The sequence below is a fragment of the Pseudomonas sp. ADAK18 genome (assembly GCF_012935695.1).
GTDB lineage: Bacteria > Pseudomonadota > Gammaproteobacteria > Pseudomonadales > Pseudomonadaceae > Aquipseudomonas.
Map to the genome: position 1 here is coordinate 62,672 of NZ_CP052859.1, position 97,329 is coordinate 160,000.

At 58.0% G+C, this 97,329-nt stretch carries 78 protein-coding genes, 2 tRNA genes, 1 other RNA gene and 4 pseudogenes (2 of these 85 only partly in view); 51 read left to right on the top strand and 34 right to left on the bottom strand.

The genetic code is table 11. The features are described 5' to 3' along the window. The 4 genes from HKK55_RS00255 to HKK55_RS00270 form a co-directional block, all read left to right on the top strand. A protein-coding gene (locus HKK55_RS00255; RefSeq protein ID WP_169352844.1) for a MurR/RpiR family transcriptional regulator crosses the window boundary here: on the top strand, positions 1-74 show its 3' end. Its footprint begins 787 nt before the window's first position; only the last 74 of its 861 coding nucleotides appear in the window; its start codon lies beyond the left edge, outside the window; it ends in the stop codon at positions 72-74. A 1-nt stretch (position 75) separates the two neighbouring features. Further along, the gene (locus tag HKK55_RS00260; protein ID WP_169352845.1) at positions 76-1,533 is read left to right on the top strand and encodes an amidohydrolase family protein; all 1,458 of its coding nucleotides are present in this window, start codon (positions 76-78) and stop codon (positions 1,531-1,533) included. A gap of 102 nt (positions 1,534-1,635) precedes the next feature. Then, on the top strand, positions 1,636-4,089 hold the full coding sequence (locus HKK55_RS00265; RefSeq protein ID WP_169352846.1) for a DUF6543 domain-containing protein: 2,454 nt from the start codon (positions 1,636-1,638) through the stop codon (positions 4,087-4,089). Positions 4,090-4,201: 112 nt separating this feature from the next. Then, on the top strand, positions 4,202-4,570 hold the full coding sequence (locus HKK55_RS00270) for a glyoxalase superfamily protein (RefSeq protein ID WP_169352847.1): 369 nt from the start codon (positions 4,202-4,204) through the stop codon (positions 4,568-4,570). Between the two features lie 426 nt (positions 4,571-4,996). Here the strand turns inward: HKK55_RS00270 and HKK55_RS00275 are convergent, their stop codons facing one another. Beyond that, entirely contained in the window at positions 4,997-6,916 is a 1,920-nt protein-coding gene (locus HKK55_RS00275; RefSeq protein ID WP_169352848.1) for a methyl-accepting chemotaxis protein, read from the bottom strand. A gap of 261 nt (positions 6,917-7,177) precedes the next feature. On the opposite strand from HKK55_RS00275, the gene HKK55_RS00280 reads away from it, so the two are divergent. Continuing rightward, positions 7,178-7,513, top strand: a complete 336-nt coding sequence (locus HKK55_RS00280) for a hypothetical protein (protein WP_169352849.1) — start codon at positions 7,178-7,180, stop codon at positions 7,511-7,513. A 38-nt stretch (positions 7,514-7,551) separates the two neighbouring features. Here HKK55_RS00280 and HKK55_RS00285 read toward each other — a convergent pair whose 3' ends face one another. The 3 genes from HKK55_RS00285 to HKK55_RS00295 form a co-directional block, all read right to left on the bottom strand. After that, complete coding sequence (locus HKK55_RS00285; RefSeq protein ID WP_169352850.1) at positions 7,552-9,009, bottom strand: glycosyltransferase family 39 protein; 1,458 nt, start codon at positions 9,007-9,009, stop codon at positions 7,552-7,554. A 299-nt stretch (positions 9,010-9,308) separates the two neighbouring features. Next, the gene (locus HKK55_RS00290; protein WP_169352851.1) at positions 9,309-10,331 is read right to left on the bottom strand and encodes a hypothetical protein; all 1,023 of its coding nucleotides are present in this window, start codon (positions 10,329-10,331) and stop codon (positions 9,309-9,311) included. Between the two features lie 139 nt (positions 10,332-10,470). Then, on the bottom strand, positions 10,471-12,150 hold the full coding sequence (locus HKK55_RS00295) for a M24 family metallopeptidase (RefSeq protein WP_169352852.1): 1,680 nt from the start codon (positions 12,148-12,150) through the stop codon (positions 10,471-10,473). Positions 12,151-12,229: 79 nt separating this feature from the next. On the opposite strand from HKK55_RS00295, the gene HKK55_RS00300 reads away from it, so the two are divergent. Both HKK55_RS00300 and HKK55_RS00305 read left to right on the top strand, forming a co-directional pair. After that, positions 12,230-13,714, top strand: coding sequence for a PLP-dependent aminotransferase family protein (locus HKK55_RS00300; protein ID WP_169352853.1), 1,485 nt, complete (start codon positions 12,230-12,232; stop codon positions 13,712-13,714). A 116-nt stretch (positions 13,715-13,830) separates the two neighbouring features. After that, complete coding sequence (locus HKK55_RS00305; protein WP_169352854.1) at positions 13,831-14,772, top strand: cupin; 942 nt, start codon at positions 13,831-13,833, stop codon at positions 14,770-14,772. 23 nt (positions 14,773-14,795) lie between these two features. On the opposite strand, the gene HKK55_RS00310 is transcribed toward HKK55_RS00305, so the two are convergent. The 3 genes from HKK55_RS00310 to HKK55_RS00320 all read right to left on the bottom strand — a co-directional run bounded on the left by HKK55_RS00310 (position 14,796) and on the right by HKK55_RS00320 (position 17,645). Continuing rightward, positions 14,796-15,704, bottom strand: coding sequence for a LysR family transcriptional regulator (locus HKK55_RS00310; protein WP_169352855.1), 909 nt, complete (start codon positions 15,702-15,704; stop codon positions 14,796-14,798). Between the two features lie 280 nt (positions 15,705-15,984). Further along, positions 15,985-16,953, bottom strand: coding sequence for an HNH endonuclease signature motif containing protein (locus tag HKK55_RS00315; RefSeq protein WP_169352856.1), 969 nt, complete (start codon positions 16,951-16,953; stop codon positions 15,985-15,987). A 404-nt stretch (positions 16,954-17,357) separates the two neighbouring features. Beyond that, the gene (locus HKK55_RS00320; RefSeq protein WP_169352857.1) at positions 17,358-17,645 is read right to left on the bottom strand and encodes a DUF6124 family protein; all 288 of its coding nucleotides are present in this window, start codon (positions 17,643-17,645) and stop codon (positions 17,358-17,360) included. A 2,382-nt stretch (positions 17,646-20,027) separates the two neighbouring features. On the opposite strand from HKK55_RS00320, the pseudogene HKK55_RS29200 reads away from it, so the two are divergent. From HKK55_RS29200 to HKK55_RS00340, 3 pseudogenes are all read left to right on the top strand, one after another. Next, positions 20,028-20,309 (top strand): annotated as a pseudogene (locus HKK55_RS29200) (DUF3987 domain-containing protein); the annotation flags it as partial. Continuing rightward, a pseudogene (locus HKK55_RS29450) lies at positions 20,296-20,650 on the top strand (hypothetical protein). The pseudogenes HKK55_RS29200 and HKK55_RS29450, both read left to right, overlap by 14 nt. Next, positions 20,634-21,179, top strand: a pseudogene (locus tag HKK55_RS00340) (integrase); the annotation flags it as partial. The pseudogenes HKK55_RS29450 and HKK55_RS00340, both read left to right, overlap by 17 nt. Here HKK55_RS00340 and HKK55_RS00345 read toward each other — a convergent pair. From HKK55_RS00345 to HKK55_RS00365, 5 genes and pseudogenes are all read right to left on the bottom strand, one after another. After that, a pseudogene (locus HKK55_RS00345) lies at positions 21,165-21,680 on the bottom strand (integrase arm-type DNA-binding domain-containing protein); the annotation flags it as partial. The pseudogenes HKK55_RS00340 and HKK55_RS00345 sit on opposite strands and share 15 nt — an antisense overlap. Positions 21,681-21,867: 187 nt before the next feature. Then, positions 21,868-22,265, bottom strand: a transfer-messenger RNA (tmRNA) gene (gene ssrA, locus HKK55_RS00350). A 103-nt stretch (positions 22,266-22,368) separates the two neighbouring features. Beyond that, positions 22,369-22,653: a hypothetical protein gene (locus tag HKK55_RS00355; protein WP_155584212.1), complete on the bottom strand. Its 285-nt coding sequence runs from the start codon at positions 22,651-22,653 to the stop codon at positions 22,369-22,371. 137 nt (positions 22,654-22,790) lie between these two features. Continuing rightward, on the bottom strand, positions 22,791-25,601 hold the full coding sequence (locus tag HKK55_RS00360) for an FAD-binding and (Fe-S)-binding domain-containing protein (RefSeq protein WP_169352858.1): 2,811 nt from the start codon (positions 25,599-25,601) through the stop codon (positions 22,791-22,793). 70 nt (positions 25,602-25,671) lie between these two features. Beyond that, complete coding sequence (locus tag HKK55_RS00365; protein WP_169352859.1) at positions 25,672-27,366, bottom strand: lactate permease LctP family transporter; 1,695 nt, start codon at positions 27,364-27,366, stop codon at positions 25,672-25,674. A 259-nt stretch (positions 27,367-27,625) separates the two neighbouring features. Between HKK55_RS00365 and HKK55_RS00370 the strand changes: the two genes are divergently transcribed. Beyond that, positions 27,626-28,393: an FCD domain-containing protein gene (locus HKK55_RS00370; RefSeq protein WP_169352860.1), complete on the top strand. Its 768-nt coding sequence runs from the start codon at positions 27,626-27,628 to the stop codon at positions 28,391-28,393. 40 nt (positions 28,394-28,433) lie between these two features. On the opposite strand, the gene smpB is transcribed toward HKK55_RS00370, so the two are convergent. After that, entirely contained in the window at positions 28,434-28,916 is a 483-nt protein-coding gene (gene smpB / locus HKK55_RS00375; protein WP_003235073.1) for an SsrA-binding protein SmpB, read from the bottom strand. A gap of 118 nt (positions 28,917-29,034) precedes the next feature. Between smpB and HKK55_RS00380 the strand changes: the two genes are divergently transcribed. Genes HKK55_RS00380 through HKK55_RS00390 form a run of 3 tightly spaced genes read left to right on the top strand, consistent with a single transcriptional unit; the run spans position 29,035 to position 31,187 of the window. Then, positions 29,035-30,438, top strand: a complete 1,404-nt coding sequence (locus HKK55_RS00380; protein ID WP_169352861.1) for a sodium-dependent transporter — start codon at positions 29,035-29,037, stop codon at positions 30,436-30,438. Between the two features lie 7 nt (positions 30,439-30,445). Further along, positions 30,446-30,880, top strand: a complete 435-nt coding sequence (locus HKK55_RS00385; protein ID WP_155584217.1) for a type II toxin-antitoxin system RatA family toxin — start codon at positions 30,446-30,448, stop codon at positions 30,878-30,880. Continuing rightward, positions 30,873-31,187 carry an RnfH family protein gene (locus tag HKK55_RS00390; RefSeq protein WP_169352862.1) on the top strand — a complete coding sequence of 105 codons (315 nt, stop codon included), beginning with the start codon at positions 30,873-30,875 and terminating at the stop codon, positions 31,185-31,187. The genes HKK55_RS00385 and HKK55_RS00390 overlap by 8 nt, the downstream gene beginning before the upstream one ends. 63 nt (positions 31,188-31,250) lie before the next feature. Here the strand turns inward: HKK55_RS00390 and HKK55_RS00395 are convergent, their stop codons facing one another. Beyond that, a complete protein-coding gene (locus tag HKK55_RS00395; RefSeq protein WP_169352863.1) occupies positions 31,251-31,778 on the bottom strand; it encodes an outer membrane protein assembly factor BamE in 528 nt (175 codons plus the stop codon). 98 nt (positions 31,779-31,876) lie between these two features. Between HKK55_RS00395 and fur the strand changes: the two genes are divergently transcribed. Continuing rightward, positions 31,877-32,281, top strand: coding sequence for a ferric iron uptake transcriptional regulator (gene fur / locus HKK55_RS00400; RefSeq protein ID WP_010174299.1), 405 nt, complete (start codon positions 31,877-31,879; stop codon positions 32,279-32,281). Positions 32,282-32,362: 81 nt separating this feature from the next. Here the strand turns inward: fur and recN are convergent, their stop codons facing one another. Then, complete coding sequence (recN, locus tag HKK55_RS00405; protein ID WP_169352864.1) at positions 32,363-34,051, bottom strand: DNA repair protein RecN; 1,689 nt, start codon at positions 34,049-34,051, stop codon at positions 32,363-32,365. Positions 34,052-34,304: 253 nt separating this feature from the next. Here recN and grpE point away from each other — a divergent pair, with 253 nt between their 5' ends. The 8 genes from grpE to HKK55_RS00445 all read left to right on the top strand — a co-directional run bounded on the left by grpE (position 34,305) and on the right by HKK55_RS00445 (position 44,777). Continuing rightward, entirely contained in the window at positions 34,305-34,874 is a 570-nt protein-coding gene (grpE, locus tag HKK55_RS00410) for a nucleotide exchange factor GrpE (protein ID WP_169352865.1), read from the top strand. Positions 34,875-34,975: 101 nt separating this feature from the next. Then, positions 34,976-36,892 carry a molecular chaperone DnaK gene (dnaK, locus tag HKK55_RS00415; protein ID WP_169352866.1) on the top strand — a complete coding sequence of 639 codons (1,917 nt, stop codon included), beginning with the start codon at positions 34,976-34,978 and terminating at the stop codon, positions 36,890-36,892. Between the two features lie 315 nt (positions 36,893-37,207). Beyond that, positions 37,208-38,332: a molecular chaperone DnaJ gene (gene dnaJ, locus HKK55_RS00420; protein WP_010174305.1), complete on the top strand. Its 1,125-nt coding sequence runs from the start codon at positions 37,208-37,210 to the stop codon at positions 38,330-38,332. 10 nt (positions 38,333-38,342) lie between these two features. Continuing rightward, on the top strand, positions 38,343-39,149 hold the full coding sequence (gene dapB / locus HKK55_RS00425; protein WP_169352867.1) for a 4-hydroxy-tetrahydrodipicolinate reductase: 807 nt from the start codon (positions 38,343-38,345) through the stop codon (positions 39,147-39,149). 259 nt (positions 39,150-39,408) lie between these two features. Then, positions 39,409-40,545: a glutamine-hydrolyzing carbamoyl-phosphate synthase small subunit gene (gene carA / locus HKK55_RS00430; RefSeq protein ID WP_169352868.1), complete on the top strand. Its 1,137-nt coding sequence runs from the start codon at positions 39,409-39,411 to the stop codon at positions 40,543-40,545. 104 nt (positions 40,546-40,649) lie between these two features. Then, entirely contained in the window at positions 40,650-43,871 is a 3,222-nt protein-coding gene (gene carB / locus HKK55_RS00435) for a carbamoyl-phosphate synthase large subunit (protein WP_169352869.1), read from the top strand. Continuing rightward, complete coding sequence (gene greA, locus HKK55_RS00440; protein ID WP_169352870.1) at positions 43,868-44,344, top strand: transcription elongation factor GreA; 477 nt, start codon at positions 43,868-43,870, stop codon at positions 44,342-44,344. The genes carB and greA overlap by 4 nt, the downstream gene beginning before the upstream one ends. Positions 44,345-44,372: 28 nt before the next feature. Then, complete coding sequence (locus HKK55_RS00445) at positions 44,373-44,777, top strand: MFS transporter (RefSeq protein WP_169352871.1); 405 nt, start codon at positions 44,373-44,375, stop codon at positions 44,775-44,777. A gap of 9 nt (positions 44,778-44,786) precedes the next feature. On the opposite strand, the gene HKK55_RS00450 is transcribed toward HKK55_RS00445, so the two are convergent. Beyond that, positions 44,787-45,095 carry a YhbY family RNA-binding protein gene (locus HKK55_RS00450; protein WP_169352872.1) on the bottom strand — a complete coding sequence of 103 codons (309 nt, stop codon included), beginning with the start codon at positions 45,093-45,095 and terminating at the stop codon, positions 44,787-44,789. 105 nt (positions 45,096-45,200) lie between these two features. On the opposite strand from HKK55_RS00450, the gene rlmE reads away from it, so the two are divergent. The 16 genes from rlmE (at position 45,201) to HKK55_RS00530 (ending at position 61,298) form a co-directional block, all read left to right on the top strand. After that, the gene (rlmE, locus tag HKK55_RS00455) at positions 45,201-45,851 is read left to right on the top strand and encodes a 23S rRNA (uridine(2552)-2'-O)-methyltransferase RlmE (protein ID WP_169352873.1); all 651 of its coding nucleotides are present in this window, start codon (positions 45,201-45,203) and stop codon (positions 45,849-45,851) included. Positions 45,852-46,051: 200 nt separating this feature from the next. Continuing rightward, positions 46,052-47,962, top strand: coding sequence for an ATP-dependent zinc metalloprotease FtsH (gene ftsH / locus HKK55_RS00460; RefSeq protein ID WP_155584227.1), 1,911 nt, complete (start codon positions 46,052-46,054; stop codon positions 47,960-47,962). Positions 47,963-47,970: 8 nt separating this feature from the next. Continuing rightward, entirely contained in the window at positions 47,971-48,822 is an 852-nt protein-coding gene (folP, locus tag HKK55_RS00465; RefSeq protein ID WP_169352874.1) for a dihydropteroate synthase, read from the top strand. 16 nt (positions 48,823-48,838) lie between these two features. Beyond that, the gene (gene glmM, locus HKK55_RS00470) at positions 48,839-50,176 is read left to right on the top strand and encodes a phosphoglucosamine mutase (RefSeq protein ID WP_169352875.1); all 1,338 of its coding nucleotides are present in this window, start codon (positions 48,839-48,841) and stop codon (positions 50,174-50,176) included. A 66-nt stretch (positions 50,177-50,242) separates the two neighbouring features. After that, the gene (gene tpiA / locus HKK55_RS00475) at positions 50,243-50,998 is read left to right on the top strand and encodes a triose-phosphate isomerase (RefSeq protein WP_169352876.1); all 756 of its coding nucleotides are present in this window, start codon (positions 50,243-50,245) and stop codon (positions 50,996-50,998) included. Between the two features lie 4 nt (positions 50,999-51,002). Then, positions 51,003-51,386: a preprotein translocase subunit SecG gene (gene secG, locus HKK55_RS00480; protein ID WP_026078118.1), complete on the top strand. Its 384-nt coding sequence runs from the start codon at positions 51,003-51,005 to the stop codon at positions 51,384-51,386. Between the two features lie 22 nt (positions 51,387-51,408). Further along, positions 51,409-51,494, top strand: a tRNA-Leu gene (locus tag HKK55_RS00485). Between the two features lie 96 nt (positions 51,495-51,590). Further along, positions 51,591-51,667, top strand: a tRNA-Met gene (locus tag HKK55_RS00490). Between the two features lie 140 nt (positions 51,668-51,807). Further along, entirely contained in the window at positions 51,808-52,266 is a 459-nt protein-coding gene (rimP, locus tag HKK55_RS00495) for a ribosome maturation factor RimP (protein ID WP_169352877.1), read from the top strand. Positions 52,267-52,313: 47 nt separating this feature from the next. Continuing rightward, positions 52,314-53,795 carry a transcription termination factor NusA gene (nusA, locus tag HKK55_RS00500; protein ID WP_169352878.1) on the top strand — a complete coding sequence of 494 codons (1,482 nt, stop codon included), beginning with the start codon at positions 52,314-52,316 and terminating at the stop codon, positions 53,793-53,795. Between the two features lie 27 nt (positions 53,796-53,822). Continuing rightward, positions 53,823-56,345 (top strand): translation initiation factor IF-2, encoded by a 2,523-nt coding sequence (infB, locus tag HKK55_RS00505; protein WP_169352879.1) that lies wholly within the window; start codon positions 53,823-53,825, stop codon positions 56,343-56,345. A 159-nt stretch (positions 56,346-56,504) separates the two neighbouring features. Further along, complete coding sequence (gene rbfA / locus HKK55_RS00510) at positions 56,505-56,906, top strand: 30S ribosome-binding factor RbfA (protein WP_169352880.1); 402 nt, start codon at positions 56,505-56,507, stop codon at positions 56,904-56,906. A gap of 3 nt (positions 56,907-56,909) precedes the next feature. After that, the gene (truB, locus tag HKK55_RS00515) at positions 56,910-57,827 is read left to right on the top strand and encodes a tRNA pseudouridine(55) synthase TruB (protein ID WP_169352881.1); all 918 of its coding nucleotides are present in this window, start codon (positions 56,910-56,912) and stop codon (positions 57,825-57,827) included. 260 nt (positions 57,828-58,087) lie between these two features. Next, the gene (gene rpsO / locus HKK55_RS00520) at positions 58,088-58,357 is read left to right on the top strand and encodes a 30S ribosomal protein S15 (protein ID WP_003176135.1); all 270 of its coding nucleotides are present in this window, start codon (positions 58,088-58,090) and stop codon (positions 58,355-58,357) included. A gap of 194 nt (positions 58,358-58,551) precedes the next feature. After that, the gene (pnp, locus tag HKK55_RS00525; protein WP_169352882.1) at positions 58,552-60,657 is read left to right on the top strand and encodes a polyribonucleotide nucleotidyltransferase; all 2,106 of its coding nucleotides are present in this window, start codon (positions 58,552-58,554) and stop codon (positions 60,655-60,657) included. 293 nt (positions 60,658-60,950) lie between these two features. After that, positions 60,951-61,298 carry a BON domain-containing protein gene (locus HKK55_RS00530; protein ID WP_010174348.1) on the top strand — a complete coding sequence of 116 codons (348 nt, stop codon included), beginning with the start codon at positions 60,951-60,953 and terminating at the stop codon, positions 61,296-61,298. A gap of 288 nt (positions 61,299-61,586) precedes the next feature. Here HKK55_RS00530 and HKK55_RS00535 read toward each other — a convergent pair whose 3' ends face one another. The 14 genes from HKK55_RS00535 to dksA form a co-directional block, all read right to left on the bottom strand. Then, complete coding sequence (locus HKK55_RS00535) at positions 61,587-64,517, bottom strand: DUF748 domain-containing protein (protein ID WP_169352883.1); 2,931 nt, start codon at positions 64,515-64,517, stop codon at positions 61,587-61,589. 108 nt (positions 64,518-64,625) lie between these two features. Continuing rightward, positions 64,626-65,642, bottom strand: coding sequence for a class I SAM-dependent rRNA methyltransferase (locus tag HKK55_RS00540; protein WP_169352884.1), 1,017 nt, complete (start codon positions 65,640-65,642; stop codon positions 64,626-64,628). 50 nt (positions 65,643-65,692) lie between these two features. Further along, on the bottom strand, positions 65,693-66,562 hold the full coding sequence (locus HKK55_RS00545) for an oxygenase MpaB family protein (protein ID WP_169352885.1): 870 nt from the start codon (positions 66,560-66,562) through the stop codon (positions 65,693-65,695). A 15-nt stretch (positions 66,563-66,577) separates the two neighbouring features. Beyond that, on the bottom strand, positions 66,578-68,515 hold the full coding sequence (gene acs / locus HKK55_RS00550; protein WP_169352886.1) for an acetate--CoA ligase: 1,938 nt from the start codon (positions 68,513-68,515) through the stop codon (positions 66,578-66,580). Between the two features lie 103 nt (positions 68,516-68,618). Then, positions 68,619-70,283: a glucose-6-phosphate isomerase gene (gene pgi, locus HKK55_RS00555; protein ID WP_169352887.1), complete on the bottom strand. Its 1,665-nt coding sequence runs from the start codon at positions 70,281-70,283 to the stop codon at positions 68,619-68,621. 238 nt (positions 70,284-70,521) lie between these two features. Then, positions 70,522-71,376 (bottom strand): pantoate--beta-alanine ligase, encoded by an 855-nt coding sequence (gene panC, locus HKK55_RS00560; protein WP_169352888.1) that lies wholly within the window; start codon positions 71,374-71,376, stop codon positions 70,522-70,524. Further along, positions 71,373-72,173 (bottom strand): 3-methyl-2-oxobutanoate hydroxymethyltransferase, encoded by an 801-nt coding sequence (panB, locus tag HKK55_RS00565; RefSeq protein WP_169352889.1) that lies wholly within the window; start codon positions 72,171-72,173, stop codon positions 71,373-71,375. The genes panC and panB overlap by 4 nt, the downstream gene beginning before the upstream one ends. A 241-nt stretch (positions 72,174-72,414) precedes the next feature. Next, positions 72,415-72,900, bottom strand: a complete 486-nt coding sequence (folK, locus tag HKK55_RS00570; protein ID WP_169352890.1) for a 2-amino-4-hydroxy-6-hydroxymethyldihydropteridine diphosphokinase — start codon at positions 72,898-72,900, stop codon at positions 72,415-72,417. Positions 72,901-72,905: 5 nt separating this feature from the next. Then, positions 72,906-74,312, bottom strand: coding sequence for a polynucleotide adenylyltransferase PcnB (locus HKK55_RS00575; RefSeq protein WP_169352891.1), 1,407 nt, complete (start codon positions 74,310-74,312; stop codon positions 72,906-72,908). A 722-nt stretch (positions 74,313-75,034) separates the two neighbouring features. Then, the gene (locus tag HKK55_RS00580; RefSeq protein ID WP_169352892.1) at positions 75,035-76,471 is read right to left on the bottom strand and encodes a sigma-54 dependent transcriptional regulator; all 1,437 of its coding nucleotides are present in this window, start codon (positions 76,469-76,471) and stop codon (positions 75,035-75,037) included. Between the two features lie 22 nt (positions 76,472-76,493). After that, entirely contained in the window at positions 76,494-79,448 is a 2,955-nt protein-coding gene (locus HKK55_RS00585) for a sensor histidine kinase (protein ID WP_169352893.1), read from the bottom strand. Then, positions 79,432-79,608, bottom strand: a complete 177-nt coding sequence (locus tag HKK55_RS00590) for a hypothetical protein (RefSeq protein ID WP_003176118.1) — start codon at positions 79,606-79,608, stop codon at positions 79,432-79,434. The genes HKK55_RS00585 and HKK55_RS00590 overlap by 17 nt, the downstream gene beginning before the upstream one ends. Positions 79,609-79,670: 62 nt before the next feature. After that, a complete protein-coding gene (gene gluQRS, locus HKK55_RS00595; protein ID WP_169352894.1) occupies positions 79,671-80,558 on the bottom strand; it encodes a tRNA glutamyl-Q(34) synthetase GluQRS in 888 nt (295 codons plus the stop codon). 84 nt (positions 80,559-80,642) lie between these two features. Next, positions 80,643-81,086: an RNA polymerase-binding protein DksA gene (gene dksA, locus HKK55_RS00600; protein ID WP_154742978.1), complete on the bottom strand. Its 444-nt coding sequence runs from the start codon at positions 81,084-81,086 to the stop codon at positions 80,643-80,645. A gap of 322 nt (positions 81,087-81,408) precedes the next feature. Here dksA and HKK55_RS00605 point away from each other — a divergent pair, with 322 nt between their 5' ends. Together HKK55_RS00605 and sfsA are read left to right on the top strand one after the other, a co-directional pair. Then, complete coding sequence (locus HKK55_RS00605; protein ID WP_169352895.1) at positions 81,409-82,581, top strand: pyridoxal phosphate-dependent aminotransferase; 1,173 nt, start codon at positions 81,409-81,411, stop codon at positions 82,579-82,581. Then, positions 82,581-83,294, top strand: coding sequence for a DNA/RNA nuclease SfsA (gene sfsA / locus HKK55_RS00610; RefSeq protein ID WP_169352896.1), 714 nt, complete (start codon positions 82,581-82,583; stop codon positions 83,292-83,294). Before HKK55_RS00605 ends, sfsA begins: the two co-directional genes overlap by 1 nt. Here sfsA and HKK55_RS00615 read toward each other — a convergent pair. Continuing rightward, positions 83,291-83,608 carry a Rieske 2Fe-2S domain-containing protein gene (locus tag HKK55_RS00615; protein WP_169352897.1) on the bottom strand — a complete coding sequence of 106 codons (318 nt, stop codon included), beginning with the start codon at positions 83,606-83,608 and terminating at the stop codon, positions 83,291-83,293. The genes sfsA and HKK55_RS00615 overlap by 4 nt on opposite strands. A gap of 206 nt (positions 83,609-83,814) precedes the next feature. Between HKK55_RS00615 and HKK55_RS00620 the strand changes: the two genes are divergently transcribed. The 3 genes from HKK55_RS00620 to HKK55_RS00630 are packed head-to-tail and all read left to right on the top strand — an operon-like array spanning position 83,815 to position 86,494. Next, positions 83,815-84,693, top strand: coding sequence for a hemin ABC transporter substrate-binding protein (locus HKK55_RS00620; RefSeq protein WP_169352898.1), 879 nt, complete (start codon positions 83,815-83,817; stop codon positions 84,691-84,693). Beyond that, a complete protein-coding gene (locus HKK55_RS00625; RefSeq protein WP_169352899.1) occupies positions 84,690-85,727 on the top strand; it encodes an iron ABC transporter permease in 1,038 nt (345 codons plus the stop codon). Before HKK55_RS00620 ends, HKK55_RS00625 begins: the two co-directional genes overlap by 4 nt. Further along, positions 85,727-86,494, top strand: coding sequence for a heme ABC transporter ATP-binding protein (locus tag HKK55_RS00630; RefSeq protein WP_169352900.1), 768 nt, complete (start codon positions 85,727-85,729; stop codon positions 86,492-86,494). Before HKK55_RS00625 ends, HKK55_RS00630 begins: the two co-directional genes overlap by 1 nt. Positions 86,495-86,746: 252 nt before the next feature. Here the strand turns inward: HKK55_RS00630 and HKK55_RS00635 are convergent, their stop codons facing one another. The 3 genes from HKK55_RS00635 to HKK55_RS00645 form a co-directional block, all read right to left on the bottom strand. Continuing rightward, entirely contained in the window at positions 86,747-87,019 is a 273-nt protein-coding gene (locus HKK55_RS00635) for a TfoX/Sxy family protein (protein ID WP_155584253.1), read from the bottom strand. Positions 87,020-87,223: 204 nt separating this feature from the next. Then, complete coding sequence (locus HKK55_RS00640; protein ID WP_169352901.1) at positions 87,224-87,568, bottom strand: pentapeptide repeat-containing protein; 345 nt, start codon at positions 87,566-87,568, stop codon at positions 87,224-87,226. A gap of 92 nt (positions 87,569-87,660) precedes the next feature. Further along, on the bottom strand, positions 87,661-89,217 hold the full coding sequence (locus HKK55_RS00645; protein ID WP_169352902.1) for a bifunctional aminoglycoside phosphotransferase/ATP-binding protein: 1,557 nt from the start codon (positions 89,215-89,217) through the stop codon (positions 87,661-87,663). A 118-nt stretch (positions 89,218-89,335) separates the two neighbouring features. Between HKK55_RS00645 and mrcB the strand changes: the two genes are divergently transcribed. The 7 genes from mrcB to pssA form a co-directional block, all read left to right on the top strand. After that, on the top strand, positions 89,336-91,660 hold the full coding sequence (gene mrcB / locus HKK55_RS00650; protein WP_169352903.1) for a penicillin-binding protein 1B: 2,325 nt from the start codon (positions 89,336-89,338) through the stop codon (positions 91,658-91,660). A gap of 16 nt (positions 91,661-91,676) precedes the next feature. Then, positions 91,677-92,408 carry a M48 family metallopeptidase gene (locus tag HKK55_RS00655; RefSeq protein WP_169352904.1) on the top strand — a complete coding sequence of 244 codons (732 nt, stop codon included), beginning with the start codon at positions 91,677-91,679 and terminating at the stop codon, positions 92,406-92,408. Next, complete coding sequence (locus HKK55_RS00660; protein ID WP_169352905.1) at positions 92,408-92,737, top strand: YqcC family protein; 330 nt, start codon at positions 92,408-92,410, stop codon at positions 92,735-92,737. Before HKK55_RS00655 ends, HKK55_RS00660 begins: the two co-directional genes overlap by 1 nt. 431 nt (positions 92,738-93,168) lie before the next feature. Further along, positions 93,169-94,893, top strand: a complete 1,725-nt coding sequence (locus HKK55_RS00665; protein WP_169352906.1) for an acetolactate synthase 3 large subunit — start codon at positions 93,169-93,171, stop codon at positions 94,891-94,893. A gap of 2 nt (positions 94,894-94,895) precedes the next feature. Beyond that, entirely contained in the window at positions 94,896-95,387 is a 492-nt protein-coding gene (ilvN, locus tag HKK55_RS00670) for an acetolactate synthase small subunit (RefSeq protein ID WP_003176102.1), read from the top strand. A 46-nt stretch (positions 95,388-95,433) separates the two neighbouring features. Further along, the gene (gene ilvC, locus HKK55_RS00675; protein ID WP_007948647.1) at positions 95,434-96,450 is read left to right on the top strand and encodes a ketol-acid reductoisomerase; all 1,017 of its coding nucleotides are present in this window, start codon (positions 95,434-95,436) and stop codon (positions 96,448-96,450) included. Between the two features lie 143 nt (positions 96,451-96,593). Next, a protein-coding gene (pssA, locus tag HKK55_RS00680) for a CDP-diacylglycerol--serine O-phosphatidyltransferase (RefSeq protein WP_155584257.1) crosses the window boundary here: on the top strand, positions 96,594-97,329 show its 5' portion. Its footprint extends 122 nt past the window's final position; the window shows 736 of its 858 coding nt (coding positions 1-736); its start codon is at positions 96,594-96,596; the stop codon falls past the right edge of the window.

The window sequence follows — 97,329 nt, forward strand, 5'->3', positions numbered from 1 at the left end:
AACGCCTGCGACGGATCAAGCTGGCCCTGGACGATTACCGCGGCGGCGCCGATTGCCTGCCGCTTGGAGACTGAGATGAAGTACGACACGCTGATCCGCCAGGCCACGATCATTGATGGCAGTAACTCCCCGGGTTATGTCGCCGATGTGGCCCTGCGCGCGGGCCGGATCGAAAAGATTGGCGACCTGTCGGCCGCCCACGCCGAACATGAAATCGATGCCACTGGGCGGGTGTTGGCGCCGGGGTTTATCGACGTCCACACCCACGACGACACCGTGGTGATCCGCCAGCCACAGATGCTGCCTAAACTCAGCCAGGGCGTGACCACGGTGATTGTCGGCAACTGCGGCATCAGCGCTTCACCGGTCAATTTGCGCGGTGATCCGCCGGACCCGATGAACCTGCTGGGCAACGCCGAAGCCTTTGCCTACCCGAGGTTTTGCGATTACCGCGCCGCCGTCGAAGCGGCGCATCCTGCGGTCAATGTGGCCGCGCTGATCGGTCATACGGCACTGCGTAGCAATCATCTGGACGACCTGCACCGCACGGCCACTGCCGCTGAAATTGCCGCCATGCGCGTGCAATTGCAGGAAAGCCTGGAGGCGGGCGCCCTGGGGTTATCCACAGGCCTGGCCTACGCCAGCGCATTCAATGCCGAAACCGATGAAGTGCTGCAACTGAGCGAAGAGCTGACGGCGTTTGGCGCGGTGTACACCACCCATTTGCGCAGTGAATTCGAACCGGTGCTGGAGGCGATGGATGAGGCCTTTCTGATCGGCCGTCACGCCAAGGCGCCGGTGATCATCTCCCACCTCAAATGCGCCGGCGCCGGCAATTGGGGCCGCAGCCCGCAGCTGTTGGCGTCTCTGGAACTGGCCGCGAAGACCCACCCGGTGGGCTGTGATTGTTATCCCTATGCCGCCAGTTCCTCGACCCTGGATCTCAAACAGGTCACGGATGCTTTTCGTATCACCATCACCTGGTCGACGCCGCATCCGGACATGGGCGGCCGGGACTTGCAGGACATCGCTGCCGAATGGGCAGTGCCGCTGATGGACGCTGCCCGTCGACTGCAACCGGCGGGAGCGGTGTATTACGGGATGGATGAGGCCGATGTGCAGCGCATCCTCAGCCACCCATTGTCGATGATCGGCTCGGATGGCTTGCCGGAAGATCCGTTCCCGCATCCACGTTTGTGGGGCGCGTTTCCACGGGTACTGGGGCACTTCAGCCGCGACCTGGGACTGTTCCCGCTGCACACCGCGGTACACAAGATGACCGGCTTGTCGGCGGCGCGGTTTGGCCTGGCCGAACGCGGCGAAATTCGCGAAGGGCATTGGGCTGACCTGGTGCTGTTTGATCCACTGAGTGTGCGGGATGTGGCGGACTTTAAGGCGCCGCAGCAAGCGGCGGAGGGCATTGACGGCGTGTGGGTCAATGGCGTGCTGAGCTACAGCGACGGGCAGGCTAACGGGCAACGGCCTGGGCGTTTTCTGGCACGCACGGGTGATCTGCGCCGGGGGTTCAGTTAACGGTCCGGGGGCTGCCATACGGTCAATGGATGCTTACAAAAGGCACGTTGCCCGAGGAAGATTACTACCTATGATGGGTAGCTCCTTTCTCGGAGAACTTGTATGCGAATTCCTCTTGAAGAAATGCGATATATCAACAAAGACTTTAATCCCCAGGTTGCTATGTCCTCCCGTTTTTCCTTGGTGCCTGCTCGAGAGTCGGCATCCGAGGTGGCCAGCGCCTTCCCCTTTCCCCGCGACACAATCAAGGGCTGGATCCAGGAAAAAGTCTTCGCGGTGACCGGCCAGCGGATCGACCCTGACAAGGTCTATCTGCATCAGTTCTCAACCGCCCACAGCACCCAATCCGATAGCAGCGCTACACGTTGGAAACACAGTGGAACACCTGAGAAATCCATGACGCTGACGGACGCCGTGGCCAGTGATTTCTTTTCGGCGGAACGTTATGGCACTGCGGGCAAGGCGCAAGCAGTCGCGCATTTCCTGTCGTCCAACGTCAGCCCGTTCTCGATCTTTCACAGCGAAAGTGTTTCGGACTTTTTCAGTCGCCTGGGGCGGTTGATCATCGATAGAACCGGGCCTGGGTATATTTATTCGAAAATACATGAAGACGTACCAGAGGCGCAGGAGCGCTGGCGCGATCTGGATGCGGTTTATGGCCTCTATCTGGACGGTCCGGAAAAAGGCGTCTACAACGCCGGCAATGAACTGCGGCTTAAACCCAGTGAGTTGTTGAACATCGTGCGCGAGGGCGATCTCCAGAAGAAGGTGATGGGCAAGCTGGACAACTTCTGGGGGCAACACACGCCTCAATGGCGAGCACTGGCTAAAGAGCAATTTATCAAGGAAGCGAGTGCGGCCCGCGCCCTGAACCAGGCAAACCCCGCCGAAGGCCTCAGCCAGGAGGAGTTTCGGTGGGTGATGAAGGCCGCCGCGCCGAACGTGCCACTGGAGGGGGCGGCAACGCAGGAACAATTGCTTGCCCTGGCGGCACCGGCGGCGGATGAAAAAGTGTTTCGCTTCGACATCAACGGTTATGGCTCCAGCGATATCCTGCGGTTTGTGTCGAAGGACGGTTCCGAGGTGCTTTATGTTCCGGGCGCTGCCCCGGCGCTTCACCGGTTCAAGGACCGTGCGGCGTTGAATCAATGGGTGGTGGAGCAGGGCAAGGATCCGGCCAAGGCCGCAGCGTTGGCGCAGCACTTTTCCCTTCGAGACCGTCAGCAAGGAGTGTTCGGCAAGCTGAGTGTCAATGGTGTGGACAGTGCATTGAAAAAAATAGGGGCCGGCGTCATGGCTGCGGACAGCAGTCATATCAACAACCAGAACTACCCCATCGCCGATGATGTTTTTTCCGCCATGGCCAGGCAAACGCGCCAGCGCATAGAAAGTGATGCTGATACTGAAATAAAGTCGAATGCCGAAGTCCACAAAGACAACGCCCTGGGCATGCTGAAAGCCGGCAATGCGGTTTTTTCCATTCCCTTGGCGTTGCTCGGGCCAATCGGCTTGGGGATTGGCGCTGCATCGTTGGGGGCCCAGGTGGGAATGGAGGTCGATAAAGCTATTGAAGGTGACACCCAGGCCGAGCGTCAGGAAGGGTTGAATGGGGCGGTGATGGATGTGGCCACGCTGGCGTTTTTTCATGCGTTAGGCAAGGCCGGCTCATCTGCCGGGACCACCGACGTTCAGGTCCAGGCTAATCCTCCCGAAGGCGCCAGCACGACCGCTGCCAAGCCATTTTTCAACTACCGGCGGGTAAATGGGCAGATCGGCGTCTTGATGAGTCCGACGCGACCCAGCTTGCCCGAGCCGCAAGGGCATGGGCTGAACCCTTTATGGGATCCGACCATGGATGTTTACCTGCCCCGGACGGATAATCACTCGGCTGCCCAGCCTCGCTATGAAGCGGTGTCACCGCCGGCCGAAAAAAGGATGAGGCTTGACGAGCCCCGAGCTGACTCTCCGGAGCCTGCGCAATCGCCGGGCTCCGTGGCATCCGACGCCACTTCATCGGGCGAGTACGAACTCTATGACGACGATCCTGTTATCAAGACCAACCCGTTCCAGGCGAGCGTCAAGCTACCCGACGGAGGGCATTTCAACAGCCGAGGCATGATTGAGCGAACAGACCTGCCCAAGCTGTACCGCGTCGAGAAGGCGGACCGGGTGGATCGCCGAGGTGACCCCCAGGACATAGGCTTCAGAGACTCCAACTTTTTTTCCGGGCCGGAAAAAATGCTGGACGGCAACGTCCTGGTGGCGTCCCGTTCCAAGGAAGCCGCGATGCATTTTGGTGACACTGAGTTCGGGGGGGAGTACTACCTTTATGAAATCGACAGCGAGGGCGTACCGACGGTGTCCTTGAATGAAAATATCGACCTCAACCCGCAGTTCACTGAGGCCCGTCAGCACCTGCCTGCCGGTACGATCGATCGTCTGCGCCAGGAAGGGCGACTGAAGGAATTCGCCGCCAACGCCTATCAGTTCGACGAGGTCCATGTGTCCAACGACCTGCTGTCCAACGCCCGGATCTTCAAGATTCCTCATCAGTAGGCGAGGGTGGCCCGGCGTTCACACAGAGTTATTTCTGGCGTAGTGTGACAACGCGTCGGCGGGTGCGCCGACGCGGTTTGCACAAGGAGTATTTTTCAGACTGGAGAAGCCTATGCACTGTGGAAAAGTCATTCCCATCCTGCGGATTTTCGATGAGGCCAAGGCCCTTGAGTTTTACGTCGATTTCCTGGGGTTCAAGGTTGATTGGCAGCACCGTTTCGAAGCGAATTTCCCGCTGTACCTGCAAGTGTCTCTTGGGGAGTGCGTGCTGCACCTGTCGGAGCATCATGGCGATTGCTCACCGGGTGCGGCGGTGCGGATTCAGGCGCAGGGACTGGAGGCGTACCAGCAGCAGTTGCTGGCCAAGGATTACCGCTATGCCAAGCCGGGGATCGAAGAGACGCCTTGGGAGTCGCGGGAGATGAGTATCAGCGACCCGTCGGGCAATCGGTTGGTGTTTGTCGAAGAAATCGAAGGCTGACTACCTTCGGTAGAGAGGCAAGTATGCCCGTAGCAGTTGTCGAGCCTTAGCGAGGCTACGTCGGCCACACCGCAGGCAAGCCAGTTCTCAGAACCGAGTTGCCTGCGACGCAGCCTCGCCAAGGCTCGACAGCTGCTACGGAAGAAGAGGCGCACTTAGACCCAGCCCTTTCAAGTTCTTTGAAAAAACAGTTTTTCGGCTAATACCGGTCAATTAGGGCCGAACACTGACCTTGTAGCGAGGGGGCTTGCCCCCGTTGGGCTACGAAGCAGCCCTAAAACCTGCCTCTTCGGTCTTCCTGAAAGAAAGCAGTCGTTTTATCTGGGGCTGCTCCGCAGTCCAGCGGGGGCAAGCCCCCTCGCCACAAGGTCAGTGTTCACTCTCCAAATGCGGCGGATTTTTCAAAGACCTTGAAAGGCATGGCACTTAGACCCGGAAGTGGCTCACCATCTGCTGCAACTGCCCGCCCAACCGCGCCAGTTCCACACTGGACTTGGCGGTCTCATCACTGGCCGCCGCGGTCTGTTCCGACACGTCACGCACGTTGACGATACTGCGGCTGATTTCCTCGGCCACGGCGCTTTGCTGTTCGGCAGCAGCGGCGATCTGCTGGTTCATCGACTGGATGTTCGACACCGTGCGGGTGATGTTTTTCAGTGATACACCGGCCTTGCGGGTCAGTTCGACACTGCTGTCGGTGAGGTTGCGGCTGTTGTTCATCACGTTGGCCACTTGCTGGGTGCCGTTCTGCAAACCGGCCACCAGGCCTTCGATTTCTTCGGTGGATTTCTGCGTGCGCTGGGCCAGGCCCCGCACTTCGTCGGCCACCACGGCAAACCCACGACCGGCTTCGCCGGCGCGCGCCGCTTCAATCGCTGCGTTGAGGGCCAGCAGGTTGGTCTGTTCGGCCACGGCTTTGATCACGTCCATCACGCTGCCGATCTTGCTGCTTTCCTGTTGCAGCAAGGCCATGGCGTCGGTGGAGCGTGCCACTTCTTCGGCCAGGCGTTCAATCTGGGCGATGGCTTCAGCCACGACCTTGTCGCCCGCACGGGCTTCGCCGTCGGCGGCCGAGGCGGCCCGAGAGGCTTCTTCGGCATTGCGTGCCACTTCCTGCACGGTGGCAGTCATCTCATGCATGGCGGTGGCCACTTGATCGGTCTCGATCTTTTGGCTGTTGACGCCGGCGCTGGTCTGTTCAGTGACGGCTGACAATTCTTCGGCAGCGCTGGCGATCTGGGTCACGCCGTCGCGGATACCGGTGATCAACTCGCGCAAAGTGCTGCCCATGCGCTGGATGCCTTGTTGCAACACGCCGAGTTCGTCGCGACGGGTCACTTGGATGGTGTGGCTCAGGTCTCCGGAGGCAATGCGTTCGACCACGGCCAGGGTGTCGCGCAGCGGCCGGGTGATCTGGCGAGTGATGATCAGCGCGGCGATGATGCCCACCAGCAATGCCAGGATAGTGCTGATCAATTGCAGGCTGCGGGCCTGGGTACTTTCCAGGTCGCGGCGCTCCAGCTGGATGTCGTACAGCTTGTCGCTGATGCCGAGGATATCGGCGCCTTGTACGGTCATTTCCTGGCGAGCCAGAACGATATTGGCGCTGGCGGCCTTATAGTTTTGCAGTGCGCTGCGATAGGCGCCAAGGGCGGTCTCCAGCGAGTTCAGTTGGGTTTGCTGGGTGGCGCCAAACACGTTGCCAAGGTCTTTCAGGCCGTTGATGGCCGCATCGACCTGCGCTGCTGCGCGAGCCTCGGTAGCGGCATTGGTATCTCCGGTGTAGCCACGTACTTCATAGCGGGCGCGTTGGAACTGTTCCTTGGCGTCGGTGATGGCTTTGAATTGGTCAAAGCGGTCATCACTCAGCGGCATCTGGCGCACATGGGTGTCCAGCGCGTCAATCAAGGCACCGGCCGCATCAGCACGGTCACCCATGGCTTGGCGTGCGGCGTTGCCGGCACGGTAGGCCTCGCGCATTTTGTTCAGGGACTGCTGGTAGGCGGTGATGACGCTTTTCTGTTGGTTGAGCAGCTTGAGGTTTTCCGGGCTCTTGAAACTGGTCAGCAGCTTTTGCTGTTGCGCGACAAAACCGTCGAGGCTGGTCTGTACGTTTTGCGCCACGGTTTCGTCGCCGTTGGCCAGCATGTACTGCAGGCGAACAATGCGCAGCTTGGTCAGCGAGGCGTTGAGCTGGGTGATGTCGCTCATCCAGTTGCTGCGGTCGATCAACCCGCCGAGGCTGGTCCAGCCGGTGAGGGCCAGGATCGAAGTCAGGAGCAGGACCAGGCCGAAGCCCAGGCCCAGCTTCAGGTTGACGCTGATGTTGCCGAACCAAGTATTCATCGAATTCCTCCAGGAACAGATTGCGTGACATCAGTTGCTGGAAGTTCGCCCAGCCGATGGATAGTCAGGAGGTATCGGCAGCCTTGGCGAGAGCTGAAACGGTTTTTTTGCGAAGGTGGGGTTCACGGATAAACGGTTGTGGGTGGCAAGCGCCCGAGGGTGGACGATGCTGGCGATAGCGGTTCTCATCGGCAGGCAATGCCGTTAGAGTACCGCCCGCCCGAGAACTGAGTCCCGGGCTTTTGCACATGGAGTTTTACCTTGAACCACGTCAGTAAAATCGCTGCTTCCCTGTTGTTGGCCCTGGCTGTCAGTGGCTGTACCGGTACCGCGATGAAGACCCAGCAACTGGATTCGAGCCAATACACAGTGATTGGTCACAGTGAAGCAACGGCCACCGGCGTACTGCTGCTGGGCGTTATCCCAATCAAACAGAACAACCGTTTCGTGCGCGCTCAAACCGCTGCCATCCAGGCCAAGGGTGGCGACGCGATGATCAATACCCAAATCCAGGAAAACTGGTTCTGGGCATGGGTTCTGACCGGCTACACCACCAAGGTGTCGGGTGACGTGGTCAAGCTGAAAACCGCTCAATAAGAGCGCGAAGGAGCGCTTGTTCAAGCGCTCCTCTCTGATCACTGCTCGACAAGGAAATAAGGCTGACGGTTCACCGCCATCGCCTTGACCACCTTTACCGGTACGCCCAGGCGTTCGGTATTGTCCACCAGGGCGATGTTGCCCGGCTTGGCGGCGAGGTAGCTTCTGAGCTCCGACTCCGTCTGCAGAATCGGCAGGTACGCCTGCATATAGAACACTCCGGCGCCCGCGATCCGCTCGTTCGGTTGATACAGCGCCACCTCTTTCCCCTCGGCTTGCAGCGCCTGGATCTGGCTGATCACTGGCACAAACGATTGGCGTACATCGGCCTTGGGCGCAAACCAGAACGCAGCGATCAGGTAGCAGGCAATCACGAAGGTGAAGAAGCCTCCCACCAGTCCCCAACGATGGCCGTAGACGTGTTTGGCGAAGTGCGAGGTTTGTGTGCGGCCTTTCAGCCACTCCAGCAGTACCGCGCCATATTCCGCCGCGAGCACAGCAGCGGCAGGTGTCAGCGACATCAGGTACACCGTGCGCTTGCTCGACGCAAACGTCAGCAGGGTGAACTGCGCCACCAGCCATACACTGAAGAACAGCCGGTAACGGTTGCGCATCAGGCTTTTACGGAAGTGCCACAACCCCAGGTACACCAGGATGTTCCAGGGCAAAAACGCTTCGGGCAATTTGGCGAGGTAGTAGTAGAACGGCTCGTAGTGACCGGCTTCGACGAAGGAGCCGTCGAAGCGTCCGACACTGTTGGTCAACAGCACCTCGCGAACCGCCTGCATGCCATCGCGCTGGAACAGAAAGCCCAGCCAGATCATCAAGGGCAGCAGGGCCAGCAGCGTGAACAGGCCCGGGCGAATCCAGTCGCCAAGCTTGAGGCGTTTATCCATCAGGCTGGTACAGGCCAGGTAGGCAAAGATCACGATGCCCGGCATCGCCAGGCCCAGCACGCCTTTGCTCAATGTGGCAATCAACATCCCGAGGGTAAACAGCAGCCAGGTGCCGAGGTTGGAGGCCGAACGCTCAGACTCGGGGCGATTGGCCTGATAAAACGCCAGCAGGGCCATGGTCACGCCCAGGCTGAGCAGCGCATCTTCACCGACCCCACGCACGTTGCTCCAATAACTGCCCATGGTCGCCAGCATCAGCCCAGCGACAAAGGCCAGGGTTTTTGGCCGACCAAACTTGCGCAACATTCCGTACAGCAGCATCACGCTGAACAAACCGGAAAACGCCGACGCCAGGCGTACCGCCCAGGTGGTGCCGCCAAACAGGCGAATCGCCCCGGCGTCGATCCACAGGCTCAAGGGTGGTTTTTCCAGGAAGGGTTCGCGAAACAGCCGAGGCACGACCCAGTCGTTATCCAGGTGCATGGCCATGGCGATCCCGGCCACCCGGGCTTCGGTCGAGCCTTGCAACTCGTGATTGCCGAGGGCGAAGAAAAACAGCAGAGCAGCGAGCAGGAGCAGCAGCGGAGCAGAGCGCGTCATGGATTCAGGCCACCGTGGGCAAGGGACCGTTCGGGGGAGCAGTCCGGGCAATCGGTGAGTATACGAGGGCGATTCTTAACAATTCGTGAATGAGTGATGGGTTTTTGTGAGGTTGGCCTTCATGCCGATCAGTTAAGCGAAGGCAGAGCGTCAATACAGCGAAGATCAAAGGTGGGAGCTGGCTTGCCTGCGATGGCGTCGGTACTGCAAACATTGATGTTGCCTGACCCACCGCCATCGCAGCCTCGCTAAAGCTCGGCAGCTCCCACATGGGATTGCCTTCGTTTGCTTGACAGTGGCTAAGGCAACTTCAGGCTGGGCAACGCCGCCTTGCCGGATGCCGACAGCACCGGCGCCAGTTGGTCCCAGGTGAAACTCAACTCATTGTCGCAACCGTCACCTGTGGCCGGGGTCGAGAGCTGCAGGCCTTGGGTGTTGAAGCTCAGGTCGAAAGTCGAATAGCTGGTGACCGCCGGGCAGCCTTCGTCCACGGTGGTTTGCTTTTCCAGCCAGGCGCTGAACTTGGGTGACAATTTCACTTCGCCGGAGTAGGGGTCATACCACTCCTGGCGACCGCCGAGCCAGGTCCACGGATCTACGCTTTCACCGGTTTGCAGGTTCCAGGTGTGCAGGCCCCAACTGATGCCGTTGCGACCGAAGCCTGCGGTCCAGCGGTAGAACTTGATGGTGATCCACTGGGACGACCAATACGTGGGCTCGACCGTGATTTCGCTGGTGTTGGCGGAACCGTTACTGCCCAGGTATTTACGGCGCTCGCTGAAAAACGCTGTCTGGCCTTCAGGGCTGACGGCCAGGCGTGCCAGCTGCTGATTGATCTTCTTGATCGCCGGGCTGTCACCCTCCAGTTTGAAGGTGACTTGGGCGCCTTGGGTCTTAACCTGATAGGAGTGTTCGCCGAAGGTTTTTTTCTCCACTTTGACGGGGAGTGCTGCTGCTTCCATTGGCGCGTTATAGGCGTCGCTGCCACAGCCCTCGGTGCTTGCCCGTTTCAATGCCAAGGGTAACGACGTGCCGCCTGCGGCCTTACTCCAGGTTCCCGTCAGCGTATCGCCCTGGGGTTCGTCCAGCTGCCAGAACCCGGTTTTACCGTCTTCCGCCCAAGGTTCACCGGCCTTTTCTTGAGCCAGTTGGATCGGTGCGAGGAATCGCTGGTAGTAGTAACTGCCGCCGGTGTCGGGTGCAGCGTTGAAACAGGCGGTTATCGGTGTTTTGCCGAGTGTGCCTTGCCAGACGCCAGCGAGGTCCGCATGGGCGAAGGTCGAGACGGTGGCGAGGGTCAGAAGCAGGGCGGGCTTGAGCATGAGGTATCGGACTTCCGGTTGTCTGATCGTGTGGGTTTCAGGTGCTGCTGGAACTGCGTCGACTATAACGGTTTGCAAGTGTAGCTACATTGAAGACGAACGATCCGCCGGCCGGATCGTTCGCCTTGGATGCGTTGTTTCAATGGGGCGTAGCGGCTTCTGCGATCAGAATATCCTCAAAGAACGCGCCGACCGCTTCGGTGGGGTGACACAACTGGATTTCCAGAACCCAAACCATCTCGCTCGGCACGATCTCCAGTTCAGCCAGTTTCGTATCGCCAAACAACGCGTGGGGGAAATCGGCGATACGGTGCCCGGCGAGATTGCGCTCCAGCTCCCAACCTTTTGCGGCCGCGCTGTGCTGAGCGAAATCGTACAGCTCCTGGCCAGTCAGCCCGCGGTGCCAGGCTGCGCGGGTTTCGTCGAATACTTCATGCAGCGCTTTGACGCACGCCTCGTATAGCGGGTGCTCGCCAAACACGAAGGTGTCGCCATAGTCGCCCTCGTAACCGTCCCACACCGGGCCGAGATCGACCACAGCAATATCGGTCACGCGTAACGTGCGCTGCGGATCGATACCTTGGCGTGGCGTGCGAATGGTGTCTTCGCCAAACCGGATATAGGTCGGATGCCACGTGTGGGAGGCGCCCATGATCTGCAGCTGTTGATTGGCCATATCGATGGCTTCGGCTGTGGTCATCCCGACGCGCAGTTGACTGGCAATCGACGTCAAGGCGCGTACCGACTGCTCGCGGGCCGCCAACATGCCGTCCAGTGAATAGCGCGGGCCGACTTTTTCCCAGACCGGATCCAGCGGTTTGGCTCCCGACGCGGGTTGCGACAGGCCACTGGGCACAAAGGCCTCAGCGACAAAACGGTGAGCCGACAGGCCCGCCGCAAGGCATTGTTCGCGGACAGTGCGGATCATTGAGCTGTTCCCGCAGGCGTAGACCTGGGCATCCGCCCAACGATGCCTCTGCCCTAGCGCAACCTGCTGCACCTGGGCTTCGGAGGACAAGACCGCGTGCCAGGAAAAACGCGGGTGCGTGGTGATGGCCTGGTCGAGGAAGTCGCGGTCGTAAAAATCCGCCGGCCATGAGCCGCCCCAATACAACGTCACCTCGGCATGGCGCGCCAGCGCGCTCAGCAGCAGCGGCTTGACGCCTGCATAGCCGGTTCCGGTGGCGAACAGTACGACCGGGCGATCATCATCGTGCTGCCAGGTACACGCGCCGAATGGGCCTTCCAGCGTGAGCGCATCGCCCACCTCCAGTGTCGCCAGCCTGCGCTCGGAGAACAGCCCACCGCTGACCCGGCGAATATGAAACACCAGTTGGCCGTGATCCTGTGCCGGCAGATTGGCAATCGAGAAGCAGCGGCTATCGCCCTCATCGAGGCGAAACTTGACGTACTGACCGGCACGCACCTCAAGCGTCTCCAAGCTGTCGGGCTTGAGCACCAACTCGGTGATATCAACGCTCAGCGCGCGTTTACTCAACACGTGTGCGGTGACTTCCAGCGGCGGTGTGTCCAACGACCATCCGGGGATTTCCAGGCGCATATCGGCGCAGGCATGGCTCTGGCACAGCAGCAATTCATCGTCGGCGAGGGGATAAGAAGGGGCTGGGGCGCCTGGCAGCAGAATTTTGTCACGGTATTGCCCGCCCATGACTTTGACCTTGCACGAACCACAAGCACCCCGACGGCACGAGAATGGCACCGACAGCCCACTGGCGAGCATGGCGTCGAGCAGCAACTCTTCACCGGCCTCGAAGGTTTTGCCCGAGGGCGACAATTCAATGACATGGCGTGTGTTCATAAAGACCTCGGGGGTGAATGAGGTTTGATTGTTGCGCTAGACTTAGGACCATTAGAACCTCCAGTTTTGGATATTTCAGATGGTCCAGATGCGCAAATGGCAACTCCTGCTCAAGCTGGATGGTGCTGAGTCCCAAGCCTCGTATCGCAAGATCGTCGAAGGGCTGGTGAGCGCGATTATCGACGGTCGCCTGCCGCCCGGGACGCTTTTGCCCGGGACCCGGGAAATGGCGCGGTTGCTCGACGTCAACCGCAAGACCGTGATCCTCGCCTATGAAGAAGCCATCACCAAGGGCTGGCTGGTCAGCGAACAGCGTCGAGGCACTTTTGTCAGCGCGCAGTTGGCAGCCGCAGCCACTGCCCGAAGTGAACCGCAGTCTTTCGCGTTAGAGCTTCAGGCACAACCTGCCGTTGCGTATTTTGCCCAAAACGACCAGATGACCGCCTTGCAACATCGGCCCGAGGTCCTGTTCTTCGATAACGGCGCCTGTGACCACCGTTTGCTGCCCCAAGCCCTGTTGCATCGCTACTACCGCAGAGCCCTGCGCAGCAGTTTTGCCTCCAATACCGTGCGCCACGGTAGCGAGGGCACCAGTTATGAACTGCGTAAAGCCCTGGCCGAAATGCTGCGCAACAATCGCAGCCTGGCCGTGGGTGCCGAACATATTTGCCTGACCCAGGGTGTCCAGATGTCGCTGTACCTGACCGCCAGTGCGCTGCTCAAACCCGGTGACGTGGTGCTGGTAGAGCGCCTGAGCTACCCGCCGGCGTGGGAGATATTCCGCAAATTGGGCGCTCGCCTCGTGACCGTGGACATGGACAGCGAAGGCTGCCGGGTCGATCACATCGACGAGCTGTGCCGGCTCCACAACGTCCGGATGATCTATGTCACTCCCCATCACCAGTTTCCGACCACCGTCAGCCTGCACGCCGAACGCCGGCAACAATTGCTGGCACTGGCCAGGCAGCACGACTTTTGCGTGATCGAGGAAGACTACGACCATGAATATCACTTTGACGGCCGGCCCTACGCACCCCTCGCCAGCGACAGCACGCAGCGGCATGTGATCTATATCGGCTCATTGTCCAAATCGCTGGGGTCGACCTACCGCTGCAGTTACGTGGTCGCGCCGACCGATGTGATCGAAGTGCTCAACCGCAACGCTGCGCTGGTCTTGGGACAGGGCGATGCCGTCACGCAGCAGATGCTGGCGGACCTGATCAATAACGGTGAGCTGAAGAAACACCTGCGGCGCGTGACGAAGGAATATCGCCTGCGTCGGGAAACGCTGCAAAAGTGCTTGCTGGAAGGGTTTGGGGAGCGGATTTCAATTCGCGAGCCGGAAGGCGGATTGGCGCTTTGGGTGCGGTTTGAGGCTGGGGTCGATGTTGATCAACTGGTGCTGCGGGCGTTGGAATATGGGTTGGTGGTGCGTAGCGGTCGACTGTTTTCTCCTGTGGATGAAGCGGAGAACGCGTTGCGACTGGGGTTTGCTTCGTTGAATCGGGAGGAACTTCGCGAGGCTGCGCGACGGTTGGTGCGGGCGGCGAATCAGCTCCAATAAGATCGCTGCCCTTTTAGACACAACTGCTGTGCCGGTTGAGCACTTACTCCGGGAGTGAGGGGTTCCTATAGTCATTCCACCCGCGCAGCCATCAAGCGCACATCAAGGTGGAGCTTATGAATACCCGACTCAAATCCAGCGTCAGCACCGACTTGCCTGCCTATGAGCGCGAAGCGGAGTATTTCGAATACAGCAAGGCGGCGAACCCGATAAGCGCCAACCTGATCACCCGCATTCCTTATCACAGCTTTCCTGCATCGCTTTATAACTCGGGTGAGTCCAGGCTCGTTCCCCTTGACCTCAGCGAGTCGCTTGGCTGTGAAGGGCCCGCCACGGGGCCTGGCCTCTGTGCCAACTTCATCCGGCTGAATGCCGGAGATAGCCTGAAACTTAATCCGAATGCCACGTCCCAGGTGCTGTATGTCATCGCCGGCAGCGGTGGCCTCGTTCAAGGCCGGCATACATTCGAATGGGCCAAAGGATGCTTCATGGCACTGCCGGGGCTTGATGCAGTGGTGCTCACCGCGACCGAGGACACGCGTCTGTATTACGTCCATGACGAGCCGTTGCTGCGGTTCCTGGGCGTGACCCGCACAGTCGATCGTTTCGCTCCGACCCTTTACCCCGCCGAGGTCGCGAATGCAAAACTGCGGGAAGCAGCGGAGGACCCGCGTGCCCAGGACCGTAGCCGTATCAGTATCCTGTTGGCCAACCGCAACTTCCCTCAAACCCGAACAGTGACCCATGTTTTATGGGCGATGTACGGCATCCTGCCGGCGGGCTCCATTCAGAAGCCGCACCGACATCAATCCATCGCCCTGGACTTCATCATTGATTGCCCCGACGGCTGCTATTCCCTGGTGGGCACCGAACTTGCGGCGGATGGGCAGATTCACAACCCCGTTCGAGTCGACTGGAGCCCTGGCCTGGCCTTCGTAACGCCGCCCGGGTATTGGCATGCGCACTTTAACGAATCGGACCGGGAAGCCTTCTTGATTCCGGTCCAGGACGCCGGTTTGCAAACCCATCTGCGCTCGTTGGACATCCGCTTTAGCTGACCGGACGAGATGGCGGCTTTGCCTTAGGTTTTCCAGTAGGGCGGGTTACCAATCTGACTCACGATGAAGTCGATAAAACAGCGCACCTTAGAGGAGACGACGCGCTTGGGAGGGTAGACAAACCAGATGGCGGATCGCTGCTCGGTGGACTGAACGCGCCATTGCGGCAGCCAAACCTGCAGGTCTCCCTGCTCAAGACTCTTCGCCACCAGCCAGTCCGGCAACAGCGCGATGCCCAGACCGTCTTTGGCCGCGATGAGCTGCGCATCCAGATCATTGAGCCGCAAGCTTCCCGACAGCGAAATCGGCACGGCGTGGTCTTTGGCAATCAGCGTGATTTCATCTGACAGATGAGCGCCCAGAATGGCGGGATAACGAATCAAATCTTCGGGTGTTGAAGGCTGCTCATGCAGGGCCGCAAACGCCGGGCTGACGCACACCTTCAAGGTTTCATCCGCCAGCTTGCGCGCCTTGAGCGTGGAGTCGGCCAGCGTGCCAATCCGGATCGCCAGGTCGACGCCTTCATGGATGAGATTGACCTGGGCGTTCTCCAGGGTGACTTCAAGCTTGATCTCTGGGAAACGCTCGAGGAAACCTTTGAATCTTGGCATCAGATGATGGCGGCAGAACGCTGGAGGCACATTCAACTTCAACACCCCGCGTGGGTGCTGATTCAGGGCTGAGGTCGCGGCTTTTGCGCGCTCAAGTTGTTTCAACACTTCACGGGCGTGGAGCAGGAACGTCTCACCGCCTTCGGTCAGGTGCAACGCGCGGGTGGAGCGGTTGAACAGGGCTATGCCCAGGTCCTGTTCAAGCTCTTTGATGTAGCGGGAGACGGTGGAGGCCTTGATGTTCAGCCGGTCTGCGGCGCGGGAAAAGTTGTTGCTGTCGGCGGCCTCGATGAAGGCGGTTAATGCAGCAAGGTAGTCCATGGTGGGCCTCGCAGGGGGAAGGGCGTCGGTGCTTGGGGGTTAGGGATGATGGGATAATGGGGGGTGATTGTCTATGTGGTGGGTAGGGTTGAATTTCAGGTAAAAAAAAGACGTCCGGGGACGTCTTTATATGTTGAATTGGTGGCCGGGTTCATTTGAACAGGACTATTAAGGGGCAACTTTTATTGGCTTGTAAGGCCTATGCCCGTCTCAGGGATACAGCAGGGGATACACGGTCGGCCTCGCTAGCCGCTCTTTCGGTGACTTCAGGCACCAGCGTCTACTCGGGAATCGATCCTCGTGCTATTGCTTTCCGTAAACTGTTAGACAGAGCCCGGTCCCCCTGTGCTTCAGCGAGGAGTTCCATGAGCGACAAATTTCCTGAGATTTCAATCTCATCTTTCTTCCGTAGAAGTAGCTCCTTTAGTTCTGCAGCCCAGCCCAGCTCTTCTAGTGCTCGGACCTGCCACCACGTCTCTCCCTGGTCGGTAGATTCTCGGTATGCGGCCTTGAGTAAATCTTCGATCAGCTTTTCTTCCGTGAACTCTCGGATGTAGAAGGCCGCAGAGAACCAATTTTCATTCTGTAATGAGTCATTAATACCCTGAATATATTTCTGTGCGGCCTCTAAGCGCCGGCCGATGGCAAGGAGTGCCCTTGCGTGTTGTTCGTGATCATCACCGTCGCTAAATTCGGCTAGATGATCATCAATGATTTCCTCTGGAACAAGATCCGGTCGTTGTTGCAGGCTGCCTCGTAAGTAAAAAATCGTATCTGCTGAAGCCCCACCGCTGATGGCCTGCTCGACGTATTTGTCACGGAGCTCTTTGTTGCCGATGACATCGTAGTGAACTGCTAACGAATCAAACTGTTTTGTTTCCCGATATATCTCTGCAATGCTCGTAATCAACTCTACATCGAGCGCATCTCTGTCTGACCTTTTCTCCCGTTTCGCCTCTGAGGTAGCCCTTTCGGTTGCCACAATTCTCAGCCAATCATTCCGATAAAGGATCACTTGATCGGCATCTAGCTTCCGATCGAACCCACCGCGAATTTGGGTTTCCCGATGACAGTCAAAGCACAGGGTCGAGAGATTTGAGGATAGATTGTTGGACGGATCTTCATCGACATGATGAATCTGAACTGGTTTTCCCTTCGTTCGACACACGCAGCAGGTTCGGTCAGACAAGAACAACACCTGCGCAGCAACATCAGTTGGGATCGGCGTTCGTTTTTTCTTTCTTGTCATTGGTGGAGTTCACTTTAAAGATCGTGTGTCAAAGCCGCCTGCAGCGCGGTACCCGCTTTTGATCATAGAGGAGGGGACATGTGGGTGGTTATCTTCTTGCACTGATCCAAAAAAGGCCACTGAAAGACATCGCATCGGTGCGGTAACTCACCATCCTATCGGGTGTTGGGGCTGCCGGGGCCCCTGACGATTTGATTCCCATACGGGGTCGGAAACCCGCGGGATTCTGTTAATGGCAGGGGGGCCAACTTACTGAAATTTCAACGTTGAAATTGAAACAGGAAATCGAGGAAATTGGGGTCAGACCACGGTTGCGTACGACGAGGGCAAGCGGCTCATAAAAAGTGATGGTTCGACCCAAATTTCCTTTTTGGCGGGTTCCCCGTCGGTTCGTTATTTTTGTGTCAGGGAGCTGTCCTACCCACAGTTTCTAAATCTGCTGTTGGCACAAGAATGTCCAGTGCGCGCGCCACTAGCAATTCACCCAAGGCGCTCAATTGCTGGGTTGCAAGAAGCTTATAGCGATGGACACCATCAAGCTCAAAAGCCAGATCAGCAGTGATAGCGTTCAGCGACGCGAGTGTCTCGCAGGCCTGTACGAGCAGGGTTTCGGTGTCGATGTTTTTAGCGATACAGAAGATGTTGGTACCGGACGGGCTCGTGCATGGTGGATTGGGGCTGATCTTTTTCATGACTGCGCTCCTTGATTGGTGGAGTCGCCAGACATCGCTGCTAAACGAAAAGGGTGGCGACTATGCGCGGGTTAGCAGACCAGGAATCAAGGAACCCAGCGCACCCGAAGGTGCCCCACACATAGCCGCCATAACGTGGCCAAGCGGATGCTGATGCATCGCTTGAACGGATGGTGGCATTGCATGCCTTGATATTAACCGAGCTGCTAAACCCGGTCGCTGATTTTGCAGCGACCTTTCAAGGCTAGTCGTGTCGTTTGAGCAAGACCAGTTCATCAATGGCGCGACGTTTTGAAGGAAATATCCGGCACCCTATTCGGCGGTGTCTTTTCAGAAGCCCAGAAACAACAAAACCCGCACAAGGCGGGTTTTGGTGGTGCTTCATATTTGGGGGCCGGGGTGATCTGAATTGATTGCATAACTTTATGATTTTTATGGATTGTTTTTTTTATTGGAATACCTTTTGGAATACCATTCGCGAATTTTCTTAAATTCCCGCCCTTACGTCGATCAACTCTCAATTCCACAGTTGTACTTCGCGATCTCGTTTTTGAGCGGAATCTAAGGCTTCTGCTAGCGATTGCTGGCGTGTACAAGCCTGCTCGTAAACCTGTTATGCAAAGGTCGCGGTCATGTGGCCAAAACACCAATGTCCGACCAATGTGCTTCTGTAAGCTATCCATGATGGCAAAAAGCTGTGACTTTGGCTTTACCCATGCTTTGCCAGTGGATAAGGTGATAGGTATCGTAAGTTGATTGGTCGCAATACCCCAGGGATGGCTCTCCATAGGCGCAGGTTTTTGCCTGGCTCTTAGTGTCAGTTTCCCTCTGATTCCTTCCAGTTTATTTGTCGCCATATTTTATTTTGGTAGGCCCATGTTACCGCGGGCTGCAAGGGAGTGTTGTGAATGAATGAGTTGGTTGAGGCCTTGCTGGCCGCCGTTCCCGCCGATGGTTCTAGTATTGGCAATCAGTCGCTGCTAGAACGGATCAGAATTCAGTTCCCCCATTTAACTGATGAGTTTTATTGGGAAACACGTGACGCGCTGATTGATCAGCGGATGCTGCAGGCCGGGAAAGGTCGTGGCGGCTCCGTGCGGCGCTCCAACGTCGAAGTTCCACCATCAAGTGCTTGGGTTCACTTTTTGCGTAGCTATGGGCCGTCATCGACCAACCTAGCGATGTTCGATGAGTATGTTTCGAGGGCACTGGCACAGGCAAGGGTCAAGCCGATTAGCCTATCAGCCCCTTTTTTAGAGGATATGGTTAGACACATTGAATCCAAGGCGCTGGGGTCTATCTTAATCGCCGGAACTGCTGGTGATGGTAAGACGTACCACTGCCGTGCCTTGTGGGAGCGTATTGGTGGGAATCCCAATGCTTGGGCCGCCAAAGGTAACGTGAAAGAGTTGCATCTGGCGGATGGGCGTTTGGCTATCTTTATCAAGGATCTTTCCGAGCTCAATGGCGAGGAGAGCGATTTGCCATTGCAACGACTTGAAAGGTCGGTACTAGAGGGCGATGACTCTGAGGTCGTGATCCTTGCTGCAAACCATGGGCAAATTCTTGATCGTCTCCGTGATTTAGGTCGTCGCCAAGAGCGAGATCACCCACTTCGCAAACCGCTGCAAGAGCGCTTCTTACAGGCCGGCCCGGCTCCTGATCGCCTGGCGGTGTTCGATCTCAGCCGCTCTACTAGCCGCAAAACGTTAGACGAGGTGGCTATGGCTGTGGCAGGGCATCCTGAATGGGACAACTGCAAACGCTGCGCACTTCAGACTGAAGATAAAATTTGTCCCATCGACGAGAATCGCCGCAGGCTTTTGGGTGAGTCAGATCATGGCCAGCTCTCTCGCCGCTTGGGCGATTTGGTTGAAATTGCCAGGCACAACGGGCTGCACCTCCCTATCCGTGACTTACTTGCGCTTTGTTCGAATATGATCCTCGGTTGTTCCGATGCCAAGCAGGCAAAAGACAATCTGCTGACTTGCGCGGATGTCGCGAAGATTCAGGGAGGAGGGGATCTTGGCAAAGCCAGTATCTATTCTAATGCTTTTGGGGCCAATCTCCTTAAGCGAAGAACTTCTGACCGCCCCATCTTCAAGGCGATGTCCAGCTTTGGAGTGGGGGATGAGTCCACCAATGCTGCTGATGGGTTGCTGGTTTATGGCAAGGATGACTCTCGGCTGCAAGCCGATTTCGGCCGCTTGGTCGCGAGCGATCCGATCTACGGTGCGACGGCCGCCTTTCGCGCTGCCCAAGACGCCTATTTGGAAGGGTATGAGGGCTCCCGTTTGGAAGGGGGGGCCTACGAGTTCCTTACAATGCTCGAGGATCAGCGACGCAGGCTTTTTTTCACACTTCCGGATGGCGAGAGAGGCTATCCAACGCGCCTCCACCTTAATCGGTTACTACCTCACGGAGATTCAGCGTCTGACCGAGCAGGAACCGGTGTGCCGGGTGAGGGAAGAGGCGGACCGGCTGCTGCGCTGGCTGCAGGCCAAAGAGTGGAAGCGCTTCAGTATTGGAGAGCTGAATCGCAACGGTCCCCGATTTGCCCGCAAGAGCAGCCGTCATGCCGCCAAGCTGTTGGTCGAGTTGATTGATCATCAGTGGCTGATCACCGACGGTCATACCTTCGAGGTGCGTCATGTTCAATCTTGATGAAGCGCTGCGCCACCACCTGGCTCAGCGCCAAAAGGAGCCGAAAGAGCGGTTTGTCGCCGTGACTGTCGCAACTTTGTCGCCATGCTTAAAGCCAGGCAAGGCCAGGGGGGGGCGCCGGTGTCGCCGATGTCGCTACCACCCATAAAGCTATCGCCTCGGCGACTGACATCATTCAATGGTTGAAAGAGGAGGGCGCACACCTCTACGTCACCGATAACAGGCTGTGTTTTCGTCCGACGGATTGGGGTCAGGTCTCCATCGTGAATGCGCACTGGCAGGCCCTTTTACTTGATCTGGCTGCAGTCGACCAGGAACAGAGAAATGGCTCGGGTCGGTAAGCGATCTGGGCGTAATTTCGGCTTCGGCCGCCAGCTCAGCTATGCCGGACTGCAAGCCCTGAAAGATCTGTTTGGCGATGGCCATTTTGGTACCGTCAAAGCCCATAGCGATCGCTGGCAGGCCTTCGTGCAATGGTGTCGATCCGAGGAGGGGCCGGGACTCAATGACGCGCGACAGATCAACCGCGAGATCCTCATGCGGTACGCCGTTCACATGCGCGAGCAGGTTGAGCAGGGCAACGTTGGCATCGCCACCGCTCAGAACCGCCTGTCTAGTGTCAACCGCACGATGGCCGCGCTGCGCGGTGATCAATACGTCAAAATTCCCAGTCCGAGCAAGGCGCTAGGTTTTCAGCGCTCAAGCGTGCGCAGTGAGGCCCCGCAAGGCCAAGACCGTGTTCAGGTCGAGCTGATTGTGCAAGCACTGTCAGATCGTCAGTAGTCGAGGGTGAGTGCCATTGTGCTCTTAGCTCGTGTGACTGGTATGCGCCTGCGTGAGGCAATCCTGGCGGACCTTCACTGTCTCGAGGCTGCCTTTGGCCTCGATTGGACGAAGCAGTGCGATGACCATTGGTGCAGTGATTTTCGAGAGTGGAGTTGTTTTCAGATCTGGAAATACATGCAGCGTGAGAGATCGCCAAATGTCTTCGGCGTACGCGGGGGTGACGGAGTCCTTTTTCAGCTCAAACCAAGCGGTGGCCACGTTCTCAAACGTGTGTTCCGTTTCTGCTCGTTTGGCTTCCATAAGTGTGTTGCGTTGCGCTTTGGGGTCGATGCCTTGAGCCAGCAATTCGCGCGCTTCAACCACTTTCTTCCTGGCGTTCGCTAGTGAGAGCTCTGGGTACGTGCCTAGACCCATATTGATGCGGTTTTTGGTTACTGGTTCGCGGTAGTTGAAGTTCCACAGCATCGAGCCATTGCTCCTGACCCGGAGCTGAAGACCATCTCCATCACTGAGGACGTAATCCTTGTCTTTTGCCTTGGCTGCCTTGAGCTGACGGTCAGTGAGACGGAGGGCTGGAGCAGGCATGAGAGCTACCTCTAACACCGTTTTGGTATTCCAAAAAATAGCACTGGTGAGCTTGGAATACCATTTGGAATACCAAAATGGATGGAGCTCAAAATCCCTCTATGGATCTCAATGGAGCTGAAAGCCTTGATTCTTCTGGATTTCAGGCACAAAAAAAGACGTCCGTGGACGTCTTTAGATGATGAAATGGTGGAGCCGGGGGGATTTGAACCCCCGTCCGCCAGTACTCCGCTGTCGGTACTACATGCGTAGCCGTTTCTATTAAGTTAACCCTCAGCGACCCGAAGGGCAGGGTGCTTTGGGCGAGTTGTGTAAGTTTTAGCCGCTTCGTCCACAACGTACTGCACGGCGATTCTGTTCTATATGACAATCACTTTGGGTTTACAGACATCCCCTGGTGATTGCTGGACCCGAAGGTACCAGAAGCTCAGGATCTAAAGCTGCTTACGCAGCGAGAGAGAATTCCTGGCCGTAGGTTTCGTCATTGGCAACTATAAGTAGTTGCAACAGTGGATTTACGAGTTCTGTTACCAACTCGGCATGCACCTAAAGTTTCGCGACCGGCGTCGAATCCTAAACGGCCCCGTGCTTGTTGCTCGGTGTTTCAAAGTGAGCGACAAGCCTGTGCAGTGTACGTCAAACGGTCACAGAAGGCCAACCCGAAGGTTGGCCTTGAGCGGTTGCCTAGCTATTGGTTGCCGCCTTTGTCGCTGTCCTGCAGGTCTTGCAGGGCTTTGGAGGTGATCTCGATGCATGTCTTGTCATCACCTGCGGCATGGGCCGCCTTGGCTTGGGACACGGCGGTGTCTATTTCGCCGCTTTTGCCGCTGGTGTCGGTCGCGAGCAAGGCTTTCCCGTTGTTGATTCTGTCCAGGTTGATTTGGCACAAATCGTCTGTTTTACCGGCTGCAAATGCGGGGGAGGCGAGCATCGCAGCAGTAATGAACAAGCCAGCAAGAGCGGAACGCTTCATGGGTATCTCCTTGTGCAAAGAGGGCTCGATGCTGCGCGGCGGTTGCGGGCAGCCAGCGAGGTCACGGATCAGCCTAGTTCAACGAGGCTTATGCAGATGACTACGCCGGCGCGCAGGGGTTCTGTTGGGTGGTTGAATTAGTGGGTGCGAGCCTGGGTGACGCGATCCACCAGATACACCAATCCGTGATAATCAATCCCGCCATGCTGGCTCAGGCCGATCTCACAGGTACGGCTGGTGGAGATGCCTTCGCTGCAATGTTGTACCGCATCTTTCAACGAGCGCAGTGAGTGGGCATTCAACTCCGGCGTGGTGAAGCCTTTGTCACCGGCAAAGCCGCAGCAGTGAATGCCTTCGGGGATTACCACGGTGTGGCTGCATTTCCGGACGAGGTCGATCAAGGCCTGGCTTTCTCCCAGGTGCTGGGTGCTGCAGGTGACGTGTACGGCGATGGGCGCCTCTTGGGGTGTGAAGTCGAGACGGTCCATCAGGTGGGTGCGGATAAACCGTACCGGGTCGTAGAGGTCCAGGCGGGTTTCGCCCAGGTCTTGCACCAGTCGCAGGGTGCACGGGCTGGTATCGCAATAGATCGGGTCGAGGCCGCCACGGCTGGCGTGGAGTAGGGCGCCGATCAGTTCCTCGCGCTTGTGTTCGGCTTGTTCGGCGTAGCCTTTGGAGGCGAACGTTTGGCCGCAGCACAGGCTGTCCTGATTGTCGGGAAAGACGACTTGATAGCCGGCCTTTTCCAGCAGGCCACGGGTTTTGTCGTACAGCGACATTTGTTCTTTGTCGCCCGCCGACGGTCCCATCGCCCGTGACACGCAGGCCGCCAGATACACGACGCGTGGCCGCTCATCGCTCACGGTGGGGCTGAAGCGAATGGCCTTTTCCGGTTGTGGCATAGCGTTGGTCCATTGGGGGATTTGCCCCTTGGACAGCTTGGTCACGGTGGCGGAAAGCTTTGCCAGCCGCGGCGCGCCCAACAGCATCCGCGCGCCATTGGCGACGTGCAGGGTGAAGCGGGCACCTTGCAGAGCCGTAGAGAAGTGCGTCGCCAGCCAGTCGGCCGTTTTCGTACGGTTGGCGTCGCGGCTGCGCAGCTTTTTCACCAGGTCGCCGGTGTTGATGCCTACGGGGCAACGTTGGGCGCACAAGCCGGTGGCGGCGCAGGTTTCAATGCCCTGGTAGTGGTAAGCGGTTTCCAGCTGGGTGGTGTTGACGCCTGCGCGTTTTTTGGCCTGGATGTCGCGCCATATCACGATGCGCTGGCGTGGGCTCAAGGTCAGGCCTTTTGACGGGCAGACCGGCTCACAAAAGCCGCACTCGATGCACTTATCCACAAGCTCGTCGGCGGCGGGCAATGGCTTGAGGTGTTTAAGGTGGATTTGCGGGTCTTCGCTGAGCACCACGTCTGGGTTGAGAATGCCGTTGGGGTCCAGCAGGCGCTTGAGCTGCCACATCAATTGGTAGGCATCGCTGCCCCATTCCAGCTCGACGAAAGGCGCCATATTGCGGCCGGTGCCGTGTTCGGCTTTCAGTGAGCCGCCGAACTCCACCGCCACCAACTGTGCGACGTCGTCCATGAACGCCTGGTAGCGTGCGACTTCTTCGGCACTGTTGAAGCCTTGGGTGAAGACAAAGTGCAGATTCCCTTCCAATGCATGTCCGAAAAGGATGGCTTCGTCGTAGTGATGTTTGTCGAACAGTTCGATCAAGCGGTTAACGCCGATGGCCAGTTGTTCGACCGGGAAGGTCACGTCTTCGATGATTACCGTTGTGCCGGTTTTGCGCACGGCGCCGACGGCGGGGAAGGTGTCTTTGCGGATTGCCCACAGGCGGGCGTTTTCCACGGGGTCTTCGGTGAAATCGACTTGCTTCTCCACCGGGAAACCGGCCAGTGAAGCCATGATCAGCGCCAGTTGTTCATGGAGCAGCGTGGAAGACGCGGCGCGGGATTCGATCAGCAATGCGCAGGCATTTTCCGACAGGTGTTGTACGAAAGCCGGCATGCCTGGCTTGTCCTGCACCGAACGCATGCTGCGTCGGTCCAGCAGTTCGACCGCCGAGACTGGCTGGGTTTTCAGTACTGTCACCGCGTTGCAGCAGGTTTCTACATCCGGGAACACAATCAGGGCTGACGCTTTGTTGGGATGATCGATCACGGTGTCGTAGGTCACCGCACTGATAAATCCCAGGGTGCCTTCGGAGCCCACCAACAAATGGCTGAGGATATCCAGCGGCTCGTCGAAATCCACCAGGGCATTGAGTGACAGGCCGGTGGTGTTTTTCAGACGGTATTTGTGGCGGATTTTTGCAGCCAGCTCAGCATTGGCGCGGGTCTCGCGGCCCAGGGTTGCCAACTGCTCCAGCAGGTTGCCGTGGTGTTGGCGGAAGGCTGAAACGCTGGCAGCATCTTCGGTGTCCAGGCGACTGCCATCTGCCAATACCAGGCGAATGCCCGCGAGGGTGTGATAGGTATTTTGCGCGGTGCCGCAGCACATGCCGCTGGCATTGTTGGCGACGATGCCGCCGATCTTGCAGGCATTGATCGACGCCGGGTCCGGGCCAATCTTGCGCCCGAACGGCGCGAGCCAGGCATTGGCCTGGGCCCCGATCACACCGGGTTGCAGGCGGATTTGCGTACCCAGGCCGCGAATTTCGCGAGCGTTCCAATTGTCGCCCAGCACAATCAGGACCGAGTCGCTGATGGCCTGTCCGGAGAGGCTGGTGCCGGCGGCGCGAAAGGTCACCGGTACCCGGTCGCGCTGCGCCAGTTGCAGCAAGGCGACCACCTCGTCCTCTGATTCGACGCGGATCACCAGTTGTGGGATCAGTCGGTAAAAGCTGGCGTCGGTGCCGAAGGCAAGCGTGGAAAGTGGATCGTCGAAGCGTCGATTTTTCGGGATCAACTGTGCGACATCAGCAAGAAAAGCAGCAGGCAGGCTCATGGGTCCTCCAGGAATAGCGGACGCCGGAATGGTTGTCCGGCGTCGTTGCTTACCCTATTACGTGTAGGTCTCAGTGCACCAGCATGCCGGTGAACCAATAGGCCTGGGCCAAGGTGATCAGCCCGACAATCGTCGCGAAAAACAGGCTGTGTTTGAGGGTGAAGCGGAACAGGTCGGATTCCTTGCCTACCAGGCCGGTCGCGGCGCAGGCCACAGCGATCGATTGTGGGGAAATCATCTTGCCGGTTACGCCACCGCTGGTGTTCGCGGCCACCAACAGGACGTCGTTGACGCCGATCTGGTGGGCGGTGGTGGCTTGCAGGGAGCTGAACAGGGCGTTGGACGAGGTGTCGGAGCCGGTCAGGAATACCCCCAGCCAACCCAGGAAAGGCGAGAAAAACGGGAAGGCTGCACCGGTGCCAGCCAGGACCAGGGCCATGGTCGACGACATGCCGGAGTAGTTGGTGACGAATGCGAAGGCCAGCACCATACCGATGGACAGGATCGGCCAGCGCAGCTCGTAGAAGGTTTCTTTTAAAGTGGTAAGACCAGTTCTGATGTCAATCTTCAGCACCAGCATCGAGATCAGGGCGGAGAAGAAAATCGCCGTGCCGGTCGCGGAAATCGGGTCCAGTTTGAACACGGCTGGAATGGCGGTCGGGTTAGTGACGATAGGCGCGACCTTGATCACCAACTGGTCCAGGTGCGGGATCGCAAAGTTGAAGACCCAGCTGTACATCGAGCCGCCGGTGGCGAACATCGCCTTGAACGGCTTGAGGGTCCAGATAGTGACCAGGACCGTCAGAATCAGGAAGGGCGACCAGGCCTTGAAAATTTCCCCCAGGCTGTAGGGCGAAGCGACGGTGCTGCGAGGCAGGCCGAAACCGCCGGCGCTGGCGGTGACCGATGCGCTGGACGTTGCCCCGGCAATCTGTGCGCCTGCGGTGCGCTTGGGCTGCCAGACTTTCAGGAACAACGTCAGGGCAATCAGGCTGGCCAGGGCTGAGGTGATGTCCGGCAGTTCCGGGCCGATGAAGTTTGAAGTGAAGTATTGGGTCACGGCAAAGCTGAAGCCCGCCACCAACGCCGCTGGCCAGGTTTCCTTGACGCCCCGCATGCCATCCATCATGAACACCAGCCAGAACGGCACGAACATCGACAGTAACGGCAGTTGGCGGCCGGTCATGGCGCCGATCTTGAACGCGTCGATGCCGGTGACTTGGCCGGCCACGATGATCGGAATCCCCAGGGCGCCGAAGGCCACTGGTGCAGTATTGGCGATCAGGCACAGGCCTGCGGCGTACAGGGGGTTGAAGCCCAGCCCGACCAGCAGCGCGGCGGTAATCGCTACCGGTGCGCCGAAGCCGGCGGCACCTTCCAGAAAGGCGCCGAAGCAGAAGCCGATCAGAAGCACCTGCAGACGCTGATCGTCGGTGATCGACAGCACGGAGCTGCGGATGATTTCAAACTGGCCGCTTTTCACCGTCAATTTGTAGAGGAATACGGCGGCGACAATGATCCAGGCGATTGGCCACAGGCCGTAGGCAAAGCCGTAACCGGCGGCAGCCAGGGCCATATCGACGGGCATCTTGAAAGCGAAGATCGCTACCAGGATCGACAGCGCCAGGGTGATGCTGCCAGCTACGTGGCCCTTGAGGCGAAACACGGCCAGGGCCAGGAAGAAAAATACGATGGGTATAACGGCGGCCATTGCGGACAGGCCGAGGCTGCCGAGTGGGCTATAGAGCTGTTGCCAGGTTTGCATATGGGATGGCCCCTAATTGTTGTTGGTCAGGCACTTTTGGCTGATTTGGGTAATTGGTATTACCAATTTACAATCGCTGTTGGCTAGGTTAAGAGCCTTGCAGGGGGCGTGTCAATTTGCCGCTTTCGAAACTTTGGTCGAATACCAGCGGCGGGTTGATCTGATGGGTTGAATCAAAGGCGCTCTGATAGGTGCTGGCGACGCGGCAATAGGCCAGAATAGAGGCCTGGCGAGTGGTCGGGATCGTGGAGAATGAGTTATGGGCTTTGATCAGGTGCGTCAGCGCCGTTTGTCTGACGATATTGTCGAGCAGCTTGAGGGCATGATCCTTGAGGGCACGCTAAAGTCGGGCGAGCGCTTGCCGGCTGAGCGCGCGCTGGCCGAGCAGTTCGGCGTGTCGCGACCGTCGTTGCGTGAAGCCATCCAGAAGCTGGCGGCCAAGGGGTTGCTGGTCAGTCGCCAGGGTGGTGGCAACTATGTGGTGGACTCGTTGGGCTCAACCTTCAGTGATCCGCTGCTCCATCTGTTGGAAAACAACCCTGAGGCTCAGCGCGATTTGCTGGAGTTTCGTCAGACCCTTGAAGCGTCGTGTGCGTATTACGCGGCGTTACGTGCCACCGAAGTGGATCGTGAGCGGCTCACCGCTGCGTTTGAAGCCTTGCAGGATTGCTACGCGCGGGCGGATGAAGTCAGCCGTGTGGAAGAGGGCGCAGCCGATGCCCGGTTTCACCTGGCTATCGCGGAGGCCAGTCATAACGCCGTACTGCTGCACACCATTCGTGGCTTGTTCGACCTGCTCAAACGTAACGTGGTGACCAATATTGGTGGGATGTACCAGCAGCGTACCGAGACCCGAGACATGCTGATCAATCAGCACCGGGATTTGTACTTGGCAATTATCGAAGGGCGAGCGGAACAGGCGCGGGAGGTTTCAACACGTCACCTGCTGTATGTGCAGGAAGTGTTGGCGGAAGTGCGTCAAGAGGTTCAACGCATGGCTCGGGCGGAGCGGCGTAAGGGGATATAACCGAGGGCGCTTGGCACCCTCGTCACAAGCTGGCAGGAAGTCAGTCTTCCTTGCCCTTGTTACGCACGGCGCGATGCAATTCCCGATTGGAGTCGCGCTCGCGCTCGGTGTCACGCTTGTCGTATTCCTTCTTGCCCTTGCCCAAGGCGATTTCGCACTTGACCAGGTGCTTGCTCCAGTACCACGACAGGCAGATGCAGGCATAACCTTTTTGTTGCACGGCAGCGGCGAGCTTTTCCAGTTCGCGGGCATTGAGCAGCAGCTTGCGCGTACGTACCGGGTCGGCAATGACGTGTGTGCTGGCGGTGGTCAGCGGCGTGATGTGACTGCCGAGCAGCCATGCTTCACCGTCTTTGAGCAGCACGTAGCTGTCGACCAGTTGCAGCTTGCTTGCCCGCAGACTCTTTACTTCCCAGCCGGCCAGGACCAAGCCAGCCTCGAAACGATGTTCGATGAAGTAGTCGTGTCGCGCCTTCTTGTTTTGCGCGATGGTCCCTGTTGGGTGTTTCTTTTGTTTAGCCATAGGGGCGGCATTATAGGCAGTTGCGAGCGTGTCGGCTACGGTCAACCTGCGTGCTTGAGCGTGTTGTTTGAATCCCGGACAATGCGCGCTCTTTTTTGATCGGTTGGGCGTGTTAACGATGTCGACGGACAAGGTTTCTGTCCACGGAGGGTGGGCGAGCCGCTGGGTCTTCGTACTCGCTGCCACCGGTTCTGCGGTAGGGTTGGGAAGTATCTGGAAGTTTCCCTACATGGTGGGGATGTATGGCGGTGGGGCGTTTGTCCTGGTGTTTCTGGCGTGCATCGCACTCATCGGCCTGCCAGTCATGTTGGCCGAAACCCTGATTGGCCGGCGTGCCCGGAAAAGTCCGGCGAACGCCTTGAAGGTACTCGCGTTGGAGGCGGGGCATTCTGCGCGTTGGTCTTGGTGGGCCTTTGCCGGAATGATCACTGCGTTGTTGATCCTGTCTTTTTATAGCGTGGTCGGTGGCTGGTCCCTGGACTACATCATCGATATGGGGCGCGGCGATTTTCAGGGGGTAACGTCCGACCAGGTAGGGGCCTACTTCGGCAAGGTCGTAGCGGACCCTTGGCGCCTGACATTCTGGCACACACTCTTCATGGTGCTTTCTGCCGTAGTGATCGCCCGGGGTGTAGTGGCCGGGTTGGAGCGCAGTTTACGGATCATGATGCCGTTGTTGTTCGTAATGTTGCTGGTGCTGCTGGGCTATAGCATGACCACCGGGCACTTCATGCAGGGTGTGCATTTCATGTTCGACTTCAATTCCGAGCGCTTGCTCGAGGGATTGTTGCCGGCCATGGGGCATGCATTCTTTTCCCTGAGTGTCGGTGTCGGCTCCATCATGATTTACGGGGCGTATATGCCAAAAGGGGCATCGCTCTCCGGAACAGTGGTGGGCGTGGCGCTGCTGGATACGTTCGTTTCACTGTTGGCGGGGATGGCGCTGTTTCCGATTGTCTTCGCTGCTGGGTTGAGCCCAAGTGAAGGTCCCGGCTTGATGTTTGTCAGCCTGCCATTTGCCTTTGGTAATGTGGCGTTCGGGCAATTGATGGGGGTGGTGTTTTTTGTACTGGTGGCCATTGCAGCTTGGAGTTCGGCAATCTCTTTGCTGGAACCGATGGTCGCGTATCTGGTGGAGCGTACAAAGGTTCGTCGCGCTTGGGTTACCTTCTGGCTGGCTTTCAGTTGTTGGTTTGTTGGTTTGGGAACAGTGTTTTCCTTTAACATCTGGCAGCAGGCCAAGTTTTTCGTGAACGATGATGGTGTCTTTCACCTCTATCAGTGGGGTGCCATCAACGGTCTGGATTTCTTTGGCGTCATTGATTTCTTTACCTCACGAATCATGTTGCCCTTGGGCGGTTTGTGTTTCGTGGTGTTTGCAGGTTGGGTGATGGGGCGCGAAGCGGTTCGGGATGAGCTGTCGATTCGCAGCCCGGTAATGTTCGCCCTGGCTTTCTTCTTGATGCGCTATATAGCGCCTATCGGCATTCTCGTAGTGTTTGCCGCTCAGCTGTGGAAATAACGCTCACATGACGACGCATATTCAACGTTCGGCCCTGCTGCCCTATCCGGCGCAAGCGCTCTATGACTTGGTCAATGACGTGGCGCGTTATCCGGAATTCTTGCCTTGGTGTTCGTCTGCCGAGGTGCTGGAGAGCAGTGATGAGCACATGCGCGCCAGCCTGGCAGTGGCCAAGGGTGGGCTCAGTCAGCATTTCGTCACACGAAACACCTTGGTGCCAGGCCAATCGATCGAGATGAATCTGGAGGAGGGGCCGTTCACTCAGTTGCACGGTGTCTGGGTATTCAAGCGGCTGAATGACAAGGCCTGCAAGATCAGCCTGGATTTATCGTTTGATTATGCTGGACCTATTGTTCGTGCGACCCTCGGGCCGCTGTTCAATCAGGCGGCCAATACGCTGGTGGATGCGTTCTGTCAGCGGGCCAAGCAACTACATGGCTGAGTCATTGGTCGAGATTGAGGTGGTGTATGCCGATGTGGATCGTCAGGTGCTGCTTGCGTTGTCCGTTGCTCCGGGCTCCAGCCTGAGGGCTGCGGTGCTGGGGGCGGGGATTGCTGCACAGTTTCCGGAACTGGATCTGATGGCTTGCCCTTTGGGGATCTTCGGCAAGGTTGTGGCAGATGCGGATGTCCGTGCGGTGCAAGCTGGAGATCGTATCGAGATTTACCGCCCATTGCTGGCTGATCCCAAGGAAGTTCGCCGACTACGTGCCGCCAAGGCTGCCAAGGCGAAGCAGCAGAACTCTTGATTTGATGAAGTTGCAGACAACAAAAAGCCCGGCATGCCGGGCTTTTTGTTGTGCGTTACAAACTTATTGCGGGCTGGCGTCCAGAGGTTCTGGAGTCGGGACCGGAACGGTTTGTACGCCGTCGACGTCTTTCTGGATCTGGTCCAGCAAGGAGCCTGGCTTGGCTGGCTCCTCGGACTTGGGCTTCTCGACGTTCTGCGCAGGCGCAGTGACGTTGGTGCCGTTGTCCTTGCCCATCAAGGCTTCATCACGGCTTACGCCTGGCATGAAGTCACCCGACAGGCTGACGAGCTGGTCATTGCCATTGAAGATGACACTGACGCGCTCCTGTTGGCGTTCACCGCCGCCAGGCTGGATGCTATAGAGATAATCCCAGCGATCGGCATGGAATGTGTCGGTCAGCAGGGGGTTACCCATGATAAACCGTACTTGCCGTCGGGTCATTCCCGGGCGTAACTGGTCTATCATGTCCTGCGTGACGACATTGCCCTGCTGGATGTCGATTTTGTAAACCCCGGGGAATGAACAACCGGCGAGTGCGAGCAGTCCCACAAAGGTGAAACTGGTTAGCAAGAGCTTGGTGTTTTGCATCGGTGGGCGACTTCCACTATCTTGGCTGGGACAACGTAAACGCCGATCATACCCGTATTAAGAGAAGCTGCGAAGCAGCATCCGCGAGAAAGCTAACCATGGTTGAAAATAGCGAACTACGCAAAGCCGGTCTTAAAGTGACTCTGCCACGGGTCAAGATTCTACAAATGCTCGATTCTGCTGAGCAGCGCCATATGAGTGCCGAGGATGTATACAAGGCACTCATGGAGTCTAACGAGGACGTCGGCCTGGCCACGGTTTACCGTGTACTGACCCAGTTTGAAGCCGCAGGGCTGGTGGTTCGTCATAATTTCGACGGCGGTCATGCAGTATTCGAACTGGCCGATAGCGGCCACCACGACCATATGGTCGATGTGGAAACTGGCGAGGTTGTTGAATTCGTCAGCCCGGAAATCGAGAAGCTGCAGAAGGCTATCGCCGAAGAGCACGGGGTCGAATTGGTGGATCACAATTTGGTTCTGTACATACGTAAGAAAAAGTAAGAAAGCTACGCAGATTCGCTCTGCGAAACGATCGAAGGCGACCTTAGGGTCGCCTTCGTGCTTTCTATTGAGCGGAAATTGTCAGTGAGTGGTGGCTAAGACCTTCGCGGTTACCACCATTTTCTTCGCGTGAGCCAGGGATTCCTTGGTCAGATCAATACCGCCCAGCATGCGTGCCACCTCTTCAATCCTTTCGGTTTTGTTCAGCTTGGACACGGCCGTATGGGTTGCATCGTTGCCTCGAACCTTATGGACAAACAGGTGCTGATGTCCCTGTGCGGCCACTTGTGGCAAGTGGGTGACGGTCAGCACCTGTCCGCGTTCCCCCAAGCGGCGCAACAGTTGACCCACAATTTCCGCCGTTGGGCCGCCAATACCCACGTCTACTTCATCGAATACCAGCGTTGGTACCCGTGAGGTCTGGGCGGTAATGACCTGGATCGCCAGGCTGATCCGCGACAGCTCGCCGCCGGAGGCTACTTTCGCCAATGCCTTGAGTGGTTGGCCGGGGTTGGCACTGACCAGCAGTTCTACTTGCTCCAGGCCATTGGGTAATAGCTCATTGCTGCTGTTGGGATGCAACTCGATGGTGAAGCGTCCACCCGGCATGCCCAATCGTTGGATTTCCTGCTCCACGGCGCTGGCCAAACTGGTCGCCGCTTGTTGGCGCAAATCACTTAGCTGACGAGCCTTTTCCTGATAATGGCGTGCGAAGGAGGCCAGCTCCTCCCCCAGTCGCTCGATGGATTCGTCGTTGGCATCCAGGGTTTCGATTTCATCCAGCAGCTTCTGCTGCATTGTTGCGACTTCGGTCGGCTGGATACGATGTTTGCGTGCCAGCGTATAGATAGTGTCTAGCCGCTCTTCTATCTCTTGCAGGCGCGCAGGATCGGCATCGAAGTGGTCAAGGAATCGATTCAGTTCACCCACCGCCTCTTCCACCTGAATCTGTGCGCTGGTCAGCAGGGTGGTGGCTTCATTTAGCGAACCTGAGGCGTTGTTCACGCTGGACAGGCGATTGAGGCTGGCAGTCAGTGCGTTGAGTACATTGCCTGAATCACTTTCGCTGCACTGTTCCACCACCTGGCGGCAGATGCCCAGTAGGGTTTCAGCGTTGGTCAGGTTCTTATGTTCCTGCTCCAGTTGCTCCAGTTCGGTCTCGCCCAGCCCCAGGCTTTCCAGTTCTTCCAGCTGGTAACTGAGCAATTGGTGGCGGGCGCGCTGCTCGTCGCCGGAATTGGAAAGGCGCTCCAGCTCCTGACGGGTCTGGCGCCAGCGCTGCGCGGCCAATTGCACTTGGCGCGCGAGGTCGGTGGCGCCGGCGTATTCGTCGAGCAGACGACGATGAGTATCGGTTTTCAGCAGGGACTGGTGTTCATGCTGGCTGTGGATGTCGATCAGCAGTTCGCCCAAGGCTTTCAAGTCGCCGAGGGGGCAGGGTGTGCCATTGATGTAGCCGCGCGACCGGCCTTCAGCGGTGATGACGCGGCGCAGGATGCACGGGCCGTCATTATTAAGGTCGCGCTCGGCAAGCCAGGCCTCGGCTTCGGGGATGTCCGCGAGGTCGAAGGTAGCGAGAATATCGGCCTTGTCGGCACCGGGGCGAACGACTCCGTTGTCGGCGCGATCACCCAGGGTCAGGCCGAGAGCGTCGAGCATAATCGACTTGCCGGCGCCGGTTTCGCCTGTGATTACGCTCATCCCGCGATCCAGCTCAAGATCCAGATGTTCGACGATGGCGTAGTTATGTACGGACAGGTGCACCAGCATGACGGCCGCTCCCAGGCTTTAGGTCTGGTTATTTATACAGTGTTTTGTTTGGCGCTGACAATCCTGACGCTTAGCTCGATTTGCTTGATCTACTTATTTTTTTAGCGCGAAGAGGAATGAGTCGTGGGAATTAATCTGAGGCAAGTGAAAGACTTTTGGTAACGCTCGTGCCCTTGAACCTGAAAATTGTGGCCCCATATACCGGAACAGAAGCGCGAGTCGAGTTCGCGCATGATTTTGAAAGGAGAAATCTATGGCTGACGAACAGACGCAGGATACGCAAAATCCAGACGCCAATCAGGCCTCGCCAGCAGCAGGTGAAGACCTGGTGGCTCGTGTACAAGTGCTCGAAGAGCAATTGGCAGGCGCGCAGGATCAGGCTTTGCGTGTTGCCGCCGATCTGCAGAACGTCCGCCGCCGTGCCGAGCAGGATGTAGAAAAAGCCCACAAATTTGCGCTGGAAAAATTTGCCGGTGATCTGTTGCCGATCATCGACAGCCTTGAGCGTGGCCTTGAGTTGTCCAACCCGGACGACGAAAACATCCGCCCAATGCGCGAAGGGATCGAGCTGACGCTGAAAATGTTCCAGGACACCCTGAAGCGTTATCAGCTGGAAGCTATCGATCCACAAGGCGGCGAGCCGTTCAGCGCCGAGCATCACCAGGCGATGGCGATGCAGGAAAGTGCTGATCTTGAGCCGAACAGCGTGCTGAAAGTGTTTCAGAAGGGGTATCAGCTCAATGGTCGCTTGTTGCGTCCAGCGATGGTGGTGGTGAGCAAGGCTCCTGTATCCGTCGCCCCTTCGATTGACGAGCAGGCTTGAAATCGGTCGCAAGGCCCCCATCTATAAGTCAAGCGTTTAAGTGCTACCGCAGTTAGCCACCACTGCTGCGGCAACAAAATCCAAGTTTCGGGAGAGTTAACATGGGCAAAATTATCGGTATCGACCTGGGGACTACCAACTCCTGCGTCTCCGTGCTGGAAAACGGCGTAGCTAAAGTTATTGAAAACGCCGAAGGCGCGCGCACCACTCCGTCCATCGTGGCTTATGCCAACGACGGCGAAATCCTGGTGGGCCAGTCCGCCAAGCGTCAAGCTGTGACCAATCCGCATAACACCCTGTACGCGGTGAAGCGTCTGATCGGTCGTAAGTTCGACGAAGAAGTCGTACAGAAAGACATCAAGATGGTCCCTTACAAAATCGCCAAGGCTGACAACGGTGACGCCTGGGTTGAAGTAAACGGCCAGAAAATGTCGCCGCCGCAAATCTCGGCTGAAATCTTGAAAAAGATGAAGAAAACCGCCGAAGACTACCTCGGTGAAGCAGTGACCGAAGCGGTGATCACCGTTCCGGCCTACTTCAACGACAGCCAGCGCCAGGCGACCAAAGACGCCGGCCGTATTGCTGGCCTGGACGTGAAACGTATCATCAACGAACCAACCGCAGCCGCTCTGGCCTACGGTATGGATAAGGCCAAGGGCGACCACACCGTGATCGTTTACGACCTGGGTGGCGGTACTTTCGACGTTTCCGTGATCGAAATCGCTGAAGTCGATGGCGAGCACCAGTTCGAAGTGTTGGCCACCAACGGTGACACGTTCCTGGGTGGTGAAGACTTTGATATTCGTCTGATCGACTACCTCGTTGACGAATTCAAGAAAGAAAGCGGCATGAACCTCAAGGGTGACCCGCTGGCGATGCAGCGCCTGAAAGAAGCCGCTGAGAAAGCCAAGATCGAACTGTCTTCGAGCAATTCGACCGACGTGAACCTGCCGTACATCACAGCAGACGCCACCGGTCCTAAGCACTTGAACGTGAAAATTTCCCGCGCCAAGCTGGAAGCGCTGGTAGAAGACCTGGTTCAACGCACTATCGAGCCTTGCCGCATCGCGCTGAAAGACTCGGGTATCGACGTTGGTTCGATCAACGACGTGATCCTGGTAGGCGGTCAGACCCGTATGCCACTGGTTCAGAAGCTGGTCACCGAGTTCTTCGGTAAAGAAGCGCGTAAAGACGTCAACCCGGACGAAGCAGTTGCCATGGGTGCTGCCATTCAGGGCGCGGTATTGGCCGGCGACGTGAAAGACGTGCTGCTGCTGGACGTAAGCCCGCTGACTCTGGGTATCGAAACCATGGGCGGCGTGATGACTGCGCTGATCGAGAAAAACACCACGATTCCTACCAAGAAATCGCAAGTGTTCTCGACTGCCGACGACAATCAGGGCGCTGTGACCATTCACGTGCTGCAAGGTGAGCGTAAGCAAGCCGGTCAGAACAAGTCCCTGGGCAAGTTCGACCTGGCCGAGATTCCACCAGCACCACGTGGCGTGCCACAAATTGAAGTGACCTTCGACATCGACGCCAACGGTATCCTGCACGTAGGCGCTAAAGACAAGGCCACTGGCAAGACTCAGTCGATCGTGATCAAGGCTAACTCGGGTCTGTCCGAGGAAGAAATTCAGCAGATGATCCGTGATGCTGAAGCCAATGCTGACGAAGATCGCAAGTTCGAAGAGCTGGCCGCTGCCCGTAACCAGGGTGATGCACTGGTTCACTCGACTCGCAAAATGGTCGCTGACGCTGGCGACAAAGTGACTGCCGAAGAGAAAACTGCAATCGAAGCAGCAGTAGTTGCCCTGGAAGCCGCTGTTAAAGGCGACGACAAGGCCGCTATCGAAGCGAAGGTTGAAGAGCTGTCGAAAGTCTCTGCGCCAATCGCTCAGAAAATGTATGCCGAACAAGGCCAGCCGGCTGAGGGTGCTGCACACCAGGCAGAACCTGAAGCCAAGCACGACGATGTTGTCGATGCTGAGTTCGAAGAAGTTAAAGACCAGAAGTAACTTGGTCGCCCGGTTGACCGCTCACAAGCGGTGACTGGTAGGATGTCGCCGCGCGGGAGCTTGCTCCCGCGTTGGCGTGTCTGGGGTAAGCGAATTTTTACAGCATGCGACAACGCTCGGATGCTGGCGGTGTGATCGGGAATGCTCCTGCTTTCCGAGCGACGGTACCGCGTTTTTAGCTGGGTCTCGGCTGAAAGCAGTAAAGACCAGGATCGTTGAATTGACGTGAGTTGGGTCCGGGCCTGTATTGGGGCTCAACGAGTTTGGCAAGGCTCAGGAGGGTTTTGCCGAACGTCCTTAAGAGTGCAAAGACTTATGGCAAAGCGTGACTATTACGAAGTATTGGGTGTGGAGCGCGGCTCCAGCGAGGCGGACCTGAAAAAGGCCTACCGTCGCTTAGCGATGAAGCACCACCCGGACCGTAATCCGGATAACAAAGAATCCGAAGATTTGTTCAAAGAGGCCAATGAAGCCTACGAATGCCTGTGTGATCCGAACAAGCGGGCGGCCTACGATCAGTATGGCCACGCGGGTGTCGATCCAAGCATGGGCGGTGGTGGTGCCGGTTTCGGTGGTCAGAACTTCTCCGATATTTTCGGCGACGTGTTCAGCGACTTCTTTGGTGGCGGCCGCGGTGGCCAGCGTGGCGGTGCCCAGCGTGGCAGCGACTTGCGCTATACCCTGGAGCTGAATCTTGAAGAGGCGGTGCGTGGCACCAGCGTCAATATTCGCGTTCCGACGCTGGTCAACTGCAAGCCGTGTGATGGTTCGGGCGCCAAGAAAGGTTCCTCGCCGATCACTTGCCCGACCTGTGGCGGTATTGGCCAGGTACGCATGCAGCAAGGCTTCTTCTCGGTGCAGCAAACCTGCCCGCGCTGCCATGGCCAAGGCAAGATTATTTCCGATCCGTGCGACTCCTGCCACGGCGAAGGGCGCGTCGAAGAGTACAAGACCCTCTCGGTGAAAGTGCCGGCGGGTGTTGATACCGGCGACCGCATTCGTCTGTCGGGTGAGGGCGAGGCGGGGACTCAGGGCGGTCCTACGGGCGACCTGTACGTGGTGATCAACGTGCGTGAGCACTCGATCTTCCAGCGCGACGGCAAGCATCTGTTCTGTGAAGTACCGATCAGCTTTGTCGATGCGGCCTTGGGTGGCGAGCTGGAGATTCCGACGCTGGATGGTCGGGTCAAGCTCAAGATCCCTGAGGGGACGCAGACCGGCAAGCAGTTCCGTATCCGTGGCAAGGGCGTTGCACCAGTACGCGGTGGCGGTGCTGGCGACTTGATGTGTCGTGTGGCGGTAGAGACTCCGGTGAACCTGGGTCGTCGTCAGCGCGAACTGTTGGAAGAGTTCCGCAGCTCCCTGGCAGGCGATGACACCCATTCGCCAAAAACCACCGGCTGGTTCGAAGGCGTGAAGCGCTTCTTCGGCGACCTGTAAGGAAGTGAGTATGCGACGTATCGCGGTGATGGGCGCTGCCGGGCGCATGGGCAAGACCCTGGTCGAAGCAGTGCAGCAGCGTTCGCCGGCCTCCGGGCTGACGGCGGCGATTGTTCGTCCTGGCAGCACCTTGATTGGTGCGGACGCTGGTGAGTTGGCGTCCCTGGGGCGGATTGGCGTTTCGTTGTCCGGCAATCTGGAGCAGGTCGCTGACGAGTTCGACGTGCTGATCGACTTCACTCTGCCCGAAGTGATGCTGAAAAACCTGGCGTTCTGCCGCAAGGCGGGCAAGGCCATGGTGATCGGTACTACTGGCTTGAGTGCAGAACAGAAGCAACTGCTGGTCGAGGCGGGCAAGGATATTCCGATCGTGTTCGCGGCCAACTTCAGTGTCGGCGTCAATCTGTCGCTGAAATTGCTCGATATGGCGGCGCGCGTCCTGGGGGATGAGGCTGATATCGAGATCATCGAGACTCATCATCGGCACAAGATTGATGCGCCGTCCGGTACAGCGCTGCGTATGGGCGAGGCGATTGCCGATGCCCTTGGGCGAGATCTTTCGAAAGTGGCGGTGTATGGCCGTGAGGGTCATACCGGTACCCGTGCTCGCGACACTATCGGTTTTGCCACCGTTCGCGGTGGTGATGTGGTGGGTGATCACACGGTGCTGTTCGCGACCGAAGGTGAACGTCTTGAAATCACGCATAAGGCGTCCAGTCGCATGACCTTCGCCAAGGGCGCGGTGCGTGCGGCGCTGTGGTTGGACGGTCGTGAGCCTGGCCTCTACGACATGCGCGACGTGCTCGATCTGCATTAAGAAGTAGCTAAAACGGGGTCTAGGCTTTAACCTTGGGCCCTGTTTTTACCCGCTAAGCGACGTCCTGTCGCATTCCCCTGCCTTTAAGGCTCTTTAGCGGTGGACCAAAAAAGCCTTTTTCTGTAAGCTACAGCTTTAGTGTGTCCACTAAAAGCGCGCAGAATAATTCGGTGAAGAAGCGGGGTGACGTGTCCATACGTCACTCCGCTTTTTTACAACCTGCGATCGCCCTTTCAGGCTTTATTTACGGGAGGTCTTCTTGACTAAGCCAGCCATACTCGCCCTTGCTGATGGCAGCATTTTTCGCGGCGAAGCCATTGGAGCCGACGGTCAGACCGTTGGAGAGGTGGTGTTCAACACCGCCATGACCGGCTATCAGGAAATCCTTACCGATCCTTCCTACGCCCAACAGATCGTTACCCTGACCTATCCGCACATCGGCAACACCGGTACTACACCGGAAGACGTCGAGTCTGATCGTGTCTGGTCCGCGGGTCTGGTGATTCGTGACCTGCCACTGGTTGCGAGCAACTGGCGTAACACGATGTCCCTGTCCGATTACCTGAAAGCCAACAACGTTGTGGCGATCGCCGGTATCGACACGCGCCGCCTGACACGCATCCTGCGTGAAAAAGGCTCGCAGAACGGCTGCATCATGGCCGGTGACAACATTTCCGAAGCAGCGGCGATTGCAGCGGCCCAAGGTTTTCCTGGCCTGAAAGGCATGGACCTGGCAAAAGTCGTCAGCACCAAGGAGCAGTACGAGTGGCGCTCCACTGTCTGGGACTTGAAGACCGACAGCCACGCGACCATCGAGGCCGCTGATCTGCCTTACCACGTCGTGGCCTACGACTACGGCATCAAGTACAACATTCTGCGCATGCTGGTCGAGCGCGGTTGCCGCGTGACTGTAGTGCCGGCACAAACCCCAGCCAACGATGTGCTGGCCCTGCAGCCAGACGGCGTGTTCCTGTCCAACGGCCCAGGTGATCCTGAGCCTTGCGACTACGCCATCCAGGCTATCAAGGACGTGCTGGAAACCGAGATTCCGGTATTCGGTATCTGCCTCGGTCACCAACTGCTGGCACTGGCCTCCGGCGCCAAGACCCTGAAAATGGGCCACGGCCACCACGGTGCCAACCACCCGGTGCAGGACCTGGACACTGGCGTGGTGATGATCACCAGCCAGAACCACGGTTTTGCGGTGGATGAAGCGACTCTGCCGGGCAATGTCCGGGCGATTCACAAGTCGCTGTTTGACGGTTCCCTGCAAGGCATCGAGCGCACCGATAAGAGTGCGTTCAGCTTCCAGGGCCACCCTGAAGCAAGCCCGGGCCCGAACGACGTAGCGCCGCTGTTCGACCGTTTCATCAATGAGATGGCCAAGCGACGCTGAGTAAGCGGCCTGAAGGTGGCCCCGAAAATCGGCGGTCCCTCAGGCTCTTCAAAGATTGTTCAAGACGGCTTGCCGACTGACCTGCGGATTTGAGTGACAAACCCATGCCAAAACGTACAGACATAAAAAGCATCCTGATTCTCGGCGCTGGCCCGATCGTGATCGGCCAGGCCTGCGAATTCGACTACTCCGGCGCCCAGGCCTGTAAGGCTCTGCGCGAAGAGGGTTACCGCGTCATCCTAGTGAACTCCAACCCGGCCACCATCATGACCGACCCGGACATGGCCGACGCCACCTATATCGAGCCGATCAAGTGGCAGACCGTTGCCAAGATCATCGAAAAAGAGCGTCCGGACGCGCTGTTGCCAACCATGGGTGGCCAGACCGCCCTGAACTGCGCACTGGACCTGGAGCGCGAAGGCGTTCTGGAGAAGTTCGGCGTAGAGATGATCGGCGCCAATGCTGACACCATTGATAAGGCGGAAGACCGTTCGCGTTTCGACAAGGCGATGAAGTCCATCGGTCTGGATTGCCCGCGCTCGGGTATTGCCCACAGCATGGAAGAGGCCAATCTGGTCCTCGAGAAGCTTGGTTTTCCGTGCATCATCCGTCCATCCTTCACCATGGGCGGCACCGGTGGTGGTATCGCTTACAATCGTGAAGAGTTCGAAGAAATCTGCGCCCGTGGTCTGGACCTGTCGCCGACCAAAGAGCTGCTGATCGACGAATCCCTGATCGGCTGGAAAGAATATGAGATGGAGGTTGTCCGCGATAAGAAGGACAACTGCATCATCGTCTGCTCCATCGAAAACTTTGACCCAATGGGCGTGCACACCGGTGACTCGATCACTGTTGCGCCAGCACAGACCCTGACGGACAAGGAATACCAGATCATGCGTAACGCCTCCCTGGCGGTACTGCGTGAGATCGGCGTGGAAACCGGCGGCTCCAACGTCCAGTTCGGCATCTGCCCGGACACTGGCCGCATGGTTGTGATCGAGATGAACCCGCGTGTATCGCGTTCTTCGGCGCTGGCATCGAAAGCTACCGGCTTCCCGATTGCGCGCATCGCTGCCAAGCTGGCGATCGGTTACACCTTGGACGAACTGCAAAACGAAATCACTGGCGGCGCAACGCCGGCATCCTTCGAGCCGTCGATCGACTACGTCGTCACTAAGCTGCCACGCTTCGCTTTCGAGAAATTCCCGAAAGCCGACGCTCGCCTGACCACTCAGATGAAGTCGGTCGGTGAAGTCATGGCTATCGGCCGGACCTTCCAGGAGTCCCTGCAGAAAGCGCTGCGTGGCCTGGAAGTGGGTGTTTGCGGTCTGGACGAGAAACTCGACCTGAGCAACCCGGAAAGCATGAGCGTGCTCAAGCGCGAGCTGACCGTGCCGGGTGCCGAGCGTATCTGGTACGTGGCCGATGCTTTCCGCGCCGGCATGACCGTCGAAGACATCTTCGGCATGAATATGATCGACCCGTGGTTCCTGGTGCAGATCGAAGATCTGATCAAGGAAGAAGAGAAGGTCAAGACCCTCGGTCTGTCCTCTATCGACCGCGACCTGATGTTCCGCCTCAAGCGCAAAGGCTTCTCTGACATGCGCCTGGCCAAGCTGCTGGGTGTGACCGAGAAGAACCTGCGCACCCATCGCCACAAGCTGGATATCTTCCCAGTCTACAAGCGTGTTGATACCTGTGCGGCCGAGTTCGCAACCGATACCGCGTATATGTACTCCACCTACGAGGAAGAGTGCGAAGCCGCGCCGTCGGGCCGCGACAAAATCATGATCCTGGGTGGCGGTCCAAACCGTATCGGCCAAGGCATCGAGTTCGATTATTGCTGCGTACACGCCGCTCTCGCCCTGCGCGAAGACGGGTACGAGACCATTATGGTCAACTGCAACCCAGAAACTGTTTCCACTGACTACGACACTTCCGACCGTCTGTACTTCGAGCCGGTAACGCTGGAAGACGTACTGGAAATCTGTCGCGTCGAGAAGCCAAAAGGCGTGATCGTCCAGTACGGCGGCCAAACCCCGTTGAAACTGGCTCGCGCACTCGAAGCCGCTGGCGTACCGATCATCGGTACCAGCCCTGACGCTATCGACCGTGCCGAAGACCGTGAGCGCTTCCAGCAAATGGTTGAGCGCCTGAACCTGCGTCAGCCGCCAAACGCCACCGTGCGCAGCGAAGATGAAGCGATCCGCGCAGCCAGCAAGATTGGTTATCCGCTGGTGGTGCGTCCGTCCTACGTATTGGGCGGCCGGGCGATGGAAATCGTCTACGAAGAAGAAGAACTCAAGCGTTACCTGCGCGATGCAGTGAAAGTGTCCAACGACAGCCCGGTGCTGCTGGACCACTTCCTCAACTGCGCCATCGAGATGGACGTGGATGCGGTTTGCGACGGCACCGACGTCGTGATCGGCGCGATCATGCAGCACATCGAACAGGCTGGCGTTCACTCCGGTGATTCCGCTTGTTCATTGCCGCCGTACTCGCTGCCGGTGCACATCCAGAACGAAATGCGTGAGCAGGTCAAGAAAATGGCCCTGGAGTTGGGTGTGGTTGGCCTGATGAACGTACAGTTGGCGCTGCAAGGCGAAGACATCTACGTTATCGAAGTCAACCCGCGCGCTTCCCGCACCGTACCTTTCGTTTCCAAGTGCATCGGTGTTTCCTTGGCGATGATTGCCGCCCGTGTGATGGCCGGTAAGACCCTGAAGGAAATCGGCTTCACCAAGGAAATCATTCCGAACTTTTACAGCGTGAAAGAGGCGGTGTTCCCATTCGCCAAATTCCCTGGTGTGGATCCGATCCTGGGCCCAGAGATGAAGTCCACCGGTGAAGTGATGGGTGTGGGCGATACCTTCGGTGAAGCATTCGCCAAGGCTCAGATGGGTGCCAGCGAAGTGTTGCCAACCGGCGGTACTGCCTTCATCAGTGTGCGTGATGATGACAAACCACTGGTTGCAGGCGTGGCCCGTGATCTGATCAACTTGGGCTTCGAAATCGTGGCTACTGCCGGGACCGCCAAGCTGATTGAGGCTGCCGGTCTGAAAGTGCGTCGCGTAAACAAGGTGACGGAAGGTCGTCCGCATGTGGTCGACATGATCAAGAATGACGAAGTCACCCTGATCATCAACACCACTGAAGGTCGCCAGTCGATCGCGGACTCGTACTCCATTCGTCGTAACGCCTTGCAGCACAAGATCTACTGCACCACCACTATTGCTGCTGGCGAAGCTATCTGCGAAGCGCTCAAGTTCGGTCCGGAAAAGACCGTGCGTCGCTTGCAGGATCTACACGCAGGATTGAAGGCATGATCAAATACCCAATGACCGTCCAGGGTGCCAAGGCCCTGGAAGAAGAGCACGCTCATCTGACCAAGGTCGTCCGTCCGAAGCTCAGCCAGGATATCGGTACGGCCCGCGAGTTGGGTGATTTGAAGGAAAACGCCGAATACCACGCTGCTCGTGAGCAGCAGGGTATGGTCGAGGCGCGGATCCGTGATATCGAAGGCCGTATGCAGAATGCGGTGATCATCGACGTCACGACTATCCCGAAAACCGGCAAGGTGATTTTCGGTACCACCGTGGAAATCGCCAACGTCGAGACCGACGAAAGCGTGATTTATCACATCGTGGGCGAGGACGAGGCTGACTTCAAACTCGGCAAGATCTCCGTCGGTTCGCCGCTGGCCCGTGCCTTGATTGCCAAGGAAGAGGGGGATGTGGTGGCCGTCAAGACGCCTGGTGGCGTGATTGAGTACGAGATTGTCGAAGTTCGTCACATCTGAAAGACGGCGCCCGCTACGTGCGGGCGCCATGCTTTGGCAGTTTGCCCAGATGCTCTGGGTTGGCGGCCTATGGCTGTTGCACATTGGCGTGCTACCGGCGCTGGGCCTGATTGGCCTGGCTCCGTTGCTGATCGATGAGATCGGCGGATTATTGAGTGCGTTGCTGGTAGGTTTTGCGGCGGCGTGCGTGACGCTTCAGGCACTGGTACTAATCAAGGCCGAAGGCTTGGGGAGTTTGTGGCGGGATATTCGCGGGCAACTGCTGTTGATGGCGCTGTATGCCTGCGCAATGTACTGCGTGGTACGCATCTGGCTGCCGGAGGCGTTGCGCTGGCAGCTATTCAGCTATCTTGTGCTAGGGTTCTCCGGCCTGGTGTTGGTTGTGCAACCCGCGCCAGGATGGAGTGGCAGGGCGCGCGAAGCACGCCCGTGACCCTTGTAATCATTTGAAGCGATGAACGTTCGACAGTTGCTTGTTGACGCTGAAATTCTTGCGATACAGCAGCGCCATCTTGCCAATGACCTGAACCAGATCTGCCTTACCGACCTTGCAGAGTTCTGCAATGGCCGCAAGGCGCGACTCGCGATCAAGGATGTTGACCTTGATCTTGATCAGTTCGTGATCGCTCAATGCGCGTTCAAGTTCGGCTAACACACCTTCAGTCAAACCGTTGTCAGCCACAATCAAAACTGGTTTCAGATGGTGGCCAATGGATTTGTACTGTTTCTTCTGCTCTTGAGTGAGCGGCATAATCTGACCCCTGCGTCTGATCTTGTAAAAAGCGGCGGCCAGTTTACCCGAGCGAGTCCGGGACCGCCCAGTTAATCACGACCCGTTTTATTTTCGAGGTGGCCCGTGGCCCGTTCCAAAACTAGTCTTAAGTGGCTGCAAGAACATTTCAACGACCCTTACGTCAAAATGGCGCAAAAGGATGGCTACCGCTCCCGAGCCAGCTACAAGCTGTTGGAGATCCAGGAAAAGGACAAATTGATCCGTCCTGGCATGAGCGTAATTGATCTTGGCGCAGCCCCGGGTGGCTGGTCCCAGGTGACCAGTCGTCTGATTGGTGGGCAAGGTCGTCTGATCGCTTCCGATATCCTGGAAATGGACAGTATCCCGGACGTGACCTTCGTTCATGGCGATTTTACCCAGGATGCGGTGCTGGCGCAGATCCTCGAGGCCGTTGGAAATTCGCAGGTAGACCTTGTGATTTCCGATATGGCCCCCAATATGAGTGGATTACCAGCTGTAGATATGCCTCGAGCGATGTTTCTTTGTGAGTTGGCATTGGATCTGGCTGGTCGGGTTTTGCGTCCAGGTGGTGATTTTCTGGTCAAGGTCTTCCAGGGTGAAGGTTTCGATGAGTATCACAAGAACATCCGCAAGCTGTTCGACAAGGTGCAGACGCGCAAGCCAGACTCTTCGCGAGACAGGTCTCGCGAGCAGTATTTGCTGGGTCGCGGTTTCCGTGGCATTGAAGGCGCTGCCAGCGAAGAGCGTTTTTGAGGAATTCGACGAAGGCGATAGGTTTTTTTATATCGCTTTCGTCATGAAGCTTTACGAATATTGTGTAGTCAAAGTTTCACAAAGGGTTACAGACGGCGCCTGCCAGAGTTGTAGGTAATGTAGTAAGTTAGGCCGGTGAATATCATGCGAAGCACGCGCCAGTAGCGGAGCTTGCTTCAGAGGGTAGTTAATTGAACGATATGGCAAAGAATCTGATCCTGTGGTTGATCATCGCGGCTGTCCTGGTGACGGTGATGAACAACTTCTCCAGCCCTAATGAGCCGCAGACCCTCAACTATTCCGACTTCATCCAGCAAGTTAAGGATGGCAAGGTCGAGCGCGTAGCCGTGGATGGCTATGTGATTACCGGCAAGCGCAACGATGGCGACAGCTTCAAGACCATTCGTCCGGCAATTCAGGACAATGGCCTGATCGGCGACCTGGTGGATAACCATGTGGTCGTTGAAGGCAAGCAGCCTGAACAGCAAAGCATCTGGACTCAGCTCTTGGTCGCCAGCTTCCCGATTCTGGTGATTATCGCCGTATTCATGTTCTTCATGCGCCAGATGCAAGGTGGTGCGGGTGGCAAGGGCGGGCCGATGAGCTTCGGCAAGAGCAAGGCGCGCCTGCTCTCCGAAGATCAGGTGAAAACTACCCTGGCTGACGTTGCAGGTTGCGACGAAGCCAAGGAAGAAGTGGGCGAGCTGGTTGAGTTCCTGCGTGATCCGGGCAAATTCCAGCGCCTGGGCGGTCGTATTCCTCGCGGCGTTCTGATGGTTGGCCCTCCAGGTACCGGTAAGACCCTGCTGGCCAAGGCCATTGCTGGCGAAGCCAAAGTCCCCTTCTTCACCATTTCCGGTTCCGATTTCGTCGAGATGTTCGTCGGTGTCGGTGCCAGCCGTGTTCGCGATATGTTTGAACAGGCCAAAAAACACGCGCCCTGCATCATTTTCATCGATGAAATCGACGCCGTTGGTCGCCATCGTGGCGCCGGCATGGGTGGTGGTCATGATGAGCGTGAGCAGACCCTCAACCAATTGCTGGTTGAGATGGATGGCTTTGAAATGAACGATGGCATCATCGTGATTGCCGCTACTAACCGTCCTGACGTACTTGACCCGGCGTTGCTGCGTCCGGGCCGTTTCGACCGTCAGGTTGTGGTTGGCCTGCCGGACATCCGTGGTCGCGAACAGATCCTGAAAGTACACATGCGCAAAGTGCCAATGGGCGACGACGTGGCTCCGGCCGTGATTGCTCGTGGTACTCCGGGCTTCTCCGGTGCTGACTTGGCCAACCTGGTGAACGAGGCGTCGCTGTTTGCCGCTCGTACCGGCAAGCGTATCGTTGAGATGAAAGAGTTCGAGCTGGCAAAAGACAAGATCATGATGGGCGCTGAGCGCAAGTCCATGGTCATGTCCGAAAAAGAGAAGCAGAACACCGCTTATCACGAAGCCGGTCACGCCATTGTCGGTCGCGTTGTGCCTGAGCATGACCCGGTTTACAAGGTGTCGATCATTCCTCGTGGTCGTGCGCTGGGTGTCACCATGTTCCTGCCGGAAGAGGATCGCTACAGCCTCTCCAAGCGTGCCTTGATCAGCCAGATTTGCTCGCTGTATGGCGGCCGTATTGCTGAAGAGATGACCTTGGGCTTTGACGGCGTGACCACCGGCGCATCCAACGACATCATGCGCGCCAGCCAGATTGCACGAAACATGGTGACCAAGTGGGGTCTGTCGGAAAAACTCGGTCCTCTGATGTACGCCGAAGAGGAAGGCGAAGTATTCCTGGGTCGTGGGGGTGGCGGTCAAGGTGCCAGCTTCTCTGGTGAGACAGCCAAGCTGATTGACTCCGAAGTGCGCAGCATCATTGATCAGTGCTATGGCACGGCTAAGCAGATCCTTACAGATAACCGCGACAAGCTCGATGCAATGGCTGACGCCTTGATGAAGTACGAGACCATTGATGCCGAACAGATCGACGACATCATGGCTGGTCGCACTCCACGCGAGCCTCGCGATTGGGAAGGTGGCTCGGGTACTTCGGGAACTCCTCCAGTGGTAGAGAGCGAGCGCCCCGAAACCCCGATCGGCGGCCCGGCGGCCGACCATTAAGGTTTGAAATGACTTCTGCGTTGTCCTCGACCCGGCTGCCTTGCGGCAGTCGGGTTCTTGATTTAGCCCATACACATGTCATGGGCATTCTTAACGTAACTCCCGACTCTTTTTCCGACGGTGGCCGCTTTAGTCAGCTTGAGGCGGCGCTGCGTCATGCCGAGGCAATGGTGGCTGCTGGCGCCACCTTGATCGATGTCGGTGGTGAGTCGACACGTCCCGGCGCTCGTGCGGTTTCTCCCCTGGAGGAGCTGGAGCGTGTTGCGCCAATTGTCGAGCGCATCCATCGCGAACTGGATGTAATCATCTCTGTTGATACGTCTACGCCAGCCGTCATGCGCGAAACTGCGCGCCTAGGTGCAGGCTTGATCAACGATGTGCGCTCCCTGCAGCGTGATGGTGCACTGGATGCTGCTGCAGCCACCGGATTACCAGTGTGCCTGATGCATATGCTTGGAGAGCCCGGCACAATGCAGGATGACCCACATTACGACGATCTTGTGGGTGAGGTGACGGGGTTTCTTGCTGAGCGTGTTGCTCAGTGTGGCGCAGCAGGAATTGCTCGCGAGCGGATCATCCTCGATCCCGGGTTTGGTTTTGCTAAAACCCTGCAGCACAATTTAAGTCTGTTCAAGCATATGGAGTCCCTGCATGCCCTTGGTCGCCCCTTGTTGGTCGGGGTTTCGCGTAAGAGCATGATAGGTCAGGCGTTGAATCGTCCGGTGGGGGAGCGGCTGCACGGCAGTCTGGCTCTCGCGGCGCTTGCTGTGGTCAAGGGCGCGCGTATCTTGCGTGTGCATGACGTAGCCGAGACGGTGGATGTGGTACGGATGATCGCAGCTGTAGAATCAGCCGAATAAGAATGATGGAGCACTTATGACTAAAAAATATTTTGGCACCGACGGCATACGTGGTCGGGTCGGCGAATTTCCTATTACTCCTGATTTCATGCTCAAGCTCGGCTGGGCTGCTGGCATGGCGTTTCGCAGTATGGGCGCCTGTCGCATATTGGTTGGCAAGGACACGCGGATCTCGGGTTATATGTTTGAGTCTGCGCTGGAGGCGGGCCTGTCCGCTGCGGGCGCTGATGTCATGTTGCTGGGGCCTATGCCTACACCAGCGATCGCTTACCTGACGCGGACCTTTCACGCTGAAGCCGGTATTGTGATCAGCGCCTCGCACAATCCGCATGATGACAATGGCATCAAGTTCTTCTCGGGGCAGGGTACCAAGCTGCCGGATGAGATCGAGCACATGATCGAAGAGTTGCTGGATGCGCCGATGACCGTCGTCGAGTCGGGCAAGTTGGGTAAGGTCTCGCGAATTAACGACGCTTCCGGTCGTTACATTGAGTTTTGCAAAAGCAGCGTACCAAGCAGTACCAATTTTGCCGGCTTGAAGCTGGTCATCGATTGCGCTCACGGTGCTACTTACAAGGTGGCGCCCAGCGTGTTCAAGGAGCTGGGTGCGCAAGTTACTGTGCTATCGGCCCAGCCTAACGGTTTAAACATCAACGACAATTGCGGCTCGACCCATATGGGGCAGTTGCAGGCTGCGGTTTTGGCTGAGCACGCCGACCTGGGTATCGCGTTCGATGGTGATGGTGATCGAGTGCTGATGGTCGATCACACCGGTGCGATTGTCGACGGTGATGATCTGCTGTTTATCATTGCCCGCGATTTGCACGAGCGTAACAGGCTGCAAGGTGGCGTTGTCGGCACCTTGATGAGTAATCTGGGGTTGGAGCTGGCTCTGGCAGATTTGGGGATTCCGTTCGTGCGCGCCAACGTCGGCGATCGTTACGTAATCGCTGAGTTGCTGGAGCGCAACTGGCAGGTGGGTGGTGAGAACTCGGGGCATGTTGTCTGCTTCCAGCACACCACCACTGGGGATGCGATCATCGCGGCACTTCAGGTGCTGCTGGCCCTGCGCCGTCGTGAGGAAAGCCTTGCCCAGGCTCGCCAGGCTCTGCGCAAATGTCCGCAGGTGCTGCTCAATGTCCGTTTTGCGGGCGGTGCGAATCCTATCGAGCATCCGGCCGTCAAAGAGGCTAGCGAGCGTGTTACTGCGGCGATGGCAGGCCGTGGGCGAGTCTTGCTGCGCAAGTCGGGCACCGAGCCTCTGGTTCGCGTAATGGTCGAAGGCGAGGACGAAACACAGGTTCGTGGCTATGCCGAAGAGCTGGCAAAACTGGTAACTGAAGTTTGCGCCTGAATTCGGCTTGCCAGTGATGATGTGGTTGGGTAACATCTGCGCCCACTTTGACCGACGAGGTACAGCATGCGTCGCACTATGGTAGCTGGTAACTGGAAAATGCACGGTACCCGCGCCAGTGTCGCTGAGCTGATCAATGGCCTTCGTCATTTGGCCTTGCCAAGCGGTGTTGATGTCGCGGTATTCCCGCCTTGCTTGTATATCAATCAAGTGATTGATGGCTTGAAAGGCAAGTCGATTCAGGTCGGCGCGCAGAACTCTGCGGTGGAAGCCATGCAAGGTGCATTGACCGGTGAGATTGCACCGAGTCAATTGGTTGATGCGGGATGTTCCCTGGTGCTTGTTGGGCACTCCGAGCGCCGTCAGATGATGGGCGAGCGTGATGGGACACTCAATCGAAAATTCGCGGCGGCACAGGCTTGCGGCTTGGTTCCGGTGCTGTGCATAGGGGAGACCCTGGAGCAGCGCGAGTCCGGAAAAACTCTTGAGGTTGTCGGGCGTCAGCTGGGCAGTATCATTGAGGAGCTGGGAGTCGGTGCCTTTGCAAATGCAGTAATTGCTTACGAGCCGGTCTGGGCCATTGGCACCGGGCTGACTGCTTCGCCGCAACAGGCGCAGGATGTGCATGCAGCCATTCGTGCGCAGTTGGCGGCAGAGAATTCTGAGGTCGCACGAGGTGTGCGGCTTCTATACGGCGGCAGCGTGAAGGCGGCCAATGCGGTCGAACTGTTCGGCATGCCGGATATCGATGGGGGGCTCATTGGTGGAGCTTCCCTGAATGCAGATGAGTTCGGTGCGATTTGTCGCGCCGCGGGAAACTGAAAAAATGCTGGAAACAGTCATCGTTGTTTTTCATCTGCTGGGTGCGCTGGGCGTAGTTGCTCTGGTTTTGCTGCAGCAGGGTAAAGGTGCGGACGCTGGTGCGTCTTTCGGGGCAGGTGCTTCAAATACTGTGTTCGGAAGCCAAGGTTCCTCTACCTTTCTTAGTAAGTTTACTGCTATACTTGCCGCCGGTTTCTTCATAACCAGCTTGGGGTTAGGTTACTTTGCTAAAGAGAAAGCTCATGTGCTGACTCAGGTAGGTCTCCCAAATCCAGCAGTGTTGGAAGTACCAAAAGCAAAACCGGCTTCTGATGATGTCCCGGTGCTTCAAGAGCAAAAGTCGGCTACTCCAGCGACTGACGTGCCTCCAGCTCAAGAGCAGAAGTAAGAAGGGTTTCAAACGTAGTATTGCCGAGGTGGTGGAATTGGTAGACACGCAACCTTGAGGTGGTTGTGCCCATAGGGTGTAGGGGTTCGAGTCCCCTTCTCGGTACCAATTATCAGGAGAGCCCGCTGTTGCGGGCTTTCTTGTAGGTGGAAGGTTACATTGACCCTGTAAGGGATCGGTCGTATACTTCCGCCCCAGCTTTGTCGCGGGGTGGAGCAGTCTGGTAGCTCGTCGGGCTCATAACCCGAAGGTCGTCGGTTCAAATCCGGCCCCCGCAACCAGTTTTAGCGGAGCCCCTTTTAAGGGGCTTTTTGTTAGCTGGACACTTTCAACGCCGCTATTCGACGGCGTTTCAAGGATGGGCGTTTCGCCCATTTTTTTATTTTGCACAGCATGCACATACATGCACGAGGGGGTTCAGGTGTCGAGCAAGCTAGAAGAGTTGCAGGCCTTGTTGGCCCCGGTGGTCGTGGCCCTAGGCTATGAATGCTGGGGTATTGAGTTTTCGGCTCAAGGTCGCCACTCAATGTTGCGCGTTTATATCGATAAAGAGGGCGGCGTGCTGGTGGACGATTGTGCCATTGTCAGCCGTCAGATCAGCGGTGTTCTGGATGTTGAAGATCCGATTGCCGTTGAGTACACCCTCGAAGTTTCCTCGCCTGGCATGGAACGCCCACTGTTCACTATTGAGCAGTATGCAAAATTTGCCGGTGAACAAGTGAAGATCAAGCTGCGCTCTCCCTTTGAAGGGCGGCGCAACTTTCAGGGCCTTCTGCGCGGCGTAGAAGAACAGGACGTCGTGGTGCAGGTTGAAGACCATGAGTTTCTGTTGCCGATCGATATGATCGACAAGGCCAACATTATTCCCAGTTTTGACTGAGACGCGGATCCCGCGGATCCAATGGCTTGCGAAAGGCGAGGCGTACGATGAGCAAAGAAGTACTGCTGGTTGTTGAGTCGGTATCCAATGAAAAGGGCGTACCGGCAAACGTGATTTTTGAAGCGCTGGAGCTGGCCCTGGCCACTGCTACCAAAAAGCGTTTTGAAGACGAAGTTGATCTGCGTGTGGAAATCAATCGCCACACCGGTGCCTATGAGACTTTCCGTCGTTGGACGGTCGTCGAAGAGGCCGATCTTGATGATCCGGCCATCGAAACCTGGCCGAGCAAGGTTGCTGAAACGCACCCAGGCGCTCAGGTTGGTGAGGTCGTCGAAGAAAAGATCGAGTCCATCGAGTTCGGCCGTATTGCTGCACAGACTGCCAAGCAAGTCATCGTGCAAAAGGTTCGTGAAGCCGAACGTGCTCAAGTCGTTGACGCCTATCGCGAGCGCCTGGGGGAAATCATCTCCGGCACCGTGAAAAAAGTGACCCGCGACAATGTGATCGTTGACCTGGGTAACAACGCTGAAGCGTTGCTGGCCCGTGAAGACATCATTTCCCGCGAAACTTTCCGAGTTGGCGTGCGTTTGCGTGCGTTGCTCAAGGAAATCCGCACCGAGAACCGCGGCCCTCAGTTGATCCTGTCGCGTACCGCGCCGGAAATGCTGATCGAGCTGTTCCGTATCGAAGTGCCAGAAATTGCCGAAGGCCTGATCGAAGTCATGGCTGCGTCCCGCGATCCGGGTTCGCGTGCCAAGATCGCGGTCCGCTCCAAGGACAAGCGTATCGACCCGCAAGGTGCTTGCATTGGCATGCGCGGTTCGCGCGTCCAGGCCGTATCGGGCGAGTTGGGCGGTGAGCGTGTGGATATCGTCCTGTGGGACGACAACCCGGCGCAGTTCGTGATCAACGCCATGTCGCCTGCAGAAGTGGCGGCAATTATCGTTGACGAGGATGCCCATGCGATGGACATCGCCGTTGGCGCAGACAATCTGGCTCAGGCCATTGGTCGCGGTGGTCAGAACGTACGTTTGGCCAGCCAGTTGACTGGTTGGACCCTGAACGTGATGACCGAATCGGACATCCAGGCTAAGCAGCAAGCAGAAACCGGTGACATCCTGCGCAACTTCATCGACGAGCTGGAAGTCGACGAAGACCTGGCGCAGGTGCTGGTAGATGAAGGCTTTACCAGCCTGGAAGAGATTGCCTACGTACCGTTGGAAGAAATGCTCAACATCGACGGCTTTGACGAAGACACCGTCAACGAGCTTCGCGCTCGGGCCAAGGATCGTTTGTTGACTAAAGCCATCGCTACTGAGGAAAAGCTGGCAGACGCCCATCCGGCCGAAGACCTGCTCTCGCTTGAGGGTATGGACAAGGATTTGGCGATGGAACTGGCGGTGCGCGGCGTAATTACCCGCGAAGACCTGGCCGAGCAGTCTATTGACGACCTGCTCGACATCGACGGCATTGACGATGATCGTGCCGGCAAGTTGATCATGGCCGCCCGAGCCCATTGGTTCGAGTAATTAGGCGCGGCCTGAGGAGAGAAGTGCATGACGCAAGTCACGGTGAAACAACTGGCCGATGAGGTCAAAACACCGGTAGAGCGCCTGTTGCAGCAGATGCGTGAGGCAGGTCTGCCGCACACCGCCGCCGATGAAGGTGTGAGCGATAGTGAGAAGCAGTCTTTGCTGACTCACTTGAAGAGCAGCCACAAGGCGAAAGTGGAAGAACCGCGCAAGATTACATTGCAGCGCAAAACCACCAGCACACTGCGTGTTGCTGGTAGCAAGAGCATCAGCGTTGAAGTGCGTAAGAAGAAAGTCTTCGTACAGCGCAGCCCGGAAGAAATCGAAGCCGAGCGCAAACGCGAACTGGAAGAGCGTCGCGCAGTAGAAAATGCTGCTCGTCAGAAGGCTGAAGAAGAAGCCAAGCGTCGCGCCGAAGAAGAAGCGCGTCGCCAGCCTACTGCTGCGCAACCTGCTGGTACTGACGCGGTTGCCGCGCCTAGCGCGTCTGTAGAGCCTGTACGTGAGGCCGCTCCGGTTGCCGCAGCACCTGCTCCTGCAGCCGATGCTCGGAAGCGCGACGAACCTCGTCGTCCGGACAAACCACGTGCCGACGATAACAATCGTCGTGGCAGTGGCGATGGCGAGCGCAAAAACGCTCCACATCGTGCTTCGGTCAAAGAGAAGGCGCCAGCGCCACGGGTTGCTCCACGTACTACCGACGAAGAAAGCGACAGCTTCCGTCGCGGTGGTCGCGGCAAGGCCAAGCTGAAGAAGCGCAACGCCCACGGTTTCCAGAGCCCAACCGGCCCTGTCGTGCGTGATGTGCAGATCGGCGAGACCATCACTGTTGGCGATCTCGCCAATCAGATGTCGGTCAAGGCTGCTGAAATCATCAAGTTCATGTTCAAACTGGGTACTCCAGCGACCATCAACCAGGTGCTTGATCAGGAAACTGCTCAACTGGTAGCCGAAGAGCTGGGCCACAAAGTGACCCTGGTCAGCGACACTGCCCTGGAAGATTCCCTGGCTGAGTCCCTGAAGTTTGAAGGCGAGACCTTCTCCCGTGCGCCAGTCGTGACCGTAATGGGCCACGTTGACCATGGTAAGACCTCGCTGCTCGACTATATCCGTCGTGCCAAGGTAGCTGCAGGCGAAGCCGGCGGCATCACCCAGCACATCGGTGCATACCACGTTGAAACTGAACGCGGCATGGTCACCTTCCTCGACACCCCAGGTCACGCCGCGTTTACCGCAATGCGTGCCCGTGGTGCCAAGGCGACCGACATCGTGATCCTGGTAGTTGCAGCGGACGACGGCGTAATGCCGCAGACCATTGAAGCTGTCCAGCACGCCAAGGCCGCTGGTGTTCCACTGGTTGTTGCAGTGAACAAAATCGACAAGCCGGGCGCCGATCTTGATCGCATCCGTAGCGAACTGTCGGTTCATGGCGTGACTTCCGAAGAGTGGGGCGGTGATACGCCGTTCGTTTCGGTTTCGGCGAAAGTCGGTACCGGCGTAGACGAACTGCTCGAAGCTGTTCTGCTGCAAGCCGAAGTTCTCGAACTGAAAGCAACTCCATCGGCCCCGGGTCGTGGTGTTGTGGTTGAGTCGCGTCTCGACAAAGGTCGTGGCCCGGTTGCAACCGTTCTGGTTCAAGACGGCACCCTGCGCCAAGGCGACATGGTCCTGGTTGGTTCGAACTACGGCCGTGTACGTGCCATGCTCGACGAGAACGGCAAGCCAATCAAAGAAGCCGGTCCTTCCATCCCTGTCGAGATCCTCGGCCTGGACGGTACCCCGGACGCTGGCGACGAGATGAGCGTGCTGTCGGACGAGAAGAAAGCCCGTGAAGTGGCTCTGTTCCGTCAAGGCAAGTTCCGCGAAGTCAAGCTGGCCCGTGCTCACGCCGGCAAGCTGGAAAACATCTTCGAGAACATGGGCCAGGCAGAGAAGAAGACGCTCAACATCGTCCTCAAATCTGACGTTCGTGGTTCCCTCGAAGCGTTGAACGGCGCCTTGAATGGCCTGGGTAACGACGAAGTGCAAGTGCGTGTTGTCGGTGGCGGTGTCGGTGGTATCACCGAGTCCGACGCCAACCTGGCACTCGCTTCCAACGCTGTACTGTTCGGCTTCAACGTGCGTGCCGATGCTGGCGCACGGAAGATCGTCGAGCAGGAAGGTCTGGACATGCGTTACTACAACGTCATCTACGACATCATCGAAGACGTCAAGAAGGCCCTTACCGGCATGCTTGGCAGCGACGTCCGGGAAAACATCCTGGGTATTGCTGAAGTTCGCGATGTGTTCCGCTCGCCGAAATTCGGTGCGATCGCCGGTTGTATGGTTATTGAAGGTGTTGTGCACCGTAACCGTCCAATCCGTGTATTGCGTGAAGACATCGTTATCTTCGAAGGCGAGCTGGAATCCCTGCGCCGCTTCAAGGATGACGCTTCCGAAGTGCGTGCCGGCATGGAGTGCGGTATCGGCGTCAAGAGCTACAACGACGTCAAAGCTGGCGACAAGATCGAAGTTTACGAGAAGGTTCAGGTTGCTCGCAGCCTCTAACTCTCGCACTTCGAGGGCCACGCGGCGCCCGGGCATGCAAATGCCTGGCGCGGCGTCCGGACTCTAAACGCAACGCCCGGTCTGGCTTTTGTCAGGCCGGGCGTTTGCCGCTTTCAGACCCCACGGGTTTCACCGTGTGGCAGTAACAGGTAACAAGACATGGCAAAAGAATACAGCCGTACCCAACGTATCGGCGATCAGATGCAGCGTGAGCTGGCACAGTTGATCCGTCGTGAAGTAAAAGATCCACGTGTTGGCCTAGTCACCATCACCGCCGTTGAAGTCAGCCGTGACGTTGGTCATGCCAAGATCTTCATCACGGTGATGGGCCAGGACAGCGCCGAAGAAATCGCGCAAAGCATCAAGGTGCTCAACTCAGCCGCAGGCTTCCTGCGCATGCAGTTGGCCCGTGAAATGAAGCTGCGCAGCGTTCCTCAGTTGCACTTCCACTACGACGAAAGCGTCGTGCGTGGCGCGCATCTGTCGGCACTGATCGAGCGGGCCGTGGCTGAAGACAACCAGCACCCGGAAGCGTCCACACCTGAAGACGCCAAGGAGTAATCGGTGGCTCAGGTCAAACGTATCCGTCGTAACGTCAGCGGTATCATTCTGCTGGACAAGCCCATTGGCTTTACCTCCAATGCCGCCTTGCAGAAAGTCCGCTGGCTGCTCAATGCCGAGAAGGCCGGACATACTGGCAGCCTTGATCCCCTGGCCACCGGTGTCTTGCCGTTGTGCTTTGGCGAGGCCACCAAGTTCTCGCAATACCTGCTTGATTCCGACAAGGGTTACGAAACCCTGATGCAACTGGGCAAGACCACCACCACGGCAGACGCCGAAGGTGATGTTTTGCAGGTTCGGGACGTGACCGTTGGTCGTGCTGATATCGAAGCTGCTTTACCTGCTTTTCGCGGAAAAATCAGTCAGATACCGCCGATGTACTCGGCTCTTAAGCGTGATGGCCAGCCTCTTTACAAGCTGGCACGTGCGGGCGAAGTAGTGGAGCGCGAACCACGTTCTGTTACTATTGCGCGCTTGGAATTGCTCGCCTGTGAAGGCGACACCGCCCGGTTGTCGGTGGACTGCAGCAAAGGCACCTATATCCGTACCCTGGTGGAAGATATCGGTGAGCAACTTGGCTGTGGCGCGTACGTTGCAGAACTGCGACGCACCCAGGCCGGACCTTTCACCCTGGCCCAGACGGTCACGTTGGAAGAGCTGGAAGCCGTACACGCCGAAGGCGGTAACGAAGCGGTTGATCGCTTCCTGATGCCATCGGACAGCGGTTTGCTGGATTGGCCATTGCTGCACTTCTCGGAGCACAGCGCGTTCTACTGGCTTAACGGCCAGCCGGTCCGTGCACCGGATGCCCCGAAGTTCGGCATGGTGCGAGTACAGGATCACAACGGTCGCTTTATCGGTATCGGTGAAGTGAGCGAAGACGGGCGCATCGCGCCGCGTCGACTGATTCGGTCAGAATGACCGGAACCAGTTTGAGGTAAAAGCGTCGCGAGCGAAGGTAAGACAAGGAAAAAACAGGCGAGGAGGCGGAGTTAACTGCTGTTAATGAGCATTCCGAGCCTGTTTTTGACGCAGGATTACCAAACGCAGCAGCTTTTACACAAACTGGAACGAGGGTGGCTGTTAGCAGGCATGGTCACTACTCATTTTTAGATACAGGGATTTGTCCCTGGCCTGTTGAAATCGCCCTTTGGGTGGTTTCCTGATAAAAGGATTGCCTCATGGCTCTCGACGTTCAAGAAAAAGCACAAATCGTAGCTGACTACCAGCAAGCTGTTGGTGACACTGGTTCGCCAGAAGTGCAAGTTGCACTGCTGACCCACAACATCAACAAGCTGCAAGGTCACTTCAAGGCCAACGGTAAAGATCACCACTCCCGTCGTGGTCTGATCCGCATGGTAAACCAGCGTCGTAAGCTGCTGGACTACCTGAAAGGCAAGGATCTGGGTCGTTATCAGGCTCTGATCGGTCGCCTGGGTCTGCGTCGCTAATCAGCGATTGCGCTAGAGGTTGGTTGTTTGCCGTGTGTCAGTGGGATTCCCGCTGGCCCATGGCAGGCTTCCAGCCTCAAGTTTTATCTGGATACACGTTTTACCCTGGACAGGCGTTGGGCCGATTCCCGACATTGCCCAAGAATTTCGCAAGAAGACAAGTTCCCCAAGAGCCACAAAGAAGGTAGGACACCGTGAACCCGGTTATCAAAAAATTCCAGTTTGGTCAGTCGACCGTTACCCTCGAGACAGGCCGTATCGCCCGTCAAGCCTCCGGCGCAGTGCTGGTCACCGTTGACGACGACGTCACCGTATTGGTGACCGTTGTAGGCGCCAAGACCGCTGATCCAAGCAAAGGCTTCTTCCCTCTTTCCGTTCACTACCAGGAAAAGACTTACGCTGCCGGTAAGATCCCTGGTGGTTTCTTCAAGCGTGAAGGCCGTCCTTCCGAGAAAGAAACCCTGACTTCCCGACTGATCGACCGTCCGATCCGTCCGCTGTTCCCAGAAGGCTTCATGAACGAAGTGCAGGTTGTCTGCACCGTCGTTTCCACCAGCAAGAAGACCGATCCGGACATCGCTGCGATGATCGGCACCTCGGCCGCCCTGGCCATCTCCGGTATTCCTTTCGATGGCCCGATCGGCGCAGCTCGCGTTGCATTCCACGAAAGCACCGGCTACCTGCTGAACCCGACTTACGAACAACAGAAAGCTTCGAGCCTGGACATGGTCGTTGCCGGTACTTCGGAAGCCGTATTGATGGTTGAATCGGAAGCCAAAGAGCTGACCGAAGACCAGATGTTGGGTGCCGTACTGTTTGCTCACGACGAGTTCCAGGTTGTGATCAACGCCGTTAAAGAGCTGACCGCCGAAGCTGCCAAGCCAACCTGGACCTGGGCTCCACAGCCTGAAGCCACTGCTCTGCTGGGCGCTATCCGTGCCGAGTTCGGCGACGCGATCTCCCAGGCTTACACCATCACCATCAAGGCTGACCGTTACGCTCGCCTGGGTGAGTTGAAGGACCAGGTTGTTGCCAAACTGTCCGGTGAAGAAGGCCAGCCTTCGTCCAGCGAAGTCAAAGCAGCTTTCGGCGAAATCGAATACCGCACCGTTCGCGAAAACATCGTAAACGGCAAGCCACGTATCGACGGCCGCGACACTAAGACCGTGCGTCCTCTGAACATCGAAGTCGGTGTTCTGCCTAAGACTCACGGTTCGGCTCTGTTCACCCGTGGCGAAACTCAGGCTCTGGTAGTCGCGACTCTGGGCACCGCCCGTGACGCACAACTGCTGGACACCCTGGAAGGCGAGAAAAAAGACCCGTTCATGCTGCACTACAACTTCCCTCCGTTCTCGGTAGGTGAGTGTGGTCGCATGGGTGGCGCTGGTCGTCGCGAAATCGGTCACGGCCGTCTGGCCCGTCGTTCGATTGCAGCCATGCTGCCTGCCGCTGACGTGTTCCCGTACACCATTCGTGTTGTGTCGGAAATCACCGAGTCCAACGGTTCCAGCTCCATGGCTTCGGTCTGTGGTGCTTCCCTGGCTCTGATGGACGCTGGCGTACCAATGAAGGCGCCAGTTGCCGGTATCGCCATGGGTCTGGTTAAAGAAGGCGAGAAGTTCGCCATCCTGACCGACATCCTGGGTGACGAAGACCACCTGGGCGACATGGACTTCAAAGTAGCCGGTACCGCCAAAGGTGTTACCGCGTTGCAGATGGACATCAAGATCAAAGGCATCACCGAAGAAATCATGGAGATCGCTCTGGGCCAAGCCCTGGACGCCCGCCTGAACATCCTTGGCCAGATGAACCAGATCATTGGTCAGTCCCGCACCGAGCTGTCGGAAAATGCTCCGACCATGATCGCGATGAAAATCGACACCGACAAAATCCGTGATGTCATCGGTAAAGGCGGCGCGACCATCCGTGCGATCTGTGAAGAGACCAAGGCTTCGATCGATATCGAAGACGACGGCTCGATCAAGATCTTCGGCGAAACCAAGGAAGCCGCAGAAGCCGCGCGTCAGCGCGTTCTGGGCATCACCGCTGAAGCCGAGATCGGCAAGATCTACGTCGGTAAAGTTGAGCGTATCGTCGACTTCGGCGCATTCGTCAACATCCTGCCGGGCAAAGACGGTCTGGTTCACATCTCCATGCTGAGCGACGCTCGTGTTGAGAAAGTGACCGACATTCTGAAAGAAGGCCAGGAAGTGGAAGTGCTGGTACTGGACGTGGACAACCGCGGCCGTATCAAGCTGTCCATCAAGGACGTAGCAGCAGCCAAGGCTTCGGGCGTTTAATTACCCCGTCGCTTCAAGCTGAAAAAGGACTCTTCGGAGTCCTTTTTTTATGGGCGCGGGAAAGTGTCGTGAAATCAGCCGTTTAGCCTGGCGTAAAGCCGCAACTTGCATGCAGGCACGATCTGCTTCATGCAAGTTGCACGATTTCGAAAATTGGGTATTTTTGTAAGCTGTTGATTTATAAGTGCTTTTATTGATTTCCGAACTTGGCACAACGCCTGCAATAGTACTGGTAACCCTGCAGCATCAACGTTTACACGCTGCAGACTTTCGATAAAACAGGAGTTACTCGTATGAAGAAGTTCGCTATCGCTGCTGCAACTGCCACCGCTCTGACCCTGACCATGGCCAACGTGGCCTTTGCACAAACTTCCCAGGCGCCAATGGTTGTAGCGGCCGGTGAAGTGACCAAAGCCAAAGAAGCGACCTCCGACACCTGGATCACCACCAAAGTGAAGAGTGACCTGGTGACCGAGAAAGGCATTCCTGGCACCGACATCAAAGTCGAAACCAACAAAGGCGTAGTTTCCCTGTCTTCGACCGTTGCTATCACTGAAGCGCAGAAAACTACAGCTGTAGCCATCGCCAAGAAAATCAAAGGCGTTAAAGCTGTTTCGGCCGATGGCCTGAAAGCAGAATAACGCTTAACGAATCGCCTGAACTGGGCGAAGGCGGCAACGAGTGAGGTAGATATCCACTCAATGCACCTGACAGGTTCATGCGACCGACCACACGGATGTGGTCATTGCAGGCCCCGGCACTTGTGTCGGGGCCTGTTCTATTGGGTAGGGGAAATCAGGAGGGGCTGGCGGGACGCTTGTACCAGTGCTACTGCGTCTTACCTGAATGACTGCGATGATCTTATTGGGGCCGCTTCGCAGCCCAACGGGGGGCAAGCCCCCTCGCCACGGGTACCCAACAGGCTGGGCTTATTCCGCCTCCAGATGCATGGGTGTTACCACCCGACCATCTTTCTCGGCCTGCCCCAGGTTGGCATCAATGAAGTAAACCCGCTCATCCTCCAGCTGGCCCTTGTCCACCAGATAGTCCTTGATGGCGCCAGCGCGGTCCTGCCCCAGTTGTCGTAGCAGCACGTCACTGGAGCTCCAGAACGCGATCACGCCGTCCCGCAGCTTCGCGGTGCGGTCTGCCGTGCTCAGGTCCTTCCATTCGGCCGGTGGCTGTTGTTTCAGTCGGGTGCGGTAGATCCCTTCGAGGAGCGGGCCCTTTGCGCTTTCCGGTACGTCCAATAGCGACGCCTGGGCTGGAACCTTGTCTCCTCGGCGCTGGAGCATCTTGTAGTAGTTGTACTGGTACTCACGCTCCAGTCGCTGGCCGGCCAGAAGCGGGCCGTCACTGCTGGCTGCGGCGGTTCCTTCAATTTCCAGGCGTAGGGCAGGACGCTCCTTGAGCGCCTTGGAGAGGCTGTTCAGTGCTGACTCGGCATCCTTGCTTAACTCGCTGGAGCCTGCCGCAAATGACACGCTACCAAGGTCTTCCGGCCCGCCACTAATCAGCCCGCCAATAAACTTGAAGGGCGCCGTAGCCGCACGCACCACCAGGTTACGCAGGGTCTGCCAGACAATCGGCATCACGCTGAATTGTGGGTTGTTCAAGTCGCCGGTTACTGGCAGCTCAATGGAGATTTTGCCATCAGAGTCCTTGAGCAGGGCAATCGCCAGGCGAATCGGCAAGTCTACGGCGTCGGCGCTGTCGACCTTCTCACCCAGCTGCAGTTGCTCGATCACCACCTTGTTCTCGGCTTTCAACTGGCCCTTGGTGATGAGGTAGTGCAGGTCCAGGTTGAGCCGGCCCTTGCGGATGCGGAACCCGGCGAACTTGCCGGAGTACGGGGTCAGGGTGGTCAGTTCGACACGTTTGAAACTGGTGGCGATGTCCAGCGCCGCCATTGGATCAAACGGGTTCACGCTGCCCTTAATGGTGACTGGCGCATAGCGGTCGACCTTGCCCTTGATGTCGACGCTGGCCGGTTTGGCCGCGCGACTGTCAATGGTGCCGATCTGACCGTTGAGTTGCTGGATAGCCGTGGCAAAGTTCGGGGTCAGGCTGAAGTCGGCGAAGTTGGCCGAGCCGTCGTTGATCGCAATTTGACCAATATGGATGCCCAGTGGTTTTTCCGTGCTGGCCGCAGGCTTGGCTGCCGTCTTGGCGCCGCTGTTGGCAGGCTGGGGAATCAGCAGGTCGTCGATGTTGGTGGTGCGATCATCATTGATCATGAAGCGCGCGTAGGGCTGCAGCAGGTTGACCTTGTCGATGGATAGGCTGTTGCCGTGCTGATAATTCACACCTTCGAGCACCAGCCGCTGCCATTTCAGGAAGTCGCGGGTCTTGAGGGTGTCCAGGGTATGCAACTGGTCCACTTGGGCACGGCCGGTGACCTGGAAGGCCAAGGGCTCAGTGCTCTTGAGGTTCACGTCGAGGTTGCTGCCGAGCATGCCGCTGCGCAGTTCCAGGCGGATGAACGGGCTGATATAGGACTGGGCGACCCGCAGGTCGATGTCCTTGGTGTCGACTTTCAGCTTGGCACTGATGGGGTTGAGGTTGACCTCACCGGCAGCCTGAATCTTGCCCTGTTTGCCCAGACCGGTGTCGAGCTTGAGGGTAAAGGGGCTCTGGTTGAGGCTGTCGAAATTCTGCAGGTCGAGATTCAGTGGACCCAACTCCAGGGCTACTGCAGGATTTACCTGACGGTCAGCCAGATGCACCTGGTAGTTGCGCAACTGAACGTCCTTGAGCAGCACTTGCCAAGGTTTGCTGGGGGCTGCTGGTGCTGGTTTTGGTGAGTCAGCGGTGGCCGGTGCCGTAGCAGGTTCAGGAGCTGCGGCAGGCTTGCTCGGCTGGCTGGCGAACAGTTTCTGCCAGTCCAGTTGGCCATCGGCTTCACGGGCGGCCCAGGTTTCGAGCTTGTTGCTACGAATCTTGCCGACGATGACTTGCTGCTTGGCCAAGTCTACGGTGGTTTCACTGACGTCCAGGCGCTCCAGGCGGGCCAGTGGCCGGCCATCTGGCGCCTTGATGGCAAACGGCGCGATGCTTGCGGAGACGTTGGTCAGGTTCAGTTCGGTTTCTTTGGCCAGGTTCAGCTTGTAGTCGGTGCTGAAGTTGAGGATGCCGTCTTCCAGAACCAGCGGCAGAGCGTCACGCACATACGGCCACCAGACTTTCATCTTGCCGTCGGTTACCTTCAATTTACCTTCGGAGGCAATCGGCACCAGGCTGAAGTTGCCTGTCCAGTCGATCTGGCCGCCTTCGGGGCCGGCAGCGACCAAGGTCATGTCGGCATTGTCTTCGGGCAGGGTGCTGAGATTTTTCAGCTCGAAGTCGAGTTTGTCGTAGAGAAACTCAATCGGTTCGCTGGGACGCAAGTCTTCAAAATGTACATAACCGCCAGCCAGTTTGATGCTTTCGATGCGTAGCGGGAATGGCTTGCTGTTTGGGTCAACCGGTGTCGGATCGCTGGGCGGCAGCTTGAACAATTGCGCCAGATTGAGCGTGCCGGACTTGTCGAACAGGATTTCAGTCTTGGGCTTGTCCAGCTGCACGTCGGCCAGGTGCAGGGCGCGCGTCCAGAGGCTGTCGATCTGCAGGTTGGCGTAGAGACGTTCAAAACCCACTTGATCCTTGCCGGGTTCGCCGATTTTCAGGCCCCACAAGGTCAGTTCAAGGCTGAACGGGTTGAGCTCGATACGCTCAATGTGCGCCGGCACCGTAGCGTAATTGGCCAACTGTTGGTTGGCCACGCGAAGGGCAATGCCGGGGAGAATCAGGAAGCCCAGCAAGCTATACAGTGCAAGGGCGGTCAGCAAGGCGCCAGCGGCGCGTATCAATCCTTTGGGCATGTGAGGCGCCATCTTTGTCGATCAGAAGTGCCTTGGAGTATGGCACGGGTTTACGGTTCCGAAGAACCGTACCTTTATTCCTGTCAGTCGACTCTTTCAGGACAAGTCTTACAGTTGCAGTATCAGCGTCTTCAGTGGTGGCTGCTGGTCCTGGGAGGGAAAGTCCGCGCCAGGCGTCATGGTTTTCCAGTCGCGGACCGGCCGCCCGGCCTTTTCGGCGCAGCGCAGCACTTGGTCGCGCCAGTCGTCCATGCTGACTTTTGCCAGGTTATTGCAGCAGATCAGCACACCGTTATCGGCGGTGGTCAGCAGCGCCGGCTTGAGCAGGCTTTGGTAGTCGCGCAACAGGTCGACCGTACCGAAGGCGCTTTTGGCCCAGGCCGGAGGGTCGAGCAGTACCAGATCATATTGGCGTTGTTCCAGTCGCGGGTAACTCGGCAGTTTCTGTCCGCGACGCTGGGTGATCGGCAAGCCGGCCAGCTGGCGAATTGCTGGAAAGTAGTCGGATTGCACAAACTCCATTGCCGGCAACTGTGGATTGAGATGACCATTTTCCTGGCCGACCGCCAGATTGCCCTCGGCGAAATCGAGGTTGCACACTTCACGGGCACCGCCGGCGGCGGCACTCAAGCCCACGCCGCAGGTATAGGCGAACAGGTTCAGTACGCTTTTGCCGGCGCTATGAGCCTTGACCCAGCCTCGTGTGTTGCGCAGGTCGAGGAACAGCAGCGGGTCTTGCCCGGCATGGCGGCCGCGCACGCGGTAATTGAGGCCCCATTCGTGGCCGATCAGGTCTTCCAGGGCGGCGGGTTCGGCACGGTAGACCGTGTCTTCCCGGTCGATACGCGAGTTGCCGCGGGAGCGGTCGTTGTAGACCAGCAACAATTCCAGGCCCAGGTACTGGTTGATGATTTGATGCAGTTCCTGCAAGGCCTCGCTGTCCAGCGCTTGGTGGAAGCTTTGCACCAGCAATTGTGGGCCATAACGGTCGACCGTCAGCCCACCGGCGCCTTCCTGGCTGCCATGGAATAGCCGATAGCAGTCGGTGCCTTGCTGATGCAGCTCGGCAAGCAAGTCTTGGCGATGATCGAGGGCGGCGCGCAGCGCCTGATTCAAGGAAGACATGGAGCGCGCCTTGCTGGGTGATTGGGGGCGCGGGAGTTTAACAGTTATGGCTACAGGAGGCCCATTCGCCTGTGGGCCCGCTGCATCGATCCGTTGCGCATTGCCCAGCGCAACATCGGTGCACTGCGCTTGACGCCGACCCGGATCAATTGACGTTGCAGCGGGCTCTGTTTTTGCCCAAGCATGTCGCTGGCCCAGTCCGGCAGCAGGTCGATACCCGCCTGCATCATCAGCGAACCGAAAGGTTTGGCGAGGGTACTGGGGGAGGGCGCATTGAGCAGTAGGCGCATGACTTCATGGCTGCGTTCGTCACACAGCAACTGCGGGCGAATACGCTCAAGGTAGTCGGCAATTTCCTGGCGTGAGCGCGGTACGTGGCGGGCACCAAGCTGTTCGGCCACCAGGGCGATTTCGGTGTAGTACCGGTCCTGATCCCTTGGGGATAAATCCGGGTTGCAATAACGCAGGTGGGCGGCGAGGAAGTTGCTGACCTCTGCCACATGCACCCAGGTCAGCAATTCCGGGTCGCTGGCGGCGTAGGGGCGGCCGTCGGGGGCGTGGCCGACCACTTGCAGGTGAATGGTGCGTACTTTTTCGATTAGCCATTCGGCGTCGCGGCGGCAGCCGAAGGTGGTGCCGGAGATGAACTGCGAGGTACGCCGCAAGCGCCCGAGCATGTCCTCGCGAAAGCTCGAATGGTCCCAGACGCCCGCCAATGCCAGTGGGTGCAATGCCTGCAGCATCAAGGCGCTGATGCCGCCGATCAACATGCTGCTGAAGTCACCATGGACCTTCCAGCTCACCGAGTCCGGCCCGAACAGACCTGGATCACCCTTGGGGTTTTCCAGGTCAAACTGGCCCAGGGACACCCCGGTCAAGCTCATGAGCTGGGTTTCGATGCGGCTGCGAATAAATTCCATGGCGACTCGGGTTTCCTATCGGTTCAGGCGCTTGTCGATCAAGCCTTCGACGACGCTGGGATCGGCCAGGGTCGAGGTATCTCCCAGGCTGTCCAGCTCGTTGCAGGCGATCTTGCGCAGAATGCGCCGCATGATCTTGCCTGAGCGGGTTTTCGGCAAGGCCGGCGCCCATTGGATCAGCTCCGGCTTGGCGAAGCTGCCGATTTCCTTGCTCACCAGATCCAGCAGGTGTTTTTTCAAGTCGTCGCTCGGCTCTACGCCATTCATGGGGGTGACGAAGGCGTAGATGCCCTGGCCTTTGACGTCATGGGGGTAACCCACCACGGCGGCCTCTGCCACGCTGTCGTGCAGCACAAGGGCGCTCTCCACCTCTGCGGTGCCAATACGATGGCCGGAGACGTTGATCACATCATCGATGCGCCCAGTGATCCAGTAGTCGCCGTCCTCGTCCCGCCGTGCGCCGTCGCCGGTGAAGTAGTAGCCGGGATAGGGTTTGAAGTAGGTGTCGATCATCCGTTGCGGGTCGCCATACACGCTGCGGATCTGCCCCGGCCAGCTGGACTTGATTGCGAGTACACCACTGCCGGCGCCGCTGATTTCCTTGCCTTGCTCATCGAGCAGTACCGGCTGCACGCCAAACATCGGCTGGGTGGCACAGCCTGGTTTAATGCGCTGAGCGCTGACCAGCGGGCTGAGCATGATGCCGCCGGTTTCGGTCTGCCACCAGGTGTCGACAATCGGGCAGCGTTGTTCACCCACTGCATTGAAGTACCAATCCCAGGCTTCCGGGTTGATCGGTTCACCGACACTCCCCAGCAGTCGCAGGCTGGCGCGGGAGGTGTTCTCGAGTGGGCCAGGTCCCTCACGCATCAAGGCACGCAAGGCGGTCGGTGCGGTGTAGAAGATATTGACCTGATGCTTGTCGATCACCTGCCAGAACCGCGAACTGTCCGGGTAGCTCGGTACGCCCTCGAACATCAGTGAAGTGGCGCCATTGGCCAGCGGCCCGTAGACGATATAGCTGTGGCCTGTGACCCAGCCGACATCGGCGGTACACCAGAATACTTCGCCGTCGCGGTAGTCGAGCACGTACTTGAAGGTCATCGCCGCTTGCAGCAGGTAGCCGCCAGTAGTGTGCAGCACGCCTTTGGGTTTGCCGGTGCTGCCGGAGGTGTAGAGGATAAACAGCGGGTCTTCGGCGCCCATGGGCTCGGGCGGGCAGTTATCGCTTACGGCATCCAGCGCCTGTTGATACCTCAGGTCACGCCCTTCAACCCAGTCGACTGTTGCCCCAGTGCGTTGCACCACCAGCACGGTGCTGACATCCGGGCAACTGGCCAGGGCCTTGTCGACGTTCTTTTTCAAGGCTACGGCCTTGCCACCGCGCATGCCTTCGTCGGCGGTGATCACCGTGCGGCAGTCAGCGTCGAGAATCCGATCACGCAAGGCGTCCGGTGAGAAACCACCAAATACCACTGAATGCACGGCGCCAATACGCGTACAGGCCAGCATCGCGTAAGCCGCTTCGGGGATCATTGGCATGTAGATGCACACGCGGTCGCCCTTTTTAACACCACGGCTTTTCAGCACATTGGCCAGGCGGCAGACGTTTTGATGCAGTTGGCGGTAGGTGATTTTGGACGACTTTGTCGGATCATCGCCTTCCCAGATGAAGGCCGGTTGTTCGGCGCGCTCGGCCAGGTGACGGTCGATGCAGTTGTAACTGACGTTCAGTTGAGCACCGGAAAACCATTGGGCGGCACCGGTCTTGATGTCCGATTGCTGGACGCTGTTCCAGGGAGTGATCCAGTCTAGAAAACGTCTGGCCTGTTCGGCCCAGAACGTGTCGGGTTGCTCGATGGATTGGCGGTAGAGGCGCTGATAGTCCTCTTGACTGAGCTGCGCAGCCCGGCGGACGGCATCGGCGGTGGGAAACGTGCTGATATCGAACATGGGGGATCCTTATTCTTGTTTTGCGACAAGCGATAAAGATGCGCCCAGTGGAGAGTGGGTTCAAGGCCAACGTCCAAACGGACGTTGGCCTCCTGGGATCAGATCAGCCGCGGTGACGACCACGGAAGTAGTTGATCAAACCCTGGGTCGAGGCATCGTCGGCCGGCTCTTCTTCAGTGCCGGTCAAGCGGTTGTAGACGCCCTTGCCCAGTTCCTTGCCCAGCTCCACGCCCCATTGGTCGAAGGCGTTGATGCCCCAGATGACGCTCTGCACGAACACTTTGTGTTCATACATGGCCACCAGTGCGCCCAAACGACGGGGGCTGATGCGTTCCACCACAATGGTATTACTCGGACGATTACCCGGGATCACCTTGTGCGGTGCCAGCTTCTCTACCTCTGCCTCTGGCAGGCCCTTTTCACGCAGCTCGGCTTCGGCTTCGCTGAGGGTCTTGCCGAGCATCAGTGCCTGGCTCTGGGACAGGCAGTTGGCGTACAGCCACTGATGGTGGTCGGACACTGGGTTGAAGCTGACGATCGGCACGATAAAGTCGGCCGGAATCAGTTGGGTGCCCTGGTGCAGCAGCTGGTGGTAAGCATGCTGGCCGTTGCAACCTACGCCACCCCAGATAACCGGGCCGGTATCGGTGGAAACCGGCGTACCGTCCTGGCGAACGCTTTTGCCGTTGGATTCCATATCCAACTGTTGCAAGTGCTTGGTGATGTTACGCAGGTAGTGGTCGTACGGCAGGATCGCGTGGCTTTGCGCGCCCCAGAAGTTGCCGTACCACACGCCCAGCAAGGCCAGCAGCACGGGCATGTTCTGCTCGAACGGTGCGGTCTGGAAATGCTGGTCCATGGTGTAGGCACCGGACAGCAGCTCCTTGAAGTTGGACATGCCGATAGCCAAGGCAATAGGCAAGCCGATAGCCGACCACAACGAGTAACGGCCACCGACCCAGTCCCACATCGGGAAGATGTTTTCTTCGCGGATCCCGAAAGCCACGGCTGCGGCGTTGTTGCTCGAAACGGCGATGAAGTGACGATACAGCTCGGCTTCCGAACCACCCTGGGCCAGGTACCAGGCGCGGGCTGCCTGGGCGTTTTTCAGGGTTTCGAGGGTGTTGAAGGATTTCGACGAGACGATGAACAGCGTGGTCTCGGCGCGCAGCTTCATGGTCAGTTCGTGGAACTCACTGCCGTCGATGTTCGCCAGGTAATGGCAGCGCACGCCTTTATGGGCGTAGGACAGCAGAGCTTCAGACACCAGCTCGGGGCCGAGGAACGAGCCACCGATACCGATGTTCACCACGTCGGTGATTGGCTTCTCGGTGTAACCACGCCACAGGCCGTCGTGGATGCGGCCCACCAGGTCGGTGATCTGATTCAGCACCTTGTGCACGTCGGGCATGATGTTCACGCCGTTGACCGACAACTTGTCGCCCACCGGGCGGCGCAGGGCGGTGTGCAGCGCAGGGCGGCCTTCGGAGGAGTTGACCGGTTCGCCGTTGAACAGCGCCTTGATCGCACCTTGAAGGTCGACTTCGTTGGCCAGGCCCACCAGCAGGTCGCGGGTTTCGCGGGTGATCAGGTTTTTCGAGTAATCCAGGAACAGCCCGCAGCTGCTCAGGGTGAACTGGTTAAAGCGCTGGGGGTCGGCATTAAAGGCTTCGCGCATGCTGAAATCCTGCATGGCTTGGCGGTGTTGATTGAGCGCTTGCCAGGCGGGCAGAGCGGTAACGTCATGAGGGGTGCGGTAATACGCCATCGCTGCGGGTTTCCTTTTTATTACGGGGACTGCCTTTAGGACACTTGAAAGCCCGGAACGTCCGGCTTTTCTATAACGAGAACGATGAAAAGACAGGTTCTGGTCAGCAGTGTCAACGCCAACAAATAGCGTAGGGCGATTACATTAAACCTAGCGTGTCGATCTGTCTTGGCTTTGTCTGCGCTGTGGCCGGTACTTTTTTATACCGGCGCATCAGGCAGTGCAACAGGCGGGGGGCTTACGGGTTCAAATTCAGATGTAGATTGTCGATCAACCGGGTGGCGCCCAGATAGGCGGCTACCAGTATTACCACGTCGCGATCCTCGGTCGTGGCCGGGCGCAAATGCTGGCCCTGACGGATCTCCAGGTAATCCATGCGCATTCCAGCGGCTTCTATCTGTTGGATCTGTTCGGCGCCCAGCTTGGCGAAATCCCTGTCTCCGGCTTCGATCGCTGCTGCAATCTGGCTCAGGCTGCGGTAGAGCACGGGCGCGATAGCGCGCTGCTCCTCGGTGAGGTAGCCGTTGCGGGAGGACAGCGCGAGTCCGTCATCAGCACGCACGGTAGGCTCGCCGATAATCTGGATTGGCATGTTCAGGTCATGCACCATGGCGCGAATGACCGCCAGTTGCTGGTAGTCCTTCTGACCAAATACGGCCAGATCCGGCTGAGCCATGTTGAACAGTTTGCTCACCACGGTTGCCACCCCTTCGAAATGCCCTGGGCGGCTGGCGCCGCACAGGCCTTCAGACAGGTGTGGGACGCTGACGCGGGTCTGGCCGGCCATGCCGTCGGGGTACATTTCTTCGACGGTGGGCGCGAACAGCAGATTGCAGCCGGCCTGGAGCAGTTTTTCCTGATCAGCCGCCAGAGTGCGCGGGTATTTGTCCAGGTCTTCGCCGGCGCCAAATTGCAGCGGATTGACGAAAATGCTCGCTACCACGAAGTCGACCCGTTGGGCCGCCTTGCTCACCAGTGCCGCGTGGCCGCTGTGCAGGTTGCCCATGGTTGGCACGAAGCCGATGCGTTTGCCTTCGCTGCGCGCTCGGGCGACGGCGGCCCGCAGTTCGCGTACGGTTTTGACGGTGTTCATGCAGAGAATCCGTGTTCGATGCCTGGAAAGGTAACGGCTTTGACTTCGGTGACGTAGGCGCTCAGAGCAGCCTGAATGCTGTCATGGCCGGCCATGAAGTTCTTCACGAACTTCGGTACGTGGCCAGTAATGGAGAGGCCCAACATGTCGTGCAACACCAAGACCTGGCCGTCGGTGGCGGAGCCTGCGCCAATGCCGATCACCGGTACCTTGACGGCCTGGGTGATCTCCTCCGCCAGTTCGCTGGGCACGCACTCCAGCAGGATCATGGCCGCGCCCGCTTGCTCCAAGGCGATGGCATCGGCGCGCATCTGGCGTGCCTGGGCTTCATTGCGACCTTGTACTTTATAGCCGCCGAGGATGTTCACTGACTGAGGTGTCAGGCCCATGTGCGCACATACGGGAACGCCACGTTCGGCTAGCAGGCGAATCGATTCGGCGAGCCAGGCGGCGCCTTCCACCTTGATCATGTGCGCACCGGCTTGCATCAGTTTTCCGGCGTTGTGCAACGTCTGTTCAACGGTGGCGTAACCCATGAACGGGAGGTCGGCGATGATAAATGCCCCATCGTTACCGCGCTTGACGCTGGCCGTGTGGTAAGCGAGTTCATCGGTGGTGACGGGCAAGGTGCTGTCATTCCCTTGAAGAACCATGCCCAGGGAGTCGCCCACCAGTAACACTTCAACTCCGGCCTGGCAGCTAGCCTGGGCGAAAGTGGCGTCATAGCAGGTCAGCATGGTGATTTTTTCACCTTTGAGTTTGAGGCTCTGCAAGGTGGTCAGGGTAATGTTTGGCATGAAAAGGGTCCTCGTTCAGGCGCTTGGAAACAGCGAGTAACGCGCGTGAGTCTTCGTTTATACAGGCGCACTTTCTTAAAAATCAGTGCTTATAAGGCCTGGATTGCGCCCTTTAGCGCCGGGTTGGCGGCAGCGGGACGCCTATAGTCGTGAGGAGAACTCTGGAAGTCAATTGGATGTGTTACCGCATTGTTACGGTGGGGGTGTTACCCCTGTTACTGATGCGATTCAGCAGGAAGCCTCAGGCTTCAGACTGGCGCTCGAGACCGACAAACGGGCAGGCGGCGAGCAGTTCACTGAGGCAGCGGCCATCGGCCAATTGCAGGTTGGCCGGGGCCAGTTCTGCGAGGGGGTAGAGTACGAATGCCCGTAGATGAATCTGGTAGTGCGGCACCTTGAGCCGGGGCTCATCAATCAGTCGATCACCGAACAGTAGGATGTCCAGGTCCAGCGTGCGAGGCCCCCAACGTTTGAGGCGTTCACGGCCTTGATCGTGCTCGATGGCTTGCAGTGCATCCAGCAACGCCAGCGGCGCGAGGTTGCTGTCCAGTGCCGCAACTGCGTTGGTGTAACGCGGTTGGCCGGGGGACAAGGAATCACTTTGATAAAAGGCGGAGACGCCCGCCAGCGTGGTGTTCGGCAATTGCGCCAAGGCCTCGATAGCGCTGCGCAATTGTTGGTCCGGGGCAGCCAGGTTGCTGCCCATGCCGATATAGATGCGTTCCACCGGACTTACTCGCCAGACGCGCTCGGCGCATCGGCAGCGCTGCGTTTGCGCTTGCTGCCGCTGCTGCGTCGACGTTTTTTCGGCGCATCGCCGGTGCCATCGCCCTTGCCGCTCAGATCACGAATCATCTCGCGACGTTCGCTGTCGTTGGCGTCCTGATAATCCGTCCACCATTCGCCCAGGCCGTCGGTCTGTTCGCCGGCACTTTCACGTAGCAGCAGGAAGTCGTAGCCGGCGCGGAAGCGCGGGTTGTCCAGCAACATATCGGCGCGTTTGCCGCTGCGCCGTGGCAGGCGCTCCTGCATATCCCAGATCTCGCGGATCGGCATGGTGAAACGCTTAGGGATGGCGATGCGCTGGCACTGTTCGGCGATCAGTTCGTGAGCCGCTTCCTGCATGGCCGGAATCGGCGGCATGCCACGGTTCTGCAAACGTAATACCCGTGCTGGCAGTGCAGGCCACAGCAGGGCGGCAAACAGGAAGGCTGGGGTCACCGGCTTGTTCTGCTTGATTCGAAGGTCGGTGTTGATCAGCGCCTCGCTGATCAGTGTGTGGGTATACGTCGGGTTGTGCTCCAGTGCTTCGGCGCTGGCCGGGAACAATGGATCGAACAACTGTAGGTCCACGAGCATTTCAAAGGTATCGGCGGCGTAGCCGGAGAGGAACAGTTTGAGTACCTCTTCGAACAGGCGAGCCGATGGGATTTCCCGCAGCATCGGCGCCAGTTCGCGAATCGGCGCGGCGGTGTGTTTCTCGATACCGAAGTTCAGCTTCGCGGCAAAACGCACAGCCCGCAGCATCCGCACCGGGTCTTCCTGGTAGCGTTGCGTCGGGTCGCCGATCAGGCGCAGCAGGTTGTTGCGGATATCGTGTACGCCGTTGGCGTAATCGAGGATGCGCTCGCTGACCGGGTCGTAGTACAGGGCATTGATGGTGAAGTCGCGGCGCTGCGCGTCTTCTTCCAGGGTGCCGTAGACATTGTCCCGCAGGATGCGTCCGCTTTCGTTGCGGGAAGACTGGTTGCTGTCTTCCTCTTCATCGTTTTGCGGGTGATTGGCGCGGAAGGTCGCTACTTCGATGATTTCGCGACCGAAGTGGATATGCACCAACTTGAAGCGCCGACCGATGATTCGCGCATTGCGAAATTCGGCCCGCACTTGTTCCGGCGTGGCGCTGGTGGCGACGTCGAAATCCTTGGGCGTGATATTGAGCAGCATGTCGCGCACGCAACCACCGACCAGGTAAGCCTGGTAGCCGGCGTTCTGCAGGCGTTCGACGATGTTTACCGCATAACGGCTGAACTGGGCGCGTTGCAGCGAATGTTGGCTGCTGTTGAGCACTTCAGGCGTGCTGCGTTTGTGTTGCGTACGACGCAAAGGCGAACGGAATGACTGGAACAACTTCTTCAGCATGGGATGCACTGTTTGAAGGAATGTTCGGCCATAACGAAGAATGACCGCATGATGGGCCGGGATTCTAGCATTTAGTCAGGGGGTGGTGTAGGAACTAGCTGCAAGCCTTGAGCCAGAAGCTTAAAGAGGGGGGGATGGTCACATTCCAGGAGCCAAATTGTAGAAACTACAAGGGGAGCCGAAGCTCCCCCAGAAGTAGTTGCGTGCTCTATTTTTATTATTGATTTCGGGCTTCTTGTTTTTGTTGATCGCCCTTGCCATGAAGCTTCACCTTCATGACCCTCCCAATCGGGAGCCAAGAGCAAACGGATTGCTTTGGTCGCTGTGTTGCTGATCTACGATCCAACCAGTTCAGGCTCTGCCTTAGGGCAGTTTTTGTTGTTCTCGGCCTGGTTGCGGGGCAAGCCCCAAATGCAACGCCTCTCCAAAAGAATCAGTTAGCTGCGCCTCCGCCGTGTTGTTTTTGTTATGCGTGAGTCGATACGTCTTATTTTTATTGTCTTGTACATTTGCTTGTTATTGTTTTTGTACTAAGCATATAGCAGGGTGCGTGCCAACTTTTGCGAGGCCCAGCAAAATAAGGGGGCAAAGGTGTTTTCTGGTTTTTTGAAGGCCAAAAAAAGCCGGGGCTTCGTTACCGTAAGCCCCGGCTTTTGTTACGTGAATTGTCTGCGGTAACAGTTTTTTCACATCTGAGGGTGTTACCTGTGGGGGAACCCCTCTCAGCTTTCGCTGGCTACCCCGGTCTTGCGCCGTGGAATGCCCAAGCGCTGGCGTCGTTCCCACAGGCATTTGCGGCTGACGCCCAACTTGCGGGCCAGTTCGGTCTCGGTCATGTGGTCCTGATGTTCCAGGACGAAATGCTGGAAGTAATCTTCCAGTGACAAATCTTCGGTAGGTTCGTGGCTGGTGTTGCTGCCTGCGCCCTGTTGTGGGGCCAAGCCAATGAAATCGTCATCGTCCAGGTCACTGAGCTCGATATCGATGCCCAGCAGCTCGGCGGAGATTTCCGGGCTCTCCGACAGAATCACCGCGCGTTCTACCGCGTTCTCCAGTTCCCGCACGTTACCTGGCCAGGAGTAATGCCGAATCGCCTGCTCGGCATCGGTGGCGAACTTCAGGTCGGTTCGGTTGACCCGGGCACTCTGGCGCACCAGGAACGCATTGGCGATTTCGTTGACGTCGGCACCGCGCTCACGCAGGGCCGGCAGCTTGAGAGCTATGACGTGCAGGCGGTAATAAAGGTCTTCACGGAACTGGCCGATCTTTGCCAGGCTTTTCAGGTCCCGGTGAGTGGCCGCGATCAGTCGTACATCGACCTTCTGCGATTGCACCGAGCCTACGCGGCGAATTTCGCCTTCTTGCAGTACCCGCAGCAGTCGTGCCTGGGCTTCCAGCGGCAATTCGCCGATTTCATCAAGAAACAAGGTGCCGCCATCGGCCGCTTCGACCAAGCCGGCACGTCCAGCGCTGGCGCCGGTAAAGGCGCCTTTTTCGTGGCCGAACAGTTCGGATTCGATCAAGGATTCGGGAATCGCCGCGCAGTTCACCGAAATCATCGGCGCCTTGGCGCGCTTGGACAGGTTGTGCAGGGCGCGGGCCACCAGTTCTTTACCGGTCCCCGACTCGCCCTGAATCAATACATTGGAGTCCGTGGGCGCCACTTTGCGGATCTTGCTGTACAGGTCCTGCATAGGTGGGCAGGAACCAATAATGCCGATTTCGCCGTTGCTGTTGTCGATGCCCGGTTTTTCAGCGCCGTTGGCCGCTTTGCCGGCAGGGCGTTCGGCCGGTGCATTACTGCCCGACTGTCGGTCGCGCAGGATTCGGGCCACGGCCTGAAGCATTTCGTCGTGGTCGAAAGGCTTGGCGATATAGTCCACCGCGCCCATCTTCATCGAGTCCACCGCCGAGCGCAGGCTGGCGTAGCTGGTCATGATCAGCACCGGCGTGCCTTGGCCGAGCTTGATCAGCTCGGTGCCAGGCGCGCCCGGAAGGCGCAGGTCACTGACGATCAGGTCGAACGTGGGAATACTGAAACGCTCTTGGGCTTCCTGCACCGAGCCGGCTTCGCTGACCTGGTACTGATTACGTTCAAGCAGGCGACGCAAGGCAGAGCGGATAATGGTTTCGTCTTCGACGATCAAAATGTGCGGCATTGATTCAATTCTCTCGACGGTCTCAGTTCACAGCGGACGTCGCTTCGACATGACGCGGCAAGGTCACCCGAATACGGGTGCCGCGTTGGCTTTCGGTGTCAGCCGGGCTGTCGATGGTGATTTGTCCATAATGCTCTTCAACGATGGAATAGACCAGTGCAAGGCCCAGACCGGTGCCTTCACCCGGATCCTTGGTGGTGAAGAAGGGTTCGAACAATCGGTCCATGATGTTCTGTGGAATGCCGCTGCCTTCGTCCTCGACGATCAGGTCGATGGTGTGCTCGAAAGCCTCGCTCTTGACGCGTACCGCACTACCGGCCGGTGATGCGTCGCGGGCGTTGGACAGCAAATTGATCAGTACCTGCGCCAAGCGTTGAGAGTCGCCGTCGACCCAGTGTTCCGGGTCGCACAGGTTGAAGAACTGTACTTCGAAATTGCGCCGGTTCAAGGCCAGCAGCCCAATAGCGTCCTGGGCAACTTGGGCAATGCACACCGCCTCGTCGTGATTCTGATGGGCACCCGCGTGGGCGAAGCTCATCAGCGACTGCACGATGCGCGAAACGCGTTTGGTCTGTTCGAGGATTTGCCCGCTGATTTCGGTGATTTCGCCGTCTTCTTCGCGCTCTTCCCGCAGGTTTTGCGCCAGACAGGCGATGCCGGTGATCGGATTGCCGATTTCATGAGCGACACCGGCGGCCAGGCGACCAATGCTGGCCAGGCGCTCCGAGTGCACCAGTTTGTCTTCGAGCATCTGGGTTTCGGTCAAGTCTTCCACCAGCAGCACTAAACCGCTGTTGCCGGGTGCCAGCGGCTCGTCGATGGCCGCCTTGTGCAGGTTGAGCCAGCGGGTCTGGCCGTCGAGGGCCAGGTGCTGTTTGTGCAAGTGCTCATCCGGCAGGTTGATAAAGCCCTGGAGCAGTTCTTTCCATGGATCGCCGATGGTGTTCAGGCGTGAGCCCACCACACGCTGGGCAGCAATGCCGGTGAGCTCTTCCATGGCCTTGTTCCACATCAGGATCTCTTGATCCTTGGCCAGTGAGCAGACGCCCATGGGCAGCTCCTGCAGGGTCTGGCGGTGATAGCGGCGCAGGGCATCAAGTTCGGCGGCGAGGCCGGTGAGGCGCGAGTGATAATCCTCAAGCCGGCTCTCGATGAAGTGGATGTCCTCGGTGACGTAGTTCTCGCCACCTGCCTTGTAGGGCAGGAAGGTCTCGACCATGTCCTGGGACACGCTGGGGCCCATCAGCCCGGACAGGTTGGCTTCGATACGATCGCGCAGGCGACGCAAGGCATAGGGGCGGCGTTCGTCGAACGGCAGATAGAGATCGCGCAATGCCTGTTCGACCTCCTTTTGCGCAGCCTTGGCGCCCAGGGGTTTGGCCAGTTGCGTGGCGAATTCCTGAGGTGAGGCAGCATGCAACTCCCGGCGCTGCGGACGACGTACGTTGTCCACCGCGCACGCCTCGGCGGCGCTGGTTTCTTCAGGGCTGGCGTTGGTGAACAGCGAGATCAGGGTAAACATCAGTACGTTGGCCGCCAGCGAGGCAATGGCTGCCATGTGCCAACTGGTGTCGTCCAGCACGTAGATCATGTTCAATAACGGAATGTAGAAGCCCTGCAGATTGCCGACCAGCGGCAACAGCATCGTCACCAGCCACACCAGGATCCCGGCCAGCAGCCCGGCGATAAAGCCACGGCGGTTGGCGGTCGGCCAATACAGTACCGAAAGCACGCCCGGCAGGAACTGCAAGGTGGCCACGAAAGCGACGATGCCGAGGTTGGCCAAGTCTTGCTCGGCGCCCAGCAACAGGTAGAAGCCATATCCCGCCATGATGATCGCGACGATCAGCGCCCGACGAGTCCATTTCAGCCAGCGATAGATATTGCCCTCGGCGGGCGGCTGATACAGCGGTAGCACCAAGTGATTGAGCGCCATGCCTGACAACGCCAGGGTTGTGACGATGATCAGCCCGCTGGCCGCCGACAAGCCGCCAACGTAGGCCAGCAGCGCCAGTGATTTGCTGTTGGCAGCGATCCCGACGCCCAGGGTGAAATATTCCGGATTGGTGGTTGCGCCCAATTTCAGGCCGGCCCAGAGGATCAGCGGCACCGCCAGGCTCATCAACAGCAAAAATAGCGGCAGCCCCCAGCTCGCGCTGACCAGCGAGCGCGGGTTGAGGTTTTCGGTGAAGGTCATGTGGTACATGTGCGGCATAACGATGGCCGAGGCAAAGAATACCAGCAGCAGCGTGCGCCATGGGCCTTCTTGCAGCGGCGTATGCAGTGCGGCGAGCGCGGTTTGATTTTGTAGCAGCCACAGTTCCAGCTGTTGCGGGCCATCAAACACGCCGTACAGCGCATAGAGGCCGACGCCACCGATGGCAATGAGCTTGATCACCGATTCAAAAGCAATCGCGAACACCAGTCCTTCGTGTTTTTCCCGGGTGGCGATATGCCGTGAGCCGAAGAAAATCGTGAACAGGGTAATCAGCGCGCAGAAGCTCAGGGCAACCCGGTGCTGTACTGGCTCGCGGGTGAGGATGCCGATGGAGTCGGCCACGGCCTGTATCTGCAGTGCCAGTAGCGGCAGAACGCCGATCAACATGAAGATCGTGGTCAGTGCCCCGGCCCAGGTGCTGCGAAAGCGAAAGGCAAACAGGTCCGCGAGGGACGACAGTTGATAGGTGCGAGTGATTTTCAGGATCGGATAGAGCAGCACCGGCGCGAGCAGAAACGCTCCGGACACCCCAAGATAACTGGAGAGAAAGCCATAACCGTACTGGTAGGCCAAGCCCACCGTGCCATAAAACGCCCAGGCGCTGGCATAGACACCCAGCGACAAGGTGTAGGTCAACGGATGGCGAATGATCGCCCGCGGAATCATTCCACGCTCACTGATCCAGGCCACCCCGAACAGCGCGGCCAGGTAGGCGGCGCTGATCAGCAGCATCTGGGTCAGGCTAAAGCTCATCGGCATCTTTTTGGCTCTGCAGGATGAAAGTCACAACGATCAGAATCAGCCAAAGCAGATAAGGCCGGTACCACGCGCCTGTGGCGTCGATCCACCAATCCATGATGGCGGGAGAAAACAGATAGATCCCGACGACCAGCAGAAGGACCAATCGATAGATATACATACTGGCCTCTGATTAAAAAACTGCGGCGATGGTAACGGATGGGCGCCAAGCTGCAAGAGCCCTTAATGTAATTGCGCTTCCGCCAGGGTCAGTGTGCGCGGGATCTGCGTGGCATCCCAGTGGCGAATGCCCCAATCCAGCAGTTCTCGTGGGCTGGCGTGCTGTAACTCATCTCCCGGCTGTTGGCCAAGGGCGCGCAGTGCCCTGAGCAGCAAAGGTGTGGCCTGGTCTGTGGTCAGGGGGGGTGAACGGTAGGATTTGCCTAGCTTGTTGCCGTCCGGCTGGATGATCAGCGGCACATGCAAATAGCGCGGCTGGGGCAGGCCCAGCAACTCCTGCAGGTACAGTTGACGGGGTGTGGAGTCGAGCAAGTCGGCGCCGCGTACGATATCGGTAACACCTTGCCAGGCATCGTCGAGCACCACGGCCAGTTGATAGGCGTAGAGACCGTCACGGCGTCGGATCACGAAGTCGCCGACGTCGCGGCCCAGATGTTGTCGGAATTCGCCCTGCACCCGGTCGGTAAAGTGGTATTCCAGCTCCGGAACCCGTAGACGGATGGCAGCATCTTGCTGACCATGGCCCGCGTTGCGACAAAGGCCGGGATAAATCCCGTTATAGGGCTCCAGTTGCTTGCGCGAGCATGTGCAGGCGTAGGCCAACCCATGGTTGAACAGACCATTGAGCACTTCCGCGTAGGCCTCGTGCCGCTCGCTTTGTCGGACCAGTTCGCCGTCCCACTCAAAGCCGTAACTTTCCAGGGCATTGAGGATGGCTGTCTGGGCGCCGGGTTCTTCCCGTGGCGGGTCAAGGTCTTCCATGCGCATCAGCCAGCGGCCGCTGTTTGCAAGGGCGTCGAGATAGGAGGCGAGGGCTGCGACCAGGGAACCGAAGTGCAAGTGTCCGCTGGGAGTGGGGGCGAAGCGCCCGATGTAAGAAGAGGCTGTCATGGGCCGGATATTACTGGAAAAGTCCCAAACGGCAGAAACAAAAATGGGGCGTTCGCACGCCCCATTTGTTCAGCTCGGCGGTAATTACTTGCCGACCTGTTTTTCCTTGATTTCCGCCAAGGTCTTGCAGTCCACGCACATGTCAGCGGTGGGACGCGCTTCCAGACGGCGAATACCAATCTCGACGCCGCAGGATTCGCACCAGCCGTAGTCTTCGTCTTCGATCAGTTGCAGAGTCTTGTCGATTTTCTTGATCAGCTTGCGCTCGCGATCACGGGCGCGCAGTTCAAGGCTGAACTCTTCTTCCTGGCTGGCACGATCTGCCGGGTCAGGGAAGTTGGCCGCTTCGTCCTTCATATGGTCAACGGTACGGTCGACCTCCTGCATCAAGTCTTGTTTCCACTTTTGCAGGATCTTTGTGAAGTGCTTGCGCATGGGCTCGCCCATGTACTCCTCGCCCTTCTTTTCCACGTAGGGTTCGAAGCCACTGAGGCCTTGAGTTTGCTGTTGCTTTGCTTGGGTGGGCATGAATGGACCGCCTCTCACTCTTCTAATCCATTGCGCAGGATTGCAACATCACCGACACCTGCCGGCCCTGCGGCTGCAAGCGGGCGAACTTACCAGATAGATTCGGGGTGCGCCACTCCCGGTTGTCGAGGCACTGCTTTGCGGGGCTTGCAAACAGCCGCAGGCCGTAGCAGGGCGGGGCTTGTACTGTCTGGAAGCTTAATTTTAGTCGGTTTGCTGGCACTTGCCCGAAACGTCTGGCGCGGGCGTCGGGGCAATAGAGCATGTTTTGCGCTGCCGGTTGGGTAGAATCGAAGTTTGTCCTCATCAGTAAGGAAGGCTAATGGCTCAGCCCTACAGTGCGCGCAGTCGCGCTATCGAACCTTTTCATGTCATGGCGTTACTGGCGCGGGCCAACGAATTACAGGCCGCCGGCCATGACGTGATCCACTTGGAGATCGGCGAGCCGGATTTCACTACGGCAGAGCCCATCATTAAAGCCGGACAAGAGGCGCTGGCCAATGGCAAGACCCGGTACACCGCGGCCCGTGGCCTGCCGGAGTTGCGCGAAGCCATCAGTGGTTTCTACCAGCAACGTTACGCGCTGAATATCGACCCCGAGCGTATTCTGATCACCCCGGGCGGCTCGGGCGCCTTGCTCCTGGCCAGCAGCTTGCTGGTGGACCCGGGCAAACATTGGTTGCTGGCAGATCCAGGTTATCCGTGCAACCGGCACTTCCTGCGGCTGGTAGAAGGTGCGGCGCAATTGGTCCCGGTAGGCCCCGACGTGCGTTATCAACTGACCGCCGACCTGGTGGCCCGTCACTGGGATCAGGACAGTGTGGGCGCGCTGGTCGCCTCGCCGGCCAATCCTACCGGCACGATCCTGACGCGTGATGAACTGGCCGGGCTGTCGAGCGCGATCAAGGCGCGCAATGGGCATTTGGTGGTGGACGAGATCTATCACGGGCTAACGTATGGCACTGACGCCGCCAGCGTGCTGGAAGTGGACGACGAAGCCTTCGTTTTAAATAGCTTTTCAAAGTATTTCGGAATGACCGGCTGGCGCCTGGGCTGGCTGGTGGCGCCGCCTGCTGCGGTCGGTGAATTGGAGAAGTTGGCGCAGAACCTCTACATCAGTGCCCCGAGCATGGCGCAGCACGCGGCTTTGGCCTGCTTTACCCCGCAAACGTTGAGCATTCTTGAAGAGCGTCGTGCCGAGTTTGGCCGTCGGCGAGACTTTCTGTTGCCGGCGTTGCGGGAGTTGGGGTTCGGTATCGCCGTCGAGCCGGAAGGTGCTTTCTACTTGTATGCCGATATCAGCGCATTTGGCGGAGATGCCTTCGCGTTCTGCCGGCACTTCCTCGAAACAGAACATGTGGCGTTCACGCCGGGGCTGGACTTTGGTCGTTATCAGGCCGGTCACCATGTTCGATTTGCCTACACGCAAAACCTTGATCGGCTACAGGAAGCTGTGGAGCGGATTGCCCGTGGCTTACGGAGTTGGCAAGGCTGATGCGCTTTCATCCTCCCCTCGAAGAAGGGCGGCTGATTCGCCGCTACAAGCGCTTTCTTGCCGATATCGAAACCGTTACCGGCGAGTTGCTGACCATTCACTGCCCAAACACCGGCTCGATGTTCAACTGCATGGTTGAAGGCGGTCAGGTTTGGTTCAGTCGTTCCAACGACCCCAAGCGCAAGTTGCCCGGTACCTGGGAAATCAGCGAGACCCCGCAGGGACGCCTGGCCTGCGTTAATACCGCGCGTGCCAATCAGTTGGTCGAAGAAGCACTACGCGCCGGGGTGATCGCCGAGCTCAATGGCTTTACCGGGTTGAAGCGTGAAGTGGCCTATGGTCAGGAGAACAGCCGGATCGACTTTCGCCTGGATTACCCCTTGGGCGCGGCCTATGTAGAAGTCAAAAGTGTCACCCTCGGCTTTGACGGCTCCTCGATAGCGGCGTTTCCCGATGCGGTGACTCAGCGTGGGGCCAAGCATTTGCGCGAACTGGCACATCTGGCCCGTGATGGCGTGCGGGCGGTGCAGTTGTATTGCGTCAACCTGTCGGGTATCGACGCGGTGCGTCCGGCTGAAGAAATTGATCCCGGTTACGCTACGGCGTTGCGGGAAGCTAAGGCTGCTGGCGTGGAGGTGTTGGCGTACGGTGTGCGAGTGACCTCAGAGGAAATCTACGTCGACCGGCGACTGGATGTGATTCTGGACGACTAGAGCTGTACCCACAGGCCCTGTTCGTCTTCGCGGCCGGGCAGGGCGATCAGGCTTTGGCCTGCGCAGGGGCCGGCGACACACTCACCGCTTTCGATCAGGAACAGTGCGCCATGGGTGGCGCACTGGATCAGGCTGGCGCTGGGGTCGAGGAACTGATTTGGTTGCCATTCCAGCGGTACTCCACGATGGGGGCAGCGGTTGATATAAAAGTAGGCCACGCCTTCCCGGCGTACGGCAAACAGCTTGCGGCCGTCGACATCGAAGCCGAGGCTGCTGTCTGGGGCGAGTGCCTGGGAAGGGCAAAGAAACTTCATGTCGATCCTCAAGGGCCGTCGTTTGCGGGCTGCAGGGCTATCCTGGGTTTACGGGTGAGCTCGGTGCTTGACGCGCAAATGCAAACAATTATCAAATGCCCGCTTCGCCCGTTAGGTAACTGCTCGCTCAGTACGATGCCAGACAGTGTTGATCTGTCACATGGCCGAGTGATTCAGTGGGTCAACCCTTGGAAGGAAACCCTTTTATGCGCCTGAGTGCCAGCGCTATTGCGCTTGTTGTCGGACTGCTGGTCAATCATGGGGCTCAGGCCTCTGAACCGCCGCAACGGTGGGTCAGCGCTGGCGGGGCGTTGTCGGAGTGGGTGACGGCTTTGGGCGCGGAATCGAAATTGGTGGGCGTCGACACTACCAGCCAGCACCCGGCATCGCTCAAGGCATTGCCGAGCATCGGTTACCAACGCCAGCTCTCGGCTGAAGGCATTCTCAGTTTGCGCCCACAAGTCCTGGTTGGCACCGAAGAAATGGGGCCACCACCGGTATTGGCGCAAATTCGCAGCGCGGGCGTGCAGGTCGAGATGTTTTCGGCGCAGCCTGACCTGCCGACCTTGCAGGGCAACCTCCAACATCTGGGCAAGTTGCTGGGCAACGAAGCCAAAGCCGCTGCATTGTTTACCGACTATCAGCAGCAGCTTGAGCAGCAAAAGAGCTGGGTCACCAACGCCCAAACCACGCAAAAGGCGCCAGGAGTACTGTTACTGCTGGGGCATGCCGGTGGCAAACCACTGATTGCCGGCAAAGACACCGCTGCCGATTGGATGCTGCAGCAGGCGGGTGGGCACAATCTGGCGACCCACAGTGGTTACAAGCCATTTTCCGTAGAATCACTGGCGGGTTTGAGTCCTGACGTGCTGGTATTCGCTGATCGTGCGCTGACGGGGGATGCGGCACGTGTAGCGCTGTTCAAGGAGAATCCGATCCTGGCCTCGACGCCGGCAGCCAAAAATGGTCGCGTCTTCGAACTGGACCCCACCCTGCTGGTGGGTGGTCTGGGGCCGCGTCTGCCGCAAAGCCTGGTAAAGCTGTCCGCCGGTTTCTACCCGTCCCAGGCTAAAATTGCCCCATGACTCCTCTGGTTAAACCACGAACGCTGTTTATTGGCTTGAGTCTGCTGTGTGTATTGGCGATCTGGCTGTCATTGGCCCTGGGGCCGGTCAGCCTGCCGCTGCTGGACACGTTGCGGGCGGCCTTGCGCTTGCTCGGCGTGCCGATTGAAGCCCAAGGGCTGGAACAGGCGGAATTGATTCTGGGGCAGATTCGCCTGCCGCGTACCTTGCTGGGGCTGGCGGTTGGCGGTGTGCTGGCGCTGTCGGGCGTCGCCATGCAAGGGCTGTTTCGTAACCCGTTGGCCGACCCTGGCCTGGTGGGTGTTTCCAGCGGTGCGGCGCTGGGGGCTGCGATTGCGATTGTCGGCGGCGCGTTCTTTGGTGGTCTGCCCGATGCCCTTGGGCCGTATTTGCTTTCATTGTGTGCGTTTCTCGGGGGCTTGGGCGTGACGGCGCTGGTCTACCGCCTGGGGCGGCGCAACGGCCAGACGAATGTCGCCACCATGCTGCTTGCCGGGATCGCGCTGACGGCCCTGGCCAGCTCTGCGGTCGGGCTGTTTACCTACCTGGCGGATGACGCCACCTTGCGCACCCTGACGTTCTGGAACCTCGGCAGCCTCAACGGCGCCAGCTACTCGCGGTTGTGGCCGCTGCTATTGGTGAGCGGTGGTGTCGCGCTATGGCTGCCACGCCGAGCCAAGGCGTTGAATGCCCTGTTGCTGGGTGAGTCGGAAGCCAGTCACTTGGGGATCGATGTCGAGGGGCTGAAGCGTGAGTTAGTGTTTTGCACAGCGCTAGGTGTCGGTGCTGCGGTGGCCGCTGCCGGGATGATTGGCTTTGTCGGGTTGGTGGTGCCTCATCTGGTACGGCTGCTTGCCGGACCTGATCATCGAGTGTTGTTGCCGGCCTCGGTGCTGGCGGGGGCAAGCTTGCTGCTGTTTGCCGACCTGGTGGCCCGCCTGGCCCTGGCGCCGGCGGAATTGCCGATCGGTATCGTTACAGCGTTTATCGGCGCCCCGTTTTTTCTCTACTTGTTGTTACGAGGGCGCGCCTGATGCTGCGAGTGCAAGAGTTGCAGATCTGTCGCGGCAAGAAAACCGTGTTGGCGGACGTCACCCTCGACTTGCGTCCGGGCGAAGTGCTCGGTGTTCTGGGGCCTAACGGCGCGGGCAAAAGTACGTTGCTTGGCGCCTTGTGCGGTGAGTTGCAACCGGACCACGGGCAGGTCTGGCTGGATCAGCGGGAGTTGAAGGATTGGAGCGGTGCGCAACGGGCTCAGCGCCTGGCGGTGTTGCCTCAGACCTCGACCCTGGATTTCGCCTTCCGTGTTGAAGAAGTTGTCGGCATGGGCCGCTTACCTCATCAGACCGGTCAGGTGCGCGACGATGAGATTATCAACGCTGCCTTGCACGCTGCTGACGTCGGCCACCTGAGTGGGCGTAGCTACCTGGCCTTGTCGGGCGGCGAGCGCCAGCGTGTGCACTTGGCACGGGTGCTGGCGCAACTCTGGCCGGGTGAGGCCGGGCAGACCTTGTTGCTGGATGAGCCGACATCGATGCTCGACCCACTGCACCAGCACACGACCCTGCAGGCCATTCGTACTTTTGCCGACCGTGGCGCCGCCGTGTTGGTCATCCTGCATGACCTCAACCTGGCCGCCCGCTACTGTGATCGCATCCTGTTGCTGGAGGACGGTCGCCCGCATGCCTTGGATACACCTGCGCAGGTCATGCAGCCTGGGCCTCTGAAAGCGGTGTTTGGCCTGGACGTGCTGGTGCAACCGCATCCCGAGCGTGGTCATCCACTGATTATTGCGCGCTGATACGTCAGCGATCGCTTTTCTCCTGGCAAAAAAAGACCCGGCAAGAGCCGGGTCAAATAACCGTGATTAGCCTGATGAGGAGATAATCTGAGAGTCCGAACCAATGGTCTTCCAGTTATCGGCTGATCTCGCGATCAGTTGTGATAATCATAACGATTCTCATTTGAGAGTCAACATTTGTTTTTGAAGTCTTTTCGGCTTTCCTCGACCACTCGTTTGGAATCCCCGTGAACGCTAGGCCAAGTGGCCAGTTCAATTCTTGTGGCGGGCTGAAAGGGCATCCAGTTGGCGATTCAACGCCTCCTTGCGCTCGGCGGGAAGGTCGTTCCAGTGCATATCCATCAACGCTCCTTCGATGGCATACAGCAGCACTTTGGAGGCTCTGAACCCTCGAGTTCGTACGGCCCTGTAGGCGTCTACCGCCCCCAGACGGCGAAGATCCGATGCGCTGTGGATGCCCACCGCATGCAGCCACTGCGCCGATGTCTTGCCAAGGTTTTTCAGGTGTTGCAACTCATCATTCATCAAGCCTCCTTGCGACGGCCGAATGGTGCGGTGGGTATCGTGACCAGGCAAGCCTGAAAGGAGTGTAGCGCTCAGTAGGAAAAACGTAGTTGTTTGGTCAGTATCGACGCAAAAGCTTCTAAGGCTGATGTCGGGATTTTGCTCGCAGGCAGGCGAAGGGAGCCCGGTACGACGGGCGTGCAGCTGGGAATGTGAGCAGCCGTACTACTTGGTGCGGTAGCGCAGGCGAGTGCCGAAATTGACCGACATGAGAATCTCGTCGGCAGTCAACTCCGGTGAGAAGTAGGTGCCCGAGATCTGTGCATGGGCCACGCTGGCGCCTTCCAGGGAGCAGTCGCGCAAGTCCAGACCGCGCAGGTCGGCGGAGCGGAAGTAAGCGTCAGTGAAATCCACACCCTCAGCGTTCAGGTCACGCAGATCCAGGCCGCGAAAGTCACCACCACGCATGTCGATGGTGCCGTCTTTCGGACGCTCCTGGTTGAAACCGCGGATGTCATCTTTATGCAGAAGCGCGTACAGGGGGGAATCAAGAAGCTTTGGCTGGCTCACAACGGCGTCTCCTGTTGGATTTATAGCGCCATTATAGTGCCACTATTCCTTGGTCGTGAGCCAATGAGGGCTTCACGACCAGGAAATTTTTCTTACAGGCCGGGCAGGCGCTGACGAATGTGCGCGACCAATGCGTCAAGCGTCCCGCTTTCATTGGTCTCGACCCGTTTGCTGAGCAGCAATTCTTCGGCGCTGAGTGGATCGCGGTTAGCCTGCTGCTCTTCGATGATAGTCAGTGTCGCGTCGGAAGGATCGTTCTTGTCTGCCTGACGTTGTGCCAGCCAACTGGTGATCACGGCTTGCGGCGCGTTGCAGTCCAGGATCAGGAACGGTGCACCCGTGGCTTCGGCGATCTTCGCCGCTGCATCGCGTTGTCCACGCTTGAGGAAGGTGGCATCCAACACAACCGGGAAGCCGGCGCGCAGCACAGTATCAGCGATCGAGTTCAATCGCTCATAAGTGGTGGCGCTGGCATCGGTCGCATAAATCCCGGCCTGCGGCGTGTTTTCGACTTTCTGTTCACCAAATAGGCGTTTGCGTTCGACGTCCGAACGTAGGCGAACAGCCCCCAATGCTTCCACCAAGCGCATGGCCACATGGCTTTTGCCGGTTGCCGATACACCATGGGTGATAGCCAGAAAGCGCGATGGGATGGTGCTATAGCTTTCCGCCAGGTTGGCGTAGTTGCGGTACTGGCGCAGCGTGGTTGCGCGCTGCACGGCGTCGGCTTCGGCCGGCATGCTGAACAGGGCAATCTTGGCCCGCACGAGGGCGCGATAGGCTTTATAGAAGTTGAGCAGCTCCAGGCCTTGATAGTCGCCGGTCAACTCCAGGTATTGGCTGATAAAGCGCCGGGCCAGGGACTTGAGACCGCGGTCTTCGAGGTCCATGGCCAGGAAGCCGGTGTCGGCGTAGACGTCGGTGAAGCGAAACGGCTCGTTGAACTCGATGCAGTCGAAGATCACCACGTGGCCATCGATGAGGGTCGCGTTGCCCAAGTGGATGTCACCGTGGCATTCGCGAATGAAACCATTGAGCTTGCGCTGTTCGAACAGCGGCTTGAGGCGCTCGAAGCTGCTTTCGGCCCAGGCCTGGAGGGCTTCGAGTTGCAGCAGGTCGGCCTTGTCACTCAAGAATGGACGGATTTGCTCGAAGTTCTGCCGCACAGGAGCCATCACATCTTCCGGGGTGCCGGCGATGTGGTCTTGCGCAACCTTGGGCGCATTGAGGTGAAAGTGCGCGATCTGCTTGGCCATCTCGTCGATGTGGGCGGTGGTCAGCTCGCCGTTTTTTTGCAGGGTGCTAAGCAGTTGGCTTTGCGGGAACTGGCGCATTTTCAGGGCGTAGTCGATGACCGGACCGTCGCCAGCCAATTGCGGCGCTTCGACGCTGCCGGTGATTGGCAACACTTCAAGATACAAATCTTCGGTCAGGCGCTGGTTGAGGCGCAGCTCCTCGTTGCAGAAGTGGCCGCGGGCGTCCACGTTGGTGAAGTCGAGGAAGCCGAAATTGACCGGTTTTTTTACTTTATAAGCGTAGGGACCCGTGAGCACGACCCAGGAAATGTGGGTTTCGATGACTTGAAATTCATCCACCGGATGAGGGTACAGGGCCGGGTTTTGCAGGGCTGCGATCAAAGACTGGCTCACGGGCGATCCTTCAGAGTCGGGAAAAATTCATGGCGGGCATTATGGCTGCTGTGGCGGGTAGTGCAAACCGCTGTCCGGCTCATGTTGGTCATCAATAAAGTGCGTATAATCCGCCGCCATGACTCGTACCCGATCTCCCCGTTCCCGTAAAAAACCTCCTTCCAGTGGCCTGCGCCCCTGGCTGGGCTGGGCGCTCAAGCTCGGTCTGGTCGGTCTCGTAGTGATCGCAGGCTTCGCGGTTTACCTCGATGCTGTGGTCCAGGAGAAGTTCTCCGGCAAGCGCTGGACCATCCCGGCCAAGGTCTACGCACGCCCGCTGGAACTGTTCACCGGCCAGAAGCTGAGCAAGGACGACTTCCTCACAGAGCTCGACGCTCTTGGCTATCGCCGGGAGAACGTGAGCAATGGGCCCGGCGCGGCCTCGGTCAGTGGTAATACCGTTGACTTGAACACCCGTGGCTTCCAGTTCTACGAAGGGCTGGAGAAACCCCAGCCGGTACGTGTGCGCTTCTCTGGCGACTATGTGGCCGAGCTGTCTTCGCTCAACGGCTCGAAGCTGCCGGTAGTGCGTCTGGAACCGCTGTTGATCGGTGGGATTTATCCGAAAAACCTGGAAGATCGCATCCTGATCAAGATCGATCAGGTCCCGCCGTACCTGCTGGATACACTGATTGCCGTCGAAGATCGGGATTTCTACAGCCACTGGGGCGTGTCACCCAAGTCGATTGCCCGAGCCATCTGGGTCAATACCTCAGGCGGCAAGATGACCCAGGGCGGCAGTACGCTGACGCAACAATTGGTCAAGAACTTCTACCTGACCAACGAGCGCAGCCTGACCCGTAAGCTCACCGAAGCCATGATGGCGATGCTGCTTGAGCTGCATTACAGCAAGCAGGAGATCCTTGAGGCCTACCTTAATGAGGTCTTCGTCGGCCAGGACGGTCAACGTGCGGTCCATGGCTTTGGCTTGGCCAGTCAGTTCTTCTTTGGCCAGCCATTGTCCGAGTTGAAATTGCATCAAGTTGCGTTGTTGGTGGGCATGGTCAAAGGACCGTCCTACTACAACCCGCGTCGTAACCCAGAGCGTGCACTGGAGCGGCGCAACCTGGTGCTGGATGTGCTTGAACAGCAAGGTGTCGCAACACCTGAGCAAGTGGCAGCAGCGAAGAAAATGCCACTGGGTGTGACCACTCGCGGCAAGCTGGCTGACAGCTCATTCCCAGGCTTTATTGACCTGGTCAAACGCCAACTGCGTGAAGACTATCGCGACGAAGACTTGACTGAAGAAGGCCTGCGGATCTTCACCAGCTTCGACCCGATCCTGCAGATGAAGGCCGAAGCCTCGGTCAACGACACCTTCAAGCGCCTGGCGGGCCGTAAAGGTTCCGACGAAGTCGAAGCCGCGATGGTGGTGACCAATCCGGAAACCGGTGAAGTCCAAGCCATGATCGGCAGTCGCCAGGCCAGCTTTGCCGGGTTCAACCGGGCATTGGATGCCGTGCGGCCGATTGGCTCGCTGGTCAAGCCGGCGGTCTACCTGACGGCCTTGGAAAAACCGAGTAAATACACCCTGACCAGTTGGTTGTCCGATGATCCATTGTCGGTCAAGGGCGCCGATGGTCAGGTGTGGAAGCCGCAGAACTTTGACCGTCGTTCCCACGGTACGGTGTTTCTGTATCAGGGGCTGGCGCACTCTTACAACCTGTCGACCTCCCGGCTTGGCCTTGAGGTGGGTGTTCCCAATGTCCTCAAGACCCTGGCACGCCTGGGCATCAACCGTGAGTTCCCGGCGTACCCATCGATGTTGCTGGGTGCTGGTGGAATGACCCCGATTGAAGTGGCGACCATGTACCAGACCCTCGCCAACGGTGGTTTCAACACGCCGATGCGCGGGATCCGCAGCGTCTTGACCGCCGAAGGTGAGCCACTCAAGCGCTATCCGTTCCAGATTCAGCAGCGCTTCGATCCGGCTTCTATTTATCTGATCCAGAACGCCATGCAGCGGGTTATGCGTGAGGGTACAGGGCGTTCGGTTTACAGCGTGCTGCCATCGAACCTGACACTGGCTGGCAAGACCGGTACCAGTAACGATTCGCGAGATAGCTGGTTTGCCGGTTTCAGCCAGGACCTGCTGGCCGTGGTCTGGCTCGGCCGCGATGACAACGGCAAGACTCCCTTTACCGGTGCCACCGGTGCATTGCAGGTCTGGACCAGTTTCATGCGCAAGGCCGATCCGTTGCCGCTGAACATGCCGCAGCCGGACAACATCGTTCAGGCTTGGATTGATCCTCATACTGGGCAGGGTTCCGATGCCAACTGTCCGGGCGCTGTGCAGATGCCGTATATTCGCGGCAGCGAACCGCCTCCCGGCGCGGCATGCGGTGGCAGTGCTCCCGCTGATGCTGAATCGGTGATGGATTGGGTCAAGGGCTGGATGAATTAAGCAAAGAGGGTTTCAAGTGAAAAAGTGGTGGATTCCAGCTATTACAGCTCTGGCTTTGCTCAATGGTTGCGCCAGCGTGCAGCACGGCTCTATTCCGGTGGTGGATGCCGGAACCGCAGTCTCCAACAACGATCGCCTCTCGGCTAATGGCGGCTTCCGTCAGACCGTGGTCACGCGTCCGACGCAAGCCAAGGCACAAGCCTTACCGCAGGATTCCGGCGTGGTGGTGATGGTTCCTGGCGGTGGCGCGGCAACCTCCGCGCCGATCAGCACTCAGCCGTTCACGGTGGGGCCGATCACGCCCGGCCCGGTGGATTCGACGCCGATTCAAACGGCGCCGGTCAATCAAGGCTCCTACAACATGCCTTCGACGCCGAGCGGGATTCCTTCTGCCAGCGCCGGTGGCTTGTCGGCCGATGAGCAGCTCGACGGCCCGGTACTGGCCTTGCTCACCACTGCGCAGCAACAACAGGCTGGTGGCGACTTGAACGGTGCTTCATCCAGTCTCGAACGCGCCCAGCGTGTAGCGCCTCGGGAACCGCAAGTGCTCTATCGTCTGGCTCAGGTACGCATGGCCCAGGGTGATGCGCCGCAAGCGGAACAGTTTGCTCGTCGTGGCCTGACTCTGGCCAATGGCCGCCCTGACCTGCAAGCCAGCCTGTGGGGCTTGATTGGCGACGCCCGCGAGAAGCAGGGTGATGCCACCGGTGCCGCTCAGGCTCGGCAAAAGGCCAAGGTACGTCTCTGATGGATTCACGTTTTCCGGCGATTGCCGAACAGCTGTTGCTGATTGAGCGTGAGCTGCGATTGCAGGGCTGGTGGGATGAAGTGTCCCCCAGCAACGAAGCACTGAGCAGTGTCGAGCCTTTTTCCGTTGATACCCTGGACTTCCATCAGTGGCTGCAATGGATTTTCTTGGTGCGGATGAAACAAATCCTCGAGCAGGACCTGCCGCTGCCGAATGCGTCGGGGATTCTGGAGATGGCCGAGATGGTCTATGCCGATCGTCCTCTGGAAAGCCTTGGCCTGCGGGGCGCGCTGAAAAAGTTCGATCAACTGATCGTCGACGCTCGTTAATTGCCTGACTGCCGGGTTTTCCGGCAGTCTTGCGCACATTTCTACCGCTTGACGACATTCAGGCGAGTTTTATCCCTCCTCAAGCCCCTTTCTTCTACGTTCTCATGCGCTTAGTTGGAAAAAAGCGCAATTATTACTTGACTTGAAGGGGCTGAAACAGAAGAATCCAAAGTCCGCTGTAGAGGGACTGCCAGAAGCAGACCCACTCAGCAGATCATGAGGCGCACATCCGCGCCGACCTGTTACACCCGCAACGCGTTACCTCGCGCTGGGTGGGAAAATCCCGCAACACTTGGGAAGCTCCCAATACTTGCTCAGTCAGTGCTGACGTAGTCGGCGACCACCGTCGCTCATGCTCTGCTGAGAAGTAAACCTATTAAGACCCGTCGGTTTTTAACGGACGGTATTCTGGCGTTTTAGAGGTGAACAACGTGGAGCTTTTATCTGGTGGTGAGATGCTCGTCCGCTTTTTGCGTGACGAAGGCGTCGACTATATCTACGGGTACCCAGGTGGTGCTCTGCTGCATGTCTATGACGCACTGTTCAAAGAACCGGCTGTTACCCACATCCTGGTTCGCCACGAACAAGCCGCGACCCATATGGCTGACGGTTATGCCCGTGCCACCGGTAAAGCCGGCGTGGTACTGGTAACGTCCGGCCCTGGCGCGACCAATGCCATCACCGGCATCGCGACTGCTTATATGGACTCCATTCCGATGGTGATCATTTCTGGCCAGGTGGCGAGCACCATGGTCGGTACTGACGCATTCCAGGAAACCGACATGATCGGTATCTCCCGGCCGATCGTGAAACACAGCTTCATGATCAAGCATGCGTCGGAAATCCCGGAAGTCATGAAAAAGGCCTTCTACCTCGCGCAATCCGGTCGCCCGGGTCCAGTGGTGGTCGATATTCCGAAAGACATGACCAACCCGGCGGAAAAATTCGAATACATCTTCCCGAAGAAAGCCAAGCTGCGTTCCTACAGCCCGGCTGTTCGTGGGCATTCGGGGCAAATCCGCAAGGCAGTAGAAATGCTCCTGGCGGCCAAGCGTCCGGTGCTTTACTCGGGTGGTGGCGTGATCCTGGGCGGCGGTTCTGCACCGCTGACCGAGCTGGCCAAGATGCTCAACCTGCCGGTGACCAATACCCTGATGGGGCTGGGCGCATTTCCGGGTACGGACCGTCAGTTCGTTGGCATGCTCGGCATGCACGGCAGTTACACGGCCAACCTGACCATGCACCATGCTGACGTGATTCTTGCGGTGGGTGCACGCTTCGATGACCGGGTAATCAATGGCGCGAGCAAGTTCTGCCCGAATGCCAAGATCATCCACATCGACATCGACCCGGCGTCGATCTCCAAGACCATCAAGGCAGACGTGCCTATCGTCGGTCCAGTGGAAAGCGTATTGACCGAAATGGTTGCAACGCTCAAGGAGATCGGCGAAACCCCGAACAAGGATTCCGTTGCCAGTTGGTGGAAGCAGATTGACGAATGGCGCGGTGACCGAGGCCTGTTCCCTTACGACAAGGGCGACGGCAGCATCATCAAGCCACAGACCGTGATCGAAACCCTGTGCGAAGTGACCAAGGGCGATGCCTTTGTGACCTCGGACGTGGGCCAGCACCAGATGTTTGCGGCGCAGTACTACACGTTCGACAAGCCTAACCGCTGGATCAACTCCGGTGGCCTGGGCACGATGGGCTTTGGTTTCCCTGCCGCCATGGGGGTGAAGCTGAGCTTCCCGGATGCCGACGTCGCTTGCGTCACCGGTGAGGGCAGTATCCAGATGAACATCCAGGAGTTGTCGACCTGCCTGCAATATGGTTTGCCGGTGAAGATCATCTGCCTGAACAACGGTGTGCTGGGCATGGTTCGCCAATGGCAAGACATGAGTTACGGCAGCCGTCATTCCCACTCGTACATGGAATCGCTGCCTGATTTCGTCAAGTTGGTTGAAGCCTATGGCCACGTCGGCATGCGCATCACCGATTTGAAGGATTTGAAGCCGAAGATGGCAGAAGCGTTCGCCATGAAAGATCGCCTGGTGTTCCTCGATATTCAGGTCGACACCAGCGAGCACGTCTATCCGATGCAGATCAAAGACGGCTCTATGCGCGACATGTGGCTGAACAAGACGGAGCGTACCTAATCATGCGGCACATTATCTCCCTGCTTCTGGAGAACGAACCGGGCGCTTTGTCTCGTGTGGTCGGCCTGTTTTCGCAACGCAACTACAACATCGAAAGCCTGACCGTGGCGCCAACCGAAGACCCGACCCTGTCGCGCCTGACGTTGACCACGGTCGGCCATGATGAGGTGATCGAGCAGATCACCAAGAACCTCAACAAGCTGATCGAAGTGGTCAAGCTGGTCGATTTGTCGGAAAGTGCCCACATCGAGCGTGAACTGATGCTGGTCAAGGTCAAGGCTACGGGTGCCCAACGTGCCGAGATCAAGCGTACTACCGATATTTATCGCGGGCAGATCGTTGATGTGAGCGCCAGCGTTTATACCGTTCAACTGACCGGTACAAGCGACAAGCTGGACAGCTTCATCCAGTCGATCGGGACGGCCTCGATTTTGGAAACCGTACGCAGTGGTGTCACCGGGATTGCCCGTGGCGACAAAGTACTCAGCATCTAACTCAATTAGTGAATGGCCTAACGGCCTGGATATATAGAGGAACCTCATGAAAGTTTATTACGAAAAAGATTGTGACCTGTCGATCATCCAGGGCAAAAAAGTCGCCATCATCGGTTACGGCTCCCAGGGTCACGCTCAAGCTTGCAACCTGAAAGATTCCGGCGTCGACGTAACTGTCGGTCTGCGTAAAGGCTCGGCCACTGTGGCCAAGGCTGAAGCTCACGGCCTGAAAGTGACCGACGTGGCATCGGCTGTTGCAGCGGCTGACCTGGTCATGATTCTGACCCCGGACGAGTTCCAGTCCGCGCTGTACAAGAACGAAATCGAGCCGAACATCAAAAAAGGCGCCACCCTGGCCTTCTCCCACGGCTTCGCGATCCACTACAACCAGGTTGTGCCGCGCGCTGACCTCGACGTGATCATGATCGCGCCGAAAGCACCGGGCCACACCGTGCGCTCCGAGTTCGTCAAAGGCGGCGGTATTCCTGACCTGATCGCGATCTACCAGGACGCGTCGGGCAACGCCAAAAACGTCGCACTGTCCTACGCTGCTGGCGTCGGTGGCGGTCGTACCGGCATCATCGAAACCACGTTCAAGGACGAGACTGAAACCGACCTGTTCGGCGAACAAGCCGTTCTGTGCGGTGGTACCGTTGAGCTGGTCAAGGCCGGTTTCGAAACGCTGGTTGAAGCTGGCTACGCGCCGGAAATGGCCTACTTCGAATGCCTGCACGAACTGAAGCTGATCGTTGACCTCATGTACGAAGGCGGTATCGCCAACATGAACTATTCGATCTCCAACAACGCCGAGTACGGCGAGTACGTGACTGGCCCGGAAGTGATCAACGCCGAGTCCCGTCAGGCCATGCGCAACGCCCTGAAACGTATTCAGGACGGCGAGTACGCCAAAATGTTCATCAGCGAAGGCGCAACCGGCTACCCTTCGATGACCGCCAAGCGTCGTAACAACGCCGCTCACGGTATCGAAATCATCGGCGAGCAACTGCGCTCCATGATGCCGTGGATCGGTGCCAACAAGATCGTCGACAAAGCCAAGAACTAAGTCGTACGCATCAAGGAAAAACGCGGCTTAGGCCGCGTTTTTTCGTTTGGGGGCTGGTTCTGGTATAAAGCTGCATCGTTTGCGGGCGAACACTCGCCGCAAGTTTCTGTCGAAATTTTTCACACCGTTGCAAGGTAAAGTCCATGAGCGAACGTCCCGAAGAGCCAAGCCAGGCCTCTGACGCCGAAAGCCTGCTACCGATCGATGAACATGTCGAAGAAGGGCATGATGCTGAAGGCCGTAAAGTCCGGCATCGTGGTATCTATCTCCTGCCCAATCTGTTCACCACTGCGAACCTATTTGCAGGGTTTTACTCCATCATCAATTCCATGAGTGCTCAGAGCGCATTGGCGGCTGGTGATGCTGCCAGCGCCAGTAAATACTTTGGCTTCGCGGCGATTGCGATTTTTGTCGCTATGGTCCTTGATGGTCTTGATGGTCGTGTAGCGCGAATGACCAATACCCAGAGTGCCTTTGGTGCCGAGTATGACTCGCTGTCCGATATGGTGGCTTTTGGTGTGGCGCCGGCACTGTTGGCGTTCGCTTGGGCTCTGGGTGACATGGGCAAGGTCGGCTGGATGGTAGCCTTCATCTATGTGGCGGGTGCTGCACTGCGTCTGGCGCGTTTCAATACTCAGGTGGGCACTGCCGACAAGCGCTACTTCATTGGCTTGGCCAGTCCGGCAGCGGCAGGTGTAGTGGCCGGTATTGTCTGGGCATTCAGTGACTACGGGATCCAGGGTTCGAAGATGTCGTTCCTCGTCGCGTTGATGGTTGCGGCGGCCGGTATGCTGATGGTCAGCAATATCAAGTACAACAGCTTCAAGGAGCTGGACCTCAAGGGGCGTGTGCCATTTGTGGCCATCTTGGCCGTGGTGC

Excerpts from the sequence above, each read along its gene's own strand:
- HKK55_RS00260 (WP_169352845.1), top strand. The coding sequence starts at position 76 with ATGAAGTACGACACGCTGATCCGCCAGGCCACGATCATTGATGGCAGT.
- HKK55_RS00265 (WP_169352846.1), top strand. The coding sequence starts at position 1,636 with ATGCGAATTCCTCTTGAAGAAATGCGATATATCAACAAAGACTTTAAT.
- HKK55_RS00270 (WP_169352847.1), top strand. The coding sequence starts at position 4,202 with ATGCACTGTGGAAAAGTCATTCCCATCCTGCGGATTTTCGATGAGGCC.
- HKK55_RS00275 (WP_169352848.1), bottom strand. The coding sequence starts at position 6,916 with ATGAATACTTGGTTCGGCAACATCAGCGTCAACCTGAAGCTGGGCCTG.
- HKK55_RS00285 (WP_169352850.1), bottom strand. The coding sequence starts at position 9,009 with ATGACGCGCTCTGCTCCGCTGCTGCTCCTGCTCGCTGCTCTGCTGTTT.
- HKK55_RS00290 (WP_169352851.1), bottom strand. The coding sequence starts at position 10,331 with ATGCTCAAGCCCGCCCTGCTTCTGACCCTCGCCACCGTCTCGACCTTC.
- HKK55_RS00295 (WP_169352852.1), bottom strand. The coding sequence starts at position 12,150 with ATGAACACACGCCATGTCATTGAATTGTCGCCCTCGGGCAAAACCTTC.
- HKK55_RS00300 (WP_169352853.1), top strand. The coding sequence starts at position 12,230 with ATGGTCCAGATGCGCAAATGGCAACTCCTGCTCAAGCTGGATGGTGCT.
- HKK55_RS00305 (WP_169352854.1), top strand. The coding sequence starts at position 13,831 with ATGAATACCCGACTCAAATCCAGCGTCAGCACCGACTTGCCTGCCTAT.
- HKK55_RS00310 (WP_169352855.1), bottom strand. The coding sequence starts at position 15,704 with ATGGACTACCTTGCTGCATTAACCGCCTTCATCGAGGCCGCCGACAGC.
- HKK55_RS00315 (WP_169352856.1), bottom strand. The coding sequence starts at position 16,953 with ATGACAAGAAAGAAAAAACGAACGCCGATCCCAACTGATGTTGCTGCG.
- HKK55_RS00320 (WP_169352857.1), bottom strand. The coding sequence starts at position 17,645 with ATGAAAAAGATCAGCCCCAATCCACCATGCACGAGCCCGTCCGGTACC.
- HKK55_RS00355 (WP_155584212.1), bottom strand. The coding sequence starts at position 22,653 with ATGAAGCGTTCCGCTCTTGCTGGCTTGTTCATTACTGCTGCGATGCTC.
- HKK55_RS00360 (WP_169352858.1), bottom strand. The coding sequence starts at position 25,601 with ATGAGCCTGCCTGCTGCTTTTCTTGCTGATGTCGCACAGTTGATCCCG.
- HKK55_RS00365 (WP_169352859.1), bottom strand. The coding sequence starts at position 27,366 with ATGCAAACCTGGCAACAGCTCTATAGCCCACTCGGCAGCCTCGGCCTG.
- HKK55_RS00370 (WP_169352860.1), top strand. The coding sequence starts at position 27,626 with ATGGGCTTTGATCAGGTGCGTCAGCGCCGTTTGTCTGACGATATTGTC.
- smpB (WP_003235073.1), bottom strand. The coding sequence starts at position 28,916 with ATGGCTAAACAAAAGAAACACCCAACAGGGACCATCGCGCAAAACAAG.
- HKK55_RS00380 (WP_169352861.1), top strand. The coding sequence starts at position 29,035 with ATGTCGACGGACAAGGTTTCTGTCCACGGAGGGTGGGCGAGCCGCTGG.
- HKK55_RS00385 (WP_155584217.1), top strand. The coding sequence starts at position 30,446 with ATGACGACGCATATTCAACGTTCGGCCCTGCTGCCCTATCCGGCGCAA.
- HKK55_RS00390 (WP_169352862.1), top strand. The coding sequence starts at position 30,873 with ATGGCTGAGTCATTGGTCGAGATTGAGGTGGTGTATGCCGATGTGGAT.
- HKK55_RS00395 (WP_169352863.1), bottom strand. The coding sequence starts at position 31,778 with ATGCAAAACACCAAGCTCTTGCTAACCAGTTTCACCTTTGTGGGACTG.
- fur (WP_010174299.1), top strand. The coding sequence starts at position 31,877 with ATGGTTGAAAATAGCGAACTACGCAAAGCCGGTCTTAAAGTGACTCTG.
- recN (WP_169352864.1), bottom strand. The coding sequence starts at position 34,051 with ATGCTGGTGCACCTGTCCGTACATAACTACGCCATCGTCGAACATCTG.
- grpE (WP_169352865.1), top strand. The coding sequence starts at position 34,305 with ATGGCTGACGAACAGACGCAGGATACGCAAAATCCAGACGCCAATCAG.
- dnaK (WP_169352866.1), top strand. The coding sequence starts at position 34,976 with ATGGGCAAAATTATCGGTATCGACCTGGGGACTACCAACTCCTGCGTC.
- dnaJ (WP_010174305.1), top strand. The coding sequence starts at position 37,208 with ATGGCAAAGCGTGACTATTACGAAGTATTGGGTGTGGAGCGCGGCTCC.
- dapB (WP_169352867.1), top strand. The coding sequence starts at position 38,343 with ATGCGACGTATCGCGGTGATGGGCGCTGCCGGGCGCATGGGCAAGACC.
- carB (WP_169352869.1), top strand. The coding sequence starts at position 40,650 with ATGCCAAAACGTACAGACATAAAAAGCATCCTGATTCTCGGCGCTGGC.
- greA (WP_169352870.1), top strand. The coding sequence starts at position 43,868 with ATGATCAAATACCCAATGACCGTCCAGGGTGCCAAGGCCCTGGAAGAA.
- HKK55_RS00445 (WP_169352871.1), top strand. The coding sequence starts at position 44,373 with ATGCTTTGGCAGTTTGCCCAGATGCTCTGGGTTGGCGGCCTATGGCTG.
- HKK55_RS00450 (WP_169352872.1), bottom strand. The coding sequence starts at position 45,095 with ATGCCGCTCACTCAAGAGCAGAAGAAACAGTACAAATCCATTGGCCAC.
- ftsH (WP_155584227.1), top strand. The coding sequence starts at position 46,052 with ATGGCAAAGAATCTGATCCTGTGGTTGATCATCGCGGCTGTCCTGGTG.
- folP (WP_169352874.1), top strand. The coding sequence starts at position 47,971 with ATGACTTCTGCGTTGTCCTCGACCCGGCTGCCTTGCGGCAGTCGGGTT.
- glmM (WP_169352875.1), top strand. The coding sequence starts at position 48,839 with ATGACTAAAAAATATTTTGGCACCGACGGCATACGTGGTCGGGTCGGC.
- tpiA (WP_169352876.1), top strand. The coding sequence starts at position 50,243 with ATGCGTCGCACTATGGTAGCTGGTAACTGGAAAATGCACGGTACCCGC.
- secG (WP_026078118.1), top strand. The coding sequence starts at position 51,003 with ATGCTGGAAACAGTCATCGTTGTTTTTCATCTGCTGGGTGCGCTGGGC.
- nusA (WP_169352878.1), top strand. The coding sequence starts at position 52,314 with ATGAGCAAAGAAGTACTGCTGGTTGTTGAGTCGGTATCCAATGAAAAG.
- infB (WP_169352879.1), top strand. The coding sequence starts at position 53,823 with ATGACGCAAGTCACGGTGAAACAACTGGCCGATGAGGTCAAAACACCG.
- rbfA (WP_169352880.1), top strand. The coding sequence starts at position 56,505 with ATGGCAAAAGAATACAGCCGTACCCAACGTATCGGCGATCAGATGCAG.
- rpsO (WP_003176135.1), top strand. The coding sequence starts at position 58,088 with ATGGCTCTCGACGTTCAAGAAAAAGCACAAATCGTAGCTGACTACCAG.
- HKK55_RS00530 (WP_010174348.1), top strand. The coding sequence starts at position 60,951 with ATGAAGAAGTTCGCTATCGCTGCTGCAACTGCCACCGCTCTGACCCTG.
- HKK55_RS00535 (WP_169352883.1), bottom strand. The coding sequence starts at position 64,517 with ATGCCCAAAGGATTGATACGCGCCGCTGGCGCCTTGCTGACCGCCCTT.
- HKK55_RS00540 (WP_169352884.1), bottom strand. The coding sequence starts at position 65,642 with ATGTCTTCCTTGAATCAGGCGCTGCGCGCCGCCCTCGATCATCGCCAA.
- HKK55_RS00545 (WP_169352885.1), bottom strand. The coding sequence starts at position 66,562 with ATGGAATTTATTCGCAGCCGCATCGAAACCCAGCTCATGAGCTTGACC.
- acs (WP_169352886.1), bottom strand. The coding sequence starts at position 68,515 with ATGTTCGATATCAGCACGTTTCCCACCGCCGATGCCGTCCGCCGGGCT.
- pgi (WP_169352887.1), bottom strand. The coding sequence starts at position 70,283 with ATGGCGTATTACCGCACCCCTCATGACGTTACCGCTCTGCCCGCCTGG.
- panC (WP_169352888.1), bottom strand. The coding sequence starts at position 71,376 with ATGAACACCGTCAAAACCGTACGCGAACTGCGGGCCGCCGTCGCCCGA.
- panB (WP_169352889.1), bottom strand. The coding sequence starts at position 72,173 with ATGCCAAACATTACCCTGACCACCTTGCAGAGCCTCAAACTCAAAGGT.
- HKK55_RS00575 (WP_169352891.1), bottom strand. The coding sequence starts at position 74,312 with ATGCTGAAGAAGTTGTTCCAGTCATTCCGTTCGCCTTTGCGTCGTACG.
- HKK55_RS00580 (WP_169352892.1), bottom strand. The coding sequence starts at position 76,471 with ATGCCGCACATTTTGATCGTCGAAGACGAAACCATTATCCGCTCTGCC.
- HKK55_RS00585 (WP_169352893.1), bottom strand. The coding sequence starts at position 79,448 with ATGCCGATGAGCTTTAGCCTGACCCAGATGCTGCTGATCAGCGCCGCC.
- HKK55_RS00590 (WP_003176118.1), bottom strand. The coding sequence starts at position 79,608 with ATGTATATCTATCGATTGGTCCTTCTGCTGGTCGTCGGGATCTATCTG.
- gluQRS (WP_169352894.1), bottom strand. The coding sequence starts at position 80,558 with ATGACAGCCTCTTCTTACATCGGGCGCTTCGCCCCCACTCCCAGCGGA.
- dksA (WP_154742978.1), bottom strand. The coding sequence starts at position 81,086 with ATGCCCACCCAAGCAAAGCAACAGCAAACTCAAGGCCTCAGTGGCTTC.
- HKK55_RS00605 (WP_169352895.1), top strand. The coding sequence starts at position 81,409 with ATGGCTCAGCCCTACAGTGCGCGCAGTCGCGCTATCGAACCTTTTCAT.
- sfsA (WP_169352896.1), top strand. The coding sequence starts at position 82,581 with ATGCGCTTTCATCCTCCCCTCGAAGAAGGGCGGCTGATTCGCCGCTAC.
- HKK55_RS00615 (WP_169352897.1), bottom strand. The coding sequence starts at position 83,608 with ATGAAGTTTCTTTGCCCTTCCCAGGCACTCGCCCCAGACAGCAGCCTC.
- HKK55_RS00620 (WP_169352898.1), top strand. The coding sequence starts at position 83,815 with ATGCGCCTGAGTGCCAGCGCTATTGCGCTTGTTGTCGGACTGCTGGTC.
- HKK55_RS00625 (WP_169352899.1), top strand. The coding sequence starts at position 84,690 with ATGACTCCTCTGGTTAAACCACGAACGCTGTTTATTGGCTTGAGTCTG.
- HKK55_RS00630 (WP_169352900.1), top strand. The coding sequence starts at position 85,727 with ATGCTGCGAGTGCAAGAGTTGCAGATCTGTCGCGGCAAGAAAACCGTG.
- HKK55_RS00635 (WP_155584253.1), bottom strand. The coding sequence starts at position 87,019 with ATGAATGATGAGTTGCAACACCTGAAAAACCTTGGCAAGACATCGGCG.
- mrcB (WP_169352903.1), top strand. The coding sequence starts at position 89,336 with ATGACTCGTACCCGATCTCCCCGTTCCCGTAAAAAACCTCCTTCCAGT.
- HKK55_RS00660 (WP_169352905.1), top strand. The coding sequence starts at position 92,408 with ATGGATTCACGTTTTCCGGCGATTGCCGAACAGCTGTTGCTGATTGAG.
- ilvN (WP_003176102.1), top strand. The coding sequence starts at position 94,896 with ATGCGGCACATTATCTCCCTGCTTCTGGAGAACGAACCGGGCGCTTTG.
- ilvC (WP_007948647.1), top strand. The coding sequence starts at position 95,434 with ATGAAAGTTTATTACGAAAAAGATTGTGACCTGTCGATCATCCAGGGC.